The organism is Pseudonocardia asaccharolytica DSM 44247 = NBRC 16224 (genome assembly GCF_000423625.1).
GTDB classification, from domain to species: Bacteria; Actinomycetota; Actinomycetes; order Mycobacteriales; family Pseudonocardiaceae; genus Pseudonocardia; species Pseudonocardia asaccharolytica.
Genome location: NZ_AUII01000002.1, coordinates 1 through 115,343, shown reverse-complemented (window position 1 = coordinate 115,343; position 115,343 = coordinate 1). Strand labels below are relative to the sequence as shown.

110 protein-coding genes, 3 tRNA genes and 1 pseudogene (1 of these 114 running past the window's edge) are annotated in these 115,343 nt (G+C 71.2%); 53 read left to right on the top strand and 61 right to left on the bottom strand.

Going from position 1 to position 115,343, the window contains the following annotated elements; all coding sequences use genetic code 11:
- A protein-coding gene (locus G567_RS26410; protein WP_084795771.1) for a phytoene desaturase family protein crosses the window boundary here: on the top strand, positions 1–1,246 show its 3' portion. It extends 380 nt beyond the left edge of the window; 1,246 of the gene's 1,626 nt are visible here — the last part of the coding sequence; the start codon falls outside the window, past its left edge; it ends in the stop codon at positions 1,244–1,246.
- Positions 1,247–1,257: 11 nt separating this feature from the next.
- Here the strand turns inward: G567_RS26410 and G567_RS26405 are convergent, their stop codons facing one another.
- The 4 genes from G567_RS26405 to G567_RS0102620 all read right to left on the bottom strand — a co-directional run bounded on the left by G567_RS26405 (position 1,258) and on the right by G567_RS0102620 (position 5,801).
- Positions 1,258–1,701, bottom strand: a complete 444-nt coding sequence (locus G567_RS26405) for an SRPBCC family protein (protein ID WP_037055570.1) — start codon at positions 1,699–1,701, stop codon at positions 1,258–1,260.
- A 52-nt stretch (positions 1,702–1,753) separates the two neighbouring features.
- A complete protein-coding gene (gene msrA / locus G567_RS0102630; RefSeq protein WP_028928743.1) occupies positions 1,754–2,419 on the bottom strand; it encodes a peptide-methionine (S)-S-oxide reductase MsrA in 666 nt (221 codons plus the stop codon).
- Positions 2,420–2,487: 68 nt separating this feature from the next.
- On the bottom strand, positions 2,488–3,999 hold the full coding sequence (locus G567_RS0102625; RefSeq protein ID WP_028928742.1) for a gamma-glutamyltransferase family protein: 1,512 nt from the start codon (positions 3,997–3,999) through the stop codon (positions 2,488–2,490).
- 95 nt (positions 4,000–4,094) lie between these two features.
- Positions 4,095–5,801, bottom strand: coding sequence for a TM0106 family RecB-like putative nuclease (locus G567_RS0102620; protein WP_245585510.1), 1,707 nt, complete (start codon positions 5,799–5,801; stop codon positions 4,095–4,097).
- 106 nt (positions 5,802–5,907) lie between these two features.
- Here G567_RS0102620 and G567_RS0102615 point away from each other — a divergent pair, with 106 nt between their 5' ends.
- From G567_RS0102615 to G567_RS0102595, 5 genes are all read left to right on the top strand, one after another.
- A complete protein-coding gene (locus G567_RS0102615; RefSeq protein ID WP_028928740.1) occupies positions 5,908–6,453 on the top strand; it encodes a DUF6474 family protein in 546 nt (181 codons plus the stop codon).
- Between the two features lie 148 nt (positions 6,454–6,601).
- Positions 6,602–7,081 carry a hypothetical protein gene (locus G567_RS26400; RefSeq protein WP_147200885.1) on the top strand — a complete coding sequence of 160 codons (480 nt, stop codon included), beginning with the start codon at positions 6,602–6,604 and terminating at the stop codon, positions 7,079–7,081.
- 46 nt (positions 7,082–7,127) lie between these two features.
- Complete coding sequence (locus G567_RS0102605; protein ID WP_028928739.1) at positions 7,128–7,838, top strand: YcnI family copper-binding membrane protein; 711 nt, start codon at positions 7,128–7,130, stop codon at positions 7,836–7,838.
- A complete protein-coding gene (locus G567_RS0102600) occupies positions 7,835–8,368 on the top strand; it encodes a copper resistance CopC family protein (protein ID WP_028928738.1) in 534 nt (177 codons plus the stop codon). Before G567_RS0102605 ends, G567_RS0102600 begins: the two co-directional genes overlap by 4 nt.
- Positions 8,365–9,351 carry a copper resistance D family protein gene (locus tag G567_RS0102595; RefSeq protein WP_028928737.1) on the top strand — a complete coding sequence of 329 codons (987 nt, stop codon included), beginning with the start codon at positions 8,365–8,367 and terminating at the stop codon, positions 9,349–9,351. The genes G567_RS0102600 and G567_RS0102595 overlap by 4 nt, the downstream gene beginning before the upstream one ends.
- Before the next feature lie 5 nt (positions 9,352–9,356).
- On the opposite strand, the gene G567_RS0102590 is transcribed toward G567_RS0102595, so the two are convergent.
- Positions 9,357–10,763, bottom strand: a complete 1,407-nt coding sequence (locus tag G567_RS0102590; RefSeq protein ID WP_037055565.1) for a dihydrolipoyl dehydrogenase family protein — start codon at positions 10,761–10,763, stop codon at positions 9,357–9,359.
- A gap of 259 nt (positions 10,764–11,022) precedes the next feature.
- On the opposite strand from G567_RS0102590, the gene G567_RS0102585 reads away from it, so the two are divergent.
- From G567_RS0102585 to G567_RS0102575, 3 genes are read left to right on the top strand one after another with little or no spacing between them, the layout of a single operon-like run.
- On the top strand, positions 11,023–12,051 hold the full coding sequence (locus tag G567_RS0102585) for an NAD(P)-dependent alcohol dehydrogenase (protein WP_028928735.1): 1,029 nt from the start codon (positions 11,023–11,025) through the stop codon (positions 12,049–12,051).
- Between the two features lie 34 nt (positions 12,052–12,085).
- A complete protein-coding gene (locus G567_RS0102580) occupies positions 12,086–13,150 on the top strand; it encodes an amidohydrolase family protein (RefSeq protein WP_028928734.1) in 1,065 nt (354 codons plus the stop codon).
- A gap of 31 nt (positions 13,151–13,181) precedes the next feature.
- On the top strand, positions 13,182–13,880 hold the full coding sequence (locus G567_RS0102575) for an iron-sulfur cluster assembly protein (protein ID WP_028928733.1): 699 nt from the start codon (positions 13,182–13,184) through the stop codon (positions 13,878–13,880).
- A gap of 54 nt (positions 13,881–13,934) precedes the next feature.
- Here G567_RS0102575 and G567_RS0102570 read toward each other — a convergent pair whose 3' ends face one another.
- Genes G567_RS0102570 through G567_RS0102560 form a run of 3 tightly spaced genes read right to left on the bottom strand, consistent with a single transcriptional unit; the run spans position 13,935 to position 16,981 of the window.
- A complete protein-coding gene (locus G567_RS0102570; RefSeq protein ID WP_028928732.1) occupies positions 13,935–15,083 on the bottom strand; it encodes a glutathione-independent formaldehyde dehydrogenase in 1,149 nt (382 codons plus the stop codon).
- An 18-nt stretch (positions 15,084–15,101) separates the two neighbouring features.
- Positions 15,102–15,863 (bottom strand): class I SAM-dependent methyltransferase, encoded by a 762-nt coding sequence (locus G567_RS31700; RefSeq protein ID WP_084795766.1) that lies wholly within the window; start codon positions 15,861–15,863, stop codon positions 15,102–15,104.
- Complete coding sequence (locus G567_RS0102560) at positions 15,863–16,981, bottom strand: 5-methyltetrahydropteroyltriglutamate--homocysteine S-methyltransferase (RefSeq protein WP_028928731.1); 1,119 nt, start codon at positions 16,979–16,981, stop codon at positions 15,863–15,865. The genes G567_RS31700 and G567_RS0102560 overlap by 1 nt, the downstream gene beginning before the upstream one ends.
- Between G567_RS0102560 and G567_RS36800 the strand changes: the two are divergent.
- Positions 16,892–17,281 (top strand): annotated as a pseudogene (locus G567_RS36800) (LLM class flavin-dependent oxidoreductase); the annotation flags it as partial. The gene G567_RS0102560 and the pseudogene G567_RS36800 overlap by 90 nt on opposite strands.
- Here the strand turns inward: G567_RS36800 and G567_RS35880 are convergent.
- The 4 genes from G567_RS35880 to G567_RS0102540 form a co-directional block, all read right to left on the bottom strand.
- Positions 17,201–18,967 (bottom strand): ABC transporter ATP-binding protein, encoded by a 1,767-nt coding sequence (locus G567_RS35880; RefSeq protein WP_084795764.1) that lies wholly within the window; start codon positions 18,965–18,967, stop codon positions 17,201–17,203. The pseudogene G567_RS36800 and the gene G567_RS35880 sit on opposite strands and share 81 nt — an antisense overlap.
- Positions 18,958–20,526: an ABC transporter transmembrane domain-containing protein gene (locus G567_RS26385; RefSeq protein ID WP_084795761.1), complete on the bottom strand. Its 1,569-nt coding sequence runs from the start codon at positions 20,524–20,526 to the stop codon at positions 18,958–18,960. Before G567_RS26385 ends, G567_RS35880 begins: the two co-directional genes overlap by 10 nt.
- 120 nt (positions 20,527–20,646) lie before the next feature.
- A complete protein-coding gene (locus tag G567_RS0102545; protein WP_028928730.1) occupies positions 20,647–21,426 on the bottom strand; it encodes an enoyl-CoA hydratase/isomerase family protein in 780 nt (259 codons plus the stop codon).
- A 35-nt stretch (positions 21,427–21,461) separates the two neighbouring features.
- Entirely contained in the window at positions 21,462–22,253 is a 792-nt protein-coding gene (locus G567_RS0102540; protein WP_028928729.1) for an IclR family transcriptional regulator, read from the bottom strand.
- Between the two features lie 36 nt (positions 22,254–22,289).
- Here G567_RS0102540 and G567_RS0102535 point away from each other — a divergent pair, with 36 nt between their 5' ends.
- The gene (locus G567_RS0102535) at positions 22,290–22,931 is read left to right on the top strand and encodes a hypothetical protein (RefSeq protein WP_037055559.1); all 642 of its coding nucleotides are present in this window, start codon (positions 22,290–22,292) and stop codon (positions 22,929–22,931) included.
- A gap of 1 nt (position 22,932) precedes the next feature.
- Here the strand turns inward: G567_RS0102535 and G567_RS0102530 are convergent.
- Positions 22,933–23,015: transfer RNA gene (locus G567_RS0102530), tRNA-Leu, on the bottom strand.
- A 152-nt stretch (positions 23,016–23,167) separates the two neighbouring features.
- Here G567_RS0102530 and G567_RS0102525 point away from each other — a divergent pair.
- The 10 genes from G567_RS0102525 (at position 23,168) to G567_RS0102480 (ending at position 34,226) form a co-directional block, all read left to right on the top strand.
- The gene (locus G567_RS0102525) at positions 23,168–24,436 is read left to right on the top strand and encodes an FHA domain-containing protein (RefSeq protein WP_028928727.1); all 1,269 of its coding nucleotides are present in this window, start codon (positions 23,168–23,170) and stop codon (positions 24,434–24,436) included.
- Between the two features lie 47 nt (positions 24,437–24,483).
- The gene (locus G567_RS0102520) at positions 24,484–24,942 is read left to right on the top strand and encodes an FHA domain-containing protein FhaB/FipA (RefSeq protein ID WP_028928726.1); all 459 of its coding nucleotides are present in this window, start codon (positions 24,484–24,486) and stop codon (positions 24,940–24,942) included.
- Between the two features lie 91 nt (positions 24,943–25,033).
- Positions 25,034–26,386, top strand: a complete 1,353-nt coding sequence (locus G567_RS0102515; RefSeq protein WP_028928725.1) for a PP2C family protein-serine/threonine phosphatase — start codon at positions 25,034–25,036, stop codon at positions 26,384–26,386.
- Positions 26,386–27,864 carry an FtsW/RodA/SpoVE family cell cycle protein gene (locus G567_RS0102510; protein ID WP_028928724.1) on the top strand — a complete coding sequence of 493 codons (1,479 nt, stop codon included), beginning with the start codon at positions 26,386–26,388 and terminating at the stop codon, positions 27,862–27,864. The genes G567_RS0102515 and G567_RS0102510 overlap by 1 nt, the downstream gene beginning before the upstream one ends.
- Positions 27,861–29,330, top strand: a complete 1,470-nt coding sequence (locus G567_RS0102505) for a peptidoglycan D,D-transpeptidase FtsI family protein (protein ID WP_028928723.1) — start codon at positions 27,861–27,863, stop codon at positions 29,328–29,330. Before G567_RS0102510 ends, G567_RS0102505 begins: the two co-directional genes overlap by 4 nt.
- Complete coding sequence (locus G567_RS26380; RefSeq protein WP_051232131.1) at positions 29,327–30,619, top strand: serine/threonine-protein kinase; 1,293 nt, start codon at positions 29,327–29,329, stop codon at positions 30,617–30,619. The genes G567_RS0102505 and G567_RS26380 overlap by 4 nt, the downstream gene beginning before the upstream one ends.
- 108 nt (positions 30,620–30,727) lie before the next feature.
- Complete coding sequence (gene pknB / locus G567_RS0102495) at positions 30,728–32,671, top strand: Stk1 family PASTA domain-containing Ser/Thr kinase (RefSeq protein ID WP_028928722.1); 1,944 nt, start codon at positions 30,728–30,730, stop codon at positions 32,669–32,671.
- On the top strand, positions 32,671–33,306 hold the full coding sequence (locus G567_RS0102490) for an aminodeoxychorismate/anthranilate synthase component II (protein WP_028928721.1): 636 nt from the start codon (positions 32,671–32,673) through the stop codon (positions 33,304–33,306). Before pknB ends, G567_RS0102490 begins: the two co-directional genes overlap by 1 nt.
- 132 nt (positions 33,307–33,438) lie before the next feature.
- Positions 33,439–33,708: a cell division protein CrgA gene (gene crgA, locus G567_RS0102485; RefSeq protein WP_028928720.1), complete on the top strand. Its 270-nt coding sequence runs from the start codon at positions 33,439–33,441 to the stop codon at positions 33,706–33,708.
- Between the two features lie 71 nt (positions 33,709–33,779).
- Positions 33,780–34,226 (top strand): PH domain-containing protein, encoded by a 447-nt coding sequence (locus G567_RS0102480; protein WP_028928719.1) that lies wholly within the window; start codon positions 33,780–33,782, stop codon positions 34,224–34,226.
- A 240-nt stretch (positions 34,227–34,466) separates the two neighbouring features.
- On the opposite strand, the gene G567_RS0102475 is transcribed toward G567_RS0102480, so the two are convergent.
- From G567_RS0102475 to G567_RS0102465, 3 genes are read right to left on the bottom strand one after another with little or no spacing between them, the layout of a single operon-like run.
- A complete protein-coding gene (locus G567_RS0102475; RefSeq protein ID WP_028928718.1) occupies positions 34,467–35,336 on the bottom strand; it encodes a rhomboid family intramembrane serine protease in 870 nt (289 codons plus the stop codon).
- A 23-nt stretch (positions 35,337–35,359) separates the two neighbouring features.
- Positions 35,360–35,902 carry a peptidylprolyl isomerase gene (locus G567_RS0102470; protein WP_051232129.1) on the bottom strand — a complete coding sequence of 181 codons (543 nt, stop codon included), beginning with the start codon at positions 35,900–35,902 and terminating at the stop codon, positions 35,360–35,362.
- Positions 35,903–35,943: 41 nt separating this feature from the next.
- Complete coding sequence (locus G567_RS0102465) at positions 35,944–37,056, bottom strand: alpha/beta hydrolase family protein (protein ID WP_028928716.1); 1,113 nt, start codon at positions 37,054–37,056, stop codon at positions 35,944–35,946.
- A gap of 233 nt (positions 37,057–37,289) precedes the next feature.
- On the opposite strand from G567_RS0102465, the gene G567_RS0102460 reads away from it, so the two are divergent.
- Both G567_RS0102460 and G567_RS0102455 read left to right on the top strand, forming a co-directional pair.
- Complete coding sequence (locus G567_RS0102460) at positions 37,290–37,844, top strand: hypothetical protein (RefSeq protein ID WP_028928715.1); 555 nt, start codon at positions 37,290–37,292, stop codon at positions 37,842–37,844.
- A 198-nt stretch (positions 37,845–38,042) separates the two neighbouring features.
- Positions 38,043–38,459 (top strand): hypothetical protein, encoded by a 417-nt coding sequence (locus G567_RS0102455; RefSeq protein WP_037055662.1) that lies wholly within the window; start codon positions 38,043–38,045, stop codon positions 38,457–38,459.
- Positions 38,460–38,483: 24 nt separating this feature from the next.
- Here the strand turns inward: G567_RS0102455 and G567_RS0102450 are convergent, their stop codons facing one another.
- A complete protein-coding gene (locus G567_RS0102450; RefSeq protein ID WP_028928713.1) occupies positions 38,484–38,816 on the bottom strand; it encodes a putative quinol monooxygenase in 333 nt (110 codons plus the stop codon).
- A gap of 133 nt (positions 38,817–38,949) precedes the next feature.
- Entirely contained in the window at positions 38,950–39,684 is a 735-nt protein-coding gene (locus tag G567_RS26375; protein ID WP_261763807.1) for an alpha/beta fold hydrolase, read from the bottom strand.
- 942 nt (positions 39,685–40,626) lie between these two features.
- On the opposite strand from G567_RS26375, the gene G567_RS26370 reads away from it, so the two are divergent.
- From G567_RS26370 to G567_RS0102415, 5 genes are all read left to right on the top strand, one after another.
- Positions 40,627–41,103 (top strand): hypothetical protein, encoded by a 477-nt coding sequence (locus G567_RS26370; protein ID WP_028928712.1) that lies wholly within the window; start codon positions 40,627–40,629, stop codon positions 41,101–41,103.
- On the top strand, positions 41,100–42,683 hold the full coding sequence (locus G567_RS0102435; protein ID WP_028928711.1) for an ATP-binding SpoIIE family protein phosphatase: 1,584 nt from the start codon (positions 41,100–41,102) through the stop codon (positions 42,681–42,683). The genes G567_RS26370 and G567_RS0102435 overlap by 4 nt, the downstream gene beginning before the upstream one ends.
- On the top strand, positions 42,680–43,006 hold the full coding sequence (locus G567_RS0102430; protein WP_028928710.1) for an STAS domain-containing protein: 327 nt from the start codon (positions 42,680–42,682) through the stop codon (positions 43,004–43,006). Before G567_RS0102435 ends, G567_RS0102430 begins: the two co-directional genes overlap by 4 nt.
- A gap of 426 nt (positions 43,007–43,432) precedes the next feature.
- The gene (locus G567_RS0102425; protein WP_028928709.1) at positions 43,433–44,377 is read left to right on the top strand and encodes a DUF5996 family protein; all 945 of its coding nucleotides are present in this window, start codon (positions 43,433–43,435) and stop codon (positions 44,375–44,377) included.
- A gap of 278 nt (positions 44,378–44,655) precedes the next feature.
- Entirely contained in the window at positions 44,656–45,111 is a 456-nt protein-coding gene (locus G567_RS0102415; protein WP_028928708.1) for a VOC family protein, read from the top strand.
- Here G567_RS0102415 and G567_RS35070 read toward each other — a convergent pair.
- The gene (locus G567_RS35070) at positions 45,081–45,641 is read right to left on the bottom strand and encodes a hypothetical protein (protein WP_169338701.1); all 561 of its coding nucleotides are present in this window, start codon (positions 45,639–45,641) and stop codon (positions 45,081–45,083) included. The two genes, G567_RS0102415 and G567_RS35070, sit on opposite strands and share 31 nt — an antisense overlap.
- Before the next feature lie 173 nt (positions 45,642–45,814).
- On the opposite strand from G567_RS35070, the gene G567_RS35065 reads away from it, so the two are divergent.
- Positions 45,815–46,027, top strand: a complete 213-nt coding sequence (locus tag G567_RS35065; RefSeq protein ID WP_028928706.1) for a hypothetical protein — start codon at positions 45,815–45,817, stop codon at positions 46,025–46,027.
- A 382-nt stretch (positions 46,028–46,409) separates the two neighbouring features.
- Here the strand turns inward: G567_RS35065 and G567_RS0102400 are convergent, their stop codons facing one another.
- The 8 genes from G567_RS0102400 to G567_RS26350 form a co-directional block, all read right to left on the bottom strand.
- On the bottom strand, positions 46,410–47,711 hold the full coding sequence (locus G567_RS0102400; protein WP_245585509.1) for a serine hydrolase domain-containing protein: 1,302 nt from the start codon (positions 47,709–47,711) through the stop codon (positions 46,410–46,412).
- Positions 47,712–47,766: 55 nt separating this feature from the next.
- Positions 47,767–48,411, bottom strand: a complete 645-nt coding sequence (locus tag G567_RS31695) for a serine hydrolase (protein WP_161631659.1) — start codon at positions 48,409–48,411, stop codon at positions 47,767–47,769.
- Positions 48,412–48,491: 80 nt separating this feature from the next.
- Positions 48,492–49,064 (bottom strand): VOC family protein, encoded by a 573-nt coding sequence (locus G567_RS26360; RefSeq protein ID WP_147200882.1) that lies wholly within the window; start codon positions 49,062–49,064, stop codon positions 48,492–48,494.
- A 72-nt stretch (positions 49,065–49,136) separates the two neighbouring features.
- Positions 49,137–52,283, bottom strand: a complete 3,147-nt coding sequence (locus tag G567_RS0102385) for an AAA family ATPase (protein WP_028928703.1) — start codon at positions 52,281–52,283, stop codon at positions 49,137–49,139.
- A 289-nt stretch (positions 52,284–52,572) separates the two neighbouring features.
- Positions 52,573–52,815, bottom strand: a complete 243-nt coding sequence (locus tag G567_RS0102380; RefSeq protein WP_147201299.1) for an alpha/beta fold hydrolase — start codon at positions 52,813–52,815, stop codon at positions 52,573–52,575.
- On the bottom strand, positions 52,812–53,114 hold the full coding sequence (locus G567_RS0102375) for an alpha/beta fold hydrolase (protein ID WP_028928701.1): 303 nt from the start codon (positions 53,112–53,114) through the stop codon (positions 52,812–52,814). The genes G567_RS0102380 and G567_RS0102375 overlap by 4 nt, the downstream gene beginning before the upstream one ends.
- 75 nt (positions 53,115–53,189) lie before the next feature.
- The gene (locus tag G567_RS26355) at positions 53,190–53,831 is read right to left on the bottom strand and encodes an alpha/beta fold hydrolase (protein ID WP_051232125.1); all 642 of its coding nucleotides are present in this window, start codon (positions 53,829–53,831) and stop codon (positions 53,190–53,192) included.
- Positions 53,832–53,886: 55 nt separating this feature from the next.
- Positions 53,887–54,027: a hypothetical protein gene (locus G567_RS26350; RefSeq protein WP_154667118.1), complete on the bottom strand. Its 141-nt coding sequence runs from the start codon at positions 54,025–54,027 to the stop codon at positions 53,887–53,889.
- Positions 54,028–54,372: 345 nt separating this feature from the next.
- Here G567_RS26350 and G567_RS33810 point away from each other — a divergent pair, with 345 nt between their 5' ends.
- The gene (locus G567_RS33810) at positions 54,373–54,537 is read left to right on the top strand and encodes a hypothetical protein (RefSeq protein WP_154667117.1); all 165 of its coding nucleotides are present in this window, start codon (positions 54,373–54,375) and stop codon (positions 54,535–54,537) included.
- A 319-nt stretch (positions 54,538–54,856) separates the two neighbouring features.
- On the opposite strand, the gene G567_RS0102355 is transcribed toward G567_RS33810, so the two are convergent.
- From G567_RS0102355 to dnaA, 11 genes are all read right to left on the bottom strand, one after another.
- A tRNA-Ala gene (locus G567_RS0102355) sits at positions 54,857–54,929 on the bottom strand.
- Positions 54,930–54,971: 42 nt separating this feature from the next.
- On the bottom strand, positions 54,972–55,082 hold the full coding sequence (locus G567_RS35320; RefSeq protein ID WP_211223826.1) for a DLW-39 family protein: 111 nt from the start codon (positions 55,080–55,082) through the stop codon (positions 54,972–54,974).
- Positions 55,083–55,129: 47 nt separating this feature from the next.
- Positions 55,130–55,203, bottom strand: a tRNA-Ile gene (locus G567_RS0102345).
- A gap of 89 nt (positions 55,204–55,292) precedes the next feature.
- A complete protein-coding gene (locus tag G567_RS36795; protein ID WP_051232123.1) occupies positions 55,293–56,339 on the bottom strand; it encodes a DUF3566 domain-containing protein in 1,047 nt (348 codons plus the stop codon).
- A 51-nt stretch (positions 56,340–56,390) separates the two neighbouring features.
- Complete coding sequence (gene gyrA, locus G567_RS0102335; RefSeq protein WP_028928699.1) at positions 56,391–58,892, bottom strand: DNA gyrase subunit A; 2,502 nt, start codon at positions 58,890–58,892, stop codon at positions 56,391–56,393.
- Between the two features lie 130 nt (positions 58,893–59,022).
- A complete protein-coding gene (gyrB, locus tag G567_RS0102330; protein ID WP_028928698.1) occupies positions 59,023–61,005 on the bottom strand; it encodes a DNA topoisomerase (ATP-hydrolyzing) subunit B in 1,983 nt (660 codons plus the stop codon).
- 338 nt (positions 61,006–61,343) lie between these two features.
- Positions 61,344–61,886 (bottom strand): DciA family protein, encoded by a 543-nt coding sequence (locus G567_RS0102325; RefSeq protein WP_028928697.1) that lies wholly within the window; start codon positions 61,884–61,886, stop codon positions 61,344–61,346.
- A 191-nt stretch (positions 61,887–62,077) separates the two neighbouring features.
- Positions 62,078–63,220: a DNA replication/repair protein RecF gene (recF, locus tag G567_RS0102320; protein WP_028928696.1), complete on the bottom strand. Its 1,143-nt coding sequence runs from the start codon at positions 63,218–63,220 to the stop codon at positions 62,078–62,080.
- 7 nt (positions 63,221–63,227) lie between these two features.
- Complete coding sequence (gene gnd / locus G567_RS26340) at positions 63,228–64,163, bottom strand: phosphogluconate dehydrogenase (NAD(+)-dependent, decarboxylating) (RefSeq protein WP_084795758.1); 936 nt, start codon at positions 64,161–64,163, stop codon at positions 63,228–63,230.
- A 56-nt stretch (positions 64,164–64,219) separates the two neighbouring features.
- Positions 64,220–65,401, bottom strand: a complete 1,182-nt coding sequence (gene dnaN / locus G567_RS0102310; protein ID WP_028928695.1) for a DNA polymerase III subunit beta — start codon at positions 65,399–65,401, stop codon at positions 64,220–64,222.
- 733 nt (positions 65,402–66,134) lie between these two features.
- Positions 66,135–67,727, bottom strand: a complete 1,593-nt coding sequence (gene dnaA, locus G567_RS0102305) for a chromosomal replication initiator protein DnaA (RefSeq protein ID WP_028928694.1) — start codon at positions 67,725–67,727, stop codon at positions 66,135–66,137.
- A 453-nt stretch (positions 67,728–68,180) separates the two neighbouring features.
- On the opposite strand from dnaA, the gene rpmH reads away from it, so the two are divergent.
- The 8 genes from rpmH (at position 68,181) to G567_RS0102270 (ending at position 73,675) form a co-directional block, all read left to right on the top strand.
- On the top strand, positions 68,181–68,324 hold the full coding sequence (gene rpmH, locus G567_RS32705; RefSeq protein WP_084795756.1) for a 50S ribosomal protein L34: 144 nt from the start codon (positions 68,181–68,183) through the stop codon (positions 68,322–68,324).
- A gap of 13 nt (positions 68,325–68,337) precedes the next feature.
- Positions 68,338–68,697 carry a ribonuclease P protein component gene (gene rnpA / locus G567_RS0102300; protein ID WP_028928693.1) on the top strand — a complete coding sequence of 120 codons (360 nt, stop codon included), beginning with the start codon at positions 68,338–68,340 and terminating at the stop codon, positions 68,695–68,697.
- The gene (gene yidD, locus G567_RS26335; RefSeq protein ID WP_037055541.1) at positions 68,694–69,005 is read left to right on the top strand and encodes a membrane protein insertion efficiency factor YidD; all 312 of its coding nucleotides are present in this window, start codon (positions 68,694–68,696) and stop codon (positions 69,003–69,005) included. The genes rnpA and yidD overlap by 4 nt, the downstream gene beginning before the upstream one ends.
- Complete coding sequence (gene yidC, locus G567_RS0102290; RefSeq protein ID WP_028928692.1) at positions 68,999–70,090, top strand: membrane protein insertase YidC; 1,092 nt, start codon at positions 68,999–69,001, stop codon at positions 70,088–70,090. The genes yidD and yidC overlap by 7 nt, the downstream gene beginning before the upstream one ends.
- A gap of 110 nt (positions 70,091–70,200) precedes the next feature.
- A complete protein-coding gene (locus G567_RS0102285; protein ID WP_245585525.1) occupies positions 70,201–70,716 on the top strand; it encodes a Jag family protein in 516 nt (171 codons plus the stop codon).
- Positions 70,717–70,771: 55 nt separating this feature from the next.
- On the top strand, positions 70,772–71,455 hold the full coding sequence (rsmG, locus tag G567_RS0102280; RefSeq protein WP_028928690.1) for a 16S rRNA (guanine(527)-N(7))-methyltransferase RsmG: 684 nt from the start codon (positions 70,772–70,774) through the stop codon (positions 71,453–71,455).
- Between the two features lie 292 nt (positions 71,456–71,747).
- On the top strand, positions 71,748–72,638 hold the full coding sequence (locus G567_RS26330) for a ParA family protein (RefSeq protein ID WP_051232229.1): 891 nt from the start codon (positions 71,748–71,750) through the stop codon (positions 72,636–72,638).
- Between the two features lie 2 nt (positions 72,639–72,640).
- Positions 72,641–73,675 (top strand): ParB/RepB/Spo0J family partition protein, encoded by a 1,035-nt coding sequence (locus G567_RS0102270; RefSeq protein ID WP_028928689.1) that lies wholly within the window; start codon positions 72,641–72,643, stop codon positions 73,673–73,675.
- 7 nt (positions 73,676–73,682) lie between these two features.
- Here G567_RS0102270 and G567_RS0102265 read toward each other — a convergent pair whose 3' ends face one another.
- Together G567_RS0102265 and G567_RS0102260 are read right to left on the bottom strand one after the other, a co-directional pair.
- Positions 73,683–74,645 carry a D-alanine--D-alanine ligase family protein gene (locus G567_RS0102265; protein WP_028928688.1) on the bottom strand — a complete coding sequence of 321 codons (963 nt, stop codon included), beginning with the start codon at positions 74,643–74,645 and terminating at the stop codon, positions 73,683–73,685.
- Between the two features lie 136 nt (positions 74,646–74,781).
- The gene (locus G567_RS0102260) at positions 74,782–76,173 is read right to left on the bottom strand and encodes an aminotransferase-like domain-containing protein (protein ID WP_084795753.1); all 1,392 of its coding nucleotides are present in this window, start codon (positions 76,171–76,173) and stop codon (positions 74,782–74,784) included.
- A gap of 181 nt (positions 76,174–76,354) precedes the next feature.
- Between G567_RS0102260 and G567_RS0102255 the strand changes: the two genes are divergently transcribed.
- Positions 76,355–76,999, top strand: a complete 645-nt coding sequence (locus G567_RS0102255; protein WP_028928686.1) for a GNAT family N-acetyltransferase — start codon at positions 76,355–76,357, stop codon at positions 76,997–76,999.
- Positions 77,000–77,026: 27 nt separating this feature from the next.
- Here the strand turns inward: G567_RS0102255 and G567_RS0102250 are convergent, their stop codons facing one another.
- From G567_RS0102250 to G567_RS0102215, 8 genes are all read right to left on the bottom strand, one after another.
- Positions 77,027–78,193, bottom strand: a complete 1,167-nt coding sequence (locus tag G567_RS0102250) for an N-acetylmuramoyl-L-alanine amidase (RefSeq protein WP_028928685.1) — start codon at positions 78,191–78,193, stop codon at positions 77,027–77,029.
- A 194-nt stretch (positions 78,194–78,387) separates the two neighbouring features.
- Positions 78,388–78,717: a thioredoxin gene (gene trxA / locus G567_RS0102245; protein ID WP_028928684.1), complete on the bottom strand. Its 330-nt coding sequence runs from the start codon at positions 78,715–78,717 to the stop codon at positions 78,388–78,390.
- A gap of 43 nt (positions 78,718–78,760) precedes the next feature.
- Positions 78,761–79,765, bottom strand: a complete 1,005-nt coding sequence (trxB, locus tag G567_RS0102240; RefSeq protein WP_028928683.1) for a thioredoxin-disulfide reductase — start codon at positions 79,763–79,765, stop codon at positions 78,761–78,763.
- 128 nt (positions 79,766–79,893) lie between these two features.
- Positions 79,894–80,547 (bottom strand): hypothetical protein, encoded by a 654-nt coding sequence (locus G567_RS0102235; RefSeq protein WP_028928682.1) that lies wholly within the window; start codon positions 80,545–80,547, stop codon positions 79,894–79,896.
- Entirely contained in the window at positions 80,544–81,095 is a 552-nt protein-coding gene (gene sigM, locus G567_RS0102230; RefSeq protein WP_028928681.1) for an RNA polymerase sigma factor SigM, read from the bottom strand. The genes G567_RS0102235 and sigM overlap by 4 nt, the downstream gene beginning before the upstream one ends.
- A 76-nt stretch (positions 81,096–81,171) precedes the next feature.
- Entirely contained in the window at positions 81,172–82,824 is a 1,653-nt protein-coding gene (locus G567_RS0102225; protein WP_028928680.1) for a protein kinase family protein, read from the bottom strand.
- A 131-nt stretch (positions 82,825–82,955) separates the two neighbouring features.
- Positions 82,956–85,364, bottom strand: coding sequence for a DUF6049 family protein (locus tag G567_RS0102220; RefSeq protein WP_028928679.1), 2,409 nt, complete (start codon positions 85,362–85,364; stop codon positions 82,956–82,958).
- Entirely contained in the window at positions 85,361–85,855 is a 495-nt protein-coding gene (locus tag G567_RS0102215) for an NUDIX domain-containing protein (protein ID WP_028928678.1), read from the bottom strand. The genes G567_RS0102220 and G567_RS0102215 overlap by 4 nt, the downstream gene beginning before the upstream one ends.
- Before the next feature lie 193 nt (positions 85,856–86,048).
- Between G567_RS0102215 and G567_RS0102210 the strand changes: the two genes are divergently transcribed.
- Positions 86,049–87,491 (top strand): CCA tRNA nucleotidyltransferase, encoded by a 1,443-nt coding sequence (locus G567_RS0102210; protein ID WP_261763863.1) that lies wholly within the window; start codon positions 86,049–86,051, stop codon positions 87,489–87,491.
- 27 nt (positions 87,492–87,518) lie between these two features.
- On the opposite strand, the gene G567_RS26325 is transcribed toward G567_RS0102210, so the two are convergent.
- Positions 87,519–88,898 (bottom strand): MFS transporter, encoded by a 1,380-nt coding sequence (locus G567_RS26325; RefSeq protein ID WP_084795752.1) that lies wholly within the window; start codon positions 88,896–88,898, stop codon positions 87,519–87,521.
- 43 nt (positions 88,899–88,941) lie between these two features.
- On the opposite strand from G567_RS26325, the gene G567_RS0102200 reads away from it, so the two are divergent.
- Positions 88,942–89,535: a YqgE/AlgH family protein gene (locus G567_RS0102200; protein ID WP_084795751.1), complete on the top strand. Its 594-nt coding sequence runs from the start codon at positions 88,942–88,944 to the stop codon at positions 89,533–89,535.
- A gap of 19 nt (positions 89,536–89,554) precedes the next feature.
- On the opposite strand, the gene G567_RS0102195 is transcribed toward G567_RS0102200, so the two are convergent.
- On the bottom strand, positions 89,555–90,052 hold the full coding sequence (locus G567_RS0102195) for a quercetin 2,3-dioxygenase (protein ID WP_051232117.1): 498 nt from the start codon (positions 90,050–90,052) through the stop codon (positions 89,555–89,557).
- A gap of 54 nt (positions 90,053–90,106) precedes the next feature.
- Between G567_RS0102195 and G567_RS0102190 the strand changes: the two genes are divergently transcribed.
- Positions 90,107–90,748 carry a TetR/AcrR family transcriptional regulator gene (locus tag G567_RS0102190; protein ID WP_051232115.1) on the top strand — a complete coding sequence of 214 codons (642 nt, stop codon included), beginning with the start codon at positions 90,107–90,109 and terminating at the stop codon, positions 90,746–90,748.
- 1 nt (position 90,749) lies between these two features.
- Here G567_RS0102190 and G567_RS0102185 read toward each other — a convergent pair whose 3' ends face one another.
- Complete coding sequence (locus tag G567_RS0102185; RefSeq protein WP_051232113.1) at positions 90,750–91,187, bottom strand: SdpI family protein; 438 nt, start codon at positions 91,185–91,187, stop codon at positions 90,750–90,752.
- A 206-nt stretch (positions 91,188–91,393) separates the two neighbouring features.
- On the opposite strand from G567_RS0102185, the gene leuS reads away from it, so the two are divergent.
- Entirely contained in the window at positions 91,394–94,282 is a 2,889-nt protein-coding gene (leuS, locus tag G567_RS0102180) for a leucine--tRNA ligase (RefSeq protein ID WP_169338703.1), read from the top strand.
- A 13-nt stretch (positions 94,283–94,295) separates the two neighbouring features.
- On the opposite strand, the gene G567_RS0102175 is transcribed toward leuS, so the two are convergent.
- The 6 genes from G567_RS0102175 to G567_RS0102150 form a co-directional block, all read right to left on the bottom strand.
- Positions 94,296–94,739: a HEPN domain-containing protein gene (locus G567_RS0102175; RefSeq protein ID WP_028928671.1), complete on the bottom strand. Its 444-nt coding sequence runs from the start codon at positions 94,737–94,739 to the stop codon at positions 94,296–94,298.
- Complete coding sequence (locus tag G567_RS0102170; RefSeq protein WP_028928670.1) at positions 94,736–95,494, bottom strand: UPF0158 family protein; 759 nt, start codon at positions 95,492–95,494, stop codon at positions 94,736–94,738. The genes G567_RS0102175 and G567_RS0102170 overlap by 4 nt, the downstream gene beginning before the upstream one ends.
- 50 nt (positions 95,495–95,544) lie before the next feature.
- Positions 95,545–96,240, bottom strand: a complete 696-nt coding sequence (locus G567_RS0102165; protein ID WP_028928669.1) for an SDR family oxidoreductase — start codon at positions 96,238–96,240, stop codon at positions 95,545–95,547.
- A gap of 60 nt (positions 96,241–96,300) precedes the next feature.
- Positions 96,301–96,837 (bottom strand): C40 family peptidase, encoded by a 537-nt coding sequence (locus G567_RS0102160; RefSeq protein WP_051232111.1) that lies wholly within the window; start codon positions 96,835–96,837, stop codon positions 96,301–96,303.
- A 524-nt stretch (positions 96,838–97,361) separates the two neighbouring features.
- Positions 97,362–98,441 (bottom strand): inositol-3-phosphate synthase, encoded by a 1,080-nt coding sequence (locus G567_RS0102155; RefSeq protein ID WP_147201165.1) that lies wholly within the window; start codon positions 98,439–98,441, stop codon positions 97,362–97,364.
- Positions 98,442–98,455: 14 nt separating this feature from the next.
- On the bottom strand, positions 98,456–99,049 hold the full coding sequence (locus G567_RS0102150) for a PadR family transcriptional regulator (protein WP_028928666.1): 594 nt from the start codon (positions 99,047–99,049) through the stop codon (positions 98,456–98,458).
- Positions 99,050–99,213: 164 nt separating this feature from the next.
- On the opposite strand from G567_RS0102150, the gene G567_RS0102145 reads away from it, so the two are divergent.
- The 4 genes from G567_RS0102145 to G567_RS0102130 all read left to right on the top strand — a co-directional run bounded on the left by G567_RS0102145 (position 99,214) and on the right by G567_RS0102130 (position 104,509).
- Complete coding sequence (locus tag G567_RS0102145; RefSeq protein ID WP_028928665.1) at positions 99,214–99,618, top strand: DUF5318 family protein; 405 nt, start codon at positions 99,214–99,216, stop codon at positions 99,616–99,618.
- A gap of 354 nt (positions 99,619–99,972) precedes the next feature.
- Positions 99,973–102,324, top strand: a complete 2,352-nt coding sequence (locus tag G567_RS26320; RefSeq protein WP_245585508.1) for a transglycosylase domain-containing protein — start codon at positions 99,973–99,975, stop codon at positions 102,322–102,324.
- Positions 102,321–103,904 (top strand): glycosyltransferase family 87 protein, encoded by a 1,584-nt coding sequence (locus tag G567_RS26315; protein WP_084795748.1) that lies wholly within the window; start codon positions 102,321–102,323, stop codon positions 103,902–103,904. The genes G567_RS26320 and G567_RS26315 overlap by 4 nt, the downstream gene beginning before the upstream one ends.
- The gene (locus G567_RS0102130) at positions 103,892–104,509 is read left to right on the top strand and encodes an NUDIX hydrolase (protein ID WP_037055623.1); all 618 of its coding nucleotides are present in this window, start codon (positions 103,892–103,894) and stop codon (positions 104,507–104,509) included. The genes G567_RS26315 and G567_RS0102130 overlap by 13 nt, the downstream gene beginning before the upstream one ends.
- A gap of 27 nt (positions 104,510–104,536) precedes the next feature.
- On the opposite strand, the gene G567_RS26310 is transcribed toward G567_RS0102130, so the two are convergent.
- Together G567_RS26310 and G567_RS0102120 are read right to left on the bottom strand one after the other, a co-directional pair.
- Entirely contained in the window at positions 104,537–105,937 is a 1,401-nt protein-coding gene (locus G567_RS26310; protein ID WP_373865910.1) for a glycosyltransferase family 87 protein, read from the bottom strand.
- Positions 105,934–106,704 carry a deoxyribonuclease IV gene (locus tag G567_RS0102120; protein WP_028928663.1) on the bottom strand — a complete coding sequence of 257 codons (771 nt, stop codon included), beginning with the start codon at positions 106,702–106,704 and terminating at the stop codon, positions 105,934–105,936. The genes G567_RS26310 and G567_RS0102120 overlap by 4 nt, the downstream gene beginning before the upstream one ends.
- A 225-nt stretch (positions 106,705–106,929) precedes the next feature.
- On the opposite strand from G567_RS0102120, the gene rpsF reads away from it, so the two are divergent.
- The 5 genes from rpsF to dnaB all read left to right on the top strand — a co-directional run bounded on the left by rpsF (position 106,930) and on the right by dnaB (position 112,588).
- Positions 106,930–107,247, top strand: coding sequence for a 30S ribosomal protein S6 (gene rpsF / locus G567_RS0102115; protein ID WP_028928662.1), 318 nt, complete (start codon positions 106,930–106,932; stop codon positions 107,245–107,247).
- Positions 107,248–107,257: 10 nt separating this feature from the next.
- Positions 107,258–107,749 carry a single-stranded DNA-binding protein gene (locus G567_RS0102110; protein ID WP_028928661.1) on the top strand — a complete coding sequence of 164 codons (492 nt, stop codon included), beginning with the start codon at positions 107,258–107,260 and terminating at the stop codon, positions 107,747–107,749.
- A gap of 53 nt (positions 107,750–107,802) precedes the next feature.
- Complete coding sequence (gene rpsR, locus G567_RS0102105) at positions 107,803–108,039, top strand: 30S ribosomal protein S18 (protein WP_013678623.1); 237 nt, start codon at positions 107,803–107,805, stop codon at positions 108,037–108,039.
- A gap of 11 nt (positions 108,040–108,050) precedes the next feature.
- On the top strand, positions 108,051–108,500 hold the full coding sequence (rplI, locus tag G567_RS0102100; protein ID WP_028928660.1) for a 50S ribosomal protein L9: 450 nt from the start codon (positions 108,051–108,053) through the stop codon (positions 108,498–108,500).
- Positions 108,501–108,994: 494 nt separating this feature from the next.
- Positions 108,995–112,588, top strand: a complete 3,594-nt coding sequence (gene dnaB / locus G567_RS0102095; RefSeq protein WP_307724155.1) for a replicative DNA helicase — start codon at positions 108,995–108,997, stop codon at positions 112,586–112,588.
- 79 nt (positions 112,589–112,667) lie between these two features.
- On the opposite strand, the gene G567_RS0102090 is transcribed toward dnaB, so the two are convergent.
- Positions 112,668–112,970 (bottom strand): DUF3040 domain-containing protein, encoded by a 303-nt coding sequence (locus tag G567_RS0102090; RefSeq protein ID WP_028928658.1) that lies wholly within the window; start codon positions 112,968–112,970, stop codon positions 112,668–112,670.
- Positions 112,971–113,149: 179 nt separating this feature from the next.
- Complete coding sequence (locus G567_RS0102085) at positions 113,150–113,887, bottom strand: CoA-transferase subunit beta (RefSeq protein WP_051232223.1); 738 nt, start codon at positions 113,885–113,887, stop codon at positions 113,150–113,152.
- 389 nt (positions 113,888–114,276) lie between these two features.
- On the opposite strand from G567_RS0102085, the gene G567_RS0102080 reads away from it, so the two are divergent.
- Positions 114,277–115,343 (top strand): IS110 family transposase (locus G567_RS0102080; RefSeq protein ID WP_245585507.1); only part of this gene is annotated, 1,067 nt, incomplete at its 3' end.

The window sequence follows — 115,343 nt, the reverse complement described above, 5'->3', positions numbered from 1 at the left end:
GGCCTGGCGCCGGCTGTACGGGCTGTGGGAGGAACTGGGGCCGCACCTGCTCGACGCGCTGTTCGTCCCGTTCCCGCCGATCCGCACGGGTCTGCGGCTGGTCGCGAAGCTGCGCCTGACCGGGCTGCTGCGATTCACCCGGTTCGCCCTGCTTCCAGTGCGCAGGCTGGCCGAGGAGGAGTTCTCCGGACCGGCGGCGCTGCTGCTCGCCGGCTGCGCACTGCACGCGGACCTGATGCCCGAGTCCGCGGGCAGCACCGTATACGGCTGGCTGTTGGCAATGCTCGGTCACCAGTACGGCTGGCCGGTCCCCGAGGGTGGTTCCGGGCAACTCACCGCGGCGCTGGTGCGGCGGCTGGAGCAGCACGGTGGTGTGCTGCGGTGCGGGGACGCCGTGCGGCAGGTCGTGGTGCGAGGCGGGCGGGCCGTCGCGGTGCGCACCGCGTCGGGCGAGGAGATCCCCGCGCGTCGCGCGGTGCTCGCAGCGACCGCGGTGACCCAGCTCTACGGCGGGCTCGTCGGCTGGGAGCATCTGCCACCACGGCTACGCGACGACCTGCGCCGCTTCCAGTGGGACTACTCGACGTTCAAGGTGGACTGGGCGCTGCGCGCTCCGGTGCCCTGGCAGGCCACCGGGGTCGCCGGGGCAGGCACCGTGCACGTCGCCGCGAGCCTGGACGAGATGACCGAGTACACCGCGCAGATCTCGATGGGCCGGGTGCCGGCGCGCCCATTCCTGCTGGCCGGGCAGATGACCACGGCCGACCCGTGCCGGTCACCCCGGGGCACCGAGTCACTGTGGGCCTACACCCACGTGCCACGCCGGGTCCGCGGCGACGCCGGCGGGGACCTCACCGGTTCCTGGGACGAGCGCGAACGAGAGGCGTTCGCCGACCGACTCGAAGCCCAGATCGAGCGCTACGCGCCCGGGTGGCGGGAGCTGGTCATCGCGCGCCGCATCACCGCGCCGGGACAGCTGCAGGCCAGCAACGCCAATCTCGTCGGCGGCGCGATCAACGGTGGCACCACCTCGGTGCACCAGCAGCTGGTGTTCCGCCCCACGCCGGGGCTGGGCCGGCCCGAGACCCCCATCGCCGGCCTGTACCTGGCCTCCTCGTCCGCGCACCCCGGCGGGGCGGTGCACGGCGCCTGCGGTGCCAACGCGGCGCGGGCGGCGCTGCACGCCACCCGCGCCCACGCGCAGCGCGCCGCCGCGGCCGGCATCCGGCTCGGCATCGGGCGCTGAGCCGCGGAGCCTCAGGCCGGGTGCCGCTCGTGCACCAGCCGGGCCAGCGAGCGGACCATGCGCTGGTTCCGGAAGCGCAGCAGGACGTCCACCAGCAGCGTGTGCCACAGCGCTCCCGGGCCGGTGAGCGGGTGCTCGTCGACGATCACCAGCGTGCGTTCCTCGCCCCAGGGCAGCAGCGCGATCGAGATCCGGGCGCTGCCCAGGCGGCCGGCGTACGCCTCCAGCTCCAGCCGGCGTCCCGGTTCCACCAGCCGCACCGTCGTGACGTCCTCGATCGTCCAACGGCCGAACCCGAGCGCATACCGGATCTGCGACCCCAGCTCCGGCCAGTGCGGGTCGACGTCCTCGATGTGCCGGGTGCCCACCACCCAGTCCGCGTACGCCGAGCCGTCGCTGAGCACGTCCCACACCTGCTGTGGGTCGCGGTCGATCAGAACGTTGAGCACCGCCACACGCCCGGGATACCCGGCGCGGCCCCGGACATTCGCCACCCGCTGCCCGCAGTCAGCCTCGCTCGGGAGTGACGCCCGTGCCGACCGGGCAGGCCACGCCGGTGCCGCCGATGCCGCAGTAGCCGCCCGGCACCTTGGCCAGGTACTGCTGGTGGTAGTGCTCGGCCCAGTAGAACTGGCGCAGCGGGGCGATCTCGGTGGTGATCTCCCCGCGTCCGGCGGCGCGCAGGGCGTCGCCGTAGGCCGTGGCGGTCGATTCGGCGAGCTCGCGCTGCGCGTCGTCGGTGTAGTAGATCGCCGAGCGGTACTGGGTGCCGCGGTCGTTGCCCTGGCGCATGCCCTGGGTCGGGTCGTGGTTCTCCCAGAAGATCTTGAGCAGGCCCTCGTAGCCCACCGTGGCCGGGTCGAACACCACGAGCACCACCTCGGTGTGCCCGGTCAGTCCGGAACACACCTCCTCGTAGGTCGGGTTCTCGGTGAACCCACCCGCATAGCCGACGGCGGTGGAGTAGACGCCCGGCGCCTGCCAGAAGATCCGCTCGGCTCCCCAGAAGCAGCCCATCCCGAACACGGCCGTCTGGAGCCCGTCCGGGAACGGCGGCTGGATGCGGTTGCCGTTGACGACGTGCTGCTGCGGCACCATCAACGGCGTGGAACGTCCCGGCAGCGCCTGCTCCGCCGTGACCTGCTGCGACTTGCCGTGTCCGAACAGCACCATGCCCGCCAGGCTACGCCCGCGAGGCGCGGTGTTTCCGAGCCCGAGTCGCGGTATCCGCGCGCTCGGCATCAGAACGCGGAGGGGGCGCCGACGCCGCTACGGGTGTCGGCGGCGGCTCGCAGCAGCCCGTTCCCGCCGCGGCCCACCGCGCACAGCCGGCCCAGCGCCCACGGCCCCGCGTCGGTGACGTGATGGCCCCGGCGGCGCAGCTCGGCGAGCGTCGCGGCACCCAGCCGGGACTCCACGACCAGCCCGCCCGGCTGCCAGCCCCGCGGCGCGAACGACGCCGGGAACGCCGTGGAGTGCCAGGCCGGGGCGTCGATCGCGGCCTGCAGGTCCAGGCCCGCCACGGTGTACCCCAGCCAGAAGCACAGCTGCCACTGGTCCTGCTGATCCCCACCCGGTGTGCCGAACGCGATCCGGGGCTCCCCGTCGCGCAGCGCGAGCGACGGACTCAGGGTCGTGCGGGGCCGCCTGCCCGGCACCAGCGAGCTGGGCAGCCCGTCCTCCAGCCAGAACATCTGGGCCCGGGTGCCGAGGCAGAATCCCAGTGCCGGAATCGTCGGGGAGGACTGCAGCCAGCCCCCCGACGGCGTCGCGGAGATCATGTTTCCGGCCGCGTCGACGACGTCCACGTGCACGGTGTCGCCGCGGGTCACCCCGCTGCGGCTCACGGTCAGTTCGCCCGACCCCGGGGCTTCGGCCTCGGGAAGATCAACGGATCGGGTGAGCCGGGCGGCGAGTCGCGGCTCGAAGCCGCCCGGACGACCGGGCCGCAGCCCCGTCGACGCGTCCGCGCCGATCAGCGCCCGGCGTTCGTCCGCGTACGCCCGCGACAGCAGAGCGTCGAGCGACACCGGGGTATCGAGGCTGTCGCCATACCACGCCTCCCGGTCGGCGAAGGCGAGCTTGGCCGCCTCGGCCGCGACGTGCACGGTGTCGGCCGTGGCGACGCCGTCGCGATAGGTCGGCTCGAAGCCGCGCAGCAGCTGCAGGATCTGCGGCAGCACCGGGCCCTGCGACCAACCGGCGGGTTTGGCGATCGTCCAGCCGTCGCCGGTGTCGACGCACACCGCGTCCTCGTACGTCGCCCGCCAGCCGGCGAGATCGGCCGCGGTGAGCAGCCCGGCGTGGTCGCGGCCGGACTCGTCCCGGACCGGGAGGCGGCAGAACGTCTCGATCTCCTCGGCGACGAACCCGCGGTACCACGCGTCGCGGGCGGCGTCGATCTGCGCCTCCCGGCTGCGGCCGACGGCCGCGGCGAGCAGCCCGGTTCCGGGCACGAGCCGCAACCCCAGCTCGTCACGCAGATGGGCCGTGGTCGCCGCGGCGGGCGCGACGCCCTGCCCGCACAGCACCCGCGGCCTCGGATCGGACGCGGTGACGAAGACCGCGGGAACCTCCCCGCCGGGCCCGCACAGGTGCGGCTCGACCACCTGCAGGACGAAGCCGGCGGCGACGGCGGCGTCGAACGCGTTCCCGCCGCGGGCCAGCACCGCCATCGCGGTCGATGTGCCCAGGTAGTGCGTGCTCGACGCGGCCCCGTGCGGGCCGCGCTGCTCGTGCTTACGAGGCGCCATGCCACACCTTGGCAAGGCGCCCGTGCTCGCGGGAATCCCGCGACTCGCACTCGGAGATACCGCGACTCGCGCTCGGAAATACCCCGACTCGCGGGCTAGAGGTCGGCCGCCAGCGGGACGTGCTCCACCGCGGGGGAGGTCATCCACTCGCGCAGCGCCTTCGTGGCCACGACGTCGTCCTCGTTGTACCGCAGCAGGCGCTGCCGCTGCGCGAGCTCGGGCGGCGCCCCGTCCATGCCGACGGCGTCGCGATACCAGCGCATCGAGTTCTCCCCGCCGGCCTCCGGATCGCGCCAGGCGAAGCCCGCGGCGGGAGCGATGCGCTTGAGACCCTTGCCGTGCGCGCACAGGAACCACTCGCTGACCAGCGCGAACAGATCGATCCACGCCGGCGTCGCGATGAACCGTTCGACCTCTGCGACCCGCGGGATCCCCGGCTGCCCGGCGAACCGGCGGGCCGAGGCGATCAGCCAGCGGTTCTCGGCCTGCTCGTTGTAGCAGTAGGCGGCGAAGCTGCGCCCGCTCGCCGCGGCGGCGGATCGGATCCGCGACAGCCACGTCCAGAACTCGGCGAACGAGCGGCGCTCGTCCTGGGTGGGGACGGGGTCCCAGGTGACGAACGCCCGATAGCCGGCCGGTTCGTCCCCGGGACGGACGCCGCCGGGATAGCTGAGCAGCGCGCCCCACAGATAGGCCCCGGCCTCGCCGAAGCTCTCCATGTCGACGTCGACCTCCACGTCGGCGCGCGGCACCGGGACCCGCGCCACCCTGCGCACCACGGACAGCCCGCGCTGCCAGGCCCTGGCGAGCGCGACCGCGTCGCGGAAGGACATCCCGGGCAGCGGGACCGGCGGCTCGGCCGCCGGATCGAGCTCGGCGAGGTCCGCCACCGTGCCGACCCCGGCCGAGCGCATCGTCACGGCCACCTCGCCGCGCACCACCAGGCTCACGTCCTGCTCGCGGGTCAGCGCGGCCTCACAGGTCGGCCACCATGGGCAGCGGCGGCACTCGGTGATCCGCGAAGGATGCGCCATGGCCGGAGCGCCGACGGCCGCGGCGGTGGCGACGGCGACGCGGTCGGCGAAGCGCTCGTCGTACTCGTCGAGGGTGCTGCGGCCCCCCGGCCAATGCTCGGCCTGCAGGTCATGCCAGACCACGACATCGGCGTCCATCCCGATGACACCGCCGAGCGAGCTCACGGCCAGCTCGGCGGCCGGGGCCCATCCCGCGCCGCCGAGCATCCGGGCCAGATGCGCGAGCCGCAGCAGGTCACGCGGCTGCGAACGGATCTTGCGCGTGGGATTGGCCGCCGCCCGGTCCGGGAACGGGGCCAGCACCGGCGAGGTCAGCGCGCCCGCACCCGGGTCGGTGATGCGATGCCGGACGACGATGACCGGGAGATATCCGCCGTCCGGCGCCCGTACCAGCAGCTCGGCGCCACCCCGCCGGCCCGCGGCCTGGTCGCGCGGCAGCTGCGCACCCCAGATCAACCGGGCACCGGCCGTGACCGCCTCCGCGGTGGCCGCGGCCCGTTCGTGCGCGGTGGCCGCCGCCGGTACCCGCCACCAGTGCTCCGGGTGCGCGGCGGCGAGCGCCGCGCCGATCCGTTCGCGGTGGGCAGCCGCGTCGGCCCGGCGCTGTTCGATCAGCGGATCGGGCAGGGCCTGAGGCTCGCCTGCGGCCCGCGGATCGTGGTCGAGATGCACGCGCCGCCGGCACCGCGTCGTCACCGAGGCGTCCAGCGACACCACGACTGGCCCGGATGCGGCCGAATCGGTCGCGCTGTTCACCGTCGCCGTCACATATCCGAGAGTAGAGACCCGGTCCGACAACCTCCGCGCCTGCCACGGCGACGTCCTGCCTCTAAGCTGCCCGCAACCTCGGGGTGCGGGGGACGAGGAGGACGAGATGCGACTCCGGAGGAGATCCGGTTCACCGGCCGAAGACGGCGCCGGGCGGGAGGAGGCCCGCACGCGGGCGAAGGGCGAGAAGCAGCGGGCCGACGCCGACCGCAAGGACCGCGGCACGCTCACCCCCGCCAAGGCGAAGCGGCTGATCGGCATCGGCAAGGTCGTCGCGCCGCTGCTCGCGCCGTACGCGCTCGCCGCGGCCGGTGCGGCGCGCGCCCAATGGGACACCCACCGGGCCCGCAAGCTCGGTGTCGCGCCCGATCAGCTGTCGACCTACTCCGGCCGCGGGGGGGCGCTGCATGCCCGGATCGACCGGGTCGCCGAGGCGCTCACCCAGCTCGACGCGGGCGAGCCTGCGTACGCCACCGGGGCGGCCCACAAGTTCGTCCTCGACACCCGGCCCCGGCTGGTGGACCTGACCGTCGCGGTACGGGCCGCCGAGCAGATGCCGGTGCCGCGGCGGCGCACGGCGTTCCGTGCCGTGTCCGGGGAGCTGGACCGGGTCGAGACCGACCTGCTCGGCCATCTGGGCGTTCGCTCCTGACCACCGGCCCGGGCGGCGACCGGCGCCCGAACCGCCCCGGTGACGTCGACGCGGCACCGGAGGCGTTACCGTCGCGGATATGAGGCGCCGCACCGCAGCAACCGGCGCACGCCGTCTGCGTGGGGCACGGGGTCTCACCGTGGCCGCGATGAGCACCCTCCTGACGGCTGTCGGCCACGTCGCAGCGGGTGGCGCCATCCCCGACCTGACCCTGCTGGTCGTGCTGTTCCCGCTGCTCGCGAGCCTGATGTCCGGCCTGGCCGACGCCTGCCGGTCCACCCTCGGGCTGCTGCTGGTCCTCGGCGGCGGACAGCTGTTCATGCACGAGGTCATGCATGTGCTCGCGCATCCGCACGCCGCCGACCCGGCGACCTTCACGTGGCCGGGGATGCTCGCGATGCACGCCGGGGCGACGCTGGTCACGGGCGCCATGGTCAGGGAGGCCGATCGGGCGTTGCTGGCGCTGTTCGCGGCACTGTTGCGACGGCTGCCCCGACGGCTCGTCCCGCCGCCGGTCAACCGTCCGCTGCCCACCCTCGCGGTGCCGGCGCCGGCCGCCATCGGCCGCTGCGCCCGCGCCGCGCTCGGGCCATTGGTGCTGCGCGGCCCTCCTCCGATGTGGGCCTGACCCGTTCAGCTCGCCCCCGTCGCGGGCCCTCACATCGGAGATCTTCATGCACAAGACCCTGCGTCGCGGCACCGTTCGCGGCGGCATCGTCCTCGGCATCGCTGCCGCAGCCGCCATCGTCGGCGCCGTGCCCGCATTCGCCCACGTCACCGCCCAACCCGGCACCGCCGCGAAGGGTGGCTACACCGTGATCAACTTCCGGGTGCCCAACGAGTCCGACACCGCCGGCACCGTCAAAATCGAGGTCATCCTGCCCACCGACCATCCGATCACCTCGGCCCGGACCACGCCGATGCCCGGCTGGACCGCGACCGTGACCGAGGCACCGCTCGCGAAGCCGGTCCAGCGGGGCGGCGGCACCATCACCGAGGCCGTCAGCACGGTGACGTGGTCCGCCCAGCCGGGGACCCGGATCGGACCAGGGCAGTTCGTCGACTTCCCGCTGTCGGTCGGTCCGCTGCCCACCGACACCGACACGCTCGTCCTGCCGACCACTCAGACCTACGACGACGGAAGGGTCGTCGCGTGGAACCAGACCGCGGACGCGGGTGGGGCCGAGCCCGAGCACCCCGCCCCCACGGTGCGGCTGACGGTGGCCACCGCGGACGAGGACCAGGCAACACCGGTCGCCGCGGGCACCGGAACGGACACCACCGCTCGCTGGCTGGGCGGCGCCGGCCTCGTGGTCGGTGTCCTGGGGCTCGGTCTCGGCGGCGCGGCCGTGCTGCGCGGCCGCTCGCGAGGGGGTGACTCATGAAGGCGCTGCGGGCACTGGCCGTCGCCCTCCTCACCGGGTTCGCGCTGATGCTCGGCGCCGGGCAGGCACTAGCCCATGCCCAGCTCCTGGGCAGCGACCCGGCGGACGGCGCGAGCCTCAGCACCGGCCCCAGCAAGGTGACGGTCCGGTTCAGCGATCGTATGCAGCAGGGCTTCAACACCCTCACGGTGATCGGACCGGACAACGCGGAATACCAGGAGGGCGAGGTCATCGCCGAGGGCACCTCGGTCAGTATCGCGGTCAAACCGCTCGGTCCGGCCGGGGTCTACCGCATCGGCTACCGCGTGGTCTCCGATGACGGCCACCCCGTGCAGGGCAGCACGTCGTTCACCCTGACGACACCGGGTCCCGGCGGCGGCACCCCGGCCGCGGCGGCCCCGACGGCCACCGCCCCGGACGCGGCGGCCGAGAACGAGTCCGGCGGCATGCCGATCTGGCCGTGGATCGTCGGCGCCGTCGTCGTGGTCGGCGGCGGGATCGTCGTCGCGCTGCGGCTGGGACGGGGATGAGCCAGGCGATCGCCCGGCCCGGTCCGGTCGCCTGGCTACAGCCGGCGGTCTGGACCGGGCTGGCGATCGCCGCCGCCGTTCTGGCCAGCGCGCTCGCGGGCTCGCTCGGCGGCGCACCGTTCGCAACCTTCGTCGGTGCCGCCGCGTCGCGAGCCGCGATCGACCTCGCCGCGGTGGGATGCGTCGGGCTCGCGCTGATCGGGGTCCTGCTCCCGACGCGGGCAGCCACCCAGCGCCAGACCGCGGACCTGCGGGAGCGGGTCGACCGCAGCCTGGTGGCGCTGGGCGGAGGATGGGTCGTCCTGGTGCTGGTCGGCATCGTCTACCGCGCCGCCGAAGCGTTCGCGGTCCAGGTCACCGACCTCGAGGGCGGCGAGCTGGCACGGTGGGCAACCCAGCTCGCCGCGGGACGCGGGATGCTCCTGACCGCGGGCTGCGCCGCCACCGTGCTCGGCTGCGCCGTGGTGCGGGTGCTGCGTCCCGAGCAGATCCCGGTCCGGGTCGTGCTGGTGGCCGCGATCCTCGGCGCCCTGACCCCCTCGGTCACCGGACACGCGGGCTCCGCCTCGACCGATCACCAGCTCGCGGCGACGCTGGTCGCGATGCACGTGGCCGCGACGGCGCTGTGGGTGGGCGGGCTGGGTGCGACGCTCGTGCTCATCGCGCACCGGGCGGTGCTGCTCGGTGCGGTGCTGCCGAGGTTCTCCCGGCTGGCCGGGGTCTGTCTCGGCGGGGTGGTCCTGACCGGCGGGCTCAACGCGCTGATCCGGTTACCCACGGTGGCGGCGCTGTGGACCACCAGCTACGGCTGGCTCGTCGTGACGAAGACGGTCTGCGTGATCCTGCTCGGCTATCTCGGCCTGCTGGCCCGGCGGCGGCTCGCCGCCGGACGCACGCCCGTGCTGCGGTGGGCGGGCCTGGAGACCATGATCATGGCTGCGACGCTCGGGGTCGCCGCGGCGCTCACCCAGACGGCGATCTGATCCGTTCAGGAGGAGCGGTAGGTCTCCAGCAGGCGCAGCCAGATCTCGCTCATCGTGGGGAACGCGGGCACCGCATGCCACAGCCGGGCCAGCGGCACCTCCCCCACCACCGCGATCGTCGCGGCGTGCAGCATCTCGGCCACGTCCTGACCCACGAACGTCGCGCCGACCAGGACCTCCCGATCGGCGTCCACCACCATCCTCGCGGCCCCGGCGTAGTTGTCGGCCTGCAGGAACGCCCCTGCGACCGTGAGCTCGAGCTCGATCGCCCGCACCCGGATCCCCTCGTCAAGGGCCCGGTGCTCGGTGCACCCGACGAACGCGACCTCGGGATCGGTGAAGACGACCTGCGGGACGGCCGCGTGGTCGGCGGTCGCGGCGTGCTCACCCCAGGTGGCGGTATCGAGCGGCTCGCCGATCGAGCGCGCCGCGATGGCCGCGCCCACGATCCGTGCGGCGTACTTGCCCTGGTGGGTGACCGGGGCCCGGCCGGTGACGTCCCCGGCGGCGTACAGCCATTCCCCCTCGACCCCGGCGACCAGACCCGAGTCGTCGGCGGGCAGCGGCATGCCGGGTTCCAGCCCGACGCTGGACAGCCCGATATCGGTCGTGTTCGGTCGCCGTCCGGTGGCCACCAGCAGCTCGTCGACCTCGATCGTCTCGGCGCCCACCCGCAGCAGGACCGAACCGTCCGGACCCGCGAACACCTCGTCGAGGCCCTGTTCGAGGCGCAGGTCGATGCCGTCGGCGCGGAAGGCCGCCGCCACCCGCTCGCCCGCCATCGGCTCCGCCGACGGCAGCAGCCGCGGCCCCCGGTTGAGCAGCACGACGTGCGAGCCGAGCCGGGCGAACGCCTGCGCCATCTCCGAACCGACGACACCGCCCCCGAGCACCCCGAGCCTGCGCGGCACCTCCTTGGCCGAGGTCGCCTCCCGCGAACCCCAGTAGCGGACCGTGTCCAGGCCCGGGATCGGTGGCCGGACCGGGACGCTCCCGGACGCGACGACGACCGCGTGCCGGGCCCGCAGCAACCCGCCGTCGGGTCCGTCGACCTGCACCGCCTTCGGTCCGGCCAGCCGCCCGTGCCCGCGGATCGCGGTGATCTCGGCGGCGCGCGCCCATTCGGCCTGGCTGGAGTCGTCCCAGTCGTGGGTGAACGCGTCGCGGCGGGCCAGGACGGCGGCCGGGTCGAACTCCGCGGTCACCCCGGGCAGCCTGCGGGCGGCCGCCACCGCATGCCCGGTGCGCAGCAGCGCCTTCGAGGGGATGCACGCCCAGAACGAACATTCGCCGCCGAACCGCTCGGACTCGACGAGCGCCGCCGACATCCCGGCGCGCACCGCGTAGTCGGCGGCGTTCTCGCCGGTGGGGCCGGCGCCGATGACGATGACGTCGAAGGTTCGCTCAGGCATGGCTTGCTCCCGTCGCGAGGGGCCGAAGACCACGCGCCGCCCGGGCGTTCGAGCGACGACGGCCCGCACGGTAGTCGCGTCCGCCGCAGGTCGACCACCGGAACTGAGCGCAACGCCGCTGTCCGCAGTGTCTGTTTTCTCGCTCCGTGGAATCCACCCCCTTGTGACCCACTGCACCCGGGTTTGGAATCGGAGGAGATCGCGAACCACAGAACCGAACCACGAGAGCCGAGTCACGGCCACCCAAGGAGGTACGGGTGTGAGAGCCGTCCGGGTGCACGAGTACCACTCCGACCCCAAGATCGACGACATCCCGGAGCCGATGATCAGCGGTCCGCTGGACGTCATCGTCAAGATCGGCGGAGCCGGGGTGTGCCGCACCGACCTGCACATCCTCGAGGGACAGTGGGCCGAGGCCATGGGCCCGCAGCTCCCCTACGTCATCGGGCACGAGAACGCCGGCTGGGTGCACGAGGTCGGCGCGGGGGTCACCAATGTCGCGGTCGGCGACACGGTGATCCTGCATCCACAGCCGAGCTGCGGGCTGTGCCGCGCCTGCCGCGCCGGCAAGGACATGCAGTGCACGAACGCGTTCTTCCCGGGACTGTCCAACGACGACGGCGGGATGGCCGAATACCTGCGCACCACCGCCCGCGCCTGCGTCAAGCTCAACCCCGATACCAACCCGGCCGACGTCGCCGCGCTGGCCGACGCCGGCATCACCGCCTACCACGCGGTGCGCAAGGCCGTTCCGCTGCTGTATCCGGGCACCACGGCCGTCGTGCAGGGCGCGGGCGGGCTGGGACATATCGGCATCCAATGCCTCGCCGCGCTCACCGCGACGAAGATCGTGGTGGTCGACAAGAACCCCGACGCCCTGGCGCTGGCCAAGCAGATCGGCGCCGACGAGACCGTCCAGGTCGACGGCAACCACGTCGCGGCGGTCAAGGACCTGACCGGCGGTGAGGGCGCCAACGTCGTGTTCGACTTCGTCGCCGAGCAGGGCGCGGAGAACGACGCCTGGGCAATGACCGGCCCGGACGGCTACCAGTTCGTGATCGGCTACGGCGGCGAGGTGCGTATTCCGACGCTCGATTTCGTCGCGGGCGAGAAGAACATCATCGGAAATATCGTCGGCACCTATAACGACCTCGCCGAGCTCATGGTGCTCGCCCAGGCCGGCAAGGTCACACTGCATACCAAGCAGTACCCGCTCGAATCCGCGCTCGACGCGCTGCACGATCTGGACGCCGGCCGGGTGCGCGGCCGCGCGATTCTCGTTCCGTAACCGTTTCTCCCAGTGACGCGAGAGGTTCCACCACATGTACGAAAAGGATGGCGAGAAGTACTTCATCGTCGACTCCCACAGCCACTTCTGGGACGCGAGCCGGGAGAACTGGGTCGAGGGCCAGGAGCAGTACGCCAAGGGTTGGATCGACTGCTTCTACGGCTACCACCAGCTCGGGCCGCCCGAGACGCAGTGGGACTGGGAGAAGTACCTGAAGATCACCGAATCGGACTTCGAGAAGGACGTGTTCGAGGAGGGTCACGTCGATGTCGCGATCTTCCAGTCCACCTACCTCAAGTCGTGGTACAAGAACGGTTTCAACACCGCGGAACAGAATGCCGCGCTGATCGACAAGTTTCCGGACAAACTCATCGTCAACGGTCGCTGGGACCCGCGCGAGGGCGACGCCGGACTCCGGCAGCTCGAGGAGGACGCCAGGCGGTACAACCTCAAGGGCGTCAAGCTCTACACCGCGGAATGGAGCGCAGGGTCCCGCGGGTGGAAGCTGACCGACCCGGCCGCCTACGTGTTCCTGGAAAAGTGCGAGGAACTGGGTATCACGAATATCCACGTGCACAAGGGCCCGACCATCTGGCCGCTGGACAAGGACGCGTTCGACGTCGCGGACGTCGACCACGCCGCCACCGACTTCCAGGGTCTGAACTTCATCGTCGAGCACGTCGGGCTGCCCCGGATCGAGGACTTCTGCTTCATGGCGGTGCAGGAGCCCAACGTCTACGCGGGCCTTTCGGTGGTGACCGGCGGCCTGATGCACGCCCGGCCCAAGTTCTTCGCCAAGGTGATGGGCGAGCTGCTGTTCTGGGTCGGCGAGGACAAGATGCTCTTCGGCAGCGACTACAGCATCTGGGAGCCGAAGTGGCAGGTCGAGGGCCTCGTCGACTGGCAGATGCCCGACGACCCCTCGCTCGCGGACTACCCGCGGCTGACCACCGCCAGCCGGAAGAAGATCCTCGGGCTGAACGCGGCCAAGCTCTACGGCATCGAGGTACCGGCGGAGTGCCGGCTGCCCACGACCGCGGCCGAGCCGATGCAGCCGGGTGAGGAGCTGGTCGAGGGCACCGCGGGGGCGCAGGCATGAGGCGGCTGCACGTACGTTCCGCGGGGATGCGATGACCACTACCGCGCCCCCGGGGGTGCCGCCCGCGGTATGGGCGGCCTTGGAGACGGTGCTCGACCCCGAACTGGACGAGCCCATCACCGGGCTCGACTTCGTCGAGTCGTGCACCGTCTCCGGGGGCGGGGTGGCCCGGGTGCGGCTACGGCTGCCGACGTTCTTCTGCGCGCCGAACTTCTCGTTCCTGATGGTCGCCGACGCCTACGACGCCGTGTCGGCGGTCGAGGGGGTGACCCGCGCGGAGGTGACGCTGGCCGACCACCACGCGTCCGACGAGATCAACGGCGGGGTGGCCGCGCAGGCGGGGTTCACCGGCTCCTTCGCCGGGGAGGCCGTCGCCGAGCTCGACGAGCTGCGCCGCACCTTCCTGACCAAGGCGGCCGTCGCGGGCCAGGACCGGGTCGCCCGGCCGCTGGTCGACGCGGGCGCCGGGCCCGACGAGCTGGCGGCCATGACGCTCGGCGATGCGCCGGACTCGGTGGACAAGCGCCGCCTGCGGGAGCGCCGGGAGCGGCTCGGCCTGCCGCCCGGCGACGACGCCCCGCTGCTCATGCACCCCGACGGCAGCCCGGTCACCTCGGCGCAGGTGCCGTTGCACCTGCGCCGGGCGCGGCTGCAGCGGATCGGGATCGAGACCAACGGCGAGTACTGCAAGAGCCTGCTCGCCGCCCGGTACGCGAAGTCCGGATCCTGATCGGAGCCCATCGCCGACGCCGCCCACATCGAGCCGGCGATGGGTTTCCGCTCGTTACGCCGCCTTCGCCTGGCCGGGCTTCAGGACGACCTTCGAATAGCCCTCTTCCCGCTTGTCGAAGCGGGCGTAGGCGTCCGGGGCGTCCTCGAGCGGCAGCTCCTTGGAGACGACGAAGCTCGGTTCGGCCCGACCCGCGATGATCAGATCGCGTAGCTGCCGGTTGTAGGCCTTGACGTTGGCCTGGCCGGTCCCGATCCGCAGGCCCTTCTCGAACAGCTTGCCGAACCGTACGAGCAGCTCGCCGCGGCCCGCCTCCTCGCTCGGCGCCCCGGGGTCGCCCGGGACGTACAGCCCCACCACCCCGATCATCCCGGTGGCCCGGACCGTCTGGATGAGCTGGTTGAGCACGATCGCGGGCTGCTCCTCGCCCTCCGGAACGGTGGCCTGGTAGCCGACCGCATCGATGCCCTTGTCGGTGCCGTCCCCCTGGGTCTGCTCGCGGATCGCCTCGATCGGGTCGACCTTGCTGAAATCCACCGGGACCGCGCCGATCCGTTCGGCGAGGCGCAGCCGGGATTCGACCCGGTCCACCACGAACACCGTCGCCGCGCCCTTGATCAGCGACGAGTACGCGGCCATCAGACCGACCGGTCCCGCGCCGAACACCGCGACCGTCTCGCCCGGCCCGACCTGGGCGAGGGTCGCCCCGTGGTAGCCGGTCGGGAAGATGTCGGCGAGCATCGCGAAATCGTTCTCGTGCTCGTCTCCGGGCGGCAGTTTCAGGCAGTTGAAGTCGGCGAAGGGCACCCGCAGGTACTCCGCCTGCCCACCCCGGTACGGGCCCATCGAGACGTAGCCGTAGGCGCCGCCGCCGAAGCCGGGGTTGACCGTCAGGCAGAAGCCGGTGCGGCCGGCCAGGCAGTTCTTGCAGAAGCCGCAGGCCACGTTGAACGGCATCGACACCCGGTCCCCGCGTTTGATCGACGCCACCCCGGGACCGACCTCCTCGACGATGCCCGTGTTCTCGTGGCCGAACACCAGCCCGGACGGGGCGTCCGTGCGCCCCTCGTACATATGCAGGTCGGAGCCGCAGATCGCGGAGGAGGTCACCCAGACGAGGACGTCGGTGGGGTCCTCGATCCGGGGGTCCTCGACGTCCTGCACGCTCACCGTGAACGGTTCCTGGTAGACGACGGCTTTCATCCCGGTCCCCTTTCGTGGCTACGCCATGGTCGTCTCCTGAGGTACCCGCGCCGCCAGCACCCGGAACAGATTGTCCAGCCGGTAGCCACCGTCGGGTTCCCGGTGGCCGGCCAGCCCGGCGAGCGCCGCACGGCGCACCGCGCCCGGCCCGACCCGGCGGGCGGCGACCCGCCCGATCTCGGAGGCCAGCAGTGCGCCGACCAGCTCGTCCGCGGATGTGTAGCGGAAGGCGCAGCACACCTCGTCGACCGCCGCGACCCGCAGCCCGGCCAGGCCGGTCAGCTTGGTCAGCCGGTCCGGCTCGGTGAGCGGGGGCGCACCGTCGGGCGAGCGCCGGGCAGGCCGCGGCGGCAGCAACGGCGCGAGCACCTCGCCGAACAGCCGCATCTCGCACTCCGGCTCGCGACCCCACACGGTGACGACGACGGCGCCGCCGGGCCGCACCACCCGGGCCGCCTCGCGCAGCACCATCAGCGGGTTGGTCACGTGCGCGAGCAGCTGCACCGCGACGACGGCGTCGACCGCGGCGTCGGGCCAGTCGAGATCGTGCGCGTCGCCCACCCGGAACCGGCCCTCGGGAACCCGGTCGGATGCGGCGGCGACCGCCCGCCGATCGAGATCCACACCCGAGACCACCAGCCCGCGGTCGACCGCCACCTGGGCGAACTCGCCGGATCCGCAGCCGACGTCGAGCAGCTCGGAGCCGGTCGGCACGTGCACGAGCACCCGTTCGTAGAGCGGGAGCGCCCAGCCGCGCGGGCCGGGTTCCATCGCGCTCATCAGCCCCAGACGTCCCGCGCGACCTGGACGACCAGCCGCAGCTTGGCCACCTGCTCGTCGTAGCTGAGCGCGTTGCCGTCGACGGTCGAGGAGAACCCGCACTGCGGGGAGAGGCACAGCTGGTCGAGCGGCACGTACCTCGCCGCCTCGTCGATGCGCCGTTTCAGCGCGTCGGGGTCCTCGAGCCGCCCGCGTTTGGTGGTGACCAGGCCGAGCACGACCTGCTTGCCCGGCGGCACGAAGCGCAACGGCGCGAACCCGCCGGAGCGCTCGTCGTCGAACTCGCAGAAGAACCCGTCCACGTCCAGCTCGCCGAACAGGGCCTCGGCGACGAAGTCGTAGCCGCCCTCGGCCGCCCAGCTGGAGCGGAAGTTGCCGCGACACATGTGGGTGGTGATCGCCATGCCCACGGGCCGGTCCGCGACGGCCGCGTTGATCTGCCGGATGTAGCGCAGATGCGCGTGCTCGGCGTCCTCGCCCTTCGCTGCCATCGCCGCGCGCTGGGCGGGGTCGTTCAGGTAGGCGAGGCTGGTGTCGTCGAGCTGCAGGTACCGACAGCCGAGCTCGGCGAGCGCCCGGATCTGTTCGTCGTATGCGGCCGAGAGATCGGCCCAGAACTGCTCGATATCGGGGTAGACGCCGCGGTTGATCGCGGCCGTGCCGCCGCGGTAGTGCACCATGCTCGGCGACGGGATCGTCAGCTTCGGCAGCGCCGTGGTGGTGACCGAGGCGAGGAACCGGAAGTGGTCGGCGAAGATCGGACGGTCCAGCCGGACCGGGCCGTCGACCGCCAGTCCCGCCGAGACGAACTCGCCCTCGCCGGACTCGTTGCGCATCCGCACCCGGATCTGCTGGTCGGTCCTGCTGACCCCGCCCAGCTGGTGGATGAAGTCCATATGCCAGGAGGCGCGGCGGAACTCGCCGTCGGTCGCGGACCGCAGCCCGATCTCCTCCTGCATCGCCACGACGTCGCGGATCGCGGCGTCCTCGGTGGCACGCAGTCCCTCGGCGTCCAGCCGGCCTGCCGCATGGTTCTCGCGAGCCCGCAGCAACGCGGGTGGACGCAGCAGGCTACCGACGTGGTCGGCCCGGAACGGGGGCTCGGTGCGCGCAGCCATGTGCCGAACCTATCCCCGGTGGTCGCCGCTTTCAGCCACTGCCAAGGTGGTTGCGTGGACACCGGGGTGGTCACCTTCCTGACCGACCACGACATCGACGCGGTGACCCTTGCTCGGGCCGTCGAGCTGCCGACGAGGTACGCGCACACGTTCGACCCGTTCGTGGCCCTGTCGGCGATGGCCGTGGTGACCAGCCGGATCGGCCTCGGAACCGGGGTGTCACTGATCAACAAGCATGACCCGATCGTCCTGGCCAAGCAGGTCGCGAGCCTGGACCAGGCGCGCGTACGGTCCGCCGGCGGCCATGAGTTCGGTGTGGCTGCCCAGCTCGGTGATCCGGCCGTCCTCGAGGACGGCCACCCGGTCGGCCGCGGCGGCGGTGTGCAGCCGGTGCGCGATGGCGATCACCGTGCGACCGCCCAGCGACCGCTCGAGATCGCGGGCCGACGAGGTGTCCAGCAGCGACGTCGCTTCGTCCAGCACCACCGTATGCGGGTCGGCGAGCACGATCCGGGCCAGCGCCAGCTGCTGGGCCACCGCGGGCGGGACGGCGTGTGCTCCGGACCCGAGCGCGGTGTCCAGCGCGTCCGGCAGCGAGTCCGCCCACTCCAGGGCTCCGACTGCGGCGAGCGCGGCGCGGAGCTCGCCGTCGGTCCAGCCGCCGCCGGGCCGGGCCGGCAACGTGAGGTTCTCCCGCAGCGTTCCGGCGAACACGTGCTGTTCCTGGGTGAGCAGCAGTACCTCGCCGTGCAGCACGTCCTCCGGTAGCCGCGACACCTCGGCCCCGCCGATCGTCACCGATCCGGAGGTCGGGGCCGCGATCCCGGCGAACAGCCTGCCCAGAGTCGACTTGCCCGCGCCGGAGGGGCCGACGATCGCCAGCCGCTGACCGGGCGGAATGCGCAGGTCGATTCCGTGTAGCACCGGCCGGCCGGGCTGGTAGCCGAAACGCACGTCGGTGAGCTCGATGTCGCGACCGCGCGGCAGGCGGACGCCGGCAGGGTCGCCGGGCGGGTGCCGCACGCCCAGTACTCGCCGCAGCGCGGTGCCGGAAACCTGCAGGTCCTCGACCCACCACAGCACCTCGTCCAGCGGAGCCGCGAGCGCCTGCGCGTACAGCACCATCACGGTGATCGTGCCGAGCTGCACCCAGCCCTGCGCGTACGCCCATCCGCTGAGCAGCAACATGGCCGCGACCGGCAGGGTGTGCGCCACATCCATCCACGGTGCCCAGCGCACCTGCAGCCGCCGCAGCACCCGCTCCCCGCCGATCGCCCGATCGACCGCCGCGTACCCGCAGGCCACCCGGCGTTCGGTGAACCCGACCGCTTCCGCGGTTCGCGCGCCCTCGGTGGTCTCGTGCAGGTCGGTGTGCACCCACGCCCAGTCGTCGAGGACCCGCTCGATCGTGGCCGGGACGCACTTCCAGTACCAGCGGGTGGGGAGGTAAAGCACCGGGACGGCCACCAGCACGCCGAGCGCGAGCAGCGGCGAGGTCAGCAGCATCGCCGCGATCGTGAGGACCACGGTGACGGCGGCGGTGACGATCTCCGGGACCGCGTACCGGACCGAATAATCGATCTTGTCGACGTCGGCGGTGGCGCGGCTGAGCAGATCACCGGTTCCGGCCGCCTCCACCGTGCCGACCGGCAGTTGCAGCGACCGCTCGATGAAACCTTCCCTGGTCTGGGCCAGCACCTTTTCACCAAGAATGCCGCTGCGCAGTCGCGCCGCACGCTTGAACACCGCCTGCAGGAGCAGAACTCCGATGAAGACGAGGGCGATCAGGTCGATCCGCGCGGTGCCGGCGCCGGTGACCACCACGTCCACCAGGTGGCCGAGCAGCTGCGGGCCGACCAGCCCGGCCAGCGTCGACGCGGCCAGCAGCCCGGTAGCCAGCGCGAACCGCCGCCGGTTGGCGCGCACCGTCTCGCGGAACCAGCCGCGGGCCTCGGCCGGGCCGGCCAGCGGGAGCGTCACCCGCACGAGGTCACCTCCGCAAGCTGGACGCGATCGTCGGCCACCTGCGCCCACAGAGGACTCTCGCTGAACACGATCGTCGTCCGTCCCCGGCGTAGCCGGGCGACCCGGTGCGCGATGCGCGCCTCGGTATGCGCGTCCACGGCGCTGGTCGGCTGGTCGAGCAGCAACACGTCGGCGTCCAGCGCGAGCGCGCGGGCCAGGTTCAGCCGCTGCCGCTGGCCGCCGGACACCTCGCGGCCGCGCTCCCCGATCGGCTCGTCCAGCCCGCTCGGCAGGCCGGCCACGATGTCGGCGGCATCCGCGGCCCACAGCGCGGTCTCGATGTCCACGCCGGTCTCGCGGTCGGGCCGCACCTGTTCCCGCAGCACACCGGAGAACCAGACGTCCTGGCTGTGCGCGTACACGACCCGGCGGCGCAGCGCCGCCAGGGCGACCCGGTCGGCCGGGATCCCGGACAGCAGCACCCGCTGACCGGGTTCGGAGTCGGCGAACCGGGCCAGCCGGGCGGCGACGGCGTGGGCCTGCGGATCGGCGTCCATGACGGTGAGCTTGCCGGCGACCGCGGTGATCCCCGTGCTCGTGTCGTGCAGCTCGAGCGGACCGTCGGGGAGCGCGACCGGCTCGGCCGGGTCGGCGAGCAGCGGCCGCAGCGCCAGAATGGCGCAGGCTTTCCTGGCCGCCACCAACGCCGAGGCCAGCAACCCGGTCGCCTCGGTCACGGTGGCGACCGGGAGCACCAGGAACGCGGCCGCACCGTAGAAGGCCACCAGCTCGCCGACGGTGATCGTGCCGGCGGCCGCGAGCCGCGCCCCCAGCCAGGTGATCAGCACCGTGACCAGGCCGGGCAGCAGCACCTCGGCACCCACCAGCCACGACTCGCTGCGGGCCACCGCGACGCCCCGGCGGCGCACCCGCTGGCTCACGTCGCGGAATCGGCGCAGGAACTGCCGTTCACCGCCGATACCACGCAGGATGCGCAGGCCGGAGACGATGTCGGCGGCCAGAGCGTTGACCTCGGCGAGCCCGGCGCGCTGTGCCTCCTTGCGCCGTTCCAGCAGCCCGACCAGCGGTCCCATCCCGAGCACGGCGGCCGGCACGCCGATCAGTGCGACCGCCGCGAGCAGCGGAGACGTCCCCAGCAACACGATGCCGACGGTGAGGAACGCGACCACCGAGCCGAACAACCTGCCGAGCACCTCGAACGCGTTGCCGATGTGGTTGTCGTCCGAGGAGGAGATCGCCATCACCTCCCCGGTCTCGGCCTGAGGGGCCAGCGCGGCCCCGAGCCGGGCGATATGCGCGGTGACCATCCGCTGCGTGGTCGCGGCCCCGTGCATCCACATGCCGTGCGCGACGAACATCAGTCCGGCGGCGAAGACCGCCTGCGTCACGCCGAGCGCGGCGATCAGCCCGATCCGGGCGAGCAGCGTACCGGCGTCGCCGCCGGTCACGCCGACGTCCACGGTGTGTCCGACGACGAGCGGCAGCAGCGCACCGGGCACCAGCCACAGCGCACCCAGCACGGCCGCACCGGCGGCGAGCCACGGCCGGACCGCCAGCACGGCGAACAGGAAACGCAGCGGGGTGAGACGCGCGGGAAGTCGTCAAGGAGGGATGGTCGTCGCCATACGGTGCACGTTAGGTCCGGCCGTCCCGGCCGGGCGAGCCATTTTCCGGCGCGCTCACCGCCCCTTCCACACCGGCTCGCGTCCCTCCCGGAACGCCGCGACACCCTCGGCGGCGTCCTCGGTGGCGGCGGCGACCCGGCGCATGGTCTCACCGAACCGGGTCGCGTCGACCGCCCCCATCCCCGGCCCGCGCACGGCCATCTCCTTGGTCGCCCGCTGGGCCAGCGGCGCCCCGCGGACCAGCCGGGCGGCAAGGGCGCGCGCCTCGGACATCAGATCGTCGTGGCCGACCACCCAGCCTGCCAGCCCGATCTCCTTGGCCCGCGCCGCGTCGATCCGCTCCCCGGTGAGCAGCAGTTCCATCGCGTACTGCCAACCGATCTTCTGCGGCAACCGCAGGGCCCCGACGGTGGTCGGGATCCCGACCCGTACCTCGGGGAAGCCGAACGTGGCCCGCTCCCCGGCGATCACGAAATCGCACCAGGTCAGCAGGGTCAGCCCGTAGCCGAGACAGTGCCCGTTCACCGCAGCGATCACCGGCTTGAAGATCTCCCAACCGCTCTCGAACGAGTTGACGGTGGGCCGCTCCCAGAAGCTGCCGGGAAAGTCGCCCGCCGGGTTTCCGGTCTGCGAACCCAGATCGGCACCGGCGCAGAACGCCCGGCCGTTGCCGGTGACGATGCCGACCCACGCGTCGTCGTCGAAGCGGAACCGGGCGAAGGCCTCATTGATGTCGCGGCGCATGGCGCCGTCGATCGCGTTGAGCTTGTCCGGGCGGTCAAGCGTGATCGTCGCGACGTGGTCGGCGAGCTCATATCGCACGGTCCGGTCCATGGCTGAGGACAATAGGAGCGACCGGCATCCTCGCCCTACGGCGCCAGCGCGGCCCCCGGTGTGACGGCGAGGGCGCGAATGATCCGTATCGCACCGGAGCGCACCGCGTCCTCCAGCTCCCAACGCCGCGCGGTGAACTCACCGCGGCTGACCGACACCCCCAGCGCCGCAGTCGTCTCGCCGCCCGGGCCGCGCACCGGCACCGCGACCCCGGCGAACCCGCGCTGGTGCTCTTCCACCTCCACCGCGACCCCCGCCGAGCGGACCCGCATCAGCTCGCGGTCCAGCGCGCGCCGTTCGGACACGGTGCGCCGGCTGATGCGCGGCAGCCCGGATCGGGCCAGCACCGCGCCCAGCCGGGCGGCGTCGAGGCCGGCGAGCAGCGCCTTGCCGCCCGCGGTGGAATGCGGCGAGGCCGGTTCGGCCACCCGCATCCCGGGCAGTCCGGGGTGTTCGGCGCAGGTGTCGAGGTATGCGACGACGATGTCGAGGTCCCGGAAGACCAAGAGATATGTCGCCGCCCTGGCCGCGGCGTGCACCTCCGGCACGATCGCCCGCACCGCGGTGGGCGGCAGGACCTGATCCGCCAGGCTGCGGTGCAGGTGCGCGATCTGGTAACCCAGTCCGTAGCCGCGCACGTCGTGCAGGCGGACGAGATAGCCCTCCTCGACCAGGGTGCCCAGCACCCGGTAGATGGTGGGCAGCGGGCAGCCGAGCCTGCGGGCGATGGCCTTCGCGGTCACCCCGTCGCCTGCCGCCGCGATCGCCTCGACGACCCGCAGCGCCCGCAGGGCCGAGCTCCCGGCGTGGGGCTGCTGGGGTGTCACGGGTCACAGTCTTGGATAGGAGGGAGCATCGGTCCAGTGCCCGGAACCGCCATCACCCCGATCACCCCGGCCGCGCTGGCGGACCGGATCGCGGGACTCGTCGTGCAACGGACGGGCCGGCGGGTCCGGCTCGTCCTGGACGGGGCACCGCCCACCCGGCCGGCCGAGCTGGCCGCGGCGGTCGCGGAGCTGCTGCGGGTACGGGGTCGCGCCGCGCTCGTCGTCGACGCCGGAGACTATCTGCGGCCGGCCTCGGTGCGCCTCGAGCACGGCCGCAGGGACGTCGACATGTTCCTCGACGGCCGGCTCGACGAGGGCGGGCTGTGCCGGGAGGTCCTCGACCCGGCCTCGACGAGCGGATCCGGCCGGGTCCTGCCCAGGCTGTGGGACGCCGAACGCGACCGCGCGCACCGGGATCGCTACCGCGAACTGCCCGTGGACGGCGTGGTCCTGCTGGCGGGTGCGCTGCTCCTGGGCCGCGGGCTGCCGGCGGAGCTGGCCGTGCACCTGCGGATGAGCCCGGCTGCCCTGGCACGGCAGCTACCGGTCAAGGATCACTGGCAGCTGGTGGCGTTCGCCCGCTACGAGACGGAACGGCGTCCCGCCGCGGAGGCGGACGTGCTGGTGCTGGCCGATCATCCGGACCGGCCTGCGGTGCGGATGCGCGAGGGCGGATGAGTGGGCGAGGAGGGAGTTGAACCCTCACGTCCTTACGGACACACGGACCTGAACCGTGCGCGTCTGCCATTCCGCCACTCGCCCGAGCGACGTGGAGAAGCTAGCACGACCCCCCCGACGGGCCCACGGGAGGGCCCGTTCGGGCACCGCGTGGAGGTGGTGGCGGCACAGAGTGGCCTAGCACAGATACGATCGAGGACGCCGGTAACACGCCGCTGCGAACGGAGGAAGATCGGTTGGGCCGCGTCGTCCGCTTCGAGCGTCGTCTCCAGGGGATGGTGGGAGATGTGTTCGCGCGGGTCTTCGGAGGCAGTGTCGTTCCCCAGGAAGTCGCACAGGCGCTGCTCAGGGAAGCCGAGGACAGCATCGAGCCGCTCGCCGGCGGACGCCTGCTGGCACCGAACCGGTACGTCGTGCAGCTCGGCGCCGCCGATCTCGAACGCATGGCGGGGGACACGGACCAGATCACAGAATGGCTGTCCAGCTACGTCGCCGCACATCTCGCCGACCAAGGATGGGATACCTACGGTGAGGTCGTAGTCTTGCTGGAGCGCTCCGAGGCGCTGCACACGGGACAGTTCCGCACCCGCTCGTCCGTGGACCCCGACGCTTACCGTCGGCCCACCCGAGCTCGCAACGCAGGAGAAGCACCCATGAGCCAGCAACCGGGCCACCCCGAGGAGAACGGGAAGTACGGATACGACCGGGGAGCCCCCGGTGGGTACGCTCAGCAGACCTACGCCCCGCCCGGCGGGTACGACCGCGGCGAGCAGCAGGGCCGCGAGGGCTACGGCCAGCAGTACGACCAGCAGGGTTACGACCAGCAGGGTTACGACCAGCAGGGCGGTTACGGCCAGCAGGGCTACGGTCAACCGGGCGGGTACGACCAGCAGGGTTACGACCAGCAGGGTGGCTACGGCCAGCAGCCCGGCTACGGCCAGCCCGGCTACGGCCCGCAGCAGGGCGCGCCGGGCTACCAGCAGTACGACCAGCAGGCCTACGCCCCCGGTTACGACGCGGGCTATGCGCAGCCGGGCTACGCGCAGCCGGGTTATGCCCCCGGTTACGACGCGGGGTACGACCAGCAGGGGTACGCGCAGCCGGGCTACGCGCAGCCGGGTTATGCCCCCGGTTACGACGCGGGGTACGACCAGCAGGGGTACGCGCAGCCGGGCTACGGCCAGCCGGGGTACGCGGGCTACCCGCAGCAGGGCAGGCTGACGGCGTCGCTCAACCTCGACGACGGATCGGGCCGCAGCTACCAGCTCACCGAGGGCGCACACGTCATCGGCCGCGGGCAGGACTCGAACTTCCGGCTTCCGGACACCGGCGTCTCGCGTCGCCACTTGGAGATCCGCTGGGACGGCCAGACGGCCACCCTCTCGGACCTCGGGTCGACCAACGGCACGACGGTCAACGGGAACCCGGTCCAGACCTGGCAGCTCACCGATGGCGACGTCATCCGCGTCGGCCACTCGAGCCTGGTCTTCCGAATCCAGGCCTGATCGCCGGTTCCCGAATCCCGGCGACCCGAGAGCGGAGAGCACGGCGCGTGCCCGAGTTGGTGCTGCAGCTGACCAGGGCGGGCTTCCTCGCCCTGCTCTGGCTGTTCGTGCTGGTCGCGTTGCGTGTCGTGCGCTCAGATCTGTACGCGGCGTCCGGGCTGCGGGCGATTCTGCCCGGCGGCGGCCGCACCGCGATGCGCGCGGGCCGCAGCCGGACGGCCCGCCAACTCCTGGTCACCCACGGGCCGCTGGCGGGTAGCCGGATCTCGCTGGACTCCCGGCCGATCCTCATCGGCCGGGCCGACGACTCCACGCTCAAGCTCGACGACGACTACGCCTCCACGCGGCACGCACGGATCGCGCAGCAGGGTGAGGAGTGGTACGTCGAAGATCTCGGGTCGACGAATGGCACCTACCTCGACCGGGCTAAGGTCACCGGACCCACCCGGGTCCCCCTGGGGGTCCCGGTCCGGATCGGTAAGACGGTGATCGAGCTACGCTCATGACCCTGCGATCGACCACGCCACCGCATGGACCGGGCCGTTCCCGCGCGACCTGCTCGCCGGGTCGAGCCGATGGTGCCGACGGAGTCGAACGATGACCCTGGTCCTGCGCTATTCGGCCCGTAGCGACCGTGGGCTGGTGCGCCAGAGCAATCAGGACGCGGTCTATGCGGGTCCGCGGCTGCTCGCGCTCGCCGACGGGATGGGCGGGCACGCGGCGGGCGAGGTGGCGTCGTCGCTGGTGATCTCCGCACTGGCCCCGCTCGACGAGGACGACCCCGGCGACGACCTGCTGGCCGAGCTGCGCGCGGCCACGATCCAGGGCAACGCGGCGATCACCCGCCAGGTGGCCGACGCGCCCGACCTCGAGGGGATGGGCACCACGCTCACCGCGATCCTGTTCGCCGGGTCGCGCCTCGGCCTGGTGCACGTCGGCGATTCGCGGGCCTATCAGCTGCGAGGCGGCCGGTTCACCCAGATCACCAAGGACGACACGTTCGTCCAGTCGCTGATCGACGAGGGCCGGATCACCGAGGAGGAGGCGCATACCCACCCGCAGCGTTCGCTGCTGCTGCGCGCCATCACCGGCCAGGACGTCGACCCGTCGCTGACGATCCGCGAAGCCCGTGCGGGCGACCGCTATCTGCTGTGTTCCGACGGCCTGTCCGGCCCGGTCAGCGACGAGACCCTCGCCGAGACGCTGCGAACCTACAGCGACCCCAGGGAGTGTGCCGACCGGCTCATCGAGCTGGCGCTGCGCGGCGGCGGCCCCGACAACATCACCTGCATCGTCGCCGATGTCGTCGACATCGAGTACGGCGAGGACGCACCGATCGTCGGGGGCGCTGCGGGCGACGGCAGCGACGAGGTCGGCGGATCCGGGCTCGATACGGCGGCGAGCCGCGCCTGCGCCACCACGCTGCCGCGGGTCGCACCGCGGCGCATCGCGCCTCCCGAGGCTCCCGCGAAGCGACATCCCGGAGGGCGGCTGCGGCTCGCGGTCGGCGTGCTCGTGGTGCTCGTCGTGCTGGCGGCCGGCGGCTGGCTGGCCCGAGCCTGGGTGCTCCAGCAGTACTACGTGGGCGCGGCGGGTGACCAGGTGACGATCTTCCAGGGAGTCCGGGGCAGCGTACTGGGCGTCCCGTTGCAGCGCGTCGCAGAGACCTCGGACATCGCGCTGACGGACCTGCCGGAGGATGCCCGCAGCCAGGTCCGGGACGGGATCATCGCCTCCGACGGGCTGGTCAGCGCGCGGAACACGCTGGAACGGCTGCGGGCCCGCATGCTGGCGCCGTGCCCGGAGGTCCCGGCTCCCTCCGCGGTGCCGGTGGCACCGCTCGATCCGGCGCCCCCCGAGCCCGGCACTCCGGAGCCGCCACAGCCGGAGTCCACCCCCCTGCAAGCCGTGCCCCCCGAGCCGGGGACGACCTGTCGATCGGTGAGTTGATGGCGGCCCCCGGAAACAGTGTCGGAAGCGCCCAAGCGCAGGCGCCGGACACACCCGCCCCGTCCCCGCTCCCGACCGGGCGCGGGATCGAACTCGTGTTGCTCGCCTTCGCCGCGGTGCTCGTGACCGGGGCACTCGCCCTGGTCGAGGCGAACCAGGAGCAGGAGCTCACTCGGGCGCTGCTCTACGTCGGCGCCGCGTATCTGGGCCTGTTCACCGCCGCGCATCTCGCGGTGCGCCGCTGGGCGCCCTATGCCGACCCGCTGATCCTGCCCTCGGTGGCGCTGCTCAACGGGCTCGGGCTGGTGATGATCCACCGGCTCGACCTGGCCTCCAGCGACCGGGCCGCGCTGCTCGGTTCGGACGCGCCGAGCGCGTTGCTCGGCCGGCAGGTCGCCTGGACGACGATCGGGCTGGCCCTGTTCGTGGCGGTGCTCGCGATCGTCCGCGACCACCGGGTGCTGTCCCGATACGCCTACACCGCCGGGTTCGCCGGGCTGATCCTGCTCGCGCTGCCCGGCCTGCTGCCCTCGTCGATCTCGGAGGTCAACGGCGCGAAGTTGTGGATCCGCTTCGGCGGGGTCGGCCTCCAGCCCGGCGAGTTCGCCAAAATCCTGCTGATCGTGTTCTTCGCGGCCTTCCTCGTGCAGAAGCGCGAGCTGTTCAGCACCGCGGGCCGGCGCGTCCTCGGGATGGAACTGCCGAGGGCGCGCGACCTGGCGCCGCTGCTGGTGGCGTGGGGGCTCTCGGTCGGGGTGCTCGTGTTCGAGCGCGACCTCGGCACCTCGCTGCTGTTCTTCGGTATCGTGCTCGTCCTGCTCTACGCGGCCACGGAGCGGGTGTCGTGGCTCATCATCGGGCTGAGCTTCTTCGTGGCCGGAAGCGTCATCGCCTACAACCTCTTCAACCACGTCCGGGTCCGGGTGCAGATCTGGCTGGACCCGTTCGCCGACTTCAGCGGCTCCGGCTACCAGATCGGGCAGGCCCTGTTCGGCCTGGGGACCGGCGGCGTCGGCGGCACCGGGCTCGGCGCCGGACGGCCCGACCTCGTGCCGTACGCCGAAAGCGACTTCATCTGGTCCTCGCTCGGTGAGGAGCTGGGCCTGATCGGGCTGGCCGCGATCCTCATCGTGTACCTGGTGCTGATCACCCGTGGCCTGCGCAGCGCGCTCGCGGTCCGCGACAGCTTCGGCAAGCTGCTGGCCACCGGGCTCTCGTTCGCGATGGCGATGCAGATCTTCGTGGTCATCGGCGGGGTCACCAAGCTGATCCCGCTGACCGGGCTGACGCTGCCGTTCCTGTCCTACGGAGGGTCCTCGCTGGTCGCGAACTACGCGCTCGTCGCGTTGCTGCTGCGGATCTCCAACGCCGCCCGCGCGCCGCTGACCCGACGCCCGGCCCACCCGCAGCCCCCGCTCGCCGAGGCCAGCACCGAGCTCGTGCAGCGCCCGGCATCCGGCCAGGCGGGTCGCCCGTGAACACACCCGTCCGCCGCATCGCCATCGCCGTGATGGCCATGATCGTGATGTTGCTCGCCAACCTGACCTATGTCCAGGTCGTCAAGGCGGACGACTACCGCAGCGATCCCCGCAACCAGCGCGTGCTGCTCGCCGAGTACGCCCGCAAACGCGGCCAGATCAGCGCGGGCGGCCAGGTACTGGCCGACAGCACGGCAACCGACGACCGGCTGCGCTACCAGCGCGAGTACCCCGACGGTCCGGTGTTCGCGACGGTGACCGGCTACTACTCGGTGATCTACAGCTCCAGCGGGCTCGAGCGGGCGGCCGACCCGGTGCTCAACGGCAGCGACGACCGGCTCTTCGCCCGCCGGCTGTCCGACCTCATCACCGGGCGCGACCCCAGCGGCGGGAACGTCGTGCTCACGCTCAAGCCCTCGGTGCAGCAGCGGGCCTACAAGGCGATGGCGGACAAGGGCTTCGCCGGTGCCGTCGTCGCGCTCGAACCGCAGACCGGCGAGATAATGGCGATGGTCTCGACCCCGTCGTTCGACCCGAACCCGCTGGCCAGCCACAATTCGGCGACCCAGAAGGACACCTGGACGAAGCTCAACAAGGCCGCCCCACCGGTGCTCACCAACCGGGCGATCTCCGAGACCTACCCCCCGGGCTCGACGTTCAAGCTGATCGACGTGGCCGCCGCCCTGCAGCACGGCTACACCCCGGACAGCCAGCTCACCGCGGCCTCGAGCCTGACGTTGACCGGCACGAACACGACGCTGCAGAACTTCGCGGGCACGCCCTGCGGGACGGCGGCAACCGCGTCGTTGCGCGAGGCGCTCGCCCGCTCCTGCAACACCGCCTTCGCCGAGCTGGCCGGGAACCTCGGCGAGGACGTGCTGCGCACGCAGGCCGAGGCATTCGGCATCGGCAGCTCCAGCCTCACGGTGCCGATGCCGGTGGTGCCGTCGTCCATCGGTGCCATCCCGGACACCGCCGCGCTGCAGCAGTCGGGCATCGGCCAGCGCGACGTGCGGCTGACCCCGCTGCAGAACGCGATGGTCGTCGCGGCGATCGCCAACGGCGGGCAGCTGATGGTGCCGCACCTGGTCAAGGAGATCCAGGGGCCGGAGCTCGACACGATCGACACGACCTCCGTGGACCGGATCGGGCGCGCCGTTCCGGCGAGCGTCGCGTCGACGATCACCGACATGATGATCGGGTCGGAGAACCGGACCCAGGGTGGCGGCAAGATCACCGGCGTCCAGATCGCCTCGAAGACCGGGACCGCCGAACACGGCAGCGACCCGAAGAACACCCCGCCGCACGCCTGGTACGTCGCCTTCGCCCCGGCCTCGAACCCGCAGGTCGCGGTGGCGGTGCTGGTCGAGGACGGCGGTGACCGCTCGCTCGAGGCCACCGGCGGTTCGGTCGCCGCTCCGATCGGACGAGCGGTGATCGCCGAGGCGCTGCGGACGGGCCGATGACGGTGCTCGCGGCCGGTCAGCTCATCGCCGACCGTTACCAGCTCGACCGGCGCATCGCGATCGGCGGCATGGGTGAGGTCTGGGAGGCCTCGGACAACCGGCTCGGTCGCAGCGTCGCGGTGAAGGTGCTCCGGCCGGAGCTGTCCGACGACCCGGAGTTCCTGCACCGGTTCCGCATCGAGGCCCGCACCGTGGCCTCGCTCGATCACTCCGGCATCGCCGCGGTGCACGACTACGGCGAGGACGACAGCCTGGTCGGCGGCGCCGGACGGACCGCCTACCTGGTCATGGAGCTCGTCCGCGGCGAGCCGCTGTCCTCCCTGATCGGTCGCGGCCCGATCGACCCCGACGAGACGCTGCAGATCGTCGAACAGGCGGCCCGCGCGCTGCAGGCCGCGCACGAGCGCGGTTTCGTCCACCGCGATGTCAAGCCCGGCAACATCCTTCTGCGCACCGATGGGCTGGTGAAGCTCACCGACTTCGGCATCGCGAAGGCCGCCGACGCGGTCCCGGTGACCCGCTCGGGCATGGTCATGGGCACCGCGCACTACATCGCGCCCGAACAGGCCAGCGGCGGCGAGGCCGGTCCCGCCGGGGATGTCTACTCGCTCGGCATCGTGACCTACGAATGCCTCGCGGGCCACCGGCCGTTCCGCGCCGAGAGCGCCGTGGCCGTCGCGATGATGCAGGTCCGCGACACGCCGCCGGCCCTGGCGGACGAGGTGCCCGTCCGGATCCGCGAGCTGGTCAACGCGGTGCTGGTGAAGAACCCCGGTCATCGCTACGCCGACGGAGGCGAGTTCGCCGCCGCGGTGGCCGCGGTGCGGCGCGGCGAACGGGTGCCCCGGCCGTCCGGGATGCCGTCGGACGTGCCGATGCCCGGGGCGAGGGGAACCGGAGCGACCGCCGTGACCGGGCCCGACAGCGGTTCCGAACCCATCGCCGTGTCCGGCCCCGGCTCGACGACCGGTTCCGGTCCGGCCGCGGTCGCACCGGTGCGTCCGGACGGAACCGGCGAGACCCGGACGGTGCTGCCGACCGAGCCGCTCTCCCTGCAGCCCACCGCCGGGCCGAGCCGCTCGCTGCTGCTCGTGCTGTTTCTCATCCTCACCTTGGCCGCCCTGGTGCTGGCCGTGCTCGTGGTGCCCGGTCTGTTCGCATCCGACCCGGCAGCGCACCCGTCGTCCGATGCAGCTACCGGTACGGTGTCGAGCCAGGAGGACGTCTTGGCCGGTCGGGCGGTTCGGCCGCCATTCGTCGCGACGATCGAGCCATGGAGGGTCCGGTGAACCCGCACAACCGGCGTCCCGGCGCTGCTCCGTCAGGACGACAGGCCAACGGGCGGTACCGCCCGGCATGATGACCTGACCCATGACACTCCCCAGGAATCGGCACCCATGACGACCCCCCGACTGCTGTCCGAGCGATACGAGCTGGGCGAAACGCTCGGATATGGCGGCATGTCCGAGGTTCACCGCGGTACCGACACACGGCTGGGCCGTGACGTCGCAGTGAAGGTGCTGCGCGCCGACCTGGCCCGCGACCCGCAGTTCCAACTGCGGTTCCGGCGGGAGGCACAGAACGCCGCCGCGCTCAACCATCCGGCCATCGTCGCCGTGTACGACACCGGCGAGGTGTCCAGCGAATTCGGCCCGCTGCCCTACATCGTGATGGAGTACGTCGACGGGCAGACCCTGCGCGAGATCGTCAAGACGCAGGGCCCGATGACGCAGGAGCGGGTCATCGAGGTGATGGCCGACGTCTGCGCGGCGCTCGACTTCAGCCACCGGCACAGCATCATCCACCGGGACGTCAAACCGGCCAACATCATGATCAACCGCGCGGGTGCGGTGAAGGTGATGGACTTCGGCATCGCCCGTGCCCTGGGCGAGGGCCAGAACGTCACGCAGACCGCCGCGGTCATCGGGACGGCCCAGTACCTGTCCCCGGAGCAGGCCCGCGGGGAGGCCGTCGACGCCCGCAGCGACGTCTACGCGGCCGGTTGCGTGCTGTTCGAGCTGCTCACCGGGGAGCCGCCGTTCACCGGCGACTCCCCGGTCGCGGTGGCCTACCAGCACGTCCGGGAGGATCCGAAGCGGCCGTCCGCGCTCAACCCGCAGATCCCCCCGGAGCTCGACGCCATCGTGCTCAAGGCGCTGAGCAAGAACCCGGCCAACCGCTACCAGTCCGCCGCCGAGATGCGCAGCGACCTGCTGCGGGTGCGCAACGGTCAGCGCCCGCTGGCACCGATGGTGATGAGCGACGACGAGCGCACCGCGCTGCTCGCCGCGAGCCCCACCCGGCGGATCAACCCCGGCGGTTCGGGCGGCCGGCACACGCTGCCGCCGTCGGCCGTGCCCGTCTGGCAGGACGAGGAGCCGCCCCGGCGAACCGGGCGCAAGATCGCCATCGGGGCCGGGATCGCGCTGGTGCTCGGGCTCGTCGCCTTCGTCGGCTACCAGCTGCTCGGCGGGCCGGCGCAGCCCAGGCAGGTGACCGTGCCCAGCGTCATCGGCCAGCAGCAGGAGGCGGCCCGGACGGCGATGATCATGGCCGATCTACGGCCCGATATGCAGGAGGCCGAATCCTCGCCCGATGACATCGGCAAGGTCGTGCGCACCGATCCCGCCGCCCACAGCGAGGTCCCGGAGAACAGCGCGGTACGCATCTTCGTCGGCAAGGGACCGGCCCAGGTCACCGTGCCGCAGCTGAAGGGAAGCACGGTCTCCGACGCCCAACGCACCCTCATCGGCCAGGGGCTGCGGCTCGGTGAGCAGACCGAGGCGGAGACCGCCGACTCCTCGCTGATCGGTCGGATCATCTCCACCACCCCCGGGCCCGGGGAGACCGCACCCGGCGGCAGCGCGGTCGCCGTGGTCGTCGGTAAGCAGCAGACCACGGTCGCGGTGCCGGATGTGACCGGGCAGGACGAGTCCAGCGCGAAGGACGCGCTGGAGAAGGCGGGATTCGACGTCAAGGTCACTGAGGTGGACGGCGGCAACGAGGCCGGCACGGTCGTCGGCACCAGCCCGTCCGCGGGGACCCGGGCGCCGAAGGGCAGCACGGTCACCTTGCAGGTCTCGAAGGGCAACCAGAACTCCGAACCGGTGCCCGACGTGGTCGGGATGAAGGCACAGGACGCGGCCCAGGAGCTCGCCGACGCGGGCTACCAGGCCGTCCTGCGCGGCCAGCCGGTAGCCGACCGCAGCCAGGACAACCGGGTGATCGCACAGAACCCGTCGGCAGGGCAGACCGCCGACCCGAACAAGCCCGTCGTGCTGACCGTCGGCCAGTTCACGGGCGGGGTGTTCGGCAATGGCGGAAGGGACGGGGAGAACTGATGCGCGTCCTGGTGGTCGACAACTACGACAGCTTCGTCTACAACCTGGTCCAGTACCTCGCCCAACTCGGCGCGGAGACGATCGTCCGACGCAACGACGAGGTGGAGCTCGACGAGCTCGGCACGGTCGACGGGGTGCTCGTCAGCCCGGGACCCGGTACGCCGGAGCGAGCCGGGCGCAGCATCGAGATCATCCGGCGAGGCGGCGAGCAGAACCTTCCGGTGCTCGGGGTGTGTCTGGGGCACCAGTCGATCGCGGTGGCCTGGGGTGGCGTCGTGGAGCGAGCCCCGGAGCTGCTGCACGGCAAGACCTCGCTGGTACACCACGACGGCGTGGGCGTGCTGCGCGGCCTGCCCAGCCCGTTCATCGCGACCCGGTATCACTCGCTGGCCATCCGGCCCGACTCGCTACCGTCGGAGCTCGAGGTCACGGGTCGCACGGAGAGCGGGCTGATCATGGCTATCCGGCATCGCGACCTGCCGCTGGAGGGCGTGCAGTTCCATCCGGAGTCCGTGCTCACCCACGGTGGGCACCGGCTGCTGGCGAACTGGATGGCGAGCGCGGGGCATGCCGTCCCCGAGCCGGTCGTCGCCGAACTGACCGCTGAGGTCGCCGCCCTCAGCGTGGGGCTCTGAGCGGGCGGTTTCTCCCGCTCCGGCCCACGCCCACCTCCCGTGCCGGGCGCGGCCGCGCGGACGGCCGGGCTACGGTGGTCCCAGACGCCGGGGCATATGCCCGGCCGAGCACAACCGTCAGGCGAGGTCTCGATGCCCAAGTCCAAGGTCCGCAAGAAGGCCGCGTACACGCCGCCGCCCGCCGATCGGCACAGTCCACAGGCTGCCCGCGCGACGGCTCCGACACATCCGGTGTACGTCGTCGTCATGCTCGGGCTCATGCTCCTGGGCCTGGTCTGGCTCGTCGTGAACTATCTGGCCGGTCACACGATCGGCTTCATGGCGGCCCTGGGCTCCTGGAACTTCCTCATCGGCTTCTCCCTCATCGTCGTCGGCCTGCTGATGACAATGAGGTGGCGGTGAACAGGGGAAAAACACTCATGTAGGCCATCCCCAGTGTGGATAACCGCTGTGGATAGCAACACACAGCCACCGTGACCGACCAGGTCGACCTGATCCGGTGGAGTCCGCCGGCGGCGCTCGTCGGTCTGGCGTGGGCCGGTGCGGCCGGCGCCGCGACGTGGTGTGCGCTGCTCATCAGCGGTGGTGCCGACCCCGCAGGCCGGCTGCTCATCGGCGTCGCCGCGGTGCTCCTGTTCGTCGCCGCGGTGTTCGGCACCCTCGCCCGGCCGCGGCTCGCCGCCGACGCCGCGGGCGTGACCGTCCGCGGGCTCTCGGGGGCGAAGCACCATCCGTGGCAGCGGGTTTCCGGGATCAGGGTGATGCGTATCCACCGGTTGGGTCGCGAGGTGGGGATGCTCGAGATCGATGTGATCGATGAGAACGGGCGTGATCGCCTGCTGGTGTTCGGTCGGCTCGATCTCGGCGACGATCCGGACGACGTCGCAGAGGTACTCACCCGCGCGTCGCAGAACCGCTGACGCAGCGTGATCGCTCCCCGTCTCTCGGGGGATCGTGTGGGCCGAAACGGTTTTCTAGCATCGATCTGACGTCGAGGCCATCGAAGGGAGTCACGAATGGGAAGGTCGCCGATGCGCGGGACCGATGGTTGTTCCACCGGATGTGGATGCGGGACCCCGGAGTAACCACGTGAATCGGCGAGGCGGCCGGGGACGTCGGCCATGGTCGACGTCCCCGGCTGCTGAGCCGTCCGGGACCGATCAGGCCAGGGCGGGCGCCGCGATGGCGGCCAGCACCAGGATGGTCAGCCCGACGAGCGCGCCGATCTGCGCCGGCACCCGGTTGCGCGCCGGCGCGTAGACCAGGGCCGCCGTGGCCGCGGCACCCACGACGAGACCACCGAGATGCCCGATGAGCGAGACGCCGGGCAACACGACGCTGATCACGACGTTGACCACGATCAGGCCGATCACCTGCCCCGCGGGAACGCGCAGCCGGCGCAACACCACCGCGAGTCCACCCATCAGCCCGAACACGGCGCCGGACGCCCCGGCCACCTGGGCACCGGGGGCGTAGAACAACATCACCGCGGCCGAGCCGCCGAGTAGCGCGATGAAGTAGACGGCAAGGAACCGGCCCCGGCCGAGCACCAGCTCGATGTCCTTGCCGATCACCCACAACGCCAGCATGTTGAACACCAGGTGCAGCGGCCCGTAGTGCAGGAAGCCCGCCGTGAGCACCCGCCACCACTCGCCGTGGGCGACCAGGCCGGGGACGAGTGACCACTGCCGAAACAGCGGCGCCGCGGCGTTGAGGCTGAGACTGCCCGATTGCAGCACGGTCAGCGCGAAGACCGCGACGTTGAGCGCGATCAACACGGGGACGACGACCGGCCGGGAGCCGAGGGCGGCGCCCGCGACCGTCGTCGCGCGCCGGGCGGTCCGTCCGCCCGGCGCGACGCAGTCGACACATTGGTGGCCGACCGCGGCCTCACGCAGGCACTCCGGGCAGGCCGGACGACCGCAGCGCGTGCAGCGCAGGCCGGTCGGCCGGTCCGGATGGCGGACGCACACCGCCTGGCCGGGCCCGGGCGGTGGTCCGCCCTGCGGGAATCCTGCGGGATGACTCACGATCGGCTCAGCTCGCGATCCGCTCAGGCGGAGATCTCGACGTGCCGGATGGCAACGTCGTTCAGCGGCCGGTCGGAACGGTCGGTGGCGGTGCCCGCGATCGCGTCGACGACGGCGCGCGATTCGGCGTCGGCCACCTCACCGAAGATCGTGTGCCGCCGGTTGAGGTGCGGGGTCGGCCCCACGGTGATGAAGAACTGGGAGCCGTTGGTGCCGGGCCCGGCGTTGGCCATGGCCAGCAGGTAGGGCCGGTCGAACGAGAGGTCCGGATGGAACTCGTCGGCGAACTCGTATCCCGGCCCGCCACGCCCGGTGCCGGTCGGGTCGCCGCCCTGGATCATGAATCCGCTGATCACCCGGTGGAAGACCGAGCCATCGTAGAACGGTCCGCTGTCGCCGCCGCTCGCGTTCGGCTCCGTGTACTGCTTGGAGCCGCTCGCCAGTCCGGCGAAGTTCGCCACCGTCTTCGGCGCGTGGTCGGGGAACAGGTTGATCCGGATGTCGCCCTCGGACGTCCGCAACGTCGCGGTCCGCCCCGGGTTGGCTGGGTCAGTCACGTCCACCATCGTGCCAGGCCGGGGGCGGCCTCGACCGGGCCACCGGCCGTTCAGCCGAGCCGGGATCGCAGAAACGCCGTCACCGCGTCCTCGTAGCGTTGCGAATCGGCATTCCATGCCGCCGTGTGCTCGACGCCGGGCACCTCGAGGTATTCGACCGCCCAGTCCAGTGCGGGCGCGGCGGCGGCCAGGTCACGGCTCACCGTGACCGGAACGGCGGTGTCGTCCGTGCTGTGGATGAGCAGCACGGGCGGGCGAACGGCGGGCGGGTTGGTGCGCAGGGTGAACCGGTCGAAGTCGATGCCGATCCGGTGCCGGGCGAACGCGGCGGCAAGCGGCGACAGCGCGGGCGGGAGCCTGCGATTGCGCGCCTGCTGGCGCAGCGTGGCCCACCAGTCGAGCAACGGCGCGTCCCAGATCATCGCCGCGACGGCCGCGGCCTCCGGCGCCCGGTCCAGGAACGCGCCCGAGATCGCCGCGCCCATCGACCATGCGTAGAGCACGATCCGTCGAGCCCCCGCGTCGCGGGCGTGGCGCACGGCGGCCTGCAGGTCCTGCCACTCGGTGTCCCCGAGGTGGTAGTGCCCGTCCGGGCTCGGCGGGGCGCAGTCGTCGTTGCGGTAGCTGATGACCAGTTGCGGCAGGCCCAACCGGTGCAGCGCGGGCAGGATCCGCAGCGCCTCACGCCGGGCCCCGCCGCGGCCGTGAACGTGCACCACCCAGGTGTCGCCGGGTGCGGGTACCCACCATGCGGGCGCCGGACCGAGCGGTGTCGCCACGTCGACCTCGGTGAAGACGAGCCCTCGGGCGCCGGGATCCGGGTCGTAGGGGCCCGTGTCGAGAACCGTCAGGGTGCCCGCCGCGGGCACCGGTCCGGCGAGCAGGCGGCGGACGACGCGATCGCGCCGCACCTGCTCGACCGGCCCGAGCACGGCGAGACCGTCGCTCCACCGCAGCCCCCAGATCCCCGGCTGCTCCACCAGCCTCGACCGGGCCAGCGTCAGCCGGCCGTCGGCCGCGGCGAGGACACGTTCGGGAAAGGCCGGTCGCTGGCGGGTGTCGAGCAGCATGCTCGAGTAGTGCCAGCCGACCCCGAGCACGCCCGCACCGAGCCCGGCGCCGATACCGAGGAGGCCGGTTCGGACCCACTCGCTCCTTATCACAGGACGATCATGACGTAATCACCCGACACACGATTCGACGGGCCCGCAACGTCAAGTGGCGACGCATCATCCGTAGTGATGAAACCATCCGACCTGCACGTTTCTCCCGCCACCGGAACGGGTGAAGTGCGCTGTCGATGTCCTTCGCCCCACAACTTGATCGCTCCGCCTTCGTTGTGTCTGCAGATCACCGTCGCGACAATCCGAACCCCGATCGGAAGGATCCACTCGCAATGAGCAGCCTCGCCCGGCGCAGTCTGCGCACGACCGCAACCGTCGCGGGCATCGCAGCCCTCGGCGTGGGTTTCGCGGGCAGTGCCCTCGCTGCCCCGGCACTCCCTGCCGCGCCGGACACCGACGCCCTCGGCGTGCCATCCGCACCTGACGCCACCGCCGTTCAGGATGTCCTCGCAGCCGTCCCGGCCACGCCGGCGTCCGACCTCACCGAGCTCCCCGAACCGTTCGCGTTCGAGATGCCGAACGTCGAGACCCAGGCGGAGCCGGACGCCACCGCGATCAACACAGCCGGGCCGGCGCTCCCCGCCACCCCCGCGCTCCCCGATGTGTCCTCGCTCCCGGTCGCACCGGCGCTGCCCGCTGTCCCCGGCGCCGAGGTTCTCGCACCGTTCGTCAACACCGCGGGCACCCACATCTCCGGGCTCGCCGTCGACCCCGCGTCCATCGGCACCAACGACGTGGGCCCCGGCGAGGCCCCGCAGGTCGACCCGGCGCAGATCGCTCAGCTGGCGAGCCAGCCCGGCCAGGTCACCAACTTCAGCATCGGCTGATCCCCCGGACCGCCCCTCCGGAAGCGGCGTGTCCCGCCCGGCGCTCAATGTGGAGCGACCGGTGCGGGGCACGTCGCGTTTTCGTTTCGTCGATCCCTCGCCGACCTGCGGCTTTACCTGCGGCGTCATCGACAGCGCGATCCGCCATGGCGATGGTGGCTGCGTCAGAGTTCTCGACCGCACCGCATGGAGGTCGCCATGACTGCCCTGTCCGCTTCGCCCGTCCGCATCGGCGACGGTCTGCTGCGCGCCGCGCTGCGTCTCGACGCCGCCGCGTCGGGCGCGCTCGGCGCCTCTGCCGCCGTGACGGCTCCGCTGCTCACCGACTTTCTCGGCATCCCCGCCGGGGTGCTCGTGGGAGTCGGGATCTTCCTCGTGCTCTTCGCGGCCGGGCTGCTCATGGTCGCCCGGCCGACCGTGTCACCCGCCGCCGTGCGCACGGTCCTCATCGTGAACGTCTCCTGGGCGGCCGCCGGCGTGCTCGCGGTGGTGATCGGGTGGTCGGCGCTGACCGCCCCTGGGGTGGCCGTGGTGCTTGTTCAAGCCGCTGCCGTGGCAATTTTCGCGGAACTGCAGTGGGCCGGTCTGCGCCGAGCCACCGGATCGTCAAACTGACGAAAACCTGGTTCGTCCGGGCCGTCACCCGCGCTGGGTCGGCTGGATCTCGGCCATGCGAGACCAGCCGTCTCCCGGAACCTCCACGTTGATGATCTCCGGGGTCTCCGCGACCACGTCCGGCATCCACGCCATGGCGGTCTTGAAGTGGTCGGACTTCACGTGCTCCTCGCCCGCCTGGGACGACGCGAACGCCTCGACGAGCACGAACTGGTTCGGGTTGTCGACGCTCTTGGACCACTCGAAGAAAAGGTTGCCCGGTTCGTTGCGGGTTGCCCGGGTGAACTCGTCGACCCGAGAGAGCCACTCGTCGGTGTGCTCGGGACGAATCGTGAACTTGACGACGATGAAGATCATGCGTTGATCCCTTCTGCCGGATCGCGAAGGTCGGGGTTGCGGGGACACGCTAGCGGCACGATCAGGGCACAGCGACCATGCCGCGCCCGACCCGTCGCCGGGTCCAGCCCATGGTGGTCGAGCCTGGAGCCTGCTAGGCGGCCCTTTCCAGGAAGCCCAGGATCCGCTTGTTGATGTCCGTCGGCCGCTCCACCATCAGGAAGTGCCCGACCCCCTCGATCAGCTCGGACTGCGAGCCCGCGCCGCAGTGCCGCGGGACCCGGTCCACCTGCTCCTGGGTCATCCCGTGGCAGCCGTCCTGGGTGCCGTGCAGGTACAACGTCGGCTGGGTGATGTCGGCGCCCCACGCCGCCGCCTGCTCGGCGACCCATTCGGGTGAGCCGAACCGGCTGGGGTCGAACTGCCCCCAGTAGTAGCCGAGGGCGGCCTGGAAATGCGCCGGATCGCGGATGCACTCCTTGACTTTCGGCAGGTCCTCGGCTGCGTCGTAGCCGGGGGACCAGTCCCCCCAGATCCGGTCGATGAAGGCGAAGTCGTCGGCGGCGATGACCTCCTCGCAGACGCGCTGCATCTGGAAGTACCAGAAGTAGAACGATTTCTTGATCTGGTCGTAGGTCACGATGTTCTCGCCGAAGATCGCGAACAGCGGGATGTTGAGGATGACGCAGCGTCGCCAGCGGCCGGGCTCCTTGCCGACCGCGCCCCACGCGCCGACCGCGCCCCAGTCGTGGGCGATCAGGACCGCGTCCGTGCCGCCGCCGAGCGCCTCGTGCAACGCGATCTGGTCGGCGACCATCGTGCTGGTGTGCACGTGATGACGATCGTCCGGCAGTTGCGTCGGCGCGAACCCGCGATTGAACGGCGCCACCGCGGAAGCCGGCGTCGGCGAGCGCCGGGAGCAGGTAGCGGTAGCTGTAGGGCGAGTCAGGGAAACCGTGTACACACAGCGCGAGCGGGCCGTCGCCCATCGCGAGGTACTCGAACGTCAGCTGGTTGGCCCGAACTCTGTCCCTCTCGAAATCCGGCATTCTGATGCCTCCCCTCGATTCCCGAGCCGCCCTCACCATGCTCCTTCGCCGGGCAGCCGGGAAGGGGACTCCGCGCGCGATACCGGGGACCGTGCCTGCGGCCGCGGATGACAACGGGCTCCGGCTGACCGGGCTGGTCGCGGCGATCTCGCTGGCCACCGATCTCGGCACGGGCCAGCCGATGGAGCACGCGCTGCGGACCTGCCGGCTGTCCAGAGCGGTGGCCGACGGACTGGGCGTGGATGCCCGCACCGCCGCCGACGTCCACTATGTCGCCCTGCTGCGGTTCCTCGGCCGCACCGCGCCTATGACCCGGCGGTGGTGGACACCGTGCGCGCGGTCGGGATATCCGACGGGGCGGACCGGTCGGTGTGGGAGGACGTCCTCGCGGCCCAACCGGAGCCGGTCCGGCGGGTCGGGCGCCGTGGCCCTGGACCGCGCGCTGGCCGCGGTCGGGGACTTCGCGGATCTGCGATCGAGGTGGACGAGGGGCCGCTCGGTCCGGCTCGCCGAGGTCGCGCGGGCGGCCGGGCGGACCTGCGGCCTGCCCGCCGCGGACCTGACCGTGCTGCGCCGCGCCGCGCTGGTGGCCGATCTCGGCGCGGGTCGGGCCCAGGGCCAGGCTCCTTCCTCTCGATCCCGGGGAAGGAGCGCACGATGGACCCGATCCTGGAGAAGGCGATCTCGCGGGACGGCACCCCGATCGCATACTGACGCAGCGGGCAGGGCCCGGCGTTGGTCCTGGTGCGCGGCGCCTCGCCGATCACACCAGGTGGGAGACGGTGCTGCCGCTGTTGGAGCCGCACGTCACCGGCTGCGCCCTGGAGGCGGCGCGGCTGACCACCGGAACACGCCGGCTGGTGCTCTACGAGCCGGGAATCGGCGCGACGACGCCGCCGGGGTTCGCCGACCGGCTGGCCGGGCTACTCGCCCAGGGTCGGCGCGAGGATGTCGTGACCGCGCTGTGCCGCGACCTCCTCCAGATGCCGGCGGAGCATCTGGCGCTGCTGATCTCGGAGCCCTCGTGGCCGGGCCGGGTGGCGGCCGCGCACACCGTGGTCCGCGAGATACGCACGCACGACGGGTACCGCTTCGACCCCGAGCGGTTTGCCGCGCTGCGCGTGCCGATCCTGCTGCTGGCCGACGCGGACGGCCCGGCGGACGAGGCCGCGTCGACCGCCACGCTCGCCGCCCGACGAAGAGAGAGGGTCGTCGTTAGACTCTGCTCATGTCGAGGCGGGACCCCGCTCTCGGTGTGACGAGCGATCAGTTGCGCCGCATCGAGGCGGTGACGGACGCGGGCCTCGCGCACCTCGAGGTCGAGGAGCTCTACATCGAGCTGCTCGACCGGGTACGCGAGCTCCTCTCGGTCGACACTGCCGCCGTGCTCCTGCTCGGCCCCTCCAAGAGGTATGTCGAGGCCGTCGCCGCCCGCGGCCTCGAGGAGGAGGTGCGTCAGGGCGTACGGATCCCGCTCGGGCGGGGGTTCGCCGGCCGCATCGCCGCTCAGAAGCAACCGGTGGTGATCGAGCACGTCAGCCACTCCGATGTGCTCAACCCGATCCTGCGAGACAAGGGGATCCGCTCCCTGCTGGGCGTCCCGCTGCTGTGCGGCGGCGAGCTCGTCGGCGTGCTCCACGTCGGGACGCTGACCCCCCGCCGCTTCGCGGACGCGGACGTCCAGCTGCTGCAGCTGGTGGCCGACCGGGTGGCGCTCGCCGCGCAGGCCACGAGCTCGAAGGCGGAACGCACAGCGGCGAACGTGCTGCAGCGCAGCCTGCTGCCGTCCGACCTGCCCATCGTCCCCGGCCTGGAGTTCGCCGCCCGCTATGTCCCCGGCGGCAACGGCAGGGTCGGCGGGGACTGGTACGACGTGATCCACCTCCCGTCCGGCTGGTTGTGCATCGTGGTGGGCGACGTGGTCGGCTGCGGTCTGCCCGCCGCGGTCACGATGGGGCGGCTGCGCAGCACCGTGTACGCCTACGTGCTGGAGTCCCACGACCCTGCCGACCTGCTGACCAGGCTCGACCGGCAGCTGCAGTACTTCCAGCCCGACGTGATGGCCACCGCCCTGTGCGCCATGGTGGAGCCATCACACGACCGGATGCTCATCTCCTCCGCGGGGCATCCTCCGCCGATCGCGGCCATGGCCGACCGGTCCACCGCGTTCGTCACGCTGCGAAACGATCTGCCGCTCGGCGTCGACGGCAGCCGAGGGCGGAGTACGAGCACCGTTGCGTTTCCGCCCGGTGCCGCGGTGGGTTTCTACACCGACGGCCTCGTCGAACGTCGGGGGATATCGCTCGACGTCGGCCTCGACCGGCTGCGGAGGGCGATGTTCGCCGGTCCGCCGGACAGCGTGTGCGCCAGGGTGATGCTGCAGCTGATCGGCGGCGAGACGGTGCGCGATGACGTGGCGCTCCTGGTGCTCAGGCGCAGCGACGGCCCGAGCCACGAGCCGCTCGACATCACCGAGCCCGCGGTGCCGTCGTCGCTGCGGACCATCCGCAACGCGACCAGGCAGTGGCTGACGGGTGTCGGGGCCGAGCCGGACGAGATCGGCGATGTCCTCGTGGCCGTCGGCGAGGCCTGCACGAACGTCATCGAACATGCCTACGGTCCCCGTGGCGGCTCCGTTTCGGTGCATCTGACCGTCGAGACGCCTCACGTGGTGGCCACCGTGTGCGACACCGGGCGGTGGCGCCCGGCCCACGGGCGAAACCGCGGGCGGGGGGTGCTGTTGATGAAGGGACTCGCCGACGAGGTGCGGATCGAACGGAAGGACACCGGCACCGAGGTCCTGATCCGCAAGGCGCTCGCCGGAGAGGGATGGAGATGACCGACGCCAGTGTCGACATCGACTCCACCCACGACACCGTACGCATCGCGGTCTCCGGTGAGATCGACCTGGCGAACGCCGCCACTGTCGAACACCGGCTCCTGGGCGCGGTCACCAACCAGATGAAGGCGGTCTCGGTCGACCTCAGCGACCTCAGCTACATCGACAGCGCGGGATTGCGGGTGCTGTTCGCGCTCGGGACCCGGCTCGAGATGCTGCAGATCGCGTTCGAGCTCGTCGTTCCGCCAGGCTCCCTGACGCGGCGGGCGATCGAGCTCTCCGGGATGGCCTCGATTGCCATCGTGCGGCCCGCACCGGCCTGACGGCGGGCACGCACAGCGCGGCGCGGCCGCCGGTCCGGGCGGTTCTCGGGGCCTCTCCGATCACAGTTCCGGGGGATACTCTGGGCGTGGGCGGGGTGTTGTGCCCAGTCGTCGGCGGGCGGGGCTCCGAGTTGGCCACCCTGGCCGACCATCTTCACTCCGCTGCCGGAGGACGGGGCCGCCGACTCGCCCCCCGTCAGCCCGGCGGAGCGTATCTGCGCGGCACCGAGTCGCGGGCCCGGATCGACGCCGTGGAGTTCATCCGCGGCGTGCCCGGTCGGGCTCAGGGCTTGGAAACCGGGGTGGTTTCGTCGGCGGCCGTACCGGATATCCAGGCACCCCTGCTCCGTTGGCCTCACCTTCAGCACCTTCAGCAGACTCGGAGTGCGACAGACGCGACCCCGGCCACTCGAGGAGGGAGACCTGGTGACAGGACACGGCGCCCTCGCGGCCACGGGTTGGCCGAGCCTGCGGGTGCAGGACTGGGCGGCAACCCGGGACACGTTGCACATGTGGACCCAGATCATCGGCAAGATCCGGCTGGCGCACGCGCCGCTGGTGAACCACTGGTGGCAGGTCACGCTGTACGTCAGTCCGCGGGGATTGACCACCTCGGTGATCCCCTACCAGTCGGGCGCGTTCGACATGGAGTTCGACTTCGTCGACCACGAGCTACACGTGCGCAGCAGCACCGGCGGCGTACGCAGCGTGGCGCTGGAGCCCAAGCCGGTGGCCGAGTTCCACGCTCAGACCATGGCCGCGCTGGGCGAGCTGGGCATCGAGACGAAGATCCAGGCGCGGCCCAACGAGGTGGACCCGGCGATCCCGTTCGCCGAGGACCACGAGCACGCCTCCTACGACGCGCAGGCCGCGCAGCTGTTCTGGCGGCAGCTGCTGCAGGGCAATCGGGTGATGGGCGAGTTCCGGGCGCATTTCGTCGGCAAGGTCAGCCCGGTGCACTTCTTCTGGGGGGCGATGGATCTGGCCTGCACCCGGTTCTCCGGCCGGCCCGCGCCGCCGCACCCCGGCGGCGCCCCGAACTGCGGGGACTGGGTGATGGTCGAGGGCTACTCCCGGGAGCTGTCCAGCTGCGGGTTCTGGCCCGGCGGCGGGCAGGAGGGCGCATTCTACGCCTACGCCTACCCCGAACCCGACGGGTTCGCCACCCACCCCGTCGGCCCGGCCGCGGCCTTCTACAGCACCGAGTACCGGCAGTTTCTCCTGCCTTATGAGGTCGTGCGCACCACGACCGACCCGGACCGGACCCTGACCAAGTTCCTGCACACCACCTACGAGGCCGCCGCCGAACGCGGCGGCTGGGACCGGGCGGCGCTGGAGGACGACCCGCACCGCTGGCGCGACCGCCGGTAGGACGGCTCCCTGGGCAACGCGGGTAGGCCTTGGGTGCCTCCAGAACGGGGCCGACGATGCAGAGAGGAGAGCGAGTACGGGCGGCTACATCTACGCCGGCGTGACCGGCGCGATGGTGGTCTCCGCCGCCAGCCTGGACCGGGTGCCCGCCGAGGCCCGCCGGCGGAGGCCGAGGACGCCGAGTTCACCGCCCGCATCCGCACCGAGGACCCGGCCGCGCTGCGTCCCGGCCCGACACACGCCACCACCATCAGTGGGCGAGAGGAACGGTAGTAGCGATGGTCGACCGCGAGGATCTGCCGGCCCCGGCCGAGGGGCTGGTCCTGACCCACTTCCTGACCGTGCGCGACGTCGCGGTCTCCCGCGACTTCTACGCCGACATCTTCGACGGGCAGGTGGTGCTTGCCGAGAACCCCGCCATCGTCAAGATCGCCAACGGCTGGGTCATCCTGAACCCCGGCGGCGGCCCGACCCCGGACAAGCCCGACGTCACCCTGAGCCCGCCGGAGCCCGGCGACCCGGTCTCGGCATTCCTGAACGTGCGGGTCGCCGACATCGCCGCCTTCTATGCCGACGCCACCGCCAAGGGCGCGGAGTTCCTCACCGAACCGCTCGACCGCAAGGCCGAGCTGCGCTGCTACCTGCGCGATCCCGACGGCTACCTCATCGAGATCGGCCAGGCCACCGGCATGCTGGAGGGCATCTACGCCGACCCCACCCCTGCTGGCGGATGACCGGGGCCATCGGCCTGACCGCCGAGACCCTCGCCTTTCGTGCCGTCGCCCGTGACGACCTGGGTCATGATCGGGAAGCTCTCCCGGAGCAGGACGGTGTCTCTCGCCATCGAGGCTCGGCCGGACTGTGGGGCGCCGGTGCCGGGGCGGGGGCAGTGACCTCGTCGAGGAAGAAGTAGGCCCAGGTCTCCCCCGGCTCTCGGCGAGGTCCGGGCGTCGCGCGGGCGAACGACGATGGGCGCGTCGGTGCGGGTCCGGACGATGCTGGCCGCGCGGGCGATGCGCTCGGAGGTGTCCTCGGCTCCGCCGGGGTGAGCGTGGTCATCACGACCTCGACCGCGCGCCTGCAACTCCCGACCGAGTTTGATCGTCGGTTCGCCCCAGCCGATCAGCACCGCGAGGTCGGACGCCCGCGCCGGCCCGATCAGCACCGACACCTGCTGGAACAGGCCGGCCACACCATCGAGCCCACCGGACAACCACTGGCCACGCTCGACGACCTCGCGACGGCGCCCAACCCGCCGGGCCACCACCGGCCCGCCCCGCCGCCGGCCACCTCGCCGCCGGCCTGCCGATCGAGATCCACCGCACGGTCAACCACGTCGGCTGCGTCTCCGTCGCCAACCAGCTGGTCAACGTCGGCACCCAGCACGCCGGCCCACCACCACAGATCGACCGGCGCCCGGCCAGAACGCAACGCCGGGTGTCCGCCCGCGGCAGCATCATGGTCATCGGCCAGAAGCTCCAGGTCGGACTCCGCCACGCCGGGCGGATCGTCACCATCGAGATCAACGACCGCACCCTGCGCGTCCTGGACGAACGGGACGAACCCATCACCGTCGTCTCGCGCACCAGCACCACGGACCTCAAGCGGCACAAGGCGTACGGTCACAGCCGCAACCGCAACGCAGGCTAGGAAGCGTCACCCATCACCTGAAGCCAAAACGTCCCGGATCACTTGGGACCAGACAGGGCTGTCGGCGCCATCGTCGGTGGTTCAGCGGGTGACCGCGGCGGTGATGGCGGCGAGGTCATCGACGATGGCGTCGGGATGCGCGGCGGCCAGGCGGGGGCGTTTGCCGGGCTTGTTGGCGTAGGCGATGGCGGCGGTGCCGGCGATCGCGGTGAAGAGAAGTCTTTGGACGGACTCCTCCTGCTACCGGGGCTCCGCTGCCCCCTGCAGGACACGCCGAAGATCACCGAACCGATACCTCAGCCCAGCCGCTGACCCCAGGTCAGGCCACGACTAGCGCTTGTCGATCTTGAAATAGCCGTGGGGTTGGCGCTGACGGAGGTGCCTACGATGGCAACGTGTAGACCTGATTGACCACTTCCAGCAGCAGCGCATTCGCCGTCGGCCGGCTGTCGGGTGACACAGTCAAGTTGCTCCATAGCACGATCGTCACCTTGTTGACGGGATCGTAGCCGCTGAAGGAGTTGAATCCTGGGAGCTCGCCGAAGTGGTAATACATCGTAACATCCGGGGCAAAGCTCTGCCGCTCGATGCCATATCCGTAGTACGGCGCTTTTGGCTCGGCCGGGTTGGTGGGCTGCGGGCCCTCCAACCACTGACGCTGAAAATCGGCGTTGAACACCTGGCCGTCAACCAGCGCTCGGATCCAGGTGGCGAGATCGTCGGCGGTGGAGATGGCTCCTCCGGCGCCGGTGGCATAGGACGAGTTCTGATTGGTGTAGTCGATGGGCTGCAGTGTTCCCGCCTTGGCTGCGGACTCCATGTCAGGCGGGTAGGGAGTGTCCACCAGGGCGAACGCGGAGCCGCCATACATGTAGCCGTGCGAGTAAGGATCAGGAATCGAGGTGTCCGTGCTCGCCGGAAGCACGGACTGTTTGATCCCCAACGGACCATACAATCGATCCTGGAAGGCCTGTGCCAGCGGCTTGCCATCGACCTTCTCGGCGACCAGGCCAAGTAGCGCGTAATTCGTATTGCTATAGTCGTAGTCCGTACCGGGTGGGAACTCCGGCGGGTGCCGGAACGCGATGGCCAACACCTCCTGCGGCGTCCAGACCTTCGCCGGGTCCGCATCGAGAGTCGCCGCGAACTCGGGATCGTTCGTATAGCCGTACAGGCCGCTGCGCATTCTCAGTAGCTCGGCGATGGTGATGTTCTCGCCGTTGGGCACGTCCGGAACGTACTTCGATATCGGGTCGCTGAACCGAAGCTTGCCCTCCTGGGCCTGCAGCACGATCACCGCGGCGGTCATCGTCTTGGTAATCGACGCGATCCGGAAGTGGGTGTCACCGCCCGGCGGCACCTCGGCGCCCAGCTCGGTCGTGCCGACGGCAGCCGTGAAATCGCCCTGGGGGGTGCGAACCTCGACCACGGCGCCGGGGATCATCATCTCCTTGGCAGCCGCGTCCACCGCGGCCTGCAGCGCGGCCGGGTTGATCGTCTTCAGCGGGGACGAGCCGCTCGGCGTGGCGCCGGCCTCAGCTGACCCGGTCGATGCCGGCGAGGAGTTCGCCGAGCAGCCGGCGATCACCAGGACCGCGACCAGTGCCAGCGCGGTAGTTGCCACCATCGCGGCCATGTGCCGACGTCGACCGGCGCTTGCGCGGAGCTGCTGCGAGTTGTTCATGACGAGGACCTCCGGGAGTTGATCGGGCAACCGGCTGAGCTGCAGCGCGTCGTGGTCAGCCGGTTTCCCTCGGCGGCAGCGGTGCAAGGGGTGACGGGGTGTAGATCTGGTCGAGCACCTTCAGCATCATCTGGTTGGCGTTCGCCATGCCGTCATCGATTCCAAGGGTGGGATTCGTCCAGACCACGATCGCGAGCTGGTTGGTGCGGTCATAGCCGGCGAACAGGTTGAAGCCGGCGGTCTCTCCCCCGTGGAACTCGATCGAGTTCTCGGCCCACCGGAGCGCGCTCAAGCCGTACCCGTAGTACTGCCCGGGCTTGTCCGCGTGTTCCAGCTGCAGGCTGTTGATCAGCAGAGCCTGGTACTCGGGATCGAGCAGGCCGCCGCCGACGTACGCCTTGAAGAAGGTGGCGAGGTCGTTGGCGGTGGAGATGACGCCCCCGGTGCCGAAGGCGAAGGTGTGGTTCACATCCGTCGGTGCGGTCTCGGCGCCAAGTTCGGTGGTGCCGTATGCGGCGACGTACTCGCCCTGCGGGCCACGCAGGAGTACCAGCCCGCCCGGGATCATGCGATCGGCCATGGTCGTGTCCACCAGCGCTTGCAGCGCAGCCTGGTCGATCGGCTTCAGCGCCGATGTCGTCGCTGTCGTGGGTGTCGCGCCGGACCCGCCGCCGCACGATGCGGTCACCAGCAGGGCCACCGCGGCAGCAGCGCCGACCGTGGCCCGGCTACACCAGCGAGCGATGCCCATGCGGCGGGACCGTCTGGTGGTGTTGCTGGTCATCGGTCGTTCCCCTTCGGGGTGGACTTCCGGCGATCCGCGGCCGGGCGGGGTGCGCTGTGCGGTGGGAGATCAGGTGGGGTGTGCAGGGCCCACCTGACTCGGTCGAGCCAGGTGGGATCGACGATCTCGTCTCCGGCACGCAGCGTCGATGGATCGAAATCCGGGTTGAAGCAGTTGATCTCACTCTCCAACCCGTCGGGATCGACGAATCGGACGGAGAGCATCGGTCCCAGCTGATGGATATCTCCGCTCGAGGCATCGACCACCAGCAACCGATCGCGGATCGCGGTGAGTGCCGCCAGATCGGGAACCGTGAATCCCAGATGGTCGAGCCGGCCGCGTTCGAACATCGCGTTGGAGAACCCGTAGGTGGTCGGGTGGTAGCCCGCTACCTCGAACACGTGGAGCATTGCGTCGCCGGCTGTGAGGACGGCCTGGCGGCAGTGTCCTGGACCGGCGCCGAACACCATCGTCGTCTGCAGTCCGATGGTGTTCTCGTAGAACGAGCGGAAACCGTCGAGATCGGCAGTCACGACAGCGACGTGGCTGAGACCGCGAGGCCTGCTCATCACCGGACCGCCCGGTTCGAGGCTCACACCCAGTAGGCGTTCACCAGGGTGGAACGATTCGTTCCGCCCTGGTCAGGGACCCGTCGAAGCCGCGACCTGGTTCGTGTCGGCCGGCACCGTCCACGACAACGCCGAGCCGGGCTCCGGAAGGTAGATGCAGTGCCCGCCCGTCCGCACCGACGCCTCGAGATGGGCGCCGAGCAACGGTGCCTGCTGGGCGATGGCGGCGATGGTCCGCCGCAGGCTGCGTACCACGTTGATCCGCGCACGCTCGACATCCGATCCGGAGGGCCGGTCCCGACCGCCCAGGCCAACCGCTCGCTTCAGTTCCCGCAGCAGCGCCTCCATCTCCACGTGGGCGTGCTCAGCGCGAACGGAGTCGCCCGCGGTCTCGGCGTCATCGACCTCGCCCTGCAGCACGAGCAACCGCCGCCGGTATGCGCGCTTGGCGTCGGCGTCAAGGGCGGGCCCGAGATCGGCGGCGACCGGCGTGTCCGTGCGTCCGCCCAGCTCGACGGCGGTCACCTCCTCCCGTGGCGTCCGCAGCAGCCGCGCCAGTTGCCGCAGGCCAATGCTGTTGGGCAGCCGGGCGGTACCCAGGGGCGAAGCGAGCACCCACATCGGTCCGTCGCGACGAATGCTGGCCGAGGCCGACGTATCGCTGACCCCGGCCGGCACAGCCCGGCCGGGCCGCTGGATGTCGATGGCAGAGGCGAGGGTGTCGGCCTCAGCACGCAGCACTTCGACGTCCAGCTCCGCAGTGCTGTCCCCGGCGCGCTCGACGGCGTCGGCGAGGTGATCGAGGCAGTGCACCAGCAGCGGCGGTGACGACATCGAGCGGGCGAGGGTCACGGCGTCGCGTGCGTGGCGGACCGCGGCGACAACATCACCGTCAAGTGCGGCCAGGCGCCCGAGCACGTCGTCGACGGGCAGTCCGGCGCTGTGGCCGCCGCCGACGTTGAGCAGCCCGGCATACGGAAGCAGCGCTTGGTACACGGGCCCGGCGTAAGTCGTGGCGCCGGCTCGGGCAACCGTGTCGCCGAAGACGCGCAGCAGGTGGTCGCCGGTCATCGACCGCAGCAGTTGGTCGGGCGCAGACCCGAAGCGGTGAAGCACCTCGTGCAAGCTCGACTCGTCGCCGAACAACTGCGCGCCGAACCCCTTCTGCACCTGGAACACCGGCGACGGCACGGCGTCGAGCATCTCCATCGTGATCCGGTGGATCTCTTGAGCCCGCGGGTCCGGGTGACCGTACAGGTCGAACAGCATCAGCTGGTGCAGCGCCTCGCACCCGAGCACGACCACCTGTTCGATGTGCCCGGTTCCGACGCGCACCGCCTCGTACATCGCCGCGGCCGCGGCCGAGCGACTGCCGCTCAGCGCGAGGAGCGTGGTGCGCTGGAGCAACGTGCTCTGGCGCCACCCCGGGGAAGGCAGCAGCGCGGCCAGCACCTCGGCTCGCCCCAGGGCCTGGCTGGCAGCGCCTATGTCGCCGCGGTTGAGGTAGTAGCCGGCGCGGCGCTGATGACCGTAGACCGCGAGGTCGGACCGACCAGCGTGCTCGGCGCGGCGGACGACCTCGTCCGCCGCGACGATGCTGGCGTCCAGTGCCGATCGGCTCGTCGAGGACATCGTCCGGTCGAGCAGCGATTGGGCGATGAGGACGGGATCGCCAGTGGCCCGGGCCACGGCGACCGCTTCATCGGCCCACGCCCACACCCGCTCGGTGGCATCGACGTCGGCGCCGCCGACGATCGTGAGGCGTCCCAGCAGCCTCGCCCGGAGGTGGAGCTCCTCGGGAGGAAGTCTGTCGAGCGCTTCCTCCAACCGGCGCATGCGAGGAAGGTCGGGTACGAACGCCGTCGCCCACAGGTTGGCGCCGACCTCGGCTTTGGCCCGGGTGACGGGGTCCTCGCACTCGCGGGCCAGCAGCGCCGCCTCCTGGTACAGGGACAACGCCGGGTCGAGGTCGCCGAGCCAGCTCAGGACTTCCGCCAGGTCAAGGGCCACATTCGCCCGCAGCGCGCATGGCTCCACGTATCCCGTTGCGGCCTCGTGGGCATCCCACAACAGAGCAGCGGCGCGCGCCTGCTGGCCGAGGGCGACCAGCTCAGCAGCGACCGCGCACGCCTTTTCGACGCTGCCGGCAACCGCCGACGTGCCGACGGCGGCCCGCAGCCGGTGCCCTGCCGCCGCTGCCCGCCCGTCGACACCATCGACCACGGTCCACGCCGCCGCCAGCCGGTCGTGCAGCTCCCGTGGATCGCCGAGCCGTTCGGCCGCCTCGGCGAGCAGCGCGTGATGGAAACGGACGCCTGCCGGTGAAACGTCGTCGAGCACGCCCTCGCGGACTGCCGGCTCGAGGCGTTCGACCACCACGTCCGTCGTGCACGAGCATGCAAGGGCGAGCACGGACAGCGGGGCGCCTGCACCGGCGACCGCGGCGGTCGCCAGCACCGCTGCGTTCTCGGTGTCGAACCGGTCGAGGGACCGCTGGAGAACTTCGCCGATGACCCCGCTGCCGTCGGGAGAGCGCACGAGCTCCTTGACGAACAGGGGATTGCCACCGGTCCGGGCGTGGAGGCCAGCGGCGTCGACTGACCCCGGCGCTTCCGCGGCGGCGAGCTGGCGCACTGCATCGACGCCGAGCCCAGCGAGCGGCATCATCCGCGAGACCCGGCGCAGCGTGTCGAGGCGCGGCATGTCCGGCTCTGCATTCCGGCTCGTCGCCACGAATGCCACTCGCGCGCCGTCCAGCGCCCGCGGCAGATGCTCGAGCAACCAGACCGCCATCGCATCCGCCCAGTGCAGGTCTTCGAGGACCACCACTGCCGGCGCGGCCGAGATCAGCGCTTCGACCAGCGACTCGAGATGCTCCCACCGGCGCTCCGCCGCCGACAGTATCGGATCACTGGCTGGAACGAGGTGGAGCGAGCGGTACACCCCCCGCCACAGCTCCATGGGTTGGCGCGTCGAGGTGTCCGCTTCGCCGCGCAGTACCCGCATCCGCCGGCTCCTTGCCATCAGCGCCGCCTCGTCGGCGAGGCGGGTCTTGCCGATCCCGGCCTCTCCGGTGAGCAGCACAATGGTCGGTCGGCCAGCACTGACAGCGTCGAACACACTGTGCAGCACGGCCAGCTCCCGGTCTCGACCGACGGTGACATCGTCGCTGCACGCGTGGCCTGTCACCGGGACGTCCACGACCGGACGAGCCTCCATGGCTCTCAGCGTGGGAGGCGCGAGCGGGGACGGGAAGGGGCCGATCGAAGGATCCCGTTTCACCCGGCCAGCGCAGGGTTCAGCCGGGTATGCCGACAGCCCGGCGGTGTCGACGAACGTCGATCGAAATGGGCTGCGCGGCAGTCAAGCCAAGCGCGACTTCATCGACCCGTGCTTTAGCGGCTCTACGCAATCTTCCTGGGTCGGTGGGGTCGGATCCGGTGCGGTGGGGGTGGGCATGGTCAGGCTCTCCTCCGTCGGGCCCCGCGGTCGTGCGGTCGGTGCCCGGTCAGCTGCGGGCGATCGCCTGGCGGATCGCCTCGACGACGGCGTCGGGACGCTGGTTCTGGCCGTAGTGGGTGGTGTCGGGGACGGTGATCACCTCGGCGCCGGGCACGCTGGCCGCCCACTGCGCCTGGCCCTCCCACTGCGCGGCGTTGATCGCATCGACCTCGGCCTCGGTGAACAGGGTGCCGAGGTCATAGGGCTCGAGCTTGTAGCCGGCCACCAGGCTCGGGTCGAGGCTGTTCACCCGCACCCTCTCCGACCGAGCACGTGGGGCCCCGGCACGTCAGCGGCGAGCAGGTCGTGGAGCTCGGTCACCACATCGGCGGGATCACGGGGCATGGGCGCCGAGTCGCTGCGGCCCCGGCGGGCCGTCTCAGCGAGGGTCGGGGCCCCGCTCGCGTTCGTCGTGGTGATCATCGATCCGGGCCGGTCGTAGGTGCAGACCCGGTTGGTCTCCGCGAGGGCGGGGAACACCGCCGGAGACGTCGTGTCGGTGAGGCTCCACACGTCGCCGGAGTTCCCGTAGCCGGACTGCAGGATCACCGTCGGGCTCCCGATGCCACTGCACTCCAGGACAGGGTCCGCCCGTCGACCTCCAGAGCCAGGGCGATGTGGTCGTCAGCCGCCGGTGAGCGTGGTGCGGCCGGCCCGGACGGCGGCGAGGACGTCCTCGATCGCCTGGATGACCACGGGGGCGTTGTCGATCATGATGTTGTGCCCCGCGCCGGTGTCGGTGATCCGCATCGACCCGGGGAAGTATCCGGCGAGCTCGGCCTGGGCGGCGGTGTTGGTCCGGTCGATCACCTCGCCGAAGTTGCGGGGGACGTCCGGGGGCAGCAGGCCCTCGTCGAGGTACTTGGGCACCAGCTCGGCGAACTTCACGCTGGCCGTCAGCACGACGACCGGCATCGGGCCCAGCGGATCGGCCGCCTCCACCTGCTCCACCTGGTCGAGGCTGGCGTCGAAGTCGTACCGCTCCAGGTCTGGGTAGGCCGCGATCTGCGCCGGCGTGCGGTTGTCGGCGCCGACCCACGTTCGCCACTCCTCCGGCGTCATCTGGGCCCGGAGCTCGGGGGAGAGCACGTCGACGAACACGATGCCCTTGACGCCGGCGGCGTGCTCGCCGGCGAAGACGCGGGCGATGTTGCCGGCGAAGGAGTGGGCGGCCAGGACGTAGGGGCCCTGCATGTCGAGCGCGTCGAGCACGGCCTCGTCGGGGACGGTGAAGCCCAGGTGGTCGAGCCGTCCGCGTTCGAACATCGACGTGTTGACTTCCTCCCCACGACTGAAGCCGGGGGATTCCGACCCTCGCGGGTCAGACTTCCTGCATGACCTCGCCGGCGTCGAGCACCGCCTGGCGGCCGTGGCCGGCCCCGGCGCCGAGGACCATGTTCGTCCGGAGGCCGATGACGTCATTGTAGAACCGGCGGTAGCCGTCGAGGTCGCCCGTCACCACGGCGACATGGCTGACCCCGCACGGGCGTGCTCGCCGACCCTCGTCCGATCCGCTCCCCACACCCGGGAGGCGTTCAACGCGACGGAACGATTCGTTCCACTCGCCTCGCGGGAGGGGTCAGGGAGCCTCTGGGCGGTCGAGCTCCACCGTCCAGGTCAGGGCGCTGGGCGGCTCCGGCAGGTAGATGCAGTGTCGGCCGGTGCGGGACCGACTTCTCGAGGTGGGCGCCGAGCCGGGGCGCCTGCTCGCTGATTGCACCGATCGCCCGGCGCAGGCTCCGGACCCGGTTGTTGATCTTCCTGGATCAGCCCGTGCTTGAGAAGTGGTCGCAGACGGTACTACCAGGTGCGCGCCACCGTCACCTTCCCGAAGACCTTCGAGGACTTCCCCGTCCAGATCTGGGCACCCCAACCCGTGCCGGCGATCGCCCTCATCACCTGCACCGATTATCGCAACCCCGCCACCGGAGCCGCCGACAATGTCCTCGTGTGGGGTGTGGCGACGTCGTGATGCCCCGGTAGAACGCCTCGTAACGGCCGCGGTGCTCGACCAGAACCTCGACCGTGGCCGGGTCGAGGGCGAGCCGGCGCAGGACCCGTCGTGTTTCCGCCTCGGTCGTCGTCGACTCGGTCAGGTAGAGCCGACGTTCTGTGAGCGGATCTAGTCCGACATAGACGGCGACCTGGAACGAGTTGCCGCGCCGCCGGATGGAGCCACGCGCGCGACTTCGAGTCCTTCGGCGACACGGCGCGATCATACTCGCCGTCAGCACCGCAGTCATTGATCGACTACCGATCGGAAACGTCCTCGTTATGCCTGGTCAGTGTCGTGGAGACGAGGGGAATCGAACCCCTAACCCCCGCCTTGCAAAGGCGGTGCTCTGCCAATTGAGCTACGTCCCCGTGCTGAGCGGAGACGTTACCCGCCCAGCGACGCGGCGCTCGTCAGCGGCTGGTGGCCTCGTGCCAGAGATCGGTCTCCTGGCGGGCACGCAGCCTGGTGACGACCAGGAAAACCGCACCGGCCACAGCCGCGAGAGCGAAGAACTTCTTCATGAGATCACGTCCTCAAGAGGGTCTCTGTGACCGGCACCGCGGGGGAGTGGGCCCAGCTGGATTTGAACCAGCGACCTCGTCGTTATCAGCGACGCGCTCTAACCAACTGAGCTATGGGCCCGTACGTGGGACCGACCTTACATCAACCCGTCGCGGCGCCCCGCACCGGCTCCGGGTTCGCGCCTCGGCCGGTGCGGAGCCCACGACCGGTCAATCGCGCTCCGAGAGGGTGACCTCGATGCCTCCGACGAGATCGGCCGAGACGTTGTAGACGAACGCCCCGATCGTCAGCGCGACGGCGAACAACAGACTGTTGATCGCACCGACCACCGCGGCGAAACCGAAGACCGGGCCGGCGCTGATCAGCGTGCTGCCGCTGTGGGTCTCCCCTGACACCAGGTCGGCGTAGGTGCCGTTGAGGCGGTCCCACACGCCCATCCCGTCGAGGATTCCGTAGAGCACGCCCACCGCGACCAGCCAGATGAAGAACAGCACCACGGCCAGCACCCCGGCGAGCTTGAGCACCGACCACGGGTCGAGGCGCTTGAGTTGCAGGGCGGCCTGGCGGGGCGGACGGCCGCGGGACGTTCGCACCGTCGACACGCTGCCGTTGGCCTCGGCACCGGAACCGTCGTGCCCGCCCTCGGCGCCGCCCGCATGGTCCGGTGCCGTCAGCACCTCGGTGGGGCGATCGATGAACGCCGTCGGTGCGTCGAGCAATCCGCCCGCCACCGGCCTGCTGTGCACGACCGTCGGAGGCTCGCTGATGTCTTCACCCGGTATCCGCCGCCACGGCGGCGGCGCCTCGGCGGCCGGACCGGGGGGCGGTGCCGGCTTCGAGTCGGCGCCGGCGCGGGTGGGCGGGGGCGTCGCATGGGGGGCGGCGGCCTGCCGCGGGGCCGGCGTGGGCCGCCGCCCCCCGGCCGGATCGTCCGATCCCGGCGAAACCGGCCCGGCACCATCGGAACGACCATTGCCCGAGCCCGAGCTCGCGGCCGCGGTTGGCGCAGGCCCGGCACCGTCTGCACGGTCGCTGTTGGAAGCGGCACCCGGCGACGGCTTGGCCTCGTCAGACGTACCCTCGGCGGCCGGGGAGACGGGAGGTTCGGCCTCGTCCGGCTTCGTCTGCTCGGGCACCGTCCCTTCGGTCTTCTCACTCTTCGAGGGGCCGTCGGCACCGGCCTTACCGGCGGGCTGACCCCCCGTTGCCAACCGCCCGCCGTCGGGTTCCTCGTCGCTGCTGTTCGTGTCGCTCACGAGGGCGAGTTCTCCTCGATGCTCGGCGCGTTGATCGGCTCAGCAAGCCGATCAACTCTGGTCGTCCGCATCCGCATCGTCCTCGGCGTTGCGCGCGACCGCCAGCAGCGTGGCTCCCTCGCTGAGGTTCATCAGCCGGACCCCCTTCGTCTGCCGACCGGCCTTGCGCACTTCGCGGGCCGATGTCCGGATCACCCCTCCGGTCGAGGTGATCGCGTACAGCTCGTCGTCCACGGAGACGATGAGTGCGCCGACCAGCGTGCCACGCCGACGGTCGTATTGGAGGGTCAGCACGCCCTTCCCGCCACGGCCCTGGACCGGGTAATCCTCGATCGGGGTCCGTTTCGCGTACCCACCGGCGGTGGCGACCAGCACGAACGTGCCGGGCCGAACAACACCGATGGACAGCAGCTGGTCGCCGTCGTTGAACCGCATACCGAGAACACCGGAGGTGGCCCGGCCCATCGGGCGCAGCGCCTCGTCGGTCGCGGTGAACCGGATCGACTGGCCCTCCGCCGAGACGAGCAGCAGGTCGTCATCGGCCGAGCAGAGCACCGCGCCGACCAGCTCGTCGTCGTCGCGCAGGTTGATACCGATCAGGCCGCCGGTACGGGCGGAGTCGAAGTCGGTCAGCTTCGACTTCTTCACCAAGCCGGTCCGGGTGGCCAGCACCAGATACGGCACCGCATCGTAGTCCTTGATCTGCATGACCTGCGCGATGTGCTCGTCGGGCTGCAGCGCGAGCAGGTTCGCCACATGCTGCCCGCGAGCGCTGCGGTTGGCCTCCGGCAGCTCATAGGCCTTGAGCCGGTACACCCGGCCCTTGTTGGTGAAGAACAGGATCCAGTCGTGGGTGGAGCAGACGAAGAAGTGGGCGACGATGTCGTCCTGCTTCAGCGTCGCACCCTGCACACCCTTGCCGCCGCGCTTCTGCGCCCGGTACAGATCGGTCTTGGTGCGCTTGGCGTAGCCGGTCTGGGTGATCGTGACGACCACGTCCTCGACGGCGATGAGATCCTCGTTGCTGACGTCACCGTCGTCGGCGACCAGCTGGGTCCGGCGGTCGTCGCCGTGCGTCTCGACGATCGCGGCCAGCTCGTCGCGGACGATCTGACGTTGCCGCTCGGGCCGGGCGAGGATGTCCTGCAGGTCGGCGATCCTGCGCTCGATCTCGGCCAGCTCATCGATGATCTTCTGACGTTCCAGGGCGGCGAGCCTGCGCAGCTGCATGTCCAGGATGGCCTGGGCCTGCGCCTCGTCGATATCGAGCAGGTCGATCAGGCCCTGGCGCGCGACATCGACCGTCTGCGACGCCCGGATCAGCGCGATGACCTCGTCGAGCGCGTCGAGCGCCTTGACCAGGCCGCGCAGAATATGGGCCCGCTCCTCGGCCTTGCCCAGCCGGTGCCGGGTGCGCCGGACGATGACCTCGATCTGGTGGCGCACGTAGTTGCGCACGACCTGGTCGAGCCGCAACGTGCGCGGCACGCCGTCGACGATCGCCAGCATGTTGACGCCGAAGCTGTACTGCAGCTGGGTGTGCCTGTAGAGGTTGTTCAGCACGACCTTGGCCACCGCGTCACGCTTGAGCGTGAACACGATCCGCAGGCCGACCCGGTCGGACGACTCGTCGTTGATCTCGGAGATCCCGGCGAGCTTGCCGTCGCGGATCATCCCGGCGATCGACTCGATGAGATTGTCCGGGTTGACCTGGTACGGCAGCTCGGTGACGACCAGGACGGTGCGCCCCTTGGCGTCCTCCTCGACCTCGACCACCGCGCGCATCCGCACCGAGCCGCGGCCGGTGCGGTAGGCCTGTTCGATGCCGTCGCGGCCGACGATCAGTCCGGCGGTCGGGAAGTCCGGGCCCTTGATCAGCCTCATCAGCGCGGCGAGGAGCTCCTCGTCGGAGGCCTCCGGGTGTTCCAGCGCCCACGCCACGCCGGCCCCGACCTCGCGCAAGTTGTGCGGCGGGATGTTGGTCGCCATCCCGACCGCGATGCCGGCGCTGCCGTTGATCAGCAGGTTCGGCACCCGCGAGGGCAGAACGACCGGCTCGGTGGTCTTGCCGTCGTAGTTGTCGAGGAGGTCGACGGTGTCTTCCTCGATGTCCTGCAGCATCGCCATCGCCAGCGGCGAAAGCCGGCATTCGGTGTACCTCATCGCGGCGGCCGGGTCGTTGCCGCGGGAGCCGAAGTTGCCCTGGCCGTCGATCAACGGGTACCGCATCGACCACGGCTGGGCGAGCCGGACGAGCGCGTCATAGATCGAGGAGTCGCCGTGCGGGTGGTAGTTACCCATCACCTCGCCGACGACGCGGGCGCATTTGACATAGGAGCGCTCGGGCCGGAACCCGTTCTCCCCCATCGAGTACAGGACGCGCCGGTGCACCGGCTTGAGCCCGTCCTCGACGAGCGGCAGCGCGCGGCCGACGATCACGCTCATCGCGTAGTCGATGTAGGAGCGCTGCATCTCCTGCTGGATGTCGACCGGTTCGATCCGGTCGCCACCGCCGGGGGGCGGCGGAACGCTGGGGTCCAGGGTGTCGGTCACGTCAGCTCCTCACCGCGCTCGTCGCCGCCGCGGCCGGCGGTCCTGCGGTGAACGAAGACCTCACAGGCTCGGTCATGAAATCCTTCTCTTGTTCGTGCGGGCGGTACGTCCCTGCGGATTCGAGGTCCGGCTAGACGTCCAGGAACCGCACGTCCTTCGCGTTGCGGGTGATGAACGACCGGCGCGACTCCACGTCCTCGCCCATGAGGATCGAGAACAGCTCGTCGGCGGTGGCGGCGTCGTCGAGCGTGACCTGCAACAGCACCCGGTGAGCCGGGTCCATCGTGGTCTCCCACAGCTCCTTGGCGTTCATCTCGCCCAGGCCCTTGTATCGCTGCACGCCCTCGTCCTTGGGCAGCTTCTTGCCCGCGGCACGGCCGGCCTCGATCAGGCCGTCGCGCTCGCGGTCGGAGTAGGCGAACTCCGGCTCGGCCCCTCGACCGGCCCACTTGATCTTGTAGAGCGGCGGCTGCGCGAGGAAGACGTGGCCCTGTTCGACCAGCGGGCGCATGAACCGGAACAGCAGGGTGAGCAACAGCGTGCGGATGTGCTGGCCGTCGACGTCGGCGTCGGCCATCAGGACGATCTTGTGGTAGCGCAGCTTGGAGATGTCGAACTCGTCGTGAATGCCGGTGCCCAGCGCCGTGATGATCGCCTGGACCTCGGTGTTCTTGAGAACGCGGTCGATCCGGGCCTTCTCGACGTTGATGATCTTTCCGCGGATCGGCAGGATCGCCTGGAACATCGAGTCGCGCCCGGACTTGGCCGAGCCGCCCGCCGAGTCGCCCTCGACGATGTAGACCTCCGAGCGGCTCGGGTCGGAGGAGCGGCAGTCGGCCAGCTTGCCGGGCAGGCCGCCGATGTCGCCGGCGCTCTTGCGCCGGACCAGTTCGCGGGCCTTGCGCGCGGCGATCCGGGCCTGCGCCGAGGACACCGCCTTGTTGACGATGGTCTTGGCCTCGGTGGGGTTGCGCTCGAGCCAGTCGGCCAGCCACTCGTTGCTGACCCGCTGCACGAACGACTTGACCTCGGTGTTGCCCAGCTTCGTCTTGGTCTGGCCCTCGAACTGCGGCTCCTTGACCTTGACCGACACGATCGCGGCCAGTCCCTCCCGGATGTCGTCACCGGACAGCGCCGGGTCCTTGTCCTTCAGGAGTTTCTTGTCCCGCGCATAGCGGTTGACCGTGCTGGTCAGCGCCGCGCGGAAACCCTCCTCGTGGGTGCCGCCCTCATGGGTGTTGATCGTGTTCGCGAAGGTGTAGACCGACTCGGTGTAGCCCGAGTTCCACTGCATCGCCACCTCGACCTGGTGGTTCTCGGTGGCGGCCTGGAATGCCACGAGCTTCTTGTGGATCGGGTCCTTGCTCCGGTTGATATGCGCGACGAAGTCCTCGAGACCACCCGGGTAGTGGAAGGTGGTCTCCTTGATCTTCGCGACGTAGCCCTCGGCGTCCGGCTCGGCCTGCTCGTCGCTGTGTCCGTTGCGCTCGTCGCGCAGCACGATGGTGAGCCCCTTGTTGAGGAACGCCATCTCCTGCAGCCGCCGGGAGATCGTCTCGAGGTTGTAGAACGTCGTCTCGAAGACGTCCGGATCGGCCCAGAAGGTGATCGACGTACCGCTGCGCGCCGTGTCCTCGCCCTTGCGCAGCGGCCCCGGCCGGGACCGGTCGTAGCGCTGGCGCCAGACCTTGCCCGCGCTGTGGATCTCGACGTCGAGGGCGACCGAGAGGGCGTTGACCACCGAGACGCCGACGCCGTGCAGGCCGCCGGACACCGCGTAGGACTTGTCGTCGAACTTGCCGCCCGCGTGCAGCCGGGTGAGCACGAGCTCGACCGCGGGCACCCGCTCCACCGGATGCGGGTCGACCGGGATGCCGCGGCCGTCGTCAGAGACCCGGACCCCGCCGTCGTCCTGCAGGGTCACCTCGACCTTGCTGGCGTAGCCCGCCATCGCCTCGTCGACCGCGTTGTCGACGACCTCCCAGATCAGGTGGTGCAGACCCCGCTCGCCCGTGGACCCGATGTACATGCCGGGGCGCTTGCGGACCGCCTCCAGGCCTTCGAGCACAGTGATCGACGATGCGCTGTAGGCGTTCTTCTTCTCCGCAACCACGGGCCTTCGAATCTCCTCGTCCCACGAGCCGCTCCGCCCACGCGTGGATGCGCGAGTGACACGGGCTATCACCCGGGTGGATCGGGGCCCACCCGGAACACACTCTCGATTCTACTGGCCCACGCCGACAAAACGGCGTCTAGGACACCTCTAGGAACGTCACAGGGCGGCGAACGACGACCCAGGCGGGTCGCGAGGGCCGGGACAGAGGTATCGGTCGCCTGACGCGCTGTCATGCCGTCCTGAGTGCGCCGTCCCGCGCCGACCAGGTGCAGCGAAGGATTCCCAACGTCCGCCCGTGGCCGGTTCGGCGCCCGCCCATCGGGCATACGTCCTGGTCAGCCGTAGGTGTCGCGCGGGCCGCGACCGCGGATGTGGCGAGGACCATGCCGCCAGCTCGGGCCGGTCGGGCCCACCACCCGGATCCGGCGGACCACGTCCGGACCGACGGCGGCGGCCAGCCGAGCCAGGAGCTGGCGTTGCAGGGTACGCAGCTGGGTGGCCCAGGCCGTCGATTCCGCCTGCAGGGTGAGCTCGGCGTCCCGCAGCGCGATCGGTGTGCAGTGGTCGGCGATATCGGGGCCGACCAGCTGCGGCCAGCGACCGAGCACGGTCGCGTCGGTCAGTCGCGGCGACCAACCGCGGTCCATCGACACCCGGGAGATCAACCGGCCGAACGGCTGTGGGTCGCGGTCGTCCGGGCCCGGGCCGGACCAACGGCGGCGGCGGCGACCGCGCCCGACCACCGAGCGCTTGCGTCCCCCGGGTCCGGCCGCACGCTGGGCGGCCGCCTCGCGGGCGGCCCGCAGAGCCTCCCGCGCAAGGTCGGCACCGCGCGGAGCGTCCGCGGAGCGCGCATCGGCATCGCGCTGAATGGTCATCCCAGTCTTATCCACAGGGTTGGGGACAACTTGGGGGAGCTCTCGCACGATCGGCGGTATTTCGCCGTCGTCAGACGGTCGCAGGCGCCGACCATCACCAGCCGAGGCCGAGTTATCCACAGTATCCACAACCTTGTCCACAGAGTCCCGTGATCATCCTCGTTTCCCGGTCTCCGATGTTCCGTCCCTCGTCAGGAGGCGTTTGACTGTTCGGCATCTGCCGGCTCACCGTCCATGCGGGCCATCGCGCCGCCGCTCATCGTAAAACGGGCTCCGGCCAGGTCCGCCGGAACGTCCTCCGCGACGGCTGCCGTGATGATCACCTGCTCGGCGCGGGCGGCCACTGCCGCGAGCGCCCGCCGCCGCCGGGTATCGAGCTCGGCGAACACATCATCGAGAATGAGCACCGGTTCGACATCATCCCGCTGCAGCAGCCGGTAGGACGCCAGGCGCAGGGCCAGCGCCAAGGCCCACGACTCCCCGTGACTGGCATAGCCCTTGGCCGGGCCCTCGCCGAGCCGCAGGTCCAGATCGTCGCGGTGCGGCCCCACCAGGCAGACCCCGCGCTCGACCTCCTGGCGACGCATCCGGACGAGGGCCTCTCCCAGCAACGCCTCGAGCTGCCGGGGATCGAGGCACAGCTCGCTGTCCAGGCTCGACCGGTAGCGCAACGTCACCGGATCCGAGGTCGGTGCCACCTCGACGAACGCCTCCGCGGCCAGCGGCGCCAAATCGGCGACCAGCTCGAGCCGCCCGGCCAGCAGCGCCGCCCCGTGCCGTGCCAGATGCCCGTCCCAGACATCGAGCGTGCGCAGGTCGCCGGCCGCACGCGCGGTCTTGAGCAGCGCCGAGCGCTGCTTGAGCACCCGTTCGTAGTCGGTGCGGACCGCGGCGAACCGGGGGTGCCGCGCGACGAGCAGGTCGTCGAGGAACCGGCGGCGCTCCCCGGGTTCCCCGCGCACCAGGACCAGATCCTCCGGCGCGAACAACACGCTGCGCAGTACGCCCAGCGCGTCACGCGGACGGCTCACCGGTGCACGGTTGACCCGGGCCCGGTTGGCCTTCCCCGCGGTGATCTCCACCTCGACGCTCAGCTCCCGGCCTCGGTTCACCACCAGCCCGCGCACGATGGCCCGCGGCGCGCCGCGGCGGATCAACGGAGCGTCGGTGGCCACCCGGTGCGAGCCGAGCGTCGCCAGGTAGCCGATCGCCTCGACGAGGTTGGTCTTCCCGGCACCGTTGGGTCCCAGCAGGACGGTGACCCCGGGCTCGAGCTCCAGCTCGGCGCGTTCCCAGGAACGGAAGTCCGCGACCTCGAGACGACGCAGATGCACGTCGTGGTCAGTCCCCTGCGGAGCTGGGGCCCGCGAGGTGGCCCGGCGTGCCGGTCGGACCCGTGGCGTGTTTGACGGCGTGGCCGCCGAACTGCCGGCGCAGGGCGGCGACCGCGCGCAGGGCGGGGGAGGAGTCCTGGCGGGAGGCGAACCGGGCGAACAGCGCGGCGGAGATCACCGGCAGCGGTACGGCGTGCGTGATCGCCTCCTGCAGCGTCCAGCGGCCCTCGCCCGAGTCCTCGACGTAGTCGTCGAGCGAGGCCAGGCCCGGATCGTCGTGCAGGGCGCGGACCAGCAGGTCCAGCAGCCAGGACCGCACCACGGTGCCGCGCGACCACGCCTGCAGCACGGCCGGCACATCGGTGACCAGCTCGGTCGCCGAGAGCAGCTCGAAGCCCTCGGCGTAGGCCTGCATCAGGCCGTACTCGATGCCGTTGTGCACCATCTTGGCGAAATGCCCGGCACCGACCGGGCCGGCGTGGGCGAAACCCTCCTCCCGCGGCCCCTCGGGGCGCAGCGCGTCGAAGATCGGCATCGCCCGTTCGATGTGCTCGGGCGCACCCCCGGCCATCAGCCCGTACCCGTGGTCGCGGCCCCAGATCCCGCCCGACACCCCGACGTCGATATAGCCGATGCCGCGCGCCTCGAGCTGCGCGGCGTTCGGCGCGTCATCGGTATAGCGCGAGTTACCGCCCTCGATGACCAGGTCCCCGGGCTCCAGGACGTCGGCGAGCGAACGCACGGTGCTGCGGGTCGGCTCGCCCGAGGGCACCATCACCCACACCACGCGGGGTGCCGCGAGCGTCGCGGCGAGTTCGGCGACCGATCCGACATCGGTCACCTCCGGGCGCGGGTCGTACCCGACGACCTCGTGACCGGCCGCCCGCAGCCGGTCACGCATGTTGCCGCCCATCCGGCCCAGACCGATCAGTCCCAGTTGCACGAGACGCCCCCTGTCGACCAAGCAACCGCCCCGTCGAGGCTATCGAGGTGTTCGTATCAGCCCGGCAGGCGCACCGGCATCAGCAGGTGCAGGTACCCCGCCGTGGCGCCATCCTCCGGCACGGACGCCTCTCCGGCAGCCTCCTCGGCAGCGTCCTCGGTGGCCGGGGACGGCACCGGTCGCACCAGCGCCGGGCGGTTCGGCGTGGTGAAGGTGACCTGTGCGCGCTCGGTGTGCAGGGCGCCTAGCGCGTCGAGCAGATAGCCGGGGTTGAAGGCGATCGTCAGCGGCGCGCCGTCGAGGACGCAGGGCAGCTCCTCCTCGGCGCTGCCGACGTCATCGCCGCCTGCCGCGAGCCGCAGCCCGTCCGCACCGAACTCCATCCGGATCTGGGCCACCCGGTCCGCGACGAGCGACACCCGCTTGATCGCCTCGACGAGCGGCGCGACCTCCAGTTCCGCGGCCGTGGTGTGCTCGGTCGGAATGAGCTGGCGGAAGCGCGGGAACTCGGCGTCGAGCAGCCGGGTGGTGGCCCGCCGGCCACTGCCGGTCATTCCGAGCATGCCGTCCCCCGCGGACAGCGCGATCTCCACTGTTCCCGAGCCCGCGAGGGTCTTGGCGACCTCGGCGAGGGTGCGCGCGGGGATCAGCACCGCGGTGGAGAGATCCTGGTCCTCGGGCTGCCAGTCGAGCTCGCGGACAGCGAGCCGGAACCGGTCGGTCGCCGCGAGGGTCAGCCGCGGGCCCTCGATCTCCAGCCGGACGCCGGTGAGCATGGGCAGCGTGTCATCGCGACCCGCGGCCACCGCGACCTGGGCGACCGCGGCGGCCAGCTCGTCGGCCGGGACCGAGCCCGCTCGCTGCGGCATCGCCGGCAGCTGGGGGTAGTCCTCCACCGGCATCGTCGGCAGGCTGAAGCGGCTGTTCCCACAGTTGATCGTGGCTCGGGCGCCGTCGACGACCAGATCCACCGGCTTCGCGGGCAGGGCGCGGGTGATGTCGGCCAGTAGCCGTCCGGAGACCAGCACGCGGCCCGGATCACCAACCGTGGCATCGAGCTCGACGCGGGCGGAGGTCTCGTAGTCGAACCCGGAGACCGTCAGCGTCTCGGCGGTGGGCTCGTTCCGGGCCTCGATGAGGACCCCGCCCAGCACCGGTACCGGCGGGCGGGCAGGCAGGCTGCGGGCCACCCACGCGGCAGCATCGGCCAGAACGTCGCGTTCGACCCGGAACTTCATGACGGACCTTTCACCGGCGGTCACTGGTTGCAACCGAATGGCGTGGACACACGGGTGCTTCCTCCGGCCACACGAGCCGGGGTGGGAAGCACCCGGCGTGGACCAGGTCGGCCGGTTCACCGTAGAGCCTCGCGCGACCGGGTGTCACCTCGGGCCGCAACCGGCTCCGGTCGACCGCGGTACTGGTCGACCGCGCCAGCCATCCACCGGGTTGTTTTTTCGGTAGTTCCTCTTGAAGAGATCTCCAGCAGTAGTAGTAGGTCCTGTGCATAGTGTGGATATCCGGCATCTGCGCAGTTCAGATGGCGTGTCGAGATGTGGATGGAAGGTGGGATCGGCGGTGGGTAACTCCGGCCGGTAGTGGATGGAGGAGCTCGATCCACGGCTGTCTCCCGATCTATCCCCGTCCTGAGACGAGGTTGTCCACGGGTCGGGCCCCAACGATCCACCGCCGGGGCGCCAACGATCCACAGAGTTGTCCACAGATGTGGGTGAACTGTGGTCGTTCGTCCACACAGCGCGACCGGTCACCGGATCACGGCGACCGCGGGGAAACCCGCACCACCCAGGAGATGGACGGAGGGCGAGCGGTTCGGTCATGCGGATCGCCTGCGTCGCGGGCCCAGCGAGGGCCGGCGCGCGACGAGCGGTCGGCCTCGCCGTGAGCGGCGGTGCGCCGCGAATCCTCGGGAGACGGCGGCGGCGCGGTGGGCGGAACCGGGTGGAGCTGTCGTCAGTACCGGGATCGCTGCTTGATCCGCGCGGTGAGCTCCTGCACCTGCTCGAAGGTCTTGCGGCGAAGCGAGATCTCGTTGCGGATCTTCTTGTCGGCGTGCATGACGGTGGTGTGGTCGCGGCCGCCGAAGGTCTGCCCGATTCGGGGCAACGACAGATCGGTGAGCTCCCGACACAGGTACATCGCGATCTGTCGGGCCTGGGCGAGCGCCTTCGTCTTCCCCGGCCCGCACAGCTCGTCCATGGTCACGCCGAAGAAGTCGGCGGTCACCGCCATGATCGTCGGTGCGGTGATCTCCGACGCCGCGGAGTCCGGGATGAGGTCGCGCAGCACGATCTCGGCGAGCTGGGTGTCGACGGGCTGGCGGTTCAGCGAGGCGAACGCGGTGACCCGGATCAGCGCCCCCTCCAGCTCGCGGATGTTGCGCTCGATGCGCTCCGCGATGAACTCCAGAACGTCGCCGGGCACGGCCAGCCGGTCCTGCGCCGCCTTCTTGCGCAGGATCGCGATGCGGGTCTCGAGCTCGGGCGGCTGGATATCGGTGATGAGGCCCCACTCGAACCGGGTGCGCATGCGGTCCTCCAGGGTCTCCAGCCGCTTGGGCGGCCGGTCCGAGGACACGACGATCTGCTTGTTCGCGTTGTGCAGGGTGTTGAAGGTGTGGAAGAACTCCTCCTGGGTTCCTTCCTTGCCCTCCAGGAACTGGATGTCATCGACCAGCAGCACGTCGATGTCCCGGTAGCGGCGTTGGAACGCCACCTTGCGGTCGTCGCGCAGCGAGTTGATGAAGTCGTTCGTGAACTCCTCGGTGGAGACGTATCGCACCCGCATCCCGGGGAACAGACGCTGGGTGTAGTGGCCGACCGCATGCAGCAGATGGGTCTTGCCGAGCCCGGAGTCACCCCAGATGAACAGCGGGTTGTAAGCCCGCGCCGGCGCCTCGGCGACCGCGACCGCGGCGGCGTGGCTGAAGCGGTTCGAGGCCCCGATGACGAAGGTGTCGAACGTGTACTTCTCGTTCAGCCGGGTCTGGGATCGCGGGGTGACCTGACCGTCGGGCGGTGGCGGAGAGTACGCAGGCCATGCCCCGGGTGGCTGCCGTTCGGTGTCGGGGGTCGGGTGGTTGCCGTTGTCCACGGGCACGGGGACGCCATCAGTCTGGCCCTCCGGGAACGGCATCGGGTCGACCGGGCCGAACTCGGCACCCGGCGCGCGGGTGTAGATGGGGTAGGTCTCGCCGGCCGGCGACATCCGAGGCGGCGCCATGCGCTCCGGCGGGTCGGGTACGTCGGAGCCACCGGAGGCCGCCGAGGCATCGACGACGACCGCCAGGTTGATGGCCACGCCGAGGTGCCGGCCGAGGGCGTCGCTGATCGGCCTGCGCAGGATCCGCTCGATGGCGTCCTTGGCGAACTCGCTCGGCGCCGCGAGCAGCGCGGTGCCATCGAGGAGGCCGAGCGGGCGGGTCAGTCGCAGAAAGGCCCGCTGCTGAGCGGACAAGGTCGGGGCGGCCGACTCCGCAGAGGAGCCGGACAGATCAGCGATGACCCGCTCCCAGACCCGTCCCAGATCCGCTGGCTGGTCGGCCACCGGTCCGCTCCCCTCCGATCTCGCTGCCTTGCCGTCACGTCCGCCGCCGGGCGGGGGCGCACAGGACATCATCAATCCCCAGAGTTATCCACACCTGTGCGCAGACGGTACGCATGGGTCAGGGGCGGGGCGCCGCGCGGGCCCAGCGCGCAATGTCGAAGCGGGTGCGTGTCGGTCCCCCCGGACCGAACTTGGAAGTGGCAAGGTAACAACCCCCGCCGGTTGCCACAAGGCGGCTGATCGATGCAAGACCCGTCGGGCTGATGGTGGCCCGAGGCGGTTTGACCCTCTCTGACGGGGCTGCGTACCCTGACCTCCGCTGCGTCCGCCGACCGGCACGTTCCGCGTGCCGTGAGCCGGGCCGTGGGCACGACCAGATCGACCTGATCAGACCTATCGCACAGCTACCGACGGCCGGCCTCCGTACCGTCGCCGTCGACCGGGAGAGCGACCGTGAGCAAGGGCAAGCGCACATTTCAGCCGAACAACCGCCGTCGGGCGCGCACGCACGGTTTCCGGCTGCGGATGCGCACCCGGGCCGGGCGCGCCATTATCGCCGCGCGTCGCCGCAAGGGGCGCGAGAAGCTCTCGGCGTGATCTGGTCGCGGGCGTGCTGCCGGCCGGCGCCCGGCTGACCCGTCGGGACGAGTTCACCTCGACGATGCGCCGTGGTCGGCGCGCCGGGAGATCACGGCTGGTCGTGCACCTCGACGTGACGGGTTCGGAGGCGCCCCGCGCCGGGTTCGTCGTCAGCAGGGCCGTCGGGAACGCGGTGACGCGCCACCGGGTCACACGGCGGCTCCGGCATCTGGTCACGGCTCGGCTGCCCGCGTTGCCTCCGGGTGCGCGACTCGTCGTGCGCGCGCTGCCGCCCGCCGTGACCGCATCGGCCGCCGAGCTCGGTGAGGACCTCGACAGCGCCCTGCGGGCGGCGCTGCGCCGACTCGAATCCGCCGGGGGCCCGCGGTGAGCGCGGCCGGGACCCGCCGTCCCTCGCCGATCGGCCGGGCGCTGGTCGTTCTGCTTCGCGGCTACCAGCGCTGGATCTCTCCCGCGTTTCCACCGACGTGTCGCTTCTACCCGACGTGCAGCGCATACGCCATCGAGGCGCTGCAGGTCCACGGGGTGTTTCGTGGCACCTGGCTGACCCTGTGGCGACTCGCCCGCTGTGCGCCGTGGCACCCTGGCGGTATCGATCCGGTGCCGCCGCGCCGCGATGACGTTACGCCCTCGGCCGAGGACCACGGCGAGAACCACAAGGAGCAAGCCCCGTGCTGAACTTCATCTACTACCCGGTCTCGGCCATCATGTGGTTCTGGCACAAGGTCTTCGGGTACGTGCTCGGCGAGGCGAGCGGGGTCGCCTGGGCCCTGTCGGTGGTCTTCCTGGTCTTCACCCTGCGGGCGCTGCTGTACAAGCCGTTCGTCCATCAGGTCCGCTCGATGCGGAAGATGCAGGAGTTCCAGCCGGAGATCCAGAAGCTCAAGAAGAAATACGGCAACGATCGGCAGCGGATGGCTGCCGAGATGCAGCAGCTGCAGCGCGAACACGGGGTCAACCCGCTCGGCGGCTGCCTGCCGGTGCTCGTCCAGGTGCCGGTGTTCATCGGCCTGTTCCACGTGCTTCGCGAGTTCAAGCCGGGCAAGACCGAGAACTACGTGTTCGGCGCGTCCGAGGTCGAGTCGTTCAACGATGCGAGCCTGTTCGGCGCCAAGCTCGGCGCCTGGGTGACCCAAGGGTCCGAAGAGCTGGCTCGGCTCGGCACCTCGATCCCGCAGATGCTGATCGTGATGATCCCGCTGATGATCGCGGCGGGGATCTTCACCCACATCACCGCCCGGCATTCCGTGGCGCGCCAGACCGAGGCGCAGGCGGCGAACCCGCAGGCCGCCATCATGAACAAGCTGATGTTGTACATCTTCCCGATCGGTGTCGTGGTCGGTGCGCCGTTCCTGCCGCTGGCCGTTCTGCTCTACTGGGTCGCCAACAACCTGTGGACCCTCGGCCAGCAGTACGTGGTCTATCGGAGGATCGACGCGGAGGAGACCGCGAAGCGCGAGGAGGCCACCGCGGCCCGGCGGTCGCGTGCCCCACGTCCCGGGCAGAAGCCGAACCGGGACGCCGCCGCTGAGCAGCAGAAGGCGGCGGCCCAGGATTCCGTGAGTGACTCCGAGGCCGACTCCGGCACCGACGATGAGGCGGCTCCCCCGGCCAAGAAGCCGGGCGGGAAGCCCGTACCGCGGGGACCCAACAGCGCGAAGCCCGCGGGTGGCGGAGGCACCGGCTCCGCGGCCCGCAACGGCCGCGCGGCAGGCGGTACCTCCCGGCCGCCGGCCGTCCGCAAGGGGCGCAAGCGCCGCTGACCTGAGCCTGAGACCGGTCTCTGCGGGGACCGGTCGCGGCGCGCTGGTGGTGCGATGGGACCCACCACCAGCGCGCCGAATCTTCAGAGAGGAGACGTACTGTGCCCAAAATCGCAGCGGATGGGCCGGTGGAGACCGGTGAGACCAAATCGCCGTCGCCGGAGGAGCAACTGATCCGCGAGGGCGATATCGCCGGGGACTACCTGGAGCGACTGCTCGACCTGCTCGACTACGACGGCGACATCGACCTCGACGTCGAGGCCGGTCGGGCCGTGGTGAGCATCGACGGCGGGAACGACCTGGACAAGCTGGTCGGCGACCGGGGCAATGTCCTGGAGTCGCTGCAGGAGCTCACCCGGCTCGCCGTGCAGCAGGTCTCCGGCAGCCGGAGCCGGCTGATGCTCGATATCGCCGGATGGCGGCAGGGCCGCCGGGACGAGCTCACCGAGCTCGGCCACCGGACGGCCAAGGACGTGCTGGAGACGGGTCAGTCGGTTCGGCTGCGTCCGATGACGCCGTTCGAGCGCAAGGTGGTTCACGACGCGGTCGCCGGGGTCAAGGGCGTTTCGAGCGAGAGCGAGGGCGAGGAGCCGCGGCGACAGGTCGTGGTCTTCCGCAGTGGATGAGCCGGAGCGGACGGCGGGTGGCGCGAACGGGCCCGCATCCGAGGACCTGTTTCACGTGAAACACCCGCCGGCAGCCGCCGCCGATGTGTTCGGTGATCGGCTGCCGGCGGCGGTGCGTTATGCCGCCCACCTGGCGACGAGCGGGGTCGAGCGCGGGCTGATCGGCCCGCGCGAGACGGACCGGCTCTGGGACCGGCACCTGCTCAACTGCGCGGTCGTCGCAGAGGTCGTCCCGGCCGGCGCCCGCCTGGTGGATGTGGGTTCGGGGGCCGGCCTGCCCGGGATACCGTTGGCACTGGCCCGGCCGGATCTGCACGTCGTTCTCATCGAGCCGCTCGCTCGACGGGTCGACTGGCTCGACGAGATCATCGCCGACCTGGATCTTCCGGTGCAGGTTGTGCGGGGCCGCGCCGAGGAGAAGGCAGTACGACGGCAATGGGAGGGCGCTGACGTGGTGACCGCCCGCGCCGTCGCGCCGATGGCCCGGCTGGCCGGATGGGCTCTCCCGCTGTTGCGTGCGGGGGGCATTCTGGCGGCGATCAAAGGGACATCCGTGGCCGACGAGGTGGCCCGGGACGTCGCTGGGGTCCGGAAATCGGGTGGCGGTGAGCCGCGCATCGTGCAGTGCGGGGTCGGCCTGATCGAACCCCCGACCACGGTGGTGCTGGTCGAGCGGCTGGCGGGCCGGCACGGTGTACCCCGCGCTCGGACGAGCCGGAGGAAGGAACGTCGATCGTGACCGGTCAGCGTGGCCTCGGCCATGCCGGATGCGTCGTGGTCGGAGTTGCGTCGGACGCTGGAGTACGACGCGGCCCGGTATGGCCGCGAGGTGAGCGCCGCAAAGGTGATCCTGGCCGCCGGGCTGGCGGTGTCTGCCGGTGGAGACGGAGTGAGACCGCCTCGCTCCTGAAGCGAGGAGGCATCTGTTGGTGAAGCAGGAATCTCCCGTCGTCAGGCGGGAGAGCGTCAACGAGACCGGTGTTTCACGTGAAACACCGAGCGGAGGTGCCGCCGATCCGGCCTGGACGCCGATCGCCGAGGAGGCCGCGCGCGCGGCGCGGGTGCTCCATCCGGACCGGCACGCCATGCCCCGGCCCGCCCGCCGCCGGCTGATGACCGTCGCCAATCAGAAGGGCGGCGTCGGCAAGACCACGACCACGGTGAACCTGGCCGCCGCGCTGGCGATGCACGGCGTTCGCGTCCTCGTGCTCGACCTGGACCCACAGGGCAACGCCAGCACCGCGCTCGGCGTCGAACATCGCGTCGGCACGCCGTCGATCTACGAGGTGCTGCTCGGCGAGATCGGCCTGGTCGACGCCGTGGCCCCAAGCACGGCGTCCCCCAACCTGCTGTGCGTCCCGGCGACGATCGATCTGGCGGGCGCGGAGATCGAGCTCGTCAGTATGGTCGCCCGCGAGCAGCGGCTCCGGCAGGCGCTCGAGCCACCGATGCTCGACGATCTCGGTGTGGACTACGTCCTCGTCGACTGCCCGCCTTCCCTGGGCCTGCTCACCGTCAACGCGCTGGTGGCGGCCGAGGAGGTGTTGATCCCGATCCAGTGCGAGTACTACGCGCTGGAGGGGCTGGGGCAGCTGCTGAGCAATATCGATCTGGTGCGCTCGCACCTGAACACGCAGCTGCACGTCTCGACCATCCTGCTCACCATGTACGACGGGCGCACCAAGCTGGCCGACCAGGTGACCTCCGAGGTGCGCCAGCACTTCGGCAGCACGGTCCTGCGAACGGTGATCCCGCGCAGCGTCAAGGTCTCGGAGGCGCCGGGCTACGGCCAGACCGTCCTCGCGTACGACCCGGGTTCGCGCGGGGCGATGAGCTACGTCGACGCGGCCCGCGAGATCGCGGCGCGGGGCGCACTCATGGAGCGGCCGACACCGGATGGCCCGCAGCGGAACGGGCGGTAGACGTGGCCGAGCGCAAAGGCGGACTTGGTCGCGGGCTCGCGGCGCTCATCCCGACGGGACCGCCGGCCGCGGCGCCCGCGCTCGGCAATCGTCCGGCTGTCGGGCCGTTGTCCGCGGGATCGGCCTCGGACGGCCCGGTCCCCACCGGCCGAGCGCCCGTCGTTGCCACCGAGTGGTCGACTGCTGCGACCGCGGCAACCGAGGCCGCCGGATCGATCGCCGGAGCGGTGTACCGCGAGATCGACGTCCGCGCGATCGAACCGAACCCGCAGCAGCCGCGCACGGCGTTCGACGAGGAATCGCTCGCCGAGCTGGAACACTCGATCCGTGAGTTCGGGCTGCTGCAGCCGATCGTGGTGCGGGAGCGCGATCGCGGCGGCTACCAGCTCGTCATGGGCGAGCGCCGGTGGCGGGCGGCCCGGCGGGCGGGTCTGGAGCGCATCCCGGCCATCGTCCGTGACCCCGGTGACCACGCAATGCTGCGCAACGCGCTCCTGGAGAACATCCACCGGGTCCAGCTCAATCCGCTGGAGGAGGCGGCGGCCTACGAGCAATTGCTGGCCGAGTTCGGTGTGACGCAGACCGAGCTGGCCGATCGGATCGGCCGCAGCCGGCCCGTGGTCAGCAACATGATCCGGCTGCTCAAGCTGCCGGTGGCGGTGCAGCGACGCGTTGCGGCGGGCGTGCTCAGCGCAGGGCACGCCCGGGCACTCCTCGGGCTGGACGATCCGGGCAGGCAGGAGGAGCTGGCCGCGCGGATCGTGGCCGAGGGAATGTCCGTGCGCGCCACCGAGGAAGCCGTGCTGCTCGCCCGCCGGGAGACCCCGACCCCGGCGCGGGCCGCCCGGCGCAAGCCGATGCACGCGCCGGGGGCGGATCGACTCGCGGAGCGGCTGTCGGATCGGTTCGACACCCGGGTCCGGGTGGAGCTGGGACAGCGCAAGGGCCGGATCGTCGTGGAGTTCGGTTCGGTGGAGGACCTGGAGCGCATCGCCGGGATGATGAGCCCAGGGAGCGCTCAGCGCGACGCCGACTGACGGCGTTTCACGTGAAACAGCCGCCACGCCGGATCGCGCGTTCCACGAGCGCGGCGAACAGCTCGCCGAGCTCCATCCCGGCCGCCGCGACCGCGGTGGGCAGCAGCGACGTGTCGGTGAGACCTGGCGAGACGTTCACCTCGAGGATCTGAACGCGCCCCTCGGCGTCGACCACCGCGTCCATCCGGGAGAGATCGCGCAGACCGAGCAGCCGGTGGGCGGTGAGCGCGGTCTCCTCGAGGCGATCGAGGACCGCCCGATCGAGCCGGGCCGGACAGTGGAACTTCGTCGCCCCCTGCGTATAGCGGGCGGTGTAGTCGTAGAAGCCGCTCTGCATGTCGACCTCGACCGGCGGCAGTGCACGCGGCTCGGTACCGCCGTCGTGGACCACGGACACGGCGACCTCGATCCCGTCCACGAAACGCTCAGCCAGCACGGTGTCGGCGTAGGCGAGGCAACTGACCATCGCGGCCGGTAGCTCGTCGGCGTCCGTGACGACCTGAGCGCCGAGGGCCGAGCCACCCTGGTCGGGTTTGAGCATCAGCGGCAGGCCGAGCCGCTCGACCATCGCGTTGAGCACGGCGCGCGCGCCCAGCTCGCGAAACGTCGAATGCGGCAACACGATCCAGTCGGGGGTGTCCAACCCGGCCCTCGCGAGTTCGGCCTTGGCCGTCGGCTTGTCCCAGGCGCGTCGGCAGGCGGGAGCCGGGGTCCCCACGAACGAAACGCCGAGCAGCTCGAGAACGGCCTGGATCGCGCCGTTCTCCCCCTCTCCTCCGTGCAGGGCGATCACGACGGCATCCGGTCGGTCGAACCGAAGCCGCTCGATCAGGCTCGAATCGGCATCCCACTCGTGGACATCGATCCCGGTCGCGCGGAGCGCGGCGGCGAGCCTGCGCCCCGAGCGCAACGACACCTCGCGCTCGTGGGACAGGCCGCCGGTCAACACCGCGACGGTCCGCTGGTTCACGATTGCTCCTCGCTGGTCGACGGCTACCGGGGCAGCCGTGTCGGGCTCGCTCGGCGTGGATTCTCCGCCAGCGGAGAGCACCGGGAGACCTCGGGGCGTTTCACGTGAAACGGTGCCATCCGGCGCGCCCCGTCGGTCAGGCGGTATCCGGGGACGGCGACTGCGGGCCGCGCACCGCCCCCGACCGGGAGGGCGAGATCCGCGCCGGGGAGCCGAAGGTCCGCATGACGTCGAGCTCAGCCTCCAACACGCCACCCAGCCGGCGAACGCCCTCGGTGATGCGCTCCGGGGTCGGATAGCAATAGGACAGTCGCAGCTGCCGGCTGCCGAGCCCGTCCGCGTAGAAGCCGGTGCCGGATGCGTAGGCGACGCGGGCGGTGACCGCACGCGGCAGCATCGCCTTCGTGTCGACGCCCTCCGGAACGGTCAGCCACACATAGAACCCGCCGTCCGGCACGTTCCAGCGACAGTCGTCGGGCAGGTAGGTCTCCAGCGCGGACAGCATCGCGTCGCGCCGGTCACGGTACGCCTCGGTGAAGGTCTTGACCTGGCTGCGCCAGTCGTGCCCCTCGAGGTAGCGCGACACCAGCATCTGGTTGAAGCTCGGCGGGCACAGGGTGGCCGATTCCGCGGCCAGCACGAGCCGGTCGCGCACCGCGGGCGGGACGAGTGCCCAACCGACCCGCAGCCCGGAGGCGAAGGTCTTGGAGAACGAGCCGAGGTAGATCACCCCGGGGTCGAACGAGCGCAGCGCCGGGTAGATGCGCCCGGAGAAGCCGAGCAGGCCGTAGGGATTGTCCTCGATGACGCCGATGCCGTACCGCGCGCAGATCTCGAGTACCTCGGCACGCCGCTCGAGGGTCAGCGTGACCCCGGCGGGGTTGTGGAAGGTTGGAATCGTGTAGAGGAACTTGGGGGTGATCCCCTGCGCCGCGAGCGTCCGCACGGCGTCGCGCAGCAGCTCGGGAACCAGACCGTGCTCATCCATCCCGACGTGCACGACGCGCGCCTGGTAGGCGGCGAAGCTGCCGAGCGCTCCCACGTAGGAGGGGCCTTCGGCCAGCACGACGTCACCCGGATCGCAGAAGATCCGGGTGACGAGATCGAGGGCCATCTGCGAACCGACGGTGACGACGACGTCACCCGGATCGGCGTTGATCCCCTCCAGACGCATGACCTCGCAGATCTGCTCGCGCAACGCAGGGACACCCTGGGCCGATCCGTACTGCAGCGCCACCTGACCCTCGCGCCGGACGAGATCGGCGACCTCCGCGGACAGCGCCTCGAGGGGCAGCGCGGCCAGGTTAGGCATGCCGCCGGCGAGCGAGACCACCTCGGGCCGGCTGGCGACCGCGAACAACGCCCTGATCTCCGACGCCGCCATGCCCGCCGTTCGCGCCGCGAATCGCTCGGTGGGTGCGATCTCCGCCGCGGAACCCGAAGGCGGCACAGGCGGTTGCGGACCGGGCGCTGCGGGGGTCGGTATGGGCACGGGCGGAGCCTCCCCGGGCTGACGAGAAGATGACATCCGGACGGGCCGAGTGTAACCGGGACGGGGGACGATCCCGCTCTTCGCCGAGCCTGAGACACCGATCGCAGCATTCAAGCTGTCGGATCACTCCTGGATCGATCTATTGTCGGGTGCTGGCGCGTAGGGTGGCGGCAGTCTCGAGTCCATATGCAACCCGCTCAGCCGCCGGAGGTTGGTCTTGTCCTGGCACGTCGCGGGCATCACGCTGGATAATCTGGACGATCTACCCAAGCGCTGCCGCAGCTGCGTGTTCTGGGAGCTGTCCTCGCATCTCGGCGAGCAGGCCGCCGAGTTCGGGTCGACGGATCTGGAGAAGGAGGCCTGGGTCTCCGGCGTGCTGCTCGAGTGGGGTTCCTGCGGCAAGATCGTCTATGTCCGGGGCGAACCCGCGGGCTACGTGATGTACGCTCCGCCCTCGGCGGTCCCCCGCACCGCGGAGATGCCCACCGGCCCGGTCAGCGCCGATGCGGTGCTGCTGACCACCATGCAGGTCCGCCCGGAGTTCGCCGGCGAAGGCCTCGGCCGGATGCTTGCGCAGGCGGTCGTGAAGGATCTGACCCGGCGCGGGGTCAAGGCGATCGAGGTGTTCGGCGACGCTCGCCCCGGAACCGAACCCGGATGCGTCATCCCGGCGAAGTTCCTGCGTCACGTCGGGTTCAAGACCGTCCGCCCGCATCCGCGGTGGCCGCGGCTACGAATGGAACTTCGCGCGGCGTTGACGTGGAAGGAAGACGTCGAGGCGGCGCTCGAGCAGATCTTCGGCAGCGTGACGATCCCGATGCAGGCGAGCGCTCCTACGGAGTCGAGCGTTCCGGTCCGGTGATGTCCCCGGTCGGGGCCGCCGCGACGCTCACATCGCTCTGGCCTCGTTGCGGCCGAGCTCGCGAGCCAGGACGTCGGAGAAGGTGAACGTTCCGGTCGGCTGGTCGTTCTGGCCGAGCAGATAGAGCCGCTTGACCCCGACGAGGATGCCTTCGGCCACCACATCGCGGAACCCCGGATCGAGCAGCTTTCGTCGATCATCGAGATTGGTCAGGTACCCGACCTCGACGCGTACGGCAGGCATCCGGGTCAGCCGCAGCAGCTCCCAGGTCCGGGGCTGGCTGCAGCAGTCGAGCAGCGAGGTGCGGATGAGGAGCTCCCGCTGGATCAGACCGGCGAGCGCCTCCCCGACTGTCGACGTCGCGCCGGAGCCGTTACCGAAATGGAACGTCGCGAGACCTTCGGCCCGCATGCTGCGGTTCGCGTCGGTGTGCAGTGACAGCACCAGGTCGGCGCCCGCGGCGTTGGCGAACGCGGCCCGGTCACTCTCGGGGGGGCAGGAGTTCTCCTGGCGCGACAGCAACGCCTCCATCCCGGTGGCCGACATGCGCCCGACGAGCCGGCGAGCGAGATCCCACATCAGATCGGCCTCGGTGATCCCGGCCACGGTCACGCCGGTATCGGCGCCCCCGTGCCCGGGATCGATGACGATGCGTTTTCCGCGCAGCCGAGGACCTGCCCTGCGCAACAGCTCCTGCTCGCGCAGCAGACCCGGACGGCCGCCGGTCACCTTGCGGCCCAGCTGCCGCAGCGCCCGCAGCGTCTGCGGCCCGCAGACCCCGTCGGGGGTCAGTCCGTAGTCGCGCTGGAAGGCGCGCAACCCGTGCTCGGTCTGCTCGTCGAACACTCCACCAGGACGGCCGACGTCGTAGCCGAGCTCGAGGAGCCGCTCCTGCAGCGCGAAGACGTCGTCGCCGCTCATCGGTGCGGAGATCATCAAGGCGAGCATACGATCGCCCAGATTCCAGCGCGCCTCGCGCAGCGCGCGATACGTCGACGGCCCGATGATCCCGTCGGTGATGAGCCCGCGGCGCTGCTGGAACGCGCGGACGGCATCCTCGACGTCGCGATCGAACTGGGCGGCGGCGCCGTGATTCCGGCCACCCGGAACGTCGGGCAGCAATCCGTACCCCGTCAGCATCGTTCGGATCTCGGCGACTGCCGGACCGCTGTCCCCGCGGCGGAGCAGCTGCATGCACCCCTCGCTCGATTGTCGTGCCGCGCGAGCGGCGCCTTCCTGCCCTGCACGTCCTGGCCCCGGTTCGACCGCTGGCCGCAGCGCCCATTGTGCCCTGCCGACCCGCGGCCGGGGACGGCGGTGGGAAAAACACGCGTGTCCCGGCCGCAATCCGCGACCGGGACACGCCTCACCTACATCGTGTGGGTGAATCAGCCCAGATAGTCGGCCAGATCTGCAAGCAGCGCGGCCTTCGGCTTCGCGCCGACGATCTGCTTCACCGGTTTGCCGTCCTGGAACAGGATCATCGTGGGGATCGACATGACCTGGTAGTCACGGGCGGTGGCCGGGTTGGCGTCGATATCGAGCTTGGCGACCGTGAGCGAGTCGGCGTGCTCGCCTGCGATCTCGTCGAGGACCGGGGCAACCATCTTGCACGGACCGCACCAGGCCGCCCAGAAGTCGACCAGCACGGTCTTGTCGCTCTTCAGGACGTCGGCCTCGAACGAGGCGTCGGTGACGTCCACGGTGTTGTTGCCCATCAGAATCTTCCCTTCGCGAAGATGGTCATGCCGATATCGATGGTCAGCTCTTGCTGACGGCCGCGGCCTCGACCGGAGCGGAGCCGTAGCCCCCGCCGACGAGCTCGGCCGGAATCGGCGCCTCGGCGAGCCAGCGTTCGGCGTCGATCGCGGCGCTGCAACCCGAGCCGGCCGCGGTCACGGCCTGCCGGTAGGTGTGGTCGACGAGGTCGCCGCAGGCGAAAACGCCGGGGATCCGGGTTTTGGTGCTCGGCGCGGCCACCTTGATGTAGCCGCTCTCGTCGGTCTCCAGCACGTCACGCACGAGCTCGCTGCGCGGGTCATGACCGATCGCGACGAACATACCGGTCGCATCCAGGGTGGACTCCTCGCCGGACCTGGTGTCCCGCAGCCGCAGCTGCGTCACGCTGCCGTCACCGATGACCTCGACGATCTCGGCATTGGTCCGCCAACGGATCTTCGGGTCGTTCTCCGCCCGCTCGAGCATGATCTTCGAGGCGCGGAACTCGTCGCGCCGATGGATGATCGTCACGGTCCGGGCGAACCGGGTGAGGAACGTGGCCTCCTCCATCGCGGAGTCACCGCCGCCGACGACGGCGATGTCCTGGTCGCGGAAGAAGAACCCGTCACAGGTCGCGCACGAGCTCACGCCGTGGCCGAGCAGGGCCTGCTCGCCCGGAACGCCGAGGTAGCGAGCCGCGGCGCCCATCGCGAGGACGACCGCCCTCGCGCGGTAGATGACCCCGCTCGCCGTGACCTCCTTGATCTCCCCGGTCAGGTTCACGGCCTCGACGTCCTCGGGGCGCAGCTCGGCCCCGAAGCGCTTGGCCTGGCCGCGCATCTGCTCCATCAGCTCGGGGCCCATGATCCCGTCGGTGAAGCCGGGGTAGTTCTCCACGTCGGTCGTGGTCATCAACGCCCCACCGAACTGTGAGCCCTCGAACACCAGCGGGGCCAGCTGGGCCCGTGCGGCATAGATCGCCGCGGTGTATCCGGCCGGGCCGGATCCGATGATGATCAGCTCGTGCACCTTGTCGGTGGTGGTCACCGATGGCCTTCCTTCCTCGCCGGGTTCCGGCAGCGCTGCGGGCAGGTCTGCCGCTCGGTCGGCACAACGCGATCCTAGGAGCGGTCATTCCGGGTTCGGACGCTCGGTCACCGCTGGTATGACGGCGGTCACCGGGAAACGGTGCGCTCGGCGAGGACCGTGCCCCCCGCGGGCCCGCAGCCGCGGTCAACGACCAGCACCCGGAAGCTGCCGAGCGCACCGGTCGGGAGGACCAGCAGCGTCCCCGGCCGCTCGTCGAGCACCACCGGTCGTCCGCCCAGCACCGGCTCGTGCGGCCCCGGGACGCCGGCCGTGCGCAGGCAGGCAGCGCGCCGGGCGGCGTCGGTGAGCGGACCGAGATCGGTGGTGCCGATGGCGCCCGCGGCCACCGAAGGCAGCTCGGCCGCGTGCAGCGCGAGCGCGGGGCGTGGCCCGGCTACCGGTCCGGGGCCCACGATCCCGGCCGTCGTCGCGGCGAGGCCGACCAGCGTCGCGGCTGTGGCGAGGAGCCTGCGCCGGGTGTCGAGGAGCCTGCGGCGGGTCGCGGACGTCCGGCGGGCGGCCGCGGCATCCAGCGCGACGCGGAGCCGGGCGCGAACCGGGGGCGGCAGCGTCGGACGAGGTAGCGCGGCGAGCTCCGCGCGGGTGGCGGCGAGAGCGTCGAGGACGGCGGCCGCGTTCGGGTCGGCGGCGGCGCGGGCGCGCTCGGCGGCGGCCTCCTCCTGGTCCAGCAGCCCGGCGTCGAGCTCCGCGAGCCGGACCGGGTCGGGCGAGCCGGTCACCGATCCCCCTCCCGCAGATGGCCGAGCAACCGGGCGAGCCGGAGCCTGCCACGCGCGCAGCGGCTCTTCACCGTGCCCGGTGCGACCTGCAAGATCGTCGCGGCGTCGGCCACCGGCCACCCCTGCACGTCGACGAGCTCGATCGCCAGCCGCTGGTCCACGGGAAGCAGAGCCAGCGCCTCGTCCACGTCGAGCCGGGTGGTGACCTCCCGGACGGGGTCGTCGCGGCGGTCGGGCACGTCCCGCTCCGGCCAGGGTACGGTCGGGTGGGCCCGTTCGCGGCGGAGCCGGTCGATGCAGACGTTGACCAGGATGCGGTGCAGCCAAGTGGCGACGGCCGCCTCTCCGCGGAAGCCGTCGATCCGGCGGTAGGCCGCCACCAGCGCCTCCTGCACGGCGTCGGCGGCGTCGTCGGAGTGTCGCAAGGTCCGGACCGCCACCGCCCACATCCGATCCCCGTGCCGGCGCACGAGCTCGTCGAACGCCCGCCGATCCCCGCCCCGGTGGGCCGCGACCAGCTCGTGGTCGGAGCGGCTCGGCGCGGGCACGAGCCGGAGACTAGGTCGGCCCGCATGCCCCCCGTGGGCGTTTCGGAGAACTCGCCGTTTCGGAGAGCTCGACGCCTCAGTCGCCGACCCGCTGGAACCGCAGCTCGTTGATCTCGGTGGTGTTCTCCTCCCCACCACCACCGAGCTTGGTGATCCAGACCAGCAGATGCTGCACCGGCTGGCTGTCCGCCAGCGACACCGGTGTCACTCCCGGTCTCAGGGTGACCTGAGTGATCGGCACGGTCTCGTTGAACTTGGCATCGCCAGCGGTCGCCGAGCGGATCTGCACGACGCTGCCCGGGCTCGGCGAGTCGATCGACAGGCTCGACAGCTGCACCGCCGATGCGAACGAGACCATGATCCCGACACCCGGTTTGAGCGCGGGGAACTGCTGTTTGTAGGAGTACGTGCGCCAGCTCGTCGAGTTGTTGCCGTCGATCACCCGGGAGATGTGCCCGATGTTGTCGGGGCTCCCGGTGGGGTCGAAGACCTCGACGCCGGCGGCGGCCACCGACCTCCTCGTGTCATCGGCCGGGGTGGGTTCGTCGGCGGCGCCGGACGGCGGCACCGGATTGCTGATCACGATCCGCGGCCCCGGGGAGTCACCGAACATCGAGCCGAGCTGCACGCCCAGGTATCCGAGGACGATGAGCATGCCCGCACCGAGCACGGCCAGTCCGATCGCGAGCTTGCGGCGGCGTCCCGGGTCGGGAGTCGGTCTGCGGCGCCCGCCGTCCTGCCAGACGTCCTCCGGCTCGGGCGGTACGCCGTCGTGCACCGGCGGGAACAGCGCATTCCGATCGGCTTCGGCCAGTACCTCGGCGAGCGTCTGGTGCACCGCCGCCGCCGTGCGCACGCGCCCGACCGGGTCCTCGGACGAGCCGAGAGTGCCGCTGGTCAGCGCATCGAGCTCGATCGGCACCCCGGGCCGCAACGCCGACGGCGCGATCGGTCCGCTCCCGTCGGCGGCCCGTTCGGCCGTGGCCAGCCCGACGCGGGCAGCATCTGCGGCCGACAGCGGCCACGTCGAGGTGAGCAGCGCGTAGAGCAGCGCGCCGAGGCCGCGCACATCGTCGGCCGGGCTCAGGTCGGGACGGGTCAGCAGGAAACAGAGCTGGGCGCGTCCGTCGGGCGTGATCCGGATCCGCTGCGCGTCGTCGCAGCCGAGGGTGAGGCCCCGGTGGTGCGCGGCCTCCGCGGCGGCGGCCAGCGGCTCGACGATCCGGGCCGCCTTGAGCGGCCTGATCAGGCCACCCGAGACGAACTCGGTCAGGCTGTGGCCGGGCACCCATTCGGCGACCGCGGCGCCGAGGACGTCCGCGGGCATGCCTGCCGCGCCGGGGGCCAGCACATCCAGCAGCCGGGCACAGCCCGGATGTTCGAAGCAGCCCGCCCGCAGCGTGCGGACGATCATCTCGCCCGCACGGGCGGTGCCGTCGGGATCATCGGAATCCAGGTCGCCGGCGAGTCTGCGCAGCACGGTCACGGCGACGTCCCGCTGCAGCACGATGTCCTCGGCCTGCCAGAACTCGGCGCCCGTACGCGGTTCCGCGCCCACCCGGGCGTGCAGCCGGTAGCGGCCGACGAGCATCGACCCCGGCCCGGTCCGGATCGGCCCAGGACGCGGCGGGCGGCCGTTGCGGTCGTCGTCGACCCGGTTCTGCTCTGGCACCCTGGCGGCCGTCATGCTCCGCGCGATTGCGGGCGGCTGCTCCGTCTGCCCGCTCACCAGCGCTGACCTCCCCCCTCCGAGCAGCACGATCCCGCCCGGTCCCGACGCCCCGGAGCCAGGCTACGGCAGCGAAGCGTTTCGCGACGAGTTCGACGCGATCGGGGTAAGCAGAATCTCGTCAGGGCAGGTCAGGGGCGCTGGGTCGGCACCCGGGGCGGCGCTGCCGGTCCGGGCCCTGGACGCGTCGGGCGGGACGGGTCGGAGGCCGCCGGCCGGGGTGCGCCACCGCCGGGATCGGGCTCGACCGGGCGAAGGCGGGATGGCGCGGGCGCACCGCCCTTCCGGTGGTCCCGGCGCAGCATCCGGCGGACGACGAGCACCACGAGCAGCACCCCGGCGACCCCGGTCAGCCACACGGTGATCGTGCCGTAGGCCGTGGAGCGGACCTGCAGCCGGGTCGGCGGACCGAGCGCGCCGCCGTCCGGGGTACGCACCGTGGCATCGACCGCGAACTGTCCGGAGCGGGTGACCTCGGCGTTCACCCGGACCTGGATCCGACCCAATGGCGGCACCCGCTGCTGCGGGATCGGCGCCACCTTCAGGCCGGCGGTACTGCGGAGCTCGACCCGTACCTTCATCGCGACCGGGAGGCCGTTGGCGACGGTGAGCAGCAGCGGCGCCTCGTTGGTGCCCAGCGAATAGGGACCCGGCGGCTCGAGCACCCGCACCGAGGACCGCAGCTCACCGATCCGGTCGGAGATCAGGGTCATGCTCCGCTCGGCGAGATCGGGATACCCACGCCAGGCCGCGGATGTCGCCCGCAGCGTGGCCCGCATCACCGGGTCGAAGACCTCGGCCGGGCTGACCCCCACTCCCGGTTCGATCTCCGCGGCGCCGCGCAGCCGTTCCACCTCGTCACCGACGGTGCGGACCCTGTCGATCACGGCGGGCGGGATCTCGCGGGCGCCCGCGCGGACCGGATAGAACAGCCGCCGCGAACCGGAAGCCGCCGCCGGGCCCGTGGCAACCCCGGTCGCGAGCGCCCGCGGCTGCAGCAGCGTCTCGTCCAGCATCCGGCTGACAGCCGACAGCAGCGCGTCGGCGCCGGTCCCGTCGGCGGCCCACTGGTGTGGCGGGGCGAGGACGAGCGGGCCGCTCGCATCGGCCCTCGGGCCCTGCTGGGCCCGGAAGAGGAGCGCCCCGATGATGTCCTGCGTCGACAGGGGTGTCGACGTCCCGGCCGCGGTACTGGTCGTGGGAACGGCCCCGGTCTCGCTGTCGGAGTCTCGGGCCGAGCCCGGTCCGGCGTGCTCGACGGCGGCCCGGTTGAGCAGCGGATCGATGAGCACGGCGGTCTCGCCGGGCTGGGCGGCGGCGATGCGCACCACCCCGGTCGTCGTGGTGGTCCGGCTCCGCTCGATGCCCTCGGCGGAAAGCACGAACGTGCTGGTGGAGGCGGCGCTGGTGGTGCCGACGGCGGCAAGGGTGGGTTCGTCGAGCAGCCCGTCGACGGGCCAGAGCGTTCCGTCGAGAACGGGGGTGCCGAGCGCCTCGGTGAGCAGCTCGCGGCCGTCGGTCACGGCCTGCGCGGCGCGTTCCGTGAGACCACCGCGGGTGAGCGCGACGAGGTCCGCGTCGGCCATCGGCAGCGCGAGCACGCAGCTGCCGCGAGCGGTCGCGGCGAGCGCATCGAGCCAGCTGCCCGCCGCTGCCGCGCCCCGGCCCGGGGTACGGGTGCCGTCCGGAGCGCGGACCTGGTAGCCGTCGCGCATCGCGGCAGCCGTCTGGACCAGGTCCGGATCGACGGCGAGGCAGGTGGCCTCGCGCACCCGCGAACCGACCGGGGCGCGCTGGGCGAGCGCCGCGACGAGGCCGTTGAGCCGCCCCCCGGGAGCGAAGGAGTCGGCGAGGTCGTCATCGGTGAGGGTGGTGATCTCGCCGGGGACACCCGGAAGCCGCCGGGGCGCATCGGCGATCGGATAGAGCAGCGTGAAGGGCGTGGTCGGCGTCCGGGTGGAGGCGCTGCCGAGGGATGCGCCCGCGGCCGGGTCCGGGGGCAGCGACAGCACCGGGAGCAGCATGCGGACCGCGGCCAGCCGGGCCCGCGCACCGCCCGCGGGCATGCCGTTGACGTTGACGAGCAGCTCGTAGACGCCGGGCTGGGACAGCGCGAGACCGGTGCCGGGGTCGCCGCGTAGCGGCATGGTGAAGCGCACGGGGATGTGCTCACCCGGCACCAGCACTCCCGGGAGATCGGTGAACTGCGGGGTGACCGCATCGGCGGCCGCGCTGCCCTCGATCGCGGTGCGGATCTCGCCTTCGGTGCGCAACTCGTCCCCGCGCTGCAGCCGGATCTCGATCTCGTCGACGGCGACCGGCCCGTTGTTGACAAGCGTTCCGGCCACGGTGATCGTCTCCGGGCCGTCGGCGGTGACCAGTCGCGGTGTCACCTGTTCGAGGACGAGCGTGAGCGGCGAGCCGGATACCGGGGCCTCGGCGGGGGCGCCGAGCGCAGGCGTCGCGGCGCGCGCCGCACCGGTCAGCGGTCCGGCGAGCAGTAGCAGTGCGATCGCGGCCATGGCCGCGACCAGTCTCACGCCGTCTCCTCCAGCAGTTCGGTCGCCCGCCGGATCAGCCGACGTTCATCGGCGTAGGCCAGCAGGGATTCCAGTTCGTCCAGCGGCACCCATGCCACCTCGGACACCTCGACGTCGGAATCGGACAGCTCGCCGCCCAGCGCGCGCATCAGGAAGTGGTGCACGGTCTTGTGCACGCGGCGGTCCTCGGCGACGAACCAGAAGTCGATGGTGCCCAATGGTGCGACCACGCGGCCGATGATGCCGGTCTCCTCCTCGACCTCGCGCACCGCGGCCTCCTCGGCGGTCTCACCGGCCTCGATATGGCCCTTCGGGAGCGACCAGAGCAACCGGCCGCGACGGTCGAGGCGGCCGATCACGGCGGCCGTGCCGTGGTGGTGGTCGACGACGAGTCCACCGGCGGATGTCTCGGCCACCGTGCGCAGCCGACGGCGACGACTGTTCGGACGCCCCGCGCGGCGCCCTCCCGAGCGGCCGCGTGAGGTGGACATATGGCGATGGTAACGAGGACGCGAGGCCGCCCCATCGTGTACACACCGCGCAACCGGTGACCGGATCTGTGGCGCGGTGCCGCTGTGGGGCCGCCTACACTCGCCCGCCGTGTCTTCTTCACTGCTGATCCCCGGCAAGTCGGCGTTCGCGTCCGGACATTCGCAGGCCGCTCCGGACACCGAGACGGCGCAGTTGCGCCGTGCTCAGGAGAATGCGGTTGTGAAGATGCTCGATATCGCGCCGGTCGCCGACGAGCTCGCCGCGCGTTTCGTCGCCGCGGGGCATCGGCTCTACCTCGTCGGCGGCAGTGTCCGGGACGCGCTGCTGGGCCGCGACGAGGCCGATTCGCCGCGCGATTTGGACTTCACCACCGATGCCCGCCCCGCGCAGATCCTCGGGATCCTCGAGGGCTGGGCGGATGCGGTCTGGGAGACCGGTATCGATTTCGGGACCGTCGGTGCGCGCCGCCGCGGACATGTTCTGGAGATCACGACGTTCCGTGCCGACGCCTACGACCGCGTCGGTCGCAAGCCGGTCGTCGCGTTCGGCGACAACATCACCGACGACCTCGTGCGCCGCGACTTCAGCGTCAACGCGATGGCCGTGGAGCTGCACAGCTCGCCGGGCGAGCGGCGCTTCGTCGACCCGTACGGCGGGCTGGCCGCGCTGGCCCACGGCATTCTGGACACACCGGCGGCCCCGGAGGACTCCTTCGCCGACGATCCGCTGCGGATGCTGCGCGCCGCCCGGTTCGTCTCCCAGCTCGGTTTCACGCCCGCGCCCCGGGTGCAGCAGGCGATGACCGAGATGTCCGGTGAGCTCGCGCGGATCGCCGCGGAACGGGTGCAGGCGGAGTTCACCAAGCTCATGCTCGGTGATCACCCGCGGCGCGCGATCGAGCTGATGGTGGACACCCGGCTCGCGGAGCATGTCGTGCCGGAGGTGCCCGCGATGCGGCTGGCCGTCGACGAACACATGCAGCACAAGGATGTGTACACGCATTCGCTGGTCGTCATGGAGCAGGCGATCCAGCGCGAGACCGACGGGCCCGACCTGGTGCTGCGGCTCGCCGCGCTACTGCACGACATCGGCAAGCCTGCGACCCGACGATTCGAGGCCGACGGGCGGGTCAGCTTCCACCACCACGAGGTGGTCGGGGCGAAGATGGCCCGCAAGCGGTTGCGTGAGCTGAGGTTTCCCAAGTCCGTCATCGACGATGTCGCCCAGCTCGTCTACCTGCACCTGCGATTCCACGGGTACGGCAAGGGCGAGTGGACCGACTCGGCGGTGCGCCGCTACGTCACCGACGCCGGACCCCTGCTCGATCGGCTGCACAGGCTGGTGCGATCGGACTGCACGACGCGCAACAGGCGGCGGGCGGCCGCATTGCAGCGCAGCTACGACTCTCTGGAAGAGCGGATCGAGGCGCTGCGCAAGCAGGAGGAGCTCGACGCGATCCGGCCCGACCTCGACGGCAACGAGATCATGGAGCTGCTGGGGATCCCGCCCGGCCCGTTGGTCGGGAAGGCCTACAAGCACCTGCTCGCGGTGCGGATGGAGCGTGGCCCGCTGGAGCGGGGCGAGGCCGAGGCCGAGCTGCGCCACTGGGCCGCGGAGCACGGCGTGGCGCGCTGAGCGTCCGAGGTACGGCGCTTGCGCCGCTCAAGTGACGTTCGGTGGCGCTTGCGCCGCTCGAGTGCCGGGGCGGCCGCCGACCCGGAGGCGTCGCAGCTGCCAGTCGTGTGCCGCCAGCCCCGCCAGGTAGACCCCGAAGGCCGCGACCAGCAGCCAGGGGGCCCAGCCATCCGGTGGGCTGAGCAGCGCCGCGGCGGCCACCGCGACGACGTAGCAGACGTTGAACACCGCGTCGTAGAGCGCGAACACCCGGCCGCGAACGGCGTCGCCCGCCTCGCACTGCACCGCCGCGTCGGCGCACAGCTTGACGATCTGGCCCGCCGTACCGAGCAGGAACGCCGCCGCGAGGACGGTGGGCAGGCTGAGCGTGGCGGCCAGGCCGAGCTGCGTCACCGCCGCCGCGACCACGGCGATCCGCACGGTGCGTGCCCGGCCGCACCGGCGCACCAGCCACGGGGTGAGCAGCGCCGCGGCGCCGAGCCCGAGAGCGGCGAGCAGGACCGCCTCACCGACTCCGGCCATGCCGGTGCGCAGCACGCCCTCGTCGGTGAACGCGTGCCGGAACAGCAACAGCGAGAGGAGGGTGTTGAGGCCGAACGCGAGCCGGTGCGCGGCCAGCGCGAGGAACGACCCGGCGACGGTCGGGGTCGCCGCGGTGGCGCGCGCCCCGTCGGCCAATCCGAGGGCCACCGCGAGCAGGGCGCGGCTCGGTTCGTCGGTCTCGTCGGGCCCGAGCAGCCTGCGGCGGAACCCGGCCGCGATTCCGGCCGCGCAGATCGATCCGGTCAGGGCGATGGCCGTCACCACGGCCGAGCCCGCATCACCCGCGCCGATGACGACGCGCAGCGCGATCGCGGTCGCGCCGCCGAGGGCTGCCGCGGCCGCCCCCGCGGTGGCCGCGACGACATTGGCCTCCACCAGATGTCGCGGATGGACGACGTGCGGCAGTGCCGCCGACAGCCCGGACAGCACGAACCGGCTCACCCCCGCCACCGCGAGGGCGCCCAGGTACAGCGGCGCATCGGCGACCCCTGTACCGACCAGCACGGCCACCAGCGCGACCAGCGCGGCGCGCAGCAGGTTGGCGACCAGCAGGACGCGGCGCCGGTCCCAGCGGTCGAGCAGCGCGCCCGCGAACGGGCCGATCAACGAGTACGGCAGCAGCATCACCGCGAGCCCGGCCGCGACGGCGATCGGATCGGCTTGGCGCTCGGGGTTGAACAGCACGGCACCGCCGAGTGCGGCCTGAAACATGCCGTCGCCGAACTGCGCGGTGAGCCGCACTCCCAGCAGTCTGCGGAACCCACTCCCGCGCACCAACCCGACGAAACCGAGCTTCTCGGTGCTCGGTGCGGCCGTCCCGGGGTGCGCCCTGTCCTGCGTCGGAGTCGGGGGCGACGTAGGCACGGCCTGAAGGCTACTGGCCGCGGGCGGATGCGAACATGGATCCGTGAGGGACGACCGGGCCGGCGCCGGTGCCACGGTTCCGGTGGCGCCGGGCACGTTGCTGGTGGCGTCGCCCGGGCTGGGCGACGCCAACTTCCGGCGGACCGTCGTGTACATGATCGAGCATCGCGAGCAGGGCAGCCTTGGCGTCGTGCTCAACCGGCCGAGCGAGGTCGAGGTGCGGGACGTGCTGCCGTCCTGGGCACCGCTGTCGTCGCGGCCGCAGTCGGTGTTCGTGGGCGGACCGGTGGACGGGCGCACCGCCCTGTGCCTGGCCACCCTGCGCACCGGCCAGACCACGAACGGGCTGACCGGGCTCGTCGCCGTGCGCGCCCCGGTGGCGCTGGTCGACCTGGAGAGTGATCCGGCCGCGCTGGCCCCCCGGCTGCGTGGGCTGCGGGTGTTCGCGGGCTACGCCGGATGGGAGGCCGGACAGCTGCGCGAGGAGATCGACCGCGGCGACTGGTTCGTGGTTCCGGCGTTGCCCGACGACATCCTCACCGGCCGGCACAGCGATCTGTGGGGTCAGGTGCTGCGCCGCCAGGGCGCGCCGCTTGCGCTGCTGGCGACCTTCCCCGCCGAGGTCGGCCTCAACTGAGGTCTCGCGGCGTGGCCTCTCATCCGCGGGGAGTGGGCACACCCAACGGGGGACCGGTGATCTCGGTGTCGAAGCGGCTGGCGGCCGCGGCCAGCCGCGGCACATCGGGCAGAGACGGCACCGGCAGACCGGGACCGGCCGCGGGCGTGCCGACGGCGGCCACGAACTGCTCGAACCCGCCAGGGCTGGTGATCTGCAGCGCCCGCACGGGCTCTGCCGAGCTCACCACGAACGCGTGTGGCACCGCCCGCGGCAGAAAGACGAATCCGCCCGGGCCGACCTCCCACACGTCGTCCCCGCACTCGACGCGCAGGTCGCCATCGAGCACCAGGAACGCCTCGTCCTCGACCTTGTGGACGTGGCGGGGCGGGCCGAAGCCGGCGGGCGCGGCGAACTCGAGGAGCGTATAGGCGCCGGCGGTACGCGCGGTCTCGGCTTTGACGGTCATGCGGGTGCCGAGGAACCACCACGCCTCACCCGCGCCGTCCACCAGGTGCTGCCCACGGACCAATGACACGCCGACCTCCAGATAGACTAGAAGTCTGATTAGTTAGACTGGGAGTCTAAGACTGTGGCCGGGTCTGTCAAGCGGCGGCGCTACCGCTCGACGATCCCGCGCGGCCAGGCCCGCGCCGCCGTCCTCGCCGCCGCGGGCCGCCTTTTTGCCGAACGGGGATTCCAGGCGACGTCGATCGAGGACATCGCGGCCGCGGCCGGGGTCGCCCGCCCGACGGTGTTCACCGCCGTGGGCGGCAAGAGCGTGATCCTCAAGGAGGTCGTCGACATCGCGCTCGCGGGCGACGAGGAGGAGGTCGCCGTCAGCGACCGGCCCTGGTTCCGGGAGATGATCGACCAGCCCGACCCGCGCCGGATGCTGCGGCTGCACGCCCGCAACATCCGCACCATGTACGAGCGCGTGGCGGGCGTGTACTGCGCCGTGGAGGCAGCGGCGGCCGCCGCCGACCCGGAGGCGGGCGCGCTCTGGGAGACGCTGCAGGCCCAGCGCCTGGCCGGATCACGCACCGTGGCCGCGGCGCTCACGGGCAAGGCGACGCTGCGCGCCGGGTACGACGAGGAGGCCGTTACCGACACGCTGTGGTCCCTCGGGGCGCCGATGATCTATCGCAAGGTAGTGCTGGAGCGCGGCTGGTCGCCCCAGCGGTATGAGGAGTGGATCGCCGACGCGCTGTGCCGAATGTTCCTGCCGGACTGATTCAGCCGGACGACTCGGCCGGGCGGCAGCCCGCCACGAGGTCGCAGCCCGCGCACACCCCGCCGCACGCCGGTGGCTCCGGCTCGGCGGCGGCGAGCCGGGCGGCGGACCGGTCCCCCAGCGCCCCGCCCAGCCCGGTGAGCACGAGGCTCCCGGCCCCGGCCACGATCAGCAGCACCCAGCTCGCCATGCCGGGCGCGCCGGCGAGCAGCGCCGCTCCGCCGGCGATCCCGACCGCACCGGCCGCCCCGATGAGCGGCGCGGCCACCCGGTTGGCCAGCGTGAAGGTCTGCTCCGAGCGCAGCGTCGCGGCGGTTCGCACCCCGGCGAACCGGTTGCGGGGAAGCCGGCCGCGGGCTCCGAGAAGGGCGACGGTGAGCAACAGCACACCGGCGGCGACGAGGACGGCACCGAGGATCAGGCGGGCGAGTTCGGGCACCCGGCCAGGGTAAGCCAGCCCGTTCGGGGCGCTCCGGCCAGCGGCGTTACGCTGGAGGACGTGCAGGCGGCCCGACTTACCGAGGTCGCGCCGAGCTGAACCAGCGCCGGCGCGACGACCCCTGTGCCCGTCGGGCCGGGGTTCCTTGATTCGGTACTGATCGGCGGTTACGTCACGGCCGTCACGAGCCTCGAGGTGAGCGGGAGATGACCACGGACACCACCACGCAGCGTGCTGTGGCCGACGGCGTGGAGGCGGAGGCCCCGCCGTTTCGCTACGGCCCGGCGCTGGCCGCCCGGATCGAACACAAGTGGCAGCGGCGGTGGGAGTCCGAGGGAACGTTCCACTCGCCCAACCCCGGCGAGCCGGGCGCCGACCGGGACAAGACCTACCTGCTGGACATGTTCCCCTACCCGTCCGGATCCGGGCTGCACGTCGGGCACCCGCTCGGCTTCATCGGCACCGACGTGCTGGGCCGCTACCTGCGGATGACCGGCCGCAACGTGCTGCACGCGATGGGCTTCGACGCGTTCGGCCTGCCCGCCGAGCAGTATGCGGTGCAGACCGGCACGCATCCGCGCGTCACCACCGAGGCCAATATCCAGCGGTACAAGGCGCAGCTGCGCCAGCTGGGCCTCGCCCACGACGAGCGGCGTTCGGTCGCCACCACCGACGTCGAATTCTACCGCTGGACGCAGTGGATCTTCCTGCAGATCTACAACGCCTGGTACGACGAGGAGCGGCAGAAGGCTCGGCCGATCGCCGAGCTGGAGGCCGAGTTCGCGAGCGGGGCCCGGCGCACCCCGGACGGGCGCGACTGGGCCGGGTTGAGCTCGGTCGAGCGGCGCCGGATGATCGACTCCTACCGGCTCGCCTACGTCTCCGAGGCGCCGGTGAACTGGTGCCCCGGGCTGGGCACGGTGCTGGCCAACGAGGAGGTCACCGCCGAGGGCCGCAGTGAGCGGGGTAACCTCCCCGTCTTCCGCCGCAACCTCAAGCAGTGGATGATGCGGATCACCGCCTATGCCGACCGGCTGGCTGCCGACCTGGACCGGCTGGACTGGCCGGACTCGGTGAAGTCGATGCAGCGCAACTGGATCGGCCGCTCCGAGGGGGCGAGGGTGCGCTTCCCGGTCGTGGGCACGGACGCCTCGATCGAGGTCTTCACCACACGTCCCGACACGCTGTTCGGGGCCACCTACATGGTGCTGGCGCCGGAGCACCCGCTGGTCGACGCGATCACGCCGCCGGCCTGGTCGTCCGATGTGGACCCCCGCTGGACCGGTGGGTCCGGCACCCCGCGGGAGGCCGTCGCCGGCTACCGGGACGCCGCCGCGCGCAAGTCCGAGCTGGACCGCCAGGAGAGCAGGGACAAGACCGGTGTGTTCACCGGTGGCTACGCCACGAACCCGGTCACCGGCGAGCCGATCCCGGTCTTCGTCGCCGACTACGTCCTGATGGGCTACGGCACCGGCGCGATCATGGCGGTGCCCGGCCAGGACCAGCGCGACTGGGACTTCGCCGCCGCGTTCGGCCTGCCGATCGTGCGCACCGTCTCCCCGCCCGCAGGGTGGGAGGGTGAGGCGTACGCCGGCGAGGGCCGCGCGATCAACTCCGCGAACGACGAGATCAGCCTGGACGGCTTCGGTGTCGCCGAAGCCAAGGCCCGCATCACCGACTGGCTGGTGGCCCGCGGCGAGGGCGAGGCCGTGGTCCAGTACAAGCTGCGCGACTGGTTGTTCTCCCGGCAGCGGTACTGGGGTGAGCCGTTCCCGATCGTCTGGGACGCCGACGGCCTACCCGTCGCTCTGCCCGAGTCGCAGCTGCCGATCGAGCTGCCCGATGTCGACGACTACTCACCCAAGATCTACGACCCGGGGACGGCCGACACCGAGCCGGAGCCGCCGCTGTCCCGCGCGACCGACTGGGTCGAGGTCGAGCTCGACCTTGGCGACGGACCGCGCCGCTACCGCCGCGAGACGAACACGATGCCGCAGTGGGCCGGCTCCTGCTGGTACTACCTGCGCTACCTGGACCCGGACAACGACCGGTGCTTCGTCGACCCGAAGGTCGAGCAGTACTGGCTGGGCAAGGACCCGGCGCAGCCGGGCGACCCCGGCGGCGTCGATCTGTACGTCGGTGGCGTCGAGCATGCGGTGCTGCACCTGCTGTACGCGCGGTTCTGGCACAAGGTGCTGTTCGACCTCGGCCATGTCAGCTCCGAGGAGCCGTTCCGCAGGCTGTTCAACCAGGGCTATATCCAGGCCTACGCCTACACCGACGCCCGTGGCGCATACGTGCCGGCCGAGGAGGTCGTCGAGGATCCCGACGTCGAAGGGCCGGGGCGTTTCACGTGGAACGGGCAGCCGGTCAACCGGGAGTACGGGAAGATGGGCAAGTCGCTGCGCAACGTGGTGACGCCCGACGAGATGTGCGAACGCTTCGGCGCCGACACGTTCCGCCTCTACGAGATGTCGACGGGTCCGATGGATGTCTCGCGGCCGTGGTCCACCCGGGATGCGGTGGGTTCGCTGCGGTTCCTGCAGCGAGTGTGGCGCAACCTGGTCGATGAGCAGACCGGCCGCCCGCACGTCGTGGAGGTCGACGAGGTCGAGCCCGAGACCCTGCGCGCGCTGCACAAGGCCATTGCCGGGGTGCACGTCGACTTCGTGGCGCTGCACTTCAACACGGCCGCGGCCAAGTTGATCGAGCTGAACAACCACCTCACGAAGTCCTACGCACCGGGGTCGGGCCGGGGCGTGCCGCGCGCCGTGGCGGAGCCACTGGTGCTGATGCTCGCCCCACTGGCCCCGCATATCGCCGAGGAGCTGTGGTCGATCCTCGGCCATGAGCAGACGCTGGCCTACGAGCCGTTCCCGGAGGCCGACGAGCGGTATCTGGTGGCCGAGACGATCGAGTATCCGATCCAGGTCAACGGCAAGGTGCGGTCGCGGATCACGGTCGCGGCCGACGCCGGACCGGACGCCGTCGAGCGGGCCGCGCTGGCCGACGAGAAGATCGCGGCCCTGCTGGACGGCCGGGAGCCGCGCAAGGTCATCGTGGTGCCCGGGCGGCTGGTCAACGTCGTCGGCTGAACCAGGGCTGCGCTCAGCCATGCCGCCGTCTGGCTGGCCTGGCGGGTAGCTGGGTCGCATTGCGGCCGAGGCCGCGCAGCCCGCTGCGATCCAGGTCGTCGATCCACTCGGCGACCAGGTTCACCACGCAGGTCGCATCCGCGACGGCGGCCGCGGCCTCCGCGGGTGGGACCGGGTCGTAGCAGCGGTCGGCCAGCGCCGACCGGTTGAACAGCGAGCGCAGCAGCCGGCCTGCCTGCGGGTCGAGAGCGCGCTCCCGGACGAGCCGTCGGACGACCGCCGAGATGACATCGGAATGCTCCGACCGGGTCTCGCCCAGCACGAACAGGGCGGTCTCGGCGGCGTGGTGGGCGGCGTCGAACGAGCGGGACACCGCCTGCGCGGTGAAACCGTGGTCGCGCAGCAGCGCCGCCGCGGCGATCTCCTCGCGGGCTCGGGCGACTCCGGGTGGGCTCATGCGATTCGCACGGCCTCGACCTTGGCTCGGATCACCGTCGGCATCGTGGGACGGGATATCTCCGCCTGGCTCACCGGGAGCGCGGTGATGGTGATCCCGGACCGTTGGGTGTGCCGCCAGAGCACGTCGTCCATCCGGCGCAGCTCGTCCCAGACCGAGCCGAGGTCCGAGAGCACCACCAGCAGATCCAGGTCGGACTCGACGCCGCCCTCGCCGCGAGCCCATGAACCGTAGAGCAGGACCTGCCGGAGCCGCTCGCCGTAGAGCGTCGCCAGATCGCCGGCGACCGCCGCCGGGACGTCCTGGTTCGTCGGCTCCGGATCGGGGTAGTGGAGCCGGGCCCGCGCCGCGGCCTCGGGTTCGACCAGCCCGTTGTCGGCGAGCCAGTCCAACGCCCGGCGACGCGAGCGCGCATCGCGGAAGCGGTACCACCGGTCGCGCAGCTCGGGAAACTCGAACAGCGTGTTCTTGAACCGGCGAAACGCGCCCCGGCCATTGAGGGCCCGGTCGAGCAGCTCGGCGGCGCGGCGATGCTGGACGCCCTCCACGAAGTCGGCCATATCGCGATAGCTCTCCCGCGACTGCGTCGGGGTGATCAGCACCCAGCCGTCGTCCCCGGGTCCCTCACGATCCACATCGGGCAGGACCGAACGGATCCGGCCGTTTCGTGGGTCGATCCACCAGCTGATCTCGAGGGACCGGTCGGCGAGGGCATCGACCAGCTCGGCGAGGTCCACCTCGTCGGGGTCGAGCATGGGGTGATGGTAGCGCCGCTCAGCGCCGATGTTCGCTCCGCAAGCGCCGCTCAGCGCCCGGTCGGGCGGACCGACACCTCGGTGAGCATGGCGTCGCGTGGTGCGGTCACCGCGAGCAGCACCGCTCCGGCCACCGATTCGGGCCGCAGGTAGCGGCTGGGCTCGTAGGTACCGCCTTCCTGTTCGACGACGGCGCGCTGCATATCGGTGTCGACCCGGCCGGGATGGACCGAGGTCACCCGCAGCCCGTTGCCCGCCTCCTCGGCGCGCAGCGCGTCGGCGAAGGCGCGCAGCGCGAACTTGCTCGCCGCGTACGAGCCCCAGCCGGCCCGCGCGTTGTGCCCCGAACCGGAGTTGATCAGCACCACGTCGCCGCAGCCGGCCCGCAGCGCGGGCAGCAGCAGCCGGGTGAGCTCGGCCACCGCGACGACGTTGATATCGAACTGACGTCGCCAGGTCTGGACGTCGGTCTCGGCGACGGTGCCGAGCAGGCCGACGCCGGCGCAATGCACGAGGGCGTCGAGTCGCTCGATGCCGGCGGTGGCGGCCGCTGCCGCCGCGGGGTCGGTGAGCTCGACCGGCCAGGGTCTGGCTCCGGGCAGCTGACCTGCCACCCCGTCGAGGGCCGCCACGTCCCGGCCGCCGAGCAGCAGGTCGTACCGCGGGGCGAGAGCCCGGGCCACGGCGGCCCCGATGCCCCGGGATGCGCCGGTGACCAGCGCGAGCGGACGGGTGGGTGTGTTCACGGCCCGACCCTACGCAATCGATTCGTTCCATCGGAGCCGGACGAACCCGGGTGCGTCGCGTCAGACGCGCCGTGCGCCGCTGAACGGCATCCGGTTCATGTCGCTGATCTTGACCGGCTGGCCCGATGTGCTGGCGTGCACCACCTTGCCGTTGCCGACGTAGATGGCGACGTGGCTGACCGGCCGGTAGAAGAAGACCAGGTCACCGGGGCGCAGGTCACTCTTGGCGACCGGAGTGCCGACCGTGGACATGGCCCGGCTGGTGCGCGGCAGCGAGACTCCCGCCTTGCCGAACGCCCACACCACGAGCCCGGAGCAGTCGAAGGCGCTGGGTCCGGCGGCGCCCCATCGGTAGGGCGCGCCCACCTTGCCCAGCGCGTTCTGCAGGCCGGAGGTGCGGGCCGCGACCGGGGCGTGCGCGGCGAGGGTCTGGACGTCGCGGATGACGACGTTCGCCGCGTTCGCGCCGGGGGCGGCCGGCGCCGACGCGGTGGCTGGGAGCAGCGCGAACATCGCCGCAGCGGCCGCAGTGGCGGCGACGACGGCCGTGCGGATCAGCGGGGCGGGTCTGGGCAGGGTGGATCGATCTTCGGACACGCGGAGTTCCTTCGGTCGCACCGCCGGACGCGTGCTGAGGGGCCCGCTCCGCGGCTCGGGGAAGCCGGGAGCGGGCTCAGGTCGGGCCGCGAGCACGCCCGGCCGTGAGGGAGTCGACCGAGCCACGACCCGTCCGTCCGGACGGTGACCCGATGCCCGCCGTTCCGGATGAACGACGGCTCACGGGGCCGCCGGAGAAATTACGAACAGATCTCGGTGAGTTGTCATGACAAGAATCTCAGTTTTCTCGGATTCTTGTGTGATTGTAATCACATCAATAATGGCACGGATAGATGAATGTCATCGGTGTTATTTAGCTCGGGCGTCACAAGAGCGAGTGGTCAGCTGGGTGAGGTACCTCACACATATCGCCGAGATCTGTCTGTAATTACGCCGGCCGAGTGAAACATCTTCCATCTTGGAAGTTCAGGATCCGCCCTGAAACCTTTTCGATTTCCAAACAAGAAAAAGGCCCCGGCGGCCGGCGGAAGCCGGGCACCGGGGCCCTCTCGGGCAGGCAGGCGTCAGTCCTTGCGCTCGTCCCGGATGAACTGCTCGACCGCCTCGCGGGCGACGTCGTCGCTGTACTGGACGGGTGGCGACTTCATGAAGTAGCTGGACGCGGAGAGGATCGGGCCGCCGATCCCGCGGTCCTTGGCGATCTTCGCGGCGCGCACAGCGTCGATGATGATGCCGGCGGAGTTGGGCGAGTCCCAGACCTCGAGCTTGTACTCGAGGTTCAGCGGCACATCGCCGAACGCGCGGCCCTCGAGCCGGACGTAGGCCCACTTGCGGTCGTCGAGCCAGGCCACATAGTCCGAGGGGCCGATGTGCACGTTGTCCCGGCCGAGGTCACGGTCGACCTGCGAGGTCACCGACTGCGTCTTGGAGACCTTCTTTGATTCCAGGCGTTCCAGCTCCTTCATGTTGAGGAAGTCCATGTTGCCGCCGACGTTCAGCTGCATCGTGCGGTCGAGCTGGACGCCCCGGTCCTCGAAGAGCCTGGCGAGCACGCGATGGGTGATGGTCGCGCCGACCTGCGACTTGATGTCGTCACCGACGATCGGGACACCCGCGGCGCGGAACTTCTCCGCCCACACCGGGTCAGAGGCGATGAACACCGGCAGCGCGTTGACGAAGCCGACACCCGCATCGAGGGCCGCCTGCGCGTAGAACCGGTCGGCCGACTCGCTGCCCACCGGGAGGTAGGAGACCAGCACGTCGACCTCGGCGTCCCGGAGCGCTTGCGCGACATCCACCGGCTCCTCATCGGATTCGGTGATCGTCTCTCGGTAGAAGCGGCCGAGCCCGTCGAGGGTGTGTCCACGCTGCACGGGCACGCCGAGCGGCGGCACATCGGCGATCTTGATCGTGTTGTTCTCGCTGGCGAAGACGGCCTCGGAGAGGTCACGGCCGACCTTCTTGGCGTCCACATCGAACGCGGTGACGAACTGGACGTCGCGCACGTGGTATCCACCGAAGTCCACGTGCATCAACCCCGGGACGCGTGCGGCCGGGTCGGCGTCCGAGTAGTAGTGGACGCCTTGTACCAGTGACGCCGCGCAGTTGCCGACGCCGACGATGGCGACACGCACCTGGCTCATGGCCGGCTCCTCCTTCATGGCTTCTCGTGTGGCTCCGGCGCGGACGCCGGAGTGTTCTCGTGTTCTCCCTGTTCGGCCCGCTCGCGGGTGATCAGCTCATTGAGCCAGCGCACCTCCCGCTCGGTGCTGTCCAGGCCCAGCTGGTGCAGCTCGCGGGTGTAGCGGTCGATCTGCTCACCGGCTCGGGCGAGCGCCGACCGCAGGCCCTCGCGGCGTTCTTCGACGGCCCGCCTGCGACCCTCGAGGATGCGCATGCGGGTCTCCGCCGGTGTCCGCGAGAAGAACGCGAGATGGACGCCGAAGCTCTCGTCGTCCCACGTCTGGCGGCTCCCGTCAGACAGCAGGTCGGCAAAGCGTTCCTTCCCTTCCGCGGTGATCCGGTACACCCGTCTGCTGCGTCGTGACCACGCGCCGCTCGTGGTCTCCGGGACCGGTTGGTCGGTGTCCTCGGCGATGAGGCCGGCGCGGGTGAGCCTGCGTAGCGCGGGGTACAGCGAGCCGTAAGAGAAGACACGGAAGCCGCCGAGCCGGACCCCGAGTTGTTTGCGCAGCTCGTAGCCGTGCATCGGGGCCTCGTTGAGCAGCCCCAGGATCGCCAGCTCCAGCATCGACGACCCCCTCCACAGCCTGGCCTCACCCTGCCGATGCGCCCGGCCGGGTATTGGCGTACCGCATTATATCGTTCCGATACATCTGGGAATTGATCCGTGCCGGTGGTCCTCCTGCCGGGCGGTCCGGGGAGGTGGACGGCCGGCGCGCGTACCCTGGTCGGGTGCTCACCCAGCGACAGGTTGTCGACTACGCGCTGCAGCGCAGAGCGCTGCTCGTCGACGTCCACTCCGGTCGGGTCGGGGTGGCCGAGGTCTGCGATGCCAATCCCTACCTGCTCCGAGCGGCTCGTTTCCACGGCGAGCCGAGTGCGGAGACGTGTCCGGTCTGCCGGAAGGAGCGGCTGGTCCACGTCTCATGGATCTTCGGGGAGGAGCTCGGGCATGCCGCGGGCTCCGCCCGGAAGGCCGAGGAGCTGGACCGGCTCGAGACCCTCTTCGCGGAGTTCTCCGTCTACACGGTGGAAGTCTGCCGCACCTGCAGTTGGAACCATCTGGTGCTGTCCTACGTGCTCGGGACCGGCGGGCGATCCGGTCGGTCGGGTCGACGGAGGACCGCCGCCGAGTGATCGATCGACGAATCTGGCACCGCCCGCCCGCCAGACCGGGCCCCGTGGTGCCGAGCTGCGCCCCCCTCGGACCCATGCCCAGCTCGCTGGGATGGGTCGGCGCAGCGATCGGACCAACGGAGCCCAATGGTGAGTGATCAGCGCGACCCCCGGTTCGAGCGGCGCCCCCGGAACGACGGTGTCCGGGCTGTCCCGCCGCCGGCGGACGGACCACCGCGTCCGCACGGCCCGGTCGGCCCCGCCGCGCCACCGCGGCCGGGCGGACCACCGCCGCGGCCGGGCGGACCACCGCGGCGGCCGGGCGGACCACCGCCGCGGCCAGCCCCTTCGCCCGGTGGCCCTCCGCCCGGCCGCGTGCCACCGCCCCTTCGCCCGCCCGGCCCGCCGGCGGGCCCTGCGCCGGGACATCCCCCGCCGGACCGGCGCGGCGCGAGCCGGCCCGAGGAGGCCGGGCTGCTCACCCACGACACGGGCGGCGGTGAGCAGGGCGCGCGGGCACCGGGGCTCGCGCTCGCCGAGCGCCACGGCCCCGGGGGGCCCGAGCCCCGCTCCGGCAGTTCGCAGCCCGGCGCGGCAAGCGCCGACCGGCCCGGCTCCGAAGAGCGGCGGAAGACCATGTGGCGACGGATCCGCCGGACCCTCTACGTCCTTGCCGGCCTCGCCGTCATCGGCCCGCTGCTGGCGTTCGTCATCGGCTGGATGATCTTCGCCGTCCCGACGGCCGACGACGCGGCGATCACCCAGGTGGCCACCTTCACCTACGCCGACGGCAGCCCGCTGGCCACGGTGCGCCCGGACAACGTCAACCGCACCAAGGTGACGCTCGACCAGGTGCCCGAACACGTCCGCAACGCGGTGCTCTCCGCGGAGGACCGCTCGTTCTACTCCAATCCCGGCTTCGATATCACCGGCATCGCGCGCGCGGTGTGGAACCAGCTCACCGGCGGAATCGGTGGCGGATCCACGATCACCCAGCAGTACGTGAAGGTGACCACCGGAGCCGACGAGTTCTCGCTGTGGCGCAAGTACAAGGAGATCGTGCTCGCGGTCAAGGTGTCCAAGGAGCAGACCAAGGACCAGATCCTCGAGAACTACCTCAACGTCATCTATCTGGGCCGCGGGGGATACGGCGTGCAGGCGGCGAGCCAGGCCTACTTCGACAAGACCGTCGAGGACCTGACGGTCTCCGAGGGCGCGATGCTGGCCGGGCTGATCCAGTCGCCGTCGCGCTGGGATCCGGCGAAGAACCCGGAGAAGTCCCTCGAGCGCTGGAACTTCGTGCTCGACGGGATGGTGGCGCAGGGCTGGCTCTCCCCAGCCGATCGAGCCGGGGCGACGTTCCCCCGGTGGAAGCAACCCGAGCCGGTGGGCGGGGGCATCCCCGGGGACAGCCGTGGGCACATCTACCACCAGGTGCGTGCGGAGCTCGAGGAACGCGGCATCACCGACGCGGAGATCAACACCGAGGGTCTGACGATCACGACGACGATCGAGCCCGACAAGCAGCAGGACGCCGTCAACGCCGTCAAGAAGATCACGAAGGGGCAGCCGGACAACCTGCGCACGGCGCTGGTGTCCCTCGATCCCCAGACCGGCGCAATCCTGGCCTACTACGGCGGGGACAACGGCGTCGGCCTGGACTACGCACAGGTGCTCAAGCAGCCCGGTTCGTCGTTCAAACCGTTCGTGCTGGCCGCGGCGCTGCAGCAGCCGAACCCGATCGGCCTCGGCTCGGTGTTCGACGGCTCGTCACCGCAGACCTTCGGCGGGGTCAAGGTGTCGAACTCCGAGGGGTTCAGCTGCCCGAGCTGCACGGTGAAGACCGCGATGACCCAGTCGATCAACACCGTCTTCTATCAGATCACCATGCAGATCGGGCCCGCGGCGGTGACCGAGGCCGCGCACAAGGCCGGCATCCCGGAGAACCTTCTGCCCAACCCCACCGGCGGTATCTCCCTGGGAGACAAGGAGGTTCACCCCGTCGATATGGCGTCGGCCTTCGGTACCTTCGCCGCCGACGGGGTGCATCGCGAACCGCATATGGTCACCAAGGTGACCGCTGCCGACGGCCGGGTGCTGTTCGACCTCAGCTCGGTGCCGGGCCAGCAGGTGTTCTCCCAGAAGGTGGCGCGCAACGTGACCGAGTCGATGACCGATGTCGCGTCCTCCTCGCGGATCGCGCTGTCCGACGGGCGGCCGGTGGCGGCCAAGACCGGCACCGTGCAGAGCCGGATCCAGGGCCAGAACAACGACGCCTGGACCATCGGTTACACCCCGTCGATATCCACTGCGGTCTGGGTCGGCACCGACGACAACTCGCCGATCAAGAACGCGTCCGGACGGCCCATCTACGGGCGAATGCTGCCCGGTTCGATCTGGCAGGCGTACATGAACGCCGCGCTCAGGGGCACGCCGAAGCAGCAGTTCTCAAGGTTCGTCCCGATCGGGCAGGCCCCGTACGCGGAGGTGACCGGAGCGGACTCGACCGGCTCGAGCAGCTCCACGGCGAGCTCGAGCGCATCGAGCCGGTCGGACTCGGACTCGACCGAGACCACCCGGAACAACCGTCGCTCCCGTGACCGGGACGACCAGAGCGAGTTCACGTTCCCGAACGGCGAGAACTTCGACTTCCAGCCCAACAGCTTCGCCGAACCGCGACCGAACGTCCCGAACCATCGGGGGCCGGCAACGCCGGGGGCAGGGTGAGCGAACGCGGCCCGGCGACCGGCACGACCCGAGCCCCCCGGGGTCGCGTCGTTCCCACCTGGACCGAGCCGCTCGCGACCGCCGCCAGCCGCATCGTCGGGGGCCCGCTCGGCAGGCACGCACTGGTCGGGCGCGGCCGGTTCTGGACGCCGCTGCGGGTGGTGCTGCTGTTCGGCGTGCTCGTGCTGGCGTTGGGCTGGCTGGGCAAGGCGCCGTGCCTGCAGCAGTACCGAACCGCGGACGGCGCGCTCGCGCTCGACTGGCGCAACAACCGCCAGTACGTCGCGATGTGCTACTCCGACACCGTCCCGCTCTACGGCATCGAGCGGGTGGACGTCGGCGCGCTGCCCTATCGCGACTCCTGGGTCGAGGACGCCGGCACCCCGGACGAACGGGTCCGTTATATGGAGTATCCGGTGCTCACCGGATTCTTCCAGTGGGGCAACGCCCGCCTCGCCGCCGGATGGCTGTGGCTGGCGGACCGGCTGCCGCTGCCCACCGCGCTGCCCGTGGTCGTCTACTTCGACATCTCGGCGGCATGGCTCGCGCTGGCCTGGCTGGTGGCGGTGTGGGCGGTGTGCAGGCTGCGACCGTCTCGGCCGTGGGACGCCGCGCTCGTCGCGTTGTCCCCGCTGACCCTCGTCCATGTGTTCACGAACTTCGACGCGCTCGCCGTCGCGTTCGCCACGGCGGGGATGCTCGCGCTCGCCCGGCGCAGGCCCGTGCTCGCCGGGGTGCTGATCGGGATCGGTGGGGCCGCGAAGTTCTATCCGATGTTGTTGCTGCTGCCGGTGCTGCTGGTGGCCTGGCGACGCCGTGACGTGGGCACCGCCGGGCGGACGATCGGGGCGGCCGTCGCCGCCTGGGTGCTGGTGAACGCGCCCGTCGCGCTCGTGTTCACCACCGGCTGGTGGGAGTTCTTCCGGCTCAACGGGACCCGGCCTGCCGACCCCGACTCGCTCTACTTCGTGGTCAGCTACTTCACCGGCTGGCTGGGCTTCGACGGCCCGCTGCAGCCCGGCCAGCCGCCGTCGATGCTCAACGCGGTGAGCCTCGGACTGTTCGCCGCGGCCTGTGTGGGCATCGTCGTCCTCGCGGCCATGGCACCCCGGCCGCCGCGGCTCGCGTCGCTGGCCTTTCTCGTCGTCGCGGCGTTTCTGCTGGTCAACAAAGTATGGAGTCCGCAATACTCGCTGTGGCTGGTGCCGCTCGCGGTGCTCGCGCTGCCGTACTGGCGGCTGCTGCTCGGGTGGATGCTCGTCGACGCCCTCGTCTGGGTGCCGCGCATGTACTACTACCTGACCCCCGAGCACAAGGGCCTGCCGCCGGATTGGTTCCTCGCGACGGTGCTGGTGCGCGACGCGCTGGTCGTCGGATTGTGCGTGCTCGTCGTACGCACGGTGCTGCGGCCGACGACCGACCCGCTGCGGACCCTCGGCTCCGAGGACCCCGACTGGCCGGTCCGCCCGTTCGGCCGGGTGAACGGCGGGGTCGAGGTCGCCGGAGCCCGGGACGCCGGGCAGTCCGGCACGGACGGAGTGGCGCAGAGCCGGGAGAGGTGGGCGGGATGGGCGCGCTGAGACGGATGGTGGCCGAGGCCATGGCCGGGTTCGAACGACGGCCCGTCGACCGCCCCGACCTGGCGGTCGCGGCGGTGGCGATCACGCTGCTGACCACTGGCGAGGGCGCGGATATCGCCGAGGGGCTGGCGTTCCCACTGACCCGCCGGGCCGCGCGAATGCGCAGGCATTCCGGCCAGTGGGCGCTGCCGGGCGGGCGGGTCGATCCCGGGGAGACCGTCACCGCGGCCGCCCGCCGCGAGCTGTCCGAGGAGCTCGGCCTCGATGTGGGCTCCGACGCCGTGCTCGGGCTGCTCGATGACTATCCGACCCGCTCCGGCTATCTGATCACTCCGGTGGTGCTGTGGGCGGGCCACGTGGACGAGCTGCGGCCCAACCCGGACGAGGTCGAGTCGCTCTACCGCATTCCGTTGCGCCAGATCGATGTCGAGCCGCGGTTCCGCACCATCCCCGAGTCCGACGCCCCGGTGATCCAGGTGCCGCTGTTCGACCGCTTCCTGCACGCCCCCACCGGGGCGGTGCTCTACCAGTTCCGCGAGCTGGTGCTGCACCGGCGCCCGACGCGGGTGGCGCATCTGGAACAGCCCGTCTTCGCCTGGCGCTGAGCCCGGTAGCCGGGGTGAGGGGGAGGGTCAGGTGGCGGTCGCCACGGCGGGCTCACGGGCCCTCGGGACCGTCTCGGGCACCTTCAGGAACAGTACGAACAGCACGATGAGCAGTGCGGCCCGTCCCCACACCCCGATCGCGACGGCCTGGGCGGAGAAGCCGGTGAAGATATCGAAGCCAGCACCCACCTTGATCGCGTAGAACCAGCGGAAGATGCCGATGCCGATCGCCAGGTCGGCGAGCAGATAGGCGCCGACCACGGTCCACGGCACCCGGAGCAACACGAAGAACGGCAGCAGCCACAGCGTGTACTGCGGCGAATGCACCTTGTGCAGCAGCAGGAACCCGCACAGCATCGCGGCGCTGACCCCGATCCAGGGGTAGACGCCGTCGCGCCGCCAGCGCCACCAGCCCACGGCGACGGCCAGCACGAAGGAAACCAGCACCAAGGTCGGGGACAGCCACGAGACCAGCTCCTGGAACGCGACATTGTCCGGGTCGGACTCCGGGCGGAAGCCCCAGAACCAGATCGAGTTGGTGGTGATATCGACCTTGCGCAGCTGCTGGAACGTCACCGACGCCCGCCAGCCCTCGTAGCCGGCGATCGCGAACGGCAGGTTCACCAGCACGGCGGTCAGACCCGCCGCCATCGACACCCGCAGCGCGCCGCGCCAGTCCAGGACGGCTCGTTCGGCCCCGGCCCCACCCCGGGTGAGTACGTGCAGCACCAGCGGCACCACGAACGCACCGGGGTAGAGCTTGAACGCGAAACCGAGCCCCAGCAGCACCGCGGCCACGGTCGCCCGTTGCCGAAGCGGCCGTTCGGTCCGCCAGCCGTGCACGGCGAAGACCGCGCCGACCGCGCACGCCACGGCCGGCAGGTCCCAGTTGTGGAAGGCGTAGAGCACGAGCGGAGGGCCGATTGCCCAGAGCAACGCCCGCCACCCCGACAGCCGGCCCAGCAGCCACCCGGTCGCCAGGCCGAACGGGGCCATCAGCAGCGCGGAGCCGAGCAGGAACTCGGCGTCGGTGCCGGCACCGAGCGCGCCCACCCAGATCAGCAGGCCGGTGAGCACCGGGTACTCGACGCTTCCGCCGACCAGCTGGCCCTCGGGCGTGATATCGCCGTCGACGTAGGGGAAGACGTGCTGGTCGATATCGCGGCCGAGCCACAGATGCTGGATATCGGAGTAGCAGACGTCGCGGTCGATGCGGATGTCGTAGTCCGGGACGCTGCGACCCGCGTCGTCGAAGCCGGGGCCGGTGCACCGGTCCTTGTTGACGAAGCCCAGCGCCAAGGTCACGCCGGTGAGCAGCACGAGGACGGCGAGCAGCAGCTTGCTGCGTGGCGGCCCGCCCGCCGCCGTTTCCGATTCGGGACCCGTGCGAGCCGGCCCCCGGGCCTGACCGACCGCCGTCCCGATCACCGTCCGAGCCGCTCGCGCAGGAATGCGATGTCGGCGGCCTGGCCGTCGGCGGGGGTCTCCACCACGATCGGGGCACCCGCGGCGGCGGCGACCGCGGCGAGCTGGTCCGGCGGAATCGTGCCCCCCTCGATGTTGGCGTGCCGATCGCGGGCCGAGCCGAACTCGTCGCGCGAGTTGTTGAGGTGCACCAGGTCGATCCGACCGGTGATCGCCTTGACCCTGTCGACGACGTCACCGAGCTCCTCGCCGGCGGCGAACGCGTGACAGGTGTCCAGGCAGAAGCCCACCTCGAACTCGCCGACGGCGTCCCACAGCCGGGCCAGCGCGTCGAACCTGCGGGCCATCGCCCGCTCCCCGCCCGCGGTGTTCTCGATGAGGACCGGGACGGCGAAGCCGCCCTCGTCCTGCTGGCGGGACAGGAACTTGCGCCAGTTGTCGAAGCCGACTGCCGGGTCGTCGGCCTGCGTGACGTGGCCGCCGTGCACGACCAGACCGATGGCGCCGACCGCCGCCGCGGCGGTGGCGTGCTGCACCACCAGCTTGCGCGAGGGGATGCGGATTCGATTGTTCGGCGACGCGACGTTGACCACGTACGGCGAGTGCACCACCACGGTGACGTCCGAGGAGCGCAGCTGCTCGGCCTGAGGGTGAGTGGGTGGTTTCTTCCACCCCTGCGGGTCGGACAGGAAGAACTGGACGACGTCGGCCCCGCGCTCGGCCGCGGCGCCGACCGGATCGTCGTCCCGGACGTGGGCCCCGATGAGCATGCATCGAGCGTAGTGGCGAACCCCGACGGCTCGGGCCCGGGCGGTCCGGATCAGTCACAACCGCCCTGGTAACCTCGGCCTGTCGCCCTGACCGGCGCCCACCTGGGCGTCGTAGGACAAACCGCCGGATGTTCCTGGTGGCCGGATTCTGTCGGGGCGCGGTGAGAACCTCCTGTCGCGGGTGGACCGCGACCGCTACGAGTCCATAGGAGGTGTGTGGTTCTCATGCGTCATTACGAGTTCATGGTCATTCTCGACCCGAGCCTGGACGAGCGCACTGTGACGCCGTCCCTGGAAACCTTCCTCAACGTCGTCCGGTCCGACGGTGGGTCCGTCGAGAAGGTCGAGGTGTGGGGCAAGCGCAGGCTCGCCTACGAGATCGCGAAGCACTCCGAGGGCATCTATGCCGTCCTCGAGATCACGGCCGAGCCCGCCACCGTGGCCGAGCTCGACCGGCAACTCGGTCTGAACGAGTCGGTCCTGCGCACCAAGGTGCTCCGCCGCGACCAGCGCAAGCGCACCCCCGCCCCGGCCGCGAGCTGAGGAGATCGCCATGGCTGGCGAGACTGTCATCACCGTGGTCGGCAATCTCACCGCCGACCCGGAGTTGCGATTCACCCCATCGGGCGCCGCGGTGGCCAACTTCACCGTGGCCTCCACCCCGCGTATGTTCGACCGCCAGACCGGCGAGTGGCGCGACGGTGAGGCACTATTCCTGCGTTGCAACATCTGGCGCCAGGCGGCGGAGAACGTCGCCGAAACCCTCACCCGCGGGATGCGGGTGATCGTGACCGGCCGGCTGCGGCAGCGCTCCTTCGAGACCCGCGAGGGCGAGAAGCGCACCGTCATCGAGCTTGAGGTCGATGAGATCGGTCCCTCGCTCCGCTACGCCACCGCCAAGGTCAACAAGGTCAGCCGGGGGAGCGGCAGCGGCGGCTTCGGTGGCGGTGGCGGCGGTTCTGCCGCCGGCGGCTACGACGACCCGTGGGGTTCCGCGCCGCCCGCGGGCAGCGGCCCCGCCGCCGACGACGAGCCCCCCTTCTGAAGTCACGCCGAGACCACTCTGAGACCCGTTAAGACCCTCCAGGAGCACCACGAATGGCCAAGCCCGTCCTGCGCAAGCCGAAGAAGAAGGTGTGCGCCTTCTGCAAGGACAAGGCCCAGGAGATCGACTACAAGGACACCGGCCTGCTACGGAAGTTCATCTCCGACCGCGGCAAGATCCGGGCTCGCCGGGTCACCGGCAACTGCCGTCAGCATCAGCGGGACGTCGCGGTCGCGGTGAAGAACTCGCGCGAGGTCGCCCTGCTGCCTTACACCTCGACGGCCCGCTGAGGAGGACCGCAGTGAAGCTCATCCTCACCGCCGACGTACCCAACCTGGGTGCGCCCGGCGATATCGTCGAGGTGAAGGACGGCTACGGCCGCAACTTCCTGCTGCCACGCAAGCTGGCGATCCCGGCTACCCGGGGGGCAGAGAAGCAGGTCGCCGCGATCCAGCGGGCCCAGAAGGCTCGCCAGATCCGCGACCTCGACCACGCCAAGGAGGTCGCCGGACAGCTGGGCGGCCTCTCGGTGACCGTCACGGCGAAGGCGGCAGGCGACTCCGGGCGGTTGTTCGGCTCGGTCACCGCGGCCGACGTCGTCGAGGCGGTGCGGACCGCGGGTGGTCCGCCACTCGACCGCCGCGCGGTCGAGGTGCCCGGCCACATCAAGACGGTCGGGACGCACGCGGTGACCGTTCGGCTGCACCCCGAGGTGACCACCGATCTGAATATCGCGGTCGTCGCGGGCTGACCAGGGTCGGCGCCCCTGGCCGGACTGAACACGCTGCGTAACAGGGGCAGGATCGAGGCACGTTCGCCTCGGTCCTGCCCCTGTCGTGTCCGCAACTGGGGTGCGGCCGTCCCCGTCAGGTGCGCAACCGGCGGTCCCGAGCCGCCGCAGCGGCGCGGAGCGGGCTGCCGGACAGGGGTGGGCCGCCGCCGTCGCGACACGCCGGGGCGCGTCCGTGCGCGACACGCCCACGGGATGTTGTCCACACCTGTAGCGAATGCTGCTACCTGCAGAGACACCATGATTTTCATAGTTGTCCACATGCCATCCACAGCGTTCTCCCGAACCTGTCCTGGGTGTGGGCGGATTAGTCCCCAGCTAGTCCCCAGGTTGGTGCACACGCTCTTTTGATCTCGGCCGCGAACCCACCTAGCCTCACGTTCTCCGGAGTGCGCAGGCCCGCCTGAGGACGCCGACCGTTCACCGATCGGTAGTCGCGCGGGGCGACCGGCCAGATGCGGATCGAACTGATGTTCGATACAATGGAAAGCGGGGTGACTCTGCGTATGGCTCTGACGGATGATCGGCTGGCCGGGCGTCCGCGCGCGGTGCGCGCGGACGAGGGTGGTTCCGAGGCGCCGTTCGACCGTCAGCCCCCGCAGGACCTCACGGCCGAGCAGTCCGTGTTGGGCGGCATGTTGCTGAGCAAGGACGCAATCGCCGACGTGGTCGAGGTGTTGCATCCGGAGGACTTCTACCGGCCCGCGCACCAGACCGTCTACGAGTGCATTCTCGATCTCTACGGTCGCGGTGAGCCTGCCGACGCGGTCACGGTGTCGGCGGAGCTGCAGCGTCGCGGCGAGCTGATCCGGCTCGGTGGTGCCCCCTATCTGCACACCTTGATCGCCACCGTGCCGACCGCGGCCAATGCCGCGTACTACGCGGAGATCGTCGCGGAGAAGGCGATCCTGCGCCGGCTGGTTGAGGCCGGCACGCGGATCGTGCAGCTGGGCTACCACGGCGCGGAGGGCGCCGAGGTCGACGAGGTGGTCGATCGCGCGCAGAGCGCCATCTATGACGTCACCGAGCGCTCGACGAGCGAGGACTACGTCCCGCTCGAGGAACTGCTGCAGCCCACGATGGACGAGATCGACGCGATCGCCACCCGCGGTGGGGTGGCCCTCGGGGTACCCACCGGCTTCGCCGATCTCGACGCGTGCACCAACGGCCTGCACCCCGGGCAGATGATCGTCGTCGCGGCGCGGCCAGGGTTGGGGAAGGCGCTCGCACTCGACACGCCACTGCCCACGCCCATGGGGTGGACCACCATGGGCGAGGTCGGCGTCGGTGACGCGCTGTTCGGCGCGGACGGCCGGCCGACCAGAGTTGTCGCGGCCACCGAGGTGATGATCGGCCGACCGTGCTGCGAGGTCGAGTTCTCCGACGGCACGGTGATCGTCGCCGACGCCCAGCATCAGTGGCTCACGGCCGACCGGGCCGCGCGGCGGGCGTCTCAGGAGGCGCGTGATCGCGGCGGGGCGCCGGCGGTGCTGCCCGCCGTCCGCACCACCGAGGAGATTGCCGCGACCCTGCGGTGTGCCACCGCCGATGGCGGGCTCAACCACTCCGTCGAGACCTGCGCGCCGTTGCGGCTGCCCGAGCGGGTCCTGCCCGTCGCGCCGTATGCGCTCGGTGTCTGGCTGGGCGATGGATCGAGCGATACGGCCGCGTTCACCTCCGACGATCCGGAGATCGCGGAGTACGTCGAGAGTGAGGGCCGCCGCCTGACCCAGGCTCGGCTGCGGGCTCTCCGGGTCCTCGGCGACAAGCACATTCCCGCGGAGTACCTGCGTGCTTCCGCGCGGCAGCGGCGGGAACTCCTCGCCGGCCTCATGGACACCGGCGGCACGGTGACGAGCACCGGTAACCTGCAGTTCAGCGCCATGAACCGGCGGTTGTTCGACGGAGTGCGCGAGCTCGTCGTCGGGCTCGGCCACCGCTGCTCCACCACGCGCACGCGGGTCCGCGGACGCAGCGAGGAGCCATCGGTCGCCTACACGCTCGACTTCACCACCGAGGACGAGGTGTTCCGCCTCGATCGCAAGCGGCGCGTCCACAAGGAGCGCAGCGATGAGCACGCGCACCGCGCTCGTCCCCGCTACGTGGTGGCCGTGCGCTCCGTGCCGAGCGTCCCCGTGCGCTGCATCGAGGTCGACAACGGCGAGCACCTGTACCTCGCCGGCCGGTCGATGGTGCCCACGCACAACTCCACACTGGGTCTGGATTTTGCCCGCTCCTGTTCGGTCCGCCACGGGCTGACCAGCGTGGTGTTCTCCCTGGAGATGAGCCGGTCGGAGATCGTCATGCGGCTGCTGTCGGCCGAGTCGCGGATCCGGTTGGCCGATATGCGCGCGGGCCGGATGAGCGACGACGACTGGACCCGGATGGCCCGACGGATGAGCGAGATCAGCGAGGCGCCGCTGTTCATCGACGACTCGCCGAACCTGACCCTGATGGAGGTTCGGGCCAAGGCGCGCAGGCTCAAGCAGCGCAACGACCTCAAGCTGATCATCCTGGACTATCTGCAGCTGATGACCTCGGGCCGGCGGGTCGAGTCCCGTCAACAGGAGGTCAGCGAGTTCTCCCGGCAGATCAAGCTGCTGGCCAAGGAGCTCGAGGTGCCGATCGTCGCGATCAGCCAGCTCAACCGGGGCCCCGAGCAGCGCACGGACAAGCGGCCGATGCTCGCCGACCTCCGCGAGTCGGGTTGCCTGACCGCCGGCACGCGCCTGCTGAGGGCCGATACGGGCGCCGAGGTGACGTTCGGTGAGCTGCTCGCGTCCGGCGAGCCCGGCGTGCGGCTGTGGTCGCTCGACGAGCGGATGCGGATGGTTCCGCGGGAGATGACGGCGGTCTTCCCGAGCGGGGTGAAGGAGGTCTTCCGGCTGCGTCTGGCCTCGGGCCGCGAGGTCGAGGCGACCGCGAACCACCCGTTCCTCACGATGGACGGGTGGTGCCCGCTCGGTGAGCTGGGCCCTGGTGAGCGGCTCGCGACCCCCCGGCGGATCCCGGCACCGCTGCAGGCCGTGTCGATGCCGGAGGAGCACGTCGTCCTGCTGGCCCACCTGATCGGTGACGGTTCGTTCGTCCGACGCCGGCCACTGCGGTACGCCGGAACGGACGAGGCGAACCGGGAGGTGGTCGCCGTGGCAGCCCGTTCGTTCGTCCCCGAGCCGGTCTTCGCGCTCCCCGACGAGCAGCTCGCGCTGTTCCTGAGCCACCTCTGGGCCACCGACGGATCGGTGAGCTGGGGCGAGCACGCCGATCTCGACCGGATCTCCTACGTGTCGACGAGCCGCAGGCTGGTCGACGACGTCTCCCGCCTCCTGCTGCGGTTCGGGATCCTCAGCCGCAGCAAACGGATCCGCGAGGCGGGACACCGCGACCGCTGGCACCTGCACATCACCGGTTCGGAGCACCAGCGGGCATTCGTCCAGCTCATCGGTGTCCACGGCGTCCGCGGTGCGGCGGCACACGAGGTGGCGGAGCGGCTAGGGGCGATCGCGGCCAACACGAATCTCGACACCATCCCGCCTGCGGTGTGGCCGCGGGTGCGCGCGCTGCTCGCCGTTCGGCGGATGACACACCGCGACGTCGCCACCGCGATGGGCTCGCGCTTCTGCGGCTCGACGGCGTCGAGACTCGAACGTGCGAGCAGTTCGCCGGCGTGGAAGCACTCGCCCAGCCGCGCCCCGCTGGCCCGGGCGGCCGCGGTCCTGCTCGACTCGGGCCTGGAGATGCTCGCGACCAACGACGTGTTCTGGGACGAGATCGTGGAGATCACGAGCCTCGGCAAGCAGCCGGTCTATGACGCCACGGTGCCGGGCACCCACAACTTCATCGCCAACGGCGTCGCCGCGCACAACTCGATCGAACAGGATGCCGACATGGTGCTCCTGCTGCACCGCCCCGATGCGTTCGAGCGCGATGACCCGCGCGCGGGCGAGGCCGATCTGATCCTGGCCAAGCACCGCAACGGGCCCACCAACACCATCACCGTGGCGCACCAGCTGCACTACAGCCGGTTTGCCGATCTCGCGCACGGTTAGCCGCTTGAGCGCGTTTATGGCTCCACAATGCGCGGAACCCGCCAGGCCTGAGCGCATTATGGCTCCATAACGCGCATGATCAGGCCGGACCGGGACGCGGCGCCGTGATCAGCGAGGCCATGACGAGCGCGAGCAGCGCCAGCACGACGCCGGTGCCCACGATCGGAAGCGTGGCTGTCACCCCGCCGAGCACCAGCAGGGTGAGCCCGGTGATCAGCAGGACGAACGGCGCCGGTCCGGCCCCCCGAATGCCGCTCGGGGCGAGAGGGCGCCGTGGGCGGGCCATCGCGAGTACCTGAAACCGGCGGGCGAAATGTGGGTCGCTGGTGACGAGGTCCCGCTCGATGCTGGCGAGGATGCCGCGTTCGCGATCACTGAGCACAGGTGGACTCCGGGGGATGGGCGGGCACGGTCGGCAGGGACGGGCTGAGACCCGGCTCCCCACCGACCCGGGGGTTAACAATGCCCGCCAGGATATGTGATCGGATCGTTACATTGGGTGGGGAGTGGCGGATGTCGCGCGCCGAGTACGTCGGCTGCCACATTCGGGCGGCCGCCCGGTCATGATCCCGGCTCCCCCACCGTCCGCATCCCGCGCAGCACCGCGAGCTCATCGTCGCTGGGTGGCGCGGTGACCTCCAGCTCCGGGGCGATCTCAAGGTCCCATCCGGTCTCGGCCCGCGCCTGCTCCATGGTGATCCCCGCATGCACCGAGGTGAGCACGAGTTCGCGGGTCTGGGGGTCGGGCTCGAGCACACCGAGATCCGTGATCACCCGGACCGGTCCGGCCCCGCGCAGTCCGAGCAACTCCCGGTCACCCGGGCCGGCACCGTGCCCGACCGAGGTCACGAAGTCGACCCGTTCCACGAACGCCCGTCGCCGGTGCCGCATGACGACGATCACCTCGCGGCACGAGGCGGCGATCTCGGGGGCGCCGCCGGACCCGGGAAGCCGCACATCGGGTGCGTCGTAGTCGCCGATCACGGTGGTGTTGATGTTCCCGAAGCGGTCGATCTGGGCTCCGGAGAGGAACCCGACGTCGATTCGCCCCGGCTGCAGCCAGTAGTTGAAGACCTCCGGAACCGAGACGACGGTGAGCGCCGATTCGGCGAGGATGCCGTCACCGATCGACAGCGGCAGCTGCTCAGGCTTCGTATCGAGCGTGCCCGACTCATAGATCAGGACCAGCCGAGGCGCGTGCAGCCTGCGGGCGAGGTTCGCGGCGGTCGAGGGCAGCCCGATGCCCACGAAACAGAGCTGTCCGTCGCGCAACGCCCGCGCCGCGGCGACACTCATCATCTCCTCGGCCGTATACGCGCCCCCCGGTGGCGCTCCGGTCCGCTGCGCGGTGCTCACTGGTGCACCCTCCTCATGTCCGAGCCTGGTTGTTGATCCAGGATTCGGGCGCACCCAAGGTCCCCACCGGGCCATCGCCCTGCTCGCTCGACCCCCGAGGTCGGGCATGAGTTCTGCGAGGTCCGGTGGCCCAGGACGCGCCGACTGGCTACAGGGCCGTGCACCGCCGAGTGCCGATCAGTGAGCGACCGGCTGCCGCGTCCGGGGACCACCGGGTCTCTTCCCACTGCGCCAACAGCGAGGAGACAACGCTGAGTGTCACCGAGACCGTCGGCGGCCTCGAGCCGCCCCGGCCCCCCGGCGGGGTGGACCGGGCCAGCGCGGACCACGCGGTGTCGATCGTCGCCCCCGACGGCGAGCAGACCAGCCGGTTCTTGGTGACCCACCACGCGTCCGGGCTGCGCACCCTGGTCAAGCGTCTGGTCAAGGCCGGAGTGGTCGAGGTCGGGATCGAGCGCCCGGACGGGCCGATCGTCGACGCGCTGCGCGCGGCGGGCCTGGTCGTGTTTGTCATCCCGCCGGGCCAGCTGAAGAACCTGCGCAGCCGCTACGGCTCGGCCGGGAACACCGACGACCGGTTCGACGCCTACGTGCTGGCCGACGTCGTGCGCACCGACCGCCGCCGGCTGCGCCCGCCGCTGGTCGACCAGCCGGCCACGACCGCGCTGCGCCCGCTCACCCGCGCCCGCAAGGCCCTCCTCGCCCACCGCATCGCGGTGGCCGACCAATTGCGCGCGCACCTGCAGATCTGCTTTCCCGGCGCGGTCGGGCTGTTCGCCGACATCGACTCCCAGATCAGCCCGCGCTTCCTGCAGCGCTTCGGCACCCAGGAGCGCGCGGACCGGCTCTCGATCAAGCGCTGGACCGCCTGGCTGACCTCGGTCGGCCACCGCGGCCGCACCCCCGCGCAGACCCTGCACGAGCGGCTCACCGGCGCCCCCCGCGGCGCGACCGGCCCGGCCGGCGACACCGCCGCCGCGGTCACCGCCGCCTTCGTCGCCACCCTGCGCGCGATCAACGCGCAGATCGACGCGCTCGCCGCCCGGATCGCCGAGCAGCTCGCCCTGCACCCCGACGCCCCGATCTTCACCAGCCTGCCCCGCGCCGGCACCCTGCGCGCCGCCCGGCTGCTCACCGAGATCGGCGATGCCCGCGGCCGATTCCCCACCGCAGACTCCCTGGCCTGCCTCGCCGGCGTCGCACCCTCCACCCGGCAGTCCGGCAAGATCCGCGCCCTCGGCTTCCGCTGGGGCGCGGACAAGCAACTCCGCGACGCGCTCTGCGACTTCGCCGGCGACAGCGTCAAGGCCAACCCCTGGGCCGCCGACCTCTACCGCCGAGCTCGCGACCGCGGACACGACCACCCGCACGCCGTCCGCGTCCCCGCCCGCGCCCGGAC

Excerpts from the sequence above, each read along its gene's own strand:
- G567_RS0102490 (WP_028928721.1), top strand. The coding sequence starts at position 32,671 with ATGCGCGTCCTGGTGGTCGACAACTACGACAGCTTCGTCTACAACCTG.
- G567_RS0102510 (WP_028928724.1), top strand. The coding sequence starts at position 26,386 with ATGGCGGCCCCCGGAAACAGTGTCGGAAGCGCCCAAGCGCAGGCGCCG.
- G567_RS0102600 (WP_028928738.1), top strand. The coding sequence starts at position 7,835 with ATGAAGGCGCTGCGGGCACTGGCCGTCGCCCTCCTCACCGGGTTCGCG.
- G567_RS0102155 (WP_147201165.1), bottom strand. The coding sequence starts at position 98,441 with ATGAGCCAGGTGCGTGTCGCCATCGTCGGCGTCGGCAACTGCGCGGCG.
- G567_RS0102150 (WP_028928666.1), bottom strand. The coding sequence starts at position 99,049 with ATGCTGGAGCTGGCGATCCTGGGGCTGCTCAACGAGGCCCCGATGCAC.
- G567_RS0102455 (WP_037055662.1), top strand. The coding sequence starts at position 38,043 with ATGACTGCCCTGTCCGCTTCGCCCGTCCGCATCGGCGACGGTCTGCTG.
- G567_RS0102130 (WP_037055623.1), top strand. The coding sequence starts at position 103,892 with ATGGGCGCGCTGAGACGGATGGTGGCCGAGGCCATGGCCGGGTTCGAA.
- G567_RS0102625 (WP_028928742.1), bottom strand. The coding sequence starts at position 3,999 with ATGGCGCCTCGTAAGCACGAGCAGCGCGGCCCGCACGGGGCCGCGTCG.
- dnaN (WP_028928695.1), bottom strand. The coding sequence starts at position 65,401 with ATGAAGTTCCGGGTCGAACGCGACGTTCTGGCCGATGCTGCCGCGTGG.
- G567_RS0102570 (WP_028928732.1), bottom strand. The coding sequence starts at position 15,083 with ATGAAAGCCGTCGTCTACCAGGAACCGTTCACGGTGAGCGTGCAGGAC.
- G567_RS0102215 (WP_028928678.1), bottom strand. The coding sequence starts at position 85,855 with ATGTCCACCTCACGCGGCCGCTCGGGAGGGCGCCGCGCGGGGCGTCCG.
- trxA (WP_028928684.1), bottom strand. The coding sequence starts at position 78,717 with ATGGGCAACAACACCGTGGACGTCACCGACGCCTCGTTCGAGGCCGAC.
- G567_RS0102175 (WP_028928671.1), bottom strand. The coding sequence starts at position 94,739 with ATGAGCCCACCCGGAGTCGCCCGAGCCCGCGAGGAGATCGCCGCGGCG.
- rpsF (WP_028928662.1), top strand. The coding sequence starts at position 106,930 with ATGCGTCATTACGAGTTCATGGTCATTCTCGACCCGAGCCTGGACGAG.
- G567_RS0102415 (WP_028928708.1), top strand. The coding sequence starts at position 44,656 with ATGGTCGACCGCGAGGATCTGCCGGCCCCGGCCGAGGGGCTGGTCCTG.
- G567_RS0102470 (WP_051232129.1), bottom strand. The coding sequence starts at position 35,902 with ATGGTGGACGTGACTGACCCAGCCAACCCGGGGCGGACCGCGACGTTG.
- G567_RS0102260 (WP_084795753.1), bottom strand. The coding sequence starts at position 76,173 with ATGTCATCTTCTCGTCAGCCCGGGGAGGCTCCGCCCGTGCCCATACCG.
- pknB (WP_028928722.1), top strand. The coding sequence starts at position 30,728 with ATGACGACCCCCCGACTGCTGTCCGAGCGATACGAGCTGGGCGAAACG.
- G567_RS31700 (WP_084795766.1), bottom strand. The coding sequence starts at position 15,863 with ATGAGCGCGATGGAACCCGGCCCGCGCGGCTGGGCGCTCCCGCTCTAC.
- crgA (WP_028928720.1), top strand. The coding sequence starts at position 33,439 with ATGCCCAAGTCCAAGGTCCGCAAGAAGGCCGCGTACACGCCGCCGCCC.
- G567_RS0102170 (WP_028928670.1), bottom strand. The coding sequence starts at position 95,494 with ATGCTCGACCCCGACGAGGTGGACCTCGCCGAGCTGGTCGATGCCCTC.
- G567_RS0102385 (WP_028928703.1), bottom strand. The coding sequence starts at position 52,283 with ATGGAGGCTCGTCCGGTCGTGGACGTCCCGGTGACAGGCCACGCGTGC.
- G567_RS0102590 (WP_037055565.1), bottom strand. The coding sequence starts at position 10,763 with ATGCCTGAGCGAACCTTCGACGTCATCGTCATCGGCGCCGGCCCCACC.
- G567_RS26380 (WP_051232131.1), top strand. The coding sequence starts at position 29,327 with ATGACGGTGCTCGCGGCCGGTCAGCTCATCGCCGACCGTTACCAGCTC.
- G567_RS0102085 (WP_051232223.1), bottom strand. The coding sequence starts at position 113,887 with ATGATGAGTGTCGCCGCGGCGCGGGCGTTGCGCGACGGACAGCTCTGT.
- G567_RS0102430 (WP_028928710.1), top strand. The coding sequence starts at position 42,680 with ATGACCGACGCCAGTGTCGACATCGACTCCACCCACGACACCGTACGC.
- G567_RS0102120 (WP_028928663.1), bottom strand. The coding sequence starts at position 106,704 with ATGCTCATCGGGGCCCACGTCCGGGACGACGATCCGGTCGGCGCCGCG.
- G567_RS0102595 (WP_028928737.1), top strand. The coding sequence starts at position 8,365 with ATGAGCCAGGCGATCGCCCGGCCCGGTCCGGTCGCCTGGCTACAGCCG.
- G567_RS0102460 (WP_028928715.1), top strand. The coding sequence starts at position 37,290 with ATGAGCAGCCTCGCCCGGCGCAGTCTGCGCACGACCGCAACCGTCGCG.
- G567_RS0102580 (WP_028928734.1), top strand. The coding sequence starts at position 12,086 with ATGTACGAAAAGGATGGCGAGAAGTACTTCATCGTCGACTCCCACAGC.
- G567_RS26400 (WP_147200885.1), top strand. The coding sequence starts at position 6,602 with ATGAGCACCCTCCTGACGGCTGTCGGCCACGTCGCAGCGGGTGGCGCC.
- G567_RS26355 (WP_051232125.1), bottom strand. The coding sequence starts at position 53,831 with ATGTTCGAACGCGGACGGCTCGACCACCTGGGCTTCACCGTCCCCGAC.
- G567_RS0102615 (WP_028928740.1), top strand. The coding sequence starts at position 5,908 with ATGCGACTCCGGAGGAGATCCGGTTCACCGGCCGAAGACGGCGCCGGG.
- G567_RS0102450 (WP_028928713.1), bottom strand. The coding sequence starts at position 38,816 with ATGATCTTCATCGTCGTCAAGTTCACGATTCGTCCCGAGCACACCGAC.
- G567_RS0102110 (WP_028928661.1), top strand. The coding sequence starts at position 107,258 with ATGGCTGGCGAGACTGTCATCACCGTGGTCGGCAATCTCACCGCCGAC.
- leuS (WP_169338703.1), top strand. The coding sequence starts at position 91,394 with ATGACCACGGACACCACCACGCAGCGTGCTGTGGCCGACGGCGTGGAG.
- G567_RS0102545 (WP_028928730.1), bottom strand. The coding sequence starts at position 21,426 with ATGGACCGGACCGTGCGATATGAGCTCGCCGACCACGTCGCGACGATC.
- G567_RS0102250 (WP_028928685.1), bottom strand. The coding sequence starts at position 78,193 with ATGCAGCTGCTCCGCCGCGGGGACAGCGGTCCGGCAGTCGCCGAGATC.
- dnaB (WP_307724155.1), top strand. The coding sequence starts at position 108,995 with ATGCGGATCGAACTGATGTTCGATACAATGGAAAGCGGGGTGACTCTG.
- G567_RS0102560 (WP_028928731.1), bottom strand. The coding sequence starts at position 16,981 with ATGGCTGCGCGCACCGAGCCCCCGTTCCGGGCCGACCACGTCGGTAGC.
- G567_RS26360 (WP_147200882.1), bottom strand. The coding sequence starts at position 49,064 with ATGAGCAGGCCTCGCGGTCTCAGCCACGTCGCTGTCGTGACTGCCGAT.
- G567_RS35320 (WP_211223826.1), bottom strand. The coding sequence starts at position 55,082 with ATGAAGAAGTTCTTCGCTCTCGCGGCTGTGGCCGGTGCGGTTTTCCTG.
- rpsR (WP_013678623.1), top strand. The coding sequence starts at position 107,803 with ATGGCCAAGCCCGTCCTGCGCAAGCCGAAGAAGAAGGTGTGCGCCTTC.
- G567_RS0102575 (WP_028928733.1), top strand. The coding sequence starts at position 13,182 with ATGACCACTACCGCGCCCCCGGGGGTGCCGCCCGCGGTATGGGCGGCC.
- G567_RS0102325 (WP_028928697.1), bottom strand. The coding sequence starts at position 61,886 with ATGACCATTCAGCGCGATGCCGATGCGCGCTCCGCGGACGCTCCGCGC.
- G567_RS0102605 (WP_028928739.1), top strand. The coding sequence starts at position 7,128 with ATGCACAAGACCCTGCGTCGCGGCACCGTTCGCGGCGGCATCGTCCTC.
- G567_RS0102515 (WP_028928725.1), top strand. The coding sequence starts at position 25,034 with ATGACCCTGGTCCTGCGCTATTCGGCCCGTAGCGACCGTGGGCTGGTG.
- G567_RS0102400 (WP_245585509.1), bottom strand. The coding sequence starts at position 47,711 with ATGAACAACTCGCAGCAGCTCCGCGCAAGCGCCGGTCGACGTCGGCAC.
- msrA (WP_028928743.1), bottom strand. The coding sequence starts at position 2,419 with ATGGTGCTGTTCGGACACGGCAAGTCGCAGCAGGTCACGGCGGAGCAG.